Source organism: Oceanobacillus sp. AG, assembly GCF_009746545.1.
Taxonomy (GTDB): Bacteria; Bacillota; Bacilli; order Bacillales; family Amphibacillaceae; genus Oceanobacillus; species Oceanobacillus indicireducens.
Genome location: NZ_WOWT01000015.1, coordinates 1 through 92,261 on the forward strand (window position 1 = coordinate 1; position 92,261 = coordinate 92,261).

Annotated in this window: 87 protein-coding genes, 1 pseudogene and 1 riboswitch; of the genes and pseudogenes, 68 read left to right on the top strand and 20 right to left on the bottom strand. The window is 39.6% G+C overall.

All coding sequences use genetic code 11. The features are described from left to right. Positions 1 to 217: 217 nt before the first annotated feature. The 21 genes from dpaA to GN217_RS09495 all read left to right on the top strand — a co-directional run bounded on the left by dpaA (position 218) and on the right by GN217_RS09495 (position 22,966). A complete protein-coding gene (gene dpaA, locus GN217_RS09395) occupies positions 218 to 1,093 on the top strand; it encodes a dipicolinic acid synthetase subunit A (protein WP_156856434.1) in 876 nt (291 codons plus the stop codon). 2 nt (positions 1,094 to 1,095) lie between these two features. Then, positions 1,096 to 1,683, top strand: coding sequence for a dipicolinate synthase subunit B (locus tag GN217_RS09400; RefSeq protein ID WP_156856435.1), 588 nt, complete (start codon positions 1,096 to 1,098; stop codon positions 1,681 to 1,683). 66 nt (positions 1,684 to 1,749) lie between these two features. Beyond that, positions 1,750 to 2,796 (top strand): aspartate-semialdehyde dehydrogenase, encoded by a 1,047-nt coding sequence (locus GN217_RS09405; protein ID WP_156856436.1) that lies wholly within the window; start codon positions 1,750 to 1,752, stop codon positions 2,794 to 2,796. Positions 2,797 to 3,061: 265 nt separating this feature from the next. Further along, positions 3,062 to 4,294 carry an aspartate kinase gene (dapG, locus tag GN217_RS09410; RefSeq protein WP_156856437.1) on the top strand — a complete coding sequence of 411 codons (1,233 nt, stop codon included), beginning with the start codon at positions 3,062 to 3,064 and terminating at the stop codon, positions 4,292 to 4,294. Positions 4,295 to 4,761: 467 nt separating this feature from the next. Continuing rightward, positions 4,762 to 5,481 (top strand): ClpP family protease, encoded by a 720-nt coding sequence (locus tag GN217_RS09415; RefSeq protein WP_156856438.1) that lies wholly within the window; start codon positions 4,762 to 4,764, stop codon positions 5,479 to 5,481. Further along, positions 5,478 to 5,684: a YlzJ-like family protein gene (locus GN217_RS09420; RefSeq protein WP_156856439.1), complete on the top strand. Its 207-nt coding sequence runs from the start codon at positions 5,478 to 5,480 to the stop codon at positions 5,682 to 5,684. The genes GN217_RS09415 and GN217_RS09420 overlap by 4 nt, the downstream gene beginning before the upstream one ends. A 175-nt stretch (positions 5,685 to 5,859) precedes the next feature. Beyond that, on the top strand, positions 5,860 to 8,142 hold the full coding sequence (locus GN217_RS09425) for a DNA translocase FtsK (RefSeq protein WP_156856440.1): 2,283 nt from the start codon (positions 5,860 to 5,862) through the stop codon (positions 8,140 to 8,142). A 329-nt stretch (positions 8,143 to 8,471) separates the two neighbouring features. Next, entirely contained in the window at positions 8,472 to 9,761 is a 1,290-nt protein-coding gene (gene yfmF, locus GN217_RS09430; protein WP_156856441.1) for an EF-P 5-aminopentanol modification-associated protein YfmF, read from the top strand. Continuing rightward, positions 9,754 to 11,037, top strand: coding sequence for an EF-P 5-aminopentanol modification-associated protein YfmH (gene yfmH, locus GN217_RS09435; RefSeq protein ID WP_156856442.1), 1,284 nt, complete (start codon positions 9,754 to 9,756; stop codon positions 11,035 to 11,037). Before yfmF ends, yfmH begins: the two co-directional genes overlap by 8 nt. A gap of 3 nt (positions 11,038 to 11,040) precedes the next feature. Beyond that, on the top strand, positions 11,041 to 11,760 hold the full coding sequence (gene ymfI / locus GN217_RS09440) for an elongation factor P 5-aminopentanone reductase (protein ID WP_370459757.1): 720 nt from the start codon (positions 11,041 to 11,043) through the stop codon (positions 11,758 to 11,760). 84 nt (positions 11,761 to 11,844) lie between these two features. Further along, on the top strand, positions 11,845 to 12,108 hold the full coding sequence (locus tag GN217_RS09445) for a DUF3243 domain-containing protein (RefSeq protein ID WP_156856444.1): 264 nt from the start codon (positions 11,845 to 11,847) through the stop codon (positions 12,106 to 12,108). Between the two features lie 154 nt (positions 12,109 to 12,262). Next, positions 12,263 to 13,051 carry a DUF3388 domain-containing protein gene (locus GN217_RS09450; protein ID WP_156856445.1) on the top strand — a complete coding sequence of 263 codons (789 nt, stop codon included), beginning with the start codon at positions 12,263 to 12,265 and terminating at the stop codon, positions 13,049 to 13,051. Positions 13,052 to 13,068: 17 nt separating this feature from the next. Beyond that, positions 13,069 to 13,968, top strand: a complete 900-nt coding sequence (locus GN217_RS09455) for a helix-turn-helix domain-containing protein (RefSeq protein ID WP_156856446.1) — start codon at positions 13,069 to 13,071, stop codon at positions 13,966 to 13,968. Positions 13,969 to 14,067: 99 nt separating this feature from the next. Then, positions 14,068 to 14,646: a CDP-diacylglycerol--glycerol-3-phosphate 3-phosphatidyltransferase gene (gene pgsA / locus GN217_RS09460; protein WP_156856447.1), complete on the top strand. Its 579-nt coding sequence runs from the start codon at positions 14,068 to 14,070 to the stop codon at positions 14,644 to 14,646. Next, positions 14,643 to 15,893, top strand: a complete 1,251-nt coding sequence (locus GN217_RS09465; protein WP_156856448.1) for a competence/damage-inducible protein A — start codon at positions 14,643 to 14,645, stop codon at positions 15,891 to 15,893. The genes pgsA and GN217_RS09465 overlap by 4 nt, the downstream gene beginning before the upstream one ends. A 174-nt stretch (positions 15,894 to 16,067) precedes the next feature. After that, on the top strand, positions 16,068 to 17,126 hold the full coding sequence (gene recA / locus GN217_RS09470; protein WP_156856449.1) for a recombinase RecA: 1,059 nt from the start codon (positions 16,068 to 16,070) through the stop codon (positions 17,124 to 17,126). A gap of 297 nt (positions 17,127 to 17,423) precedes the next feature. Then, positions 17,424 to 18,989: a ribonuclease Y gene (gene rny / locus GN217_RS09475; RefSeq protein WP_156856450.1), complete on the top strand. Its 1,566-nt coding sequence runs from the start codon at positions 17,424 to 17,426 to the stop codon at positions 18,987 to 18,989. Between the two features lie 659 nt (positions 18,990 to 19,648). Then, positions 19,649 to 20,446, top strand: a complete 798-nt coding sequence (locus GN217_RS09480; protein ID WP_156856451.1) for a TIGR00282 family metallophosphoesterase — start codon at positions 19,649 to 19,651, stop codon at positions 20,444 to 20,446. 143 nt (positions 20,447 to 20,589) lie between these two features. Further along, complete coding sequence (locus tag GN217_RS09485; protein WP_156856452.1) at positions 20,590 to 20,850, top strand: stage V sporulation protein S; 261 nt, start codon at positions 20,590 to 20,592, stop codon at positions 20,848 to 20,850. A 147-nt stretch (positions 20,851 to 20,997) separates the two neighbouring features. Continuing rightward, positions 20,998 to 22,554: a tRNA (N6-isopentenyl adenosine(37)-C2)-methylthiotransferase MiaB gene (gene miaB, locus GN217_RS09490; protein ID WP_156856453.1), complete on the top strand. Its 1,557-nt coding sequence runs from the start codon at positions 20,998 to 21,000 to the stop codon at positions 22,552 to 22,554. Position 22,555: 1 nt separating this feature from the next. Next, on the top strand, positions 22,556 to 22,966 hold the full coding sequence (locus GN217_RS09495; protein ID WP_156856454.1) for a YlbF/YmcA family competence regulator: 411 nt from the start codon (positions 22,556 to 22,558) through the stop codon (positions 22,964 to 22,966). 213 nt (positions 22,967 to 23,179) lie between these two features. Here GN217_RS09495 and cotE read toward each other — a convergent pair whose 3' ends face one another. Then, positions 23,180 to 23,755, bottom strand: coding sequence for an outer spore coat protein CotE (cotE, locus tag GN217_RS09500; RefSeq protein ID WP_156856455.1), 576 nt, complete (start codon positions 23,753 to 23,755; stop codon positions 23,180 to 23,182). Between the two features lie 234 nt (positions 23,756 to 23,989). Between cotE and mutS the strand changes: the two genes are divergently transcribed. The 9 genes from mutS (at position 23,990) to glnA (ending at position 35,558) form a co-directional block, all read left to right on the top strand. Beyond that, positions 23,990 to 26,566 (top strand): DNA mismatch repair protein MutS, encoded by a 2,577-nt coding sequence (mutS, locus tag GN217_RS09505; protein ID WP_156856456.1) that lies wholly within the window; start codon positions 23,990 to 23,992, stop codon positions 26,564 to 26,566. 31 nt (positions 26,567 to 26,597) lie between these two features. Continuing rightward, the gene (mutL, locus tag GN217_RS09510; protein ID WP_156856457.1) at positions 26,598 to 28,430 is read left to right on the top strand and encodes a DNA mismatch repair endonuclease MutL; all 1,833 of its coding nucleotides are present in this window, start codon (positions 26,598 to 26,600) and stop codon (positions 28,428 to 28,430) included. Between the two features lie 400 nt (positions 28,431 to 28,830). After that, the gene (locus GN217_RS09515) at positions 28,831 to 29,280 is read left to right on the top strand and encodes a Dps family protein (RefSeq protein WP_156856458.1); all 450 of its coding nucleotides are present in this window, start codon (positions 28,831 to 28,833) and stop codon (positions 29,278 to 29,280) included. Positions 29,281 to 29,308: 28 nt separating this feature from the next. Continuing rightward, positions 29,309 to 30,244 carry a tRNA (adenosine(37)-N6)-dimethylallyltransferase MiaA gene (miaA, locus tag GN217_RS09520; protein WP_156856459.1) on the top strand — a complete coding sequence of 312 codons (936 nt, stop codon included), beginning with the start codon at positions 29,309 to 29,311 and terminating at the stop codon, positions 30,242 to 30,244. 38 nt (positions 30,245 to 30,282) lie between these two features. Then, on the top strand, positions 30,283 to 30,507 hold the full coding sequence (hfq, locus tag GN217_RS09525; protein WP_156856460.1) for an RNA chaperone Hfq: 225 nt from the start codon (positions 30,283 to 30,285) through the stop codon (positions 30,505 to 30,507). Positions 30,508 to 30,746: 239 nt separating this feature from the next. Next, a complete protein-coding gene (locus tag GN217_RS09530; protein ID WP_156856461.1) occupies positions 30,747 to 31,661 on the top strand; it encodes an AAA family ATPase in 915 nt (304 codons plus the stop codon). A gap of 14 nt (positions 31,662 to 31,675) precedes the next feature. Then, positions 31,676 to 32,908 (top strand): GTPase HflX, encoded by a 1,233-nt coding sequence (gene hflX, locus GN217_RS09535; protein ID WP_156856462.1) that lies wholly within the window; start codon positions 31,676 to 31,678, stop codon positions 32,906 to 32,908. A gap of 9 nt (positions 32,909 to 32,917) precedes the next feature. Next, positions 32,918 to 34,162: a methionine gamma-lyase family protein gene (locus GN217_RS09540; protein WP_156856463.1), complete on the top strand. Its 1,245-nt coding sequence runs from the start codon at positions 32,918 to 32,920 to the stop codon at positions 34,160 to 34,162. A 58-nt stretch (positions 34,163 to 34,220) separates the two neighbouring features. Continuing rightward, complete coding sequence (gene glnA / locus GN217_RS09545; protein ID WP_156856464.1) at positions 34,221 to 35,558, top strand: type I glutamate--ammonia ligase; 1,338 nt, start codon at positions 34,221 to 34,223, stop codon at positions 35,556 to 35,558. 53 nt (positions 35,559 to 35,611) lie between these two features. Here the strand turns inward: glnA and lexA are convergent, their stop codons facing one another. Then, the gene (gene lexA, locus GN217_RS09550; protein WP_156856465.1) at positions 35,612 to 36,235 is read right to left on the bottom strand and encodes a transcriptional repressor LexA; all 624 of its coding nucleotides are present in this window, start codon (positions 36,233 to 36,235) and stop codon (positions 35,612 to 35,614) included. 291 nt (positions 36,236 to 36,526) lie between these two features. On the opposite strand from lexA, the gene GN217_RS09555 reads away from it, so the two are divergent. From GN217_RS09555 to sirA, 4 genes are all read left to right on the top strand, one after another. Then, on the top strand, positions 36,527 to 37,192 hold the full coding sequence (locus GN217_RS09555; RefSeq protein ID WP_156856466.1) for a YneB family resolvase-like protein: 666 nt from the start codon (positions 36,527 to 36,529) through the stop codon (positions 37,190 to 37,192). Positions 37,193 to 37,362: 170 nt separating this feature from the next. Next, positions 37,363 to 37,596 (top strand): DUF896 domain-containing protein, encoded by a 234-nt coding sequence (locus GN217_RS09560; RefSeq protein ID WP_156856467.1) that lies wholly within the window; start codon positions 37,363 to 37,365, stop codon positions 37,594 to 37,596. Between the two features lie 101 nt (positions 37,597 to 37,697). After that, the gene (gene tkt, locus GN217_RS09565; RefSeq protein ID WP_370459759.1) at positions 37,698 to 39,698 is read left to right on the top strand and encodes a transketolase; all 2,001 of its coding nucleotides are present in this window, start codon (positions 37,698 to 37,700) and stop codon (positions 39,696 to 39,698) included. A gap of 156 nt (positions 39,699 to 39,854) precedes the next feature. Beyond that, positions 39,855 to 40,304, top strand: a complete 450-nt coding sequence (sirA, locus tag GN217_RS09570) for a sporulation inhibitor of replication protein SirA (protein WP_156856469.1) — start codon at positions 39,855 to 39,857, stop codon at positions 40,302 to 40,304. 165 nt (positions 40,305 to 40,469) lie between these two features. Here sirA and GN217_RS09575 read toward each other — a convergent pair whose 3' ends face one another. From GN217_RS09575 to fabF, 3 genes are read right to left on the bottom strand one after another with little or no spacing between them, the layout of a single operon-like run. Continuing rightward, entirely contained in the window at positions 40,470 to 40,943 is a 474-nt protein-coding gene (locus GN217_RS09575) for an acyl-CoA thioesterase (RefSeq protein WP_156856470.1), read from the bottom strand. Positions 40,944 to 40,982: 39 nt separating this feature from the next. Then, the gene (locus GN217_RS09580) at positions 40,983 to 42,704 is read right to left on the bottom strand and encodes a class I adenylate-forming enzyme family protein (RefSeq protein WP_156856471.1); all 1,722 of its coding nucleotides are present in this window, start codon (positions 42,702 to 42,704) and stop codon (positions 40,983 to 40,985) included. Between the two features lie 29 nt (positions 42,705 to 42,733). Then, entirely contained in the window at positions 42,734 to 43,966 is a 1,233-nt protein-coding gene (fabF, locus tag GN217_RS09585; protein WP_156856472.1) for a beta-ketoacyl-ACP synthase II, read from the bottom strand. A gap of 437 nt (positions 43,967 to 44,403) precedes the next feature. Here fabF and GN217_RS09590 point away from each other — a divergent pair, with 437 nt between their 5' ends. From GN217_RS09590 to GN217_RS09615, 6 genes are all read left to right on the top strand, one after another. Beyond that, a complete protein-coding gene (locus GN217_RS09590; protein WP_156856473.1) occupies positions 44,404 to 44,715 on the top strand; it encodes a YolD-like family protein in 312 nt (103 codons plus the stop codon). Positions 44,716 to 45,311: 596 nt separating this feature from the next. Further along, the gene (locus tag GN217_RS09595; RefSeq protein ID WP_156856474.1) at positions 45,312 to 45,869 is read left to right on the top strand and encodes a hypothetical protein; all 558 of its coding nucleotides are present in this window, start codon (positions 45,312 to 45,314) and stop codon (positions 45,867 to 45,869) included. 373 nt (positions 45,870 to 46,242) lie between these two features. Further along, positions 46,243 to 46,464, top strand: a complete 222-nt coding sequence (locus tag GN217_RS09600) for a YneF family protein (protein WP_156856475.1) — start codon at positions 46,243 to 46,245, stop codon at positions 46,462 to 46,464. Positions 46,465 to 46,584: 120 nt separating this feature from the next. Continuing rightward, positions 46,585 to 47,184 carry a DNA-3-methyladenine glycosylase gene (locus GN217_RS09605; RefSeq protein ID WP_156856476.1) on the top strand — a complete coding sequence of 200 codons (600 nt, stop codon included), beginning with the start codon at positions 46,585 to 46,587 and terminating at the stop codon, positions 47,182 to 47,184. A 163-nt stretch (positions 47,185 to 47,347) separates the two neighbouring features. Continuing rightward, positions 47,348 to 48,052, top strand: coding sequence for a cytochrome c biogenesis CcdA family protein (locus GN217_RS09610; RefSeq protein WP_156856477.1), 705 nt, complete (start codon positions 47,348 to 47,350; stop codon positions 48,050 to 48,052). Between the two features lie 55 nt (positions 48,053 to 48,107). Beyond that, on the top strand, positions 48,108 to 48,590 hold the full coding sequence (locus tag GN217_RS09615) for a CcdC family protein (protein WP_156856478.1): 483 nt from the start codon (positions 48,108 to 48,110) through the stop codon (positions 48,588 to 48,590). A 19-nt stretch (positions 48,591 to 48,609) separates the two neighbouring features. Here the strand turns inward: GN217_RS09615 and GN217_RS09620 are convergent, their stop codons facing one another. Further along, entirely contained in the window at positions 48,610 to 49,071 is a 462-nt protein-coding gene (locus tag GN217_RS09620; protein WP_156856479.1) for a DUF2621 family protein, read from the bottom strand. A 291-nt stretch (positions 49,072 to 49,362) separates the two neighbouring features. Here GN217_RS09620 and GN217_RS09625 point away from each other — a divergent pair, with 291 nt between their 5' ends. The 6 genes from GN217_RS09625 (at position 49,363) to GN217_RS09650 (ending at position 55,512) form a co-directional block, all read left to right on the top strand. Next, entirely contained in the window at positions 49,363 to 50,451 is a 1,089-nt protein-coding gene (locus GN217_RS09625) for an ATP-binding protein (protein WP_156856480.1), read from the top strand. 355 nt (positions 50,452 to 50,806) lie between these two features. Next, positions 50,807 to 53,512 carry an aconitate hydratase AcnA gene (gene acnA / locus GN217_RS09630; protein WP_156856481.1) on the top strand — a complete coding sequence of 902 codons (2,706 nt, stop codon included), beginning with the start codon at positions 50,807 to 50,809 and terminating at the stop codon, positions 53,510 to 53,512. A 147-nt stretch (positions 53,513 to 53,659) separates the two neighbouring features. Continuing rightward, positions 53,660 to 54,241 (top strand): TlpA family protein disulfide reductase, encoded by a 582-nt coding sequence (locus GN217_RS09635; protein ID WP_232334391.1) that lies wholly within the window; start codon positions 53,660 to 53,662, stop codon positions 54,239 to 54,241. A 61-nt stretch (positions 54,242 to 54,302) separates the two neighbouring features. Further along, on the top strand, positions 54,303 to 54,533 hold the full coding sequence (gene tlp / locus GN217_RS09640; RefSeq protein ID WP_156856483.1) for a small acid-soluble spore protein Tlp: 231 nt from the start codon (positions 54,303 to 54,305) through the stop codon (positions 54,531 to 54,533). A 305-nt stretch (positions 54,534 to 54,838) separates the two neighbouring features. After that, entirely contained in the window at positions 54,839 to 55,210 is a 372-nt protein-coding gene (locus GN217_RS09645) for an acyl-CoA thioesterase (protein WP_156856515.1), read from the top strand. A gap of 2 nt (positions 55,211 to 55,212) precedes the next feature. After that, on the top strand, positions 55,213 to 55,512 hold the full coding sequence (locus GN217_RS09650) for a hypothetical protein (protein ID WP_156856516.1): 300 nt from the start codon (positions 55,213 to 55,215) through the stop codon (positions 55,510 to 55,512). 174 nt (positions 55,513 to 55,686) lie between these two features. Here the strand turns inward: GN217_RS09650 and yidD are convergent, their stop codons facing one another. The 3 genes from yidD to plsY form a co-directional block, all read right to left on the bottom strand. After that, positions 55,687 to 55,926 (bottom strand): membrane protein insertion efficiency factor YidD, encoded by a 240-nt coding sequence (yidD, locus tag GN217_RS09655; protein ID WP_232334392.1) that lies wholly within the window; start codon positions 55,924 to 55,926, stop codon positions 55,687 to 55,689. 1 nt (position 55,927) lies between these two features. Then, the gene (gene folE2, locus GN217_RS09660) at positions 55,928 to 56,863 is read right to left on the bottom strand and encodes a GTP cyclohydrolase FolE2 (RefSeq protein WP_156856485.1); all 936 of its coding nucleotides are present in this window, start codon (positions 56,861 to 56,863) and stop codon (positions 55,928 to 55,930) included. 213 nt (positions 56,864 to 57,076) lie between these two features. Continuing rightward, complete coding sequence (gene plsY, locus GN217_RS09665) at positions 57,077 to 57,658, bottom strand: glycerol-3-phosphate 1-O-acyltransferase PlsY (RefSeq protein WP_156856517.1); 582 nt, start codon at positions 57,656 to 57,658, stop codon at positions 57,077 to 57,079. A 214-nt stretch (positions 57,659 to 57,872) separates the two neighbouring features. Between plsY and GN217_RS09670 the strand changes: the two genes are divergently transcribed. The 12 genes from GN217_RS09670 (at position 57,873) to GN217_RS09725 (ending at position 74,839) form a co-directional block, all read left to right on the top strand. Next, on the top strand, positions 57,873 to 58,289 hold the full coding sequence (locus GN217_RS09670) for a CoA-binding protein (protein WP_156856486.1): 417 nt from the start codon (positions 57,873 to 57,875) through the stop codon (positions 58,287 to 58,289). Positions 58,290 to 59,284: 995 nt separating this feature from the next. Next, complete coding sequence (parE, locus tag GN217_RS09675; RefSeq protein WP_156856487.1) at positions 59,285 to 61,240, top strand: DNA topoisomerase IV subunit B; 1,956 nt, start codon at positions 59,285 to 59,287, stop codon at positions 61,238 to 61,240. Between the two features lie 68 nt (positions 61,241 to 61,308). Next, positions 61,309 to 63,762 carry a DNA topoisomerase IV subunit A gene (gene parC, locus GN217_RS09680; protein WP_156856488.1) on the top strand — a complete coding sequence of 818 codons (2,454 nt, stop codon included), beginning with the start codon at positions 61,309 to 61,311 and terminating at the stop codon, positions 63,760 to 63,762. Positions 63,763 to 63,891: 129 nt separating this feature from the next. Beyond that, positions 63,892 to 64,500, top strand: a complete 609-nt coding sequence (locus GN217_RS09685) for a TetR/AcrR family transcriptional regulator (RefSeq protein WP_156856489.1) — start codon at positions 63,892 to 63,894, stop codon at positions 64,498 to 64,500. Between the two features lie 77 nt (positions 64,501 to 64,577). Continuing rightward, positions 64,578 to 65,720 (top strand): acyl-CoA dehydrogenase family protein, encoded by a 1,143-nt coding sequence (locus GN217_RS09690; protein ID WP_156856490.1) that lies wholly within the window; start codon positions 64,578 to 64,580, stop codon positions 65,718 to 65,720. A gap of 41 nt (positions 65,721 to 65,761) precedes the next feature. Next, complete coding sequence (locus GN217_RS09695) at positions 65,762 to 67,117, top strand: acetyl-CoA carboxylase biotin carboxylase subunit (RefSeq protein ID WP_156856491.1); 1,356 nt, start codon at positions 65,762 to 65,764, stop codon at positions 67,115 to 67,117. Between the two features lie 12 nt (positions 67,118 to 67,129). After that, positions 67,130 to 67,342, top strand: coding sequence for an acetyl-CoA carboxylase biotin carboxyl carrier protein subunit (locus GN217_RS09700; RefSeq protein WP_156856492.1), 213 nt, complete (start codon positions 67,130 to 67,132; stop codon positions 67,340 to 67,342). A gap of 26 nt (positions 67,343 to 67,368) precedes the next feature. Next, positions 67,369 to 68,139 (top strand): enoyl-CoA hydratase, encoded by a 771-nt coding sequence (locus GN217_RS09705; protein WP_156856493.1) that lies wholly within the window; start codon positions 67,369 to 67,371, stop codon positions 68,137 to 68,139. 19 nt (positions 68,140 to 68,158) lie between these two features. Then, entirely contained in the window at positions 68,159 to 69,688 is a 1,530-nt protein-coding gene (locus tag GN217_RS09710) for an acyl-CoA carboxylase subunit beta (RefSeq protein ID WP_156856494.1), read from the top strand. 206 nt (positions 69,689 to 69,894) lie between these two features. After that, complete coding sequence (locus GN217_RS09715) at positions 69,895 to 73,530, top strand: dynamin family protein (protein WP_156856495.1); 3,636 nt, start codon at positions 69,895 to 69,897, stop codon at positions 73,528 to 73,530. Beyond that, positions 73,531 to 74,409 carry a 5'-3' exonuclease gene (locus GN217_RS09720; protein WP_156856496.1) on the top strand — a complete coding sequence of 293 codons (879 nt, stop codon included), beginning with the start codon at positions 73,531 to 73,533 and terminating at the stop codon, positions 74,407 to 74,409. 10 nt (positions 74,410 to 74,419) lie between these two features. Next, on the top strand, positions 74,420 to 74,839 hold the full coding sequence (locus GN217_RS09725; RefSeq protein WP_156856497.1) for a PH domain-containing protein: 420 nt from the start codon (positions 74,420 to 74,422) through the stop codon (positions 74,837 to 74,839). A 220-nt stretch (positions 74,840 to 75,059) separates the two neighbouring features. Here the strand turns inward: GN217_RS09725 and thiE are convergent, their stop codons facing one another. From thiE to GN217_RS09755, 6 genes are all read right to left on the bottom strand, one after another. Continuing rightward, positions 75,060 to 75,683 carry a thiamine phosphate synthase gene (thiE, locus tag GN217_RS09730; protein ID WP_156856498.1) on the bottom strand — a complete coding sequence of 208 codons (624 nt, stop codon included), beginning with the start codon at positions 75,681 to 75,683 and terminating at the stop codon, positions 75,060 to 75,062. Positions 75,684 to 75,685: 2 nt separating this feature from the next. Further along, positions 75,686 to 76,510, bottom strand: coding sequence for a bifunctional hydroxymethylpyrimidine kinase/phosphomethylpyrimidine kinase (gene thiD / locus GN217_RS09735; RefSeq protein WP_156856499.1), 825 nt, complete (start codon positions 76,508 to 76,510; stop codon positions 75,686 to 75,688). A 30-nt stretch (positions 76,511 to 76,540) separates the two neighbouring features. Next, a complete protein-coding gene (thiW, locus tag GN217_RS09740) occupies positions 76,541 to 77,026 on the bottom strand; it encodes an energy coupling factor transporter S component ThiW (RefSeq protein WP_156856500.1) in 486 nt (161 codons plus the stop codon). 86 nt (positions 77,027 to 77,112) lie between these two features. After that, positions 77,113 to 77,218: riboswitch (TPP riboswitch) on the bottom strand. A 342-nt stretch (positions 77,219 to 77,560) separates the two neighbouring features. Continuing rightward, positions 77,561 to 78,712, bottom strand: coding sequence for a Ger(x)C family spore germination protein (locus tag GN217_RS09745; RefSeq protein ID WP_156856501.1), 1,152 nt, complete (start codon positions 78,710 to 78,712; stop codon positions 77,561 to 77,563). Between the two features lie 13 nt (positions 78,713 to 78,725). Then, entirely contained in the window at positions 78,726 to 79,823 is a 1,098-nt protein-coding gene (locus tag GN217_RS09750; protein ID WP_156856502.1) for a GerAB/ArcD/ProY family transporter, read from the bottom strand. Between the two features lie 9 nt (positions 79,824 to 79,832). Further along, positions 79,833 to 81,335: a spore germination protein gene (locus tag GN217_RS09755; RefSeq protein ID WP_156856503.1), complete on the bottom strand. Its 1,503-nt coding sequence runs from the start codon at positions 81,333 to 81,335 to the stop codon at positions 79,833 to 79,835. Positions 81,336 to 81,566: 231 nt separating this feature from the next. Here GN217_RS09755 and GN217_RS09760 point away from each other — a divergent pair, with 231 nt between their 5' ends. The 3 genes from GN217_RS09760 to GN217_RS09770 all read left to right on the top strand — a co-directional run bounded on the left by GN217_RS09760 (position 81,567) and on the right by GN217_RS09770 (position 83,965). After that, complete coding sequence (locus GN217_RS09760) at positions 81,567 to 82,070, top strand: DUF2243 domain-containing protein (protein WP_156856504.1); 504 nt, start codon at positions 81,567 to 81,569, stop codon at positions 82,068 to 82,070. Further along, complete coding sequence (locus tag GN217_RS09765) at positions 82,057 to 82,839, top strand: cytochrome c oxidase assembly protein (protein WP_156856505.1); 783 nt, start codon at positions 82,057 to 82,059, stop codon at positions 82,837 to 82,839. The genes GN217_RS09760 and GN217_RS09765 overlap by 14 nt, the downstream gene beginning before the upstream one ends. 352 nt (positions 82,840 to 83,191) lie before the next feature. Continuing rightward, positions 83,192 to 83,965 carry an acetoin reductase gene (locus tag GN217_RS09770; protein WP_156856506.1) on the top strand — a complete coding sequence of 258 codons (774 nt, stop codon included), beginning with the start codon at positions 83,192 to 83,194 and terminating at the stop codon, positions 83,963 to 83,965. 80 nt (positions 83,966 to 84,045) lie between these two features. On the opposite strand, the gene GN217_RS18690 is transcribed toward GN217_RS09770, so the two are convergent. Further along, positions 84,046 to 84,261, bottom strand: coding sequence for a hypothetical protein (locus GN217_RS18690; RefSeq protein WP_198042625.1), 216 nt, complete (start codon positions 84,259 to 84,261; stop codon positions 84,046 to 84,048). 118 nt (positions 84,262 to 84,379) lie between these two features. Next, positions 84,380 to 85,069: a MerR family transcriptional regulator gene (locus tag GN217_RS09780; protein ID WP_156856508.1), complete on the bottom strand. Its 690-nt coding sequence runs from the start codon at positions 85,067 to 85,069 to the stop codon at positions 84,380 to 84,382. A gap of 249 nt (positions 85,070 to 85,318) precedes the next feature. Between GN217_RS09780 and GN217_RS18955 the strand changes: the two genes are divergently transcribed. The 4 genes from GN217_RS18955 to GN217_RS09790 all read left to right on the top strand — a co-directional run bounded on the left by GN217_RS18955 (position 85,319) and on the right by GN217_RS09790 (position 87,211). After that, positions 85,319 to 85,750, top strand: coding sequence for a metallophosphoesterase family protein (locus tag GN217_RS18955; RefSeq protein WP_232334396.1), 432 nt, complete (start codon positions 85,319 to 85,321; stop codon positions 85,748 to 85,750). Positions 85,751 to 85,754: 4 nt separating this feature from the next. Then, the gene (locus GN217_RS18960; RefSeq protein ID WP_232334393.1) at positions 85,755 to 85,967 is read left to right on the top strand and encodes a hypothetical protein; all 213 of its coding nucleotides are present in this window, start codon (positions 85,755 to 85,757) and stop codon (positions 85,965 to 85,967) included. A 272-nt stretch (positions 85,968 to 86,239) separates the two neighbouring features. Further along, positions 86,240 to 86,374, top strand: a complete 135-nt coding sequence (locus GN217_RS19200; RefSeq protein ID WP_198042626.1) for an alpha/beta hydrolase — start codon at positions 86,240 to 86,242, stop codon at positions 86,372 to 86,374. 24 nt (positions 86,375 to 86,398) lie between these two features. Further along, entirely contained in the window at positions 86,399 to 87,211 is an 813-nt protein-coding gene (locus tag GN217_RS09790; RefSeq protein ID WP_156856509.1) for an aminoglycoside adenylyltransferase domain-containing protein, read from the top strand. Positions 87,212 to 87,443: 232 nt separating this feature from the next. Here the strand turns inward: GN217_RS09790 and GN217_RS09795 are convergent, their stop codons facing one another. Continuing rightward, positions 87,444 to 88,316 carry a DUF3307 domain-containing protein gene (locus GN217_RS09795; RefSeq protein WP_156856510.1) on the bottom strand — a complete coding sequence of 291 codons (873 nt, stop codon included), beginning with the start codon at positions 88,314 to 88,316 and terminating at the stop codon, positions 87,444 to 87,446. A gap of 5 nt (positions 88,317 to 88,321) precedes the next feature. Beyond that, positions 88,322 to 89,089 (bottom strand): hypothetical protein, encoded by a 768-nt coding sequence (locus GN217_RS09800; RefSeq protein ID WP_156856511.1) that lies wholly within the window; start codon positions 89,087 to 89,089, stop codon positions 88,322 to 88,324. A 291-nt stretch (positions 89,090 to 89,380) separates the two neighbouring features. Here GN217_RS09800 and GN217_RS09805 point away from each other — a divergent pair, with 291 nt between their 5' ends. Next, on the top strand, positions 89,381 to 89,734 hold the full coding sequence (locus GN217_RS09805) for a GNAT family N-acetyltransferase (RefSeq protein WP_156856512.1): 354 nt from the start codon (positions 89,381 to 89,383) through the stop codon (positions 89,732 to 89,734). Between the two features lie 118 nt (positions 89,735 to 89,852). On the opposite strand, the pseudogene GN217_RS09810 reads toward GN217_RS09805, so the two are convergent. Then, a pseudogene (locus GN217_RS09810) lies at positions 89,853 to 90,137 on the bottom strand (4-hydroxyphenylacetate 3-hydroxylase C-terminal domain-containing protein); the annotation flags it as partial. A gap of 353 nt (positions 90,138 to 90,490) precedes the next feature. Here GN217_RS09810 and GN217_RS09815 point away from each other — a divergent pair. After that, a complete protein-coding gene (locus GN217_RS09815; RefSeq protein WP_156856513.1) occupies positions 90,491 to 91,039 on the top strand; it encodes a DUF420 domain-containing protein in 549 nt (182 codons plus the stop codon). Positions 91,040 to 91,170: 131 nt separating this feature from the next. Continuing rightward, positions 91,171 to 92,010 (top strand): glucose PTS transporter transcription antiterminator GlcT, encoded by an 840-nt coding sequence (gene glcT / locus GN217_RS09820; protein WP_156856514.1) that lies wholly within the window; start codon positions 91,171 to 91,173, stop codon positions 92,008 to 92,010. Positions 92,011 to 92,261 lie beyond the last annotated feature (251 nt).

The following is a 92,261-nucleotide window of genomic DNA, read 5'->3' on the forward strand; positions in this document are numbered from 1 at the left end:
AGCCGCCATGAACAGCAAAATCGTGCCGGGAGATAGAGAAACTCCTAAAAAAAAGGTTCCAAGCAAACTTTTTATTGCTTGGAACCTTTTTATTTACTATTTTTGGCTAGTTATGTCCCAGCCCCTTTTTTCATTTATTGGCTAGTCTACAATCACTCTAAGGCGCAATCATCATATTCTATAGAGAGAAAATGATGTTTGGAGGTTAGTAGCAATAATGGAGCAACTCATTGCTGTAATTGGCGGTGATGCTCGCTACCTGGAATTAATCCGCCAGCTGCAAGCATTACCAAAAGTAACAATTGTTTTAATCGGGTTTGATAAATTGGAACAAAGCTTTACAGGATTAAAACAGAGCGATCTATCGGAGATTCACCCCGCTGATCTGGATGTAATTATTTTACCAATTACCGGAACTGATGAGTTAGGTAATGTAGAAACCGTCTTTTCCGATCAGCCGCTCCAATTGACAGAAGAATGGTTTAAAAATCTAAAGGAATCCGCAATTATGTTTACTGGAATAGCAAATGATTTTCTAAAGGAACAGGCTGAAAATAATAGAATTGAACTTGTACCGCTTCTTAACCGGGATGATGTCGCAATTTATAACTCGATACCTACTGCTGAAGGTACAATTATGATGGCAATTGAGCATACGGATTATACGATTCATTCATCCAATGTCATTGTAACTGGATTTGGCCGTGTTGGTCATACGATTGCTAATAAATTCTCAAGTCTTGGTGCAAAGGTAAGTGTAGCTTCAAGGGATTTAAGTGACCTTGCCCGCATAACAGAGATGAACCTTCAGGCGATTCCCCTTGAGCAACTGCCAGACCATCTTGACCAATGTGATCTTTTAATCAATACGATACCTGCACTTGTTATTAAGCGTGAAGCTATTGAAAAGTTACCTGCCCATACGGTTATTATCGACCTTGCTTCGAAACCGGGTGGAACGGACTTTGAATTTGCTGAGAAGCGCGGAATTAAAGCAATTCTAGCCAAAAGTCTCCCTGGTGTCGTTGCTCCGAAGACTTCTGGCAAAATTTTAGCGAATGTGATTATGCAAGTGATAGAAGGAAGGAGATAAACATGTCACTTTCTGGAAAGAAAATCGGTTTCGGTATTACTGGTTCGCATCATTCCCATGTTTTCGTATTTAAAGAGCTTACTCGGCTAGTTAAAGAAGGGGCAGATGTATATCCATTCATTACAGACGCTGTCAAGCATACCGATACTGTTCACGGTAAAGCAGTGGATAAGATTAAAAAAATCGAGGAAATCACTGGTAAGACAGTTGTTTCAACCATCGTGGAAGCCGAACCATTCGGTCCGAAAATCCCATTAGACTGTATGGTCATTGCACCATTAACAGGAAACTCCTTGAGTAAACTGGCGAATGCAGTTACGGATAACGCGGTCTTGATGGCTGCAAAAGCAACGCTACGTAATGATTCTCCCGTTGTTTTAGGAGTGTCGACAAATGATGCCCTCGGATTAAATGGAGTTAACTTAATGCGCTTAATGGCGACTAAAAATATATTCTTTATTCCCTTTGGCCAGGATGATCCATTTAATAAACCAAATTCCCTCGTTGCCGATTGGCCGTCCCTCCATGAAACGCTCCAATTCGCATTGACTAAAAATCAACTTCAACCAATTCTCATTTCGTATAACTAGAATTATATGATATAATATGACGCTAACAGTACAAATATTTAGAGTAATCGAAGGGAGTAACGAGAAATGGCAGAAAAAAATGCTTACAATATAGCCGTAGTCGGTGCAACAGGGGCTGTAGGGAAGAAAATATTACAAATATTAGAAGAAAAAGATTTTCCGATTAATGAATTAAAAGTATTAGCTTCAAAACGATCTGCGGGTAAAACAATCGAATTTAAAGGAGAAGAGAAGACGATTGAAGAAGCAACTCCGGAAAGTTTTAATGGAGTTGATATTGCCCTCTTCTCCGCAGGTGGATCCGTAACGAAAGCATTAGCAAATGAAGCGGTAGAGCGCGGTGCAGTCGTCATAGACAATACAAGTGCATTTCGGATGACTGAAGGTGTGCCCTTAGTTGTACCGGAAGTGAACAAAGAAGACATTAAGGATCATAAAGGGATTATTGCTAACCCGAATTGTTCAACAATTCAAATGGTTGCTGCATTAAGCCCGATTAAAGAAATGTTTGGTCTTTCAAGAATAATTGTTTCAACTTACCAAGCCGTTTCCGGTGCCGGTGATCATGCGATTAACGAACTGGAAAAGCAAACAGAACAATATATAAATGGCAAAGAGATGGAAGCGAACGTACTTCCAGTAGGATCTGAGGAAAAGCACTATCCAATTGCTTTTAACGCGTTGCCACAGATTGATGTCTTTTCCGATGGAGGATACACACAGGAAGAGTGGAAGATGATTAATGAGTCGAAGAAAATTCTTCATGATCAGGAATTATCAGTTGCGGCAACCTGTGTCCGTCTACCGGTATTCACATCCCATGCGGAAAGTGTATATATTGAAGTTGATAAAGATGATGTGACGGTAGAGGATCTTTGGAAAGTACTCGAATCAGCTCCAGGAATTGTCCTGCAGGATGAGCCTTCTAAACAAGTCTATCCGACCCCGTTATCATCAGCTGATAAAGATGAAGTATTTGTAGGTCGTGTGCGGAAAGATCCGGATAAGGCAAATGGTTTCCATTTATGGATTGTCTCCGATAATCTAGTAAAAGGCGCGGCTTTAAATACTGTTCAAATCGCTCAATCTGTCGTTGATAATAACTGGTTATAAAGTGAAACTTCATTCAGTGGGGAATTCGTTACCTCCCCACTGAATGTTAGTTGAACCGAATCAGGGATTTACGGACTGTTTATCCCCAACTTCACACTGTTGGGCTTCCCTCATGTTTCAAGGTGGGGATATTACAGACCGTTAATACGTGATAGAAAGAAGTTAAAAAAGAAAAATAAACAAAGCGGCTATTAATTACATCTTTAAACATCTACAGAAGAGTAATAGTAGCTGCTTTTATTTCATTGGAAAGAGAGGTGAAGAAATGCAACTTCTCGTGCAGAAATTTGGCGGCACTTCATTACAGACGGAAAACACCCGAAAACATGTGCTTTACCACGTTAAAAAAGCAATTGATGCGGATTATAAAGTTATCGTTGTCGTTTCCGCCCTCGGGAAAAATCCTGCACCATATGCAACTGATTCTTTGTTGCAATTGGTAAACTATCCCGAAACAAATGCTTCAGATAGGGAGCTTGACCTTTTGTTAGCCTGCGGGGAAATTATTTCAGCAGTCGTAGTCGCAAATGAACTGAAACAGGCTGGGATAAGTGCAACAGCTTTTACGGGAGCACAGGCCGGAATAATGACAACGGAAAACCATACGAATGCAAAAATTCAACATGTTAATCCAAAGCGGCTGTTTCGTGCTTTTGATACTTACGATTGTATTGTAGTGGCTGGCTTCCAAGGGGAGACAAAAAAGGGGGATGTTACAACGATTGGCAGGGGAGGAAGCGATACGACAGCAGCAGCTCTTGCTGTAGCGACGGATGCTGTCCGAGCGGAAATTTTCACAGACGTTGAGGGGATTATGACCGCTGATCCGAAGCTTGTCACATCTGCTCGTGTGCTAAAGAACTGTACGTACACCGAAACATGCAATCTCGCTTACCAAGGAGCTAAAGTCATCCATCCCCAGGCAGTTGAAATTGCAATGCGAGCGAAACTTCCACTCCATGTCCGTTCCACTTATAAACGTTACCATGGCACAATTATCTCAAGCTTAAGAGAAGATAAAAACGGATCAAAAGAAAAGAACAAACTAATAACCGGTATTGCTCATCAAGCTGATATTGCACAAGTGAAAATCAGCCGCAAAGAGAATCCGGATTATTCAATGACAGCTATTTTTAAGGCTATGGCTGCAGCTGGAATTTCTATTGATTTCATTAACATATCTCCAAACCAATTGGCATTTACCCTTCCAAATTCAACCCTTCAACAAGCAAAAGGCATTTTCAAAGAACTAAATCTTCAAGTAACACTGGCCGAACATTGCGCAAAAATCGCCGCTGTCGGCGCAGGAATGAGCGGAATACCTGGGGTAGCATCGCAAATTGTCTCTGCCTTAGTGAAGCATGATATTCAAATTTTACAAGCTGCCGACAGCCACACAACGATTTGGGTGTTGGTGCCCGAAGAGAAATTAAAACGTGCAGTAAATATCCTCCATGAAACCTTCAAATTAGATGAAGCAATCCCGAGTTATTTTTAAGGGCGGAAGACAATTATTGTCCCCGTCCTTAAATAAATAACTCAACATTCGCAGTGTAAAACAGTTATGTATTCCTTGGCTATCTGGAGGTCTGCAGTCCCGACACCTCTCGCACCTGCTGAGCGGCTGCTGAGCCTCCTCGGCAACTGTCAGTTTTATTTTCCCATTAGCATGTTCACCTTACTTTAATGGGAAAACAACTGTGGTTTATTCTCCCTTTAGGTTAGGAGCGCTTAATTAGAATGATTTGCTTTAATATTTTCAGGGTGCGAAAGTGGAGTAAATAAGAAACTATAAGTTAAAAATGCTGTGATAATTTAGTTATCCAGGGTTAGCCACGTCCGGATCCAGCGCGCCCAGCAACTAAACGAGCACTTGCACCTTTGTTTTTGGAGTGTTCAATACATGGAACGCTTCACCAATGAACATACTATATGTAATGATAAATTGGTGGAGGTTATCCGTTTATGAACAAAGATTTAAACCATGATGAGAAACAAAAGAATCCGGCAGATAGTATCGTTGAGAAAATTCAAGCACTGGGCCAAACAAATATTGCTCAAACTGGGGAATCGAATATTCATGTCCTAACAATCATCGGTCAAGTGGAAGGCCATATGCAGCTGCCACCTCAGAATAAAACGACGAAATATGAACATCTACTCCCGCAACTTGTAGCAATTGAACAGAACCCAAAAATTGAGGGGCTCATCGTTTTGTTAAACACCGTCGGCGGCGATGTGGAGGCAGGCCTTGCCTTGGCTGAAATGATTTCATCGTTATCGAAGCCAACTGTTTCTGTTGTGCTCGGTGGTGGGCATTCTATTGGCGTGCCAATTGCCGTCGCAACCGATTATTCTTTTATCGTGCCAACTGCAACGATGACGATCCATCCAGTGCGGTTAACAGGACTTGTTATTGGTGTCCCCCAAACTTTTGAATACTTGGATAAGATGCAGGATCGAGTGATACAATTTGTAATGAATCATTCAAAAATCAAAGAAGATACTTTTAAAGAATTAATGTTTGCTAAAGGGAATTTAACGAGAGATATTGGTACGAATGTGGTTGGTAAAGAGGCAGTAGCCCATGGATTGATTGATGCAGTCGGTGGAATAAAAGAAGCAATGGAAAAAATGAACGAATTTATCGGGGAAAAAGATGAGGAAGGTGAGATCTTACAATGATTTTCTATACACCGTTACAATTAGAAGAGGTATTTGCAAATCCAGAAGAAGCCCAAATGGAACGCTCCTATATTACCCACGCAGGAAAAATGTTCTATGTCGACAAGCTTCCAAGCGGAGAGTATCAGTTATCCCAATTAGTTTCAACAGAGCCGAATGATTATTTGAATGCCAATTACTCACCAGGTGCCCCCCTGCATTAACACAATGAAATTATAGATGGAAACCTTCCCTGAAATAGGAAATTACGAGATGAAGTATGCTATAATTAAATGAGTTAAACGGACAAACCCTTGCCAACAATCAGGTGAGGGTTTTATAAAACTCAACTAATATAATATGCAGTGGGTTATAAATGTTCGAGTGCGAGGTGAGAAAATGGCGAAAAAGAAACGAAAAAGAAAATCTAAGAAAAAATCAAATCTATTAAAATATGAATTATTAGGCCTATTATTTATCTTTTTAGCCATTTTTGGCAGTGGAGCAAGTGCCATTAGTGACGGAGCTATCCCTGGCTGGTTAGAATATTTCTTTCACTTTTTCCTAGGGATTTGGTATTTTGTTGCGTCCATCTTTTTATTAGTTACGGGAATTGTTTTATTAATTAAACGTAGATACCCTAATTATTTCACAAGAAAAATAGTCGGGTTTTATATTTTATTTGCTGGCGTCCTTTTATTGACACATGTCCAAACCTATGAACCAATTATACAGGGAGGGCAGAATGTTTCCGTGCTTGCTGCTACTTGGGATAATTATATTTCCTATATAAGCGGACAAGTGTCATCGAGCCGTACGGGCGGTGGGATGGTTGGAGCCATTTTATTTGCTTTTACTTATTATTTGTTTTCCTATGCCGGTGCAATTATTGTGTCCGTCTTTTCCATTATTATCGGAGTATTGTTCATTACCGAAGTTTCACTTGGTGACATTGTAGCTAAGTTTTTCACCTCTTTGAAAAAGCTTGGTAAGAATATGGGCGATAAGCTACAGACATATAAAGAGAATCGGAAGGAAAAGGATGAACCAGTTTATGCTTCCGAAGCGCAAATAGAGGATGCAACCTCGGCGCAGGAAGAACCTCTTATTAATGATTTTACGGAGATCAGCTACCGGGAAGAGAAGCCTAAAGCTGCATCAGTTACAGCTGTAGACAAGGAGGAAGACGAAGAAGAGGAAGATATAGACGAGCCGGAACTATCCCAGGCAGAAAGTGAAAATCCTGAATATATTCTTCCGCCGATTGAACTCTTAAGTGAACCAGTGAAAACGAGTCAACAATATGAAAAATCGCAAGTACAGGCAACGGTTAGGAAATTGGAGAAAACCTTCCAAAGCTTCGGAGTTAAAGCGAAAGTCACCAAAGTAAATGTAGGTCCCGCTGTAACGAAATACGAAATTTCGCCGGAAGCTGGCGTAAAAGTAAGCCGGATTGTTAGCTTACATGACGATATTGCTTTAGCCCTCGCGGCGAAAGATATTCGGATTGAAGCACCGATCCCCGGTAAATCTGCTGTGGGAATTGAGGTTCCTAATAAAGAAATAGCGATGGTTTCTTTACGTGAAGTGATGGACGATACACTTAGTGATAAGTCTTCCAAACTATTAGTTGGCCTTGGAAGAGATATATCCGGTGAAGCGATTATGACAGAACTTAGTAAAATGCCGCATTTACTGATCGCTGGGGCGACGGGGAGCGGGAAGAGTGTTTGTGTGAATGGAATCATTACAACTCTTCTCATGCGTACGAAACCCCATGAAGTAAAAATGATGATGATTGATCCAAAGAAAGTAGAATTGAATGTTTATAACGGAATACCGCATTTACTTGCGCCGGTTGTAACAGATCCGAAGAAAGCCTCCCGCGCCTTAAAGAAAGTTGTTGCAGAAATGGAGCGGAGATATGATCTGTTTTCCGATTCAGGTACTCGTAATATTCAAGGCTATAACGAATATATAAGAAAATATAATCAAACAGCAACGGAGGAAGAAACAGAAGCTGAACTGCCATATATTGTTGTTATTGTCGATGAATTGGCAGATCTAATGATGGTTGCTTCCAATGATGTGGAAGATGCAATTACACGACTTGCCCAAATGGCCCGTGCAGCTGGAATCCATCTCATCATTGCAACACAGCGACCTTCTGTAGACGTTATTACGGGAGTCATTAAAGCAAATATTCCATCCCGAATTGCTTTTAGTGTCTCTTCACAGACGGATTCCCGGACGATCCTCGATTCCGGCGGAGCGGAGAAATTATTAGGCCGCGGGGACATGCTGTTCATGCCAGTTGGCTCATCTAAACCAGTCCGTGTTCAAGGGGCATTTCTCTCTGATGAAGAAGTAGAACGTGTCGTAGATCATTGTATCGACCAGCAAAAAGCATCTTATCAAGAGGAAATGATTCCAGAAGAAACGAATGAAGTGGTGGAAGATGTGGATGATGAGCTCTATGAAGAAGCAGTGGAACTTATCATTGAACTGCAAAGCGCAAGTGTTTCTATGCTCCAGCGCCGCTTCCGCATCGGCTATACACGTGCGGCGAGGCTAATCGATGCGATGGAAGCAAGAGGCATCGTTGGACCATACGAAGGCAGCAAACCACGAACTGTCCTTGTTTCCAAAACAGAAACAGAAGAAGAAGCACCATCCGTCTAATCAAAAAACTGACTTGCCACCATACAAGTCAGTTTTTTCTTATGAAATGAAAATTGCTTCATTGGAGGTCCGCAGTCCCGATACCTCTTGCTTTCCGCGGGCGGCTGGTGAGCCTCGACGCATAGGACTTGCTAATGCAGATGTTATCGCATACGAGAGCGTTCTTAGTCTACCTCGCGGGCAGCCCGCTGCGGAGTCGGAAAGAATTTACTTCTTTCAACATAGAATCAGATTATGTAAAAAGTTTAATATGTTTTAATGGATGAACGTTTGAAAGATGTGTAGAATATTTAATAAGAGTAAAAACACAGAACATAGGAGGCTGTTTCATGAATTTGCTTGTAGAACAGACCGTTAATAAAAATGGCTACAATATTCATTTTATACCTACGAAAAAATTTAAAACATTAACCTTTGTCGTCAAACTTAAAGCACCATTAAAAAGAGAGACGATATCGAAACGAGCATTATTGCAAAACGTGCTGCGGGAAGCGACTATGAATTATCCGAGTCGGACCGAGCTCCAATTAAAACTTGATGACCTGTATGGCTCCGTTCTCTTTGTTGATGGGGCGAAGCGGGGCGAGGAGCATGTGATGAGTTTCCGTCTTGAAGTGGCAAATGAGCGCTATCTTCCGGACAAGGAAGCTGTAACAGAAGATGCTTTGCAACTGCTTGCCGAAATGATTTATGAACCGTATCTTGAGAACAACAAATTTTCTGAGGCAATCGTTAAACGGGAAAAAGCTACATTAAAACAGAGGATTCAAGCGATTCGCGATGATAAGATTCGTTATGCCAATGGCCGCCTAATCGATGAAATGTGTAAAAATGAAGCTTTTTCTATTCACGTGAATGGGTATGAAGAAGATCTTGATGCAATTACTGCTGAAGATTTATACAATTATTATCTTGAGATGCTGAAAGAGGATCGATTCGATATTTATGTCGTAGGTGATATGGACACCGAAGCGATGGAAAAAACAATCATGTCAACTTTTAAACAAGAAGAAGGATCAGCAACCGAAGCAAGTAATCGCCCGGAACCGAAACATGTAAAGGAACCGAAAGAAATTATAGAAGAAGAGCCGATTCAACAGGCAAAGCTCCATATCGGCTATCGTACGCATACGGTGTATTCTGATGAAGATTATCCTGCTCTACAAGTATTCAATGGCTTATTTGGCGGTTTCCCTAGTTCGAAACTTTTCATGAATGTGCGGGAGAAAAATAGTTTGGCTTATTATGCTTCTTCCCAGGTGGAGAGTCATAAGGGGCTTCTCTTCGTATTAAGCGGAATCGCACCGGAAGATTACGAAAAAGCACGGGATATCATCCGGGAGCAAATGACAGAAATGAAAGCAGGGAATTTTTCAGAACAGGAAATGAATGAAGCGAAGGATATGATTATCCATTCTTTACGGGAAACAATGGATAATCCTCATGGTCTTGTAGAGTTGTTTTATCAGCAACAACTTGCAGGAACAGACCGATCACTGGAGGAAATTATTGATAATATTTCCGCAGTAACAAAAGAAGATGTGATTCGTGTTGGTGAACGAATCGAGGAAGATACATTATATCTTCTCACTGCACAAGGAGGAGAAGTAAATGAATAAGAAGACATATACAGACATTGATGAAGTTATTTACTCCCAAAAGCTAGATAACGGCTTATCTGTTTTTCTCATGCCACGACCGGAAATGGAGAAAGCTTATGCAATCTTTACAACAAATTATGGCTCCATCGACCTGCGATTTGTTCCGATTGGAGAATCGGAAGCAGTAACTGTACCAGATGGGGTGGCCCATTTCCTTGAACATAAATTATTTGAGAAAGAAGATGGAGATGTATTTGCTGACTTTGGTAAGCTAGGTGCTTCTGCCAACGCATTCACTTCTTTTACGAAGACCGCTTATTTATTCGCTGCAACCAATCATATTGAGAAAAATGTGGAAATATTGCTAGACTTTGTGCAGGACCCTTATTTCACCGAACAAACAGTGGAAAAGGAAAAAGGAATCATCGCACAAGAAATCAATATGTATGATGACCAGCCGGATTGGCAGTCTTTCATGGGTACCATCCAAGCTTTGTTTAAGAATCATCCGGTAAATATTGATATTGCTGGGACGGTTGATTCCATCATGAAGATCACGAAAGATGATTTATATACGTGCTACAACACGTTTTATCATCCTGAAAACATGACCTTATTCATCATTGGAAATATTAACGCGGAATCATTGTCCCAACTAATTGAAGAAAACCAAGCAGGAAAACGCTTTGCGGATATCGCAGAAATCAAGCGAGAATTTCCAGATGAGCCGGAAGAAGTTGCAGAGAAATACAAGGAAATCAAGATGCCGGTTTCAATTCCAAAGTGTACGGTTGGAATTAAAGAGTCGAGCAGCCATTTAGATAAAGCAGCATTTTTGAAAAAAGAACTGCTTACAACGATGGTCCTAGATTATTACTTTGCAAGAGGTGGCGAGTTTTATCAAGAATTGTATAAAGACGAATTGATTGATGGAAGCTTCTCTTTTGAAACGAATTTAGAAACGAGCTTCGGCTATTCATTAATTGGCGGTAACACGGCAAGACCAGAAGATTTTGCCGCTAAAGTGAAGGAATTACTACTCTCAACAACTCATGCAGAAATAACGGACGAAGCGTTTCGTCGAATGCAGAAAAAGAAAATCGGCCAGATACTTCGCGCCATGAATTCGCTAGAGTATATTGCCAACAATTTTATCGATTATCATCGTCACGGTATTAATTTCTTTGATGTCATCCCACAAATTGAAGCGTTGACTACAGCGGATGTCAATGAGTTTCTAAAGGAATGGATTAAAGAAGACCAGCTTGCAGTTTGTACGATCAAGCAGGCTTAAATCATGCAAAATGTTTTAATCATTGGTGCAAGTGGTGATATCGGAATAGCTATTGCCAAACAGCGCGTGAAAAAAGGGGATCAATTAATTCTTCATTACCATTCCAACATTTCCGTTATTAAAAAGTTGGCGGAAGAATTTGCAAGTGATCAGGTTTTACAGATTATCCAAGCTGACCTGTCAACGGGAGAGGGGATAAATAAGCTGCTTTCGAGTCTTGTTTTTCAGGTCGACAGTATTATTTTTGCAAGCGGGAAAACAGAATTCGGCTTATTCCAGGACGTGGATGAAGATAGCTTTACCGAGATGCTCACTCTCCATGTACATGCACCACTTAAAATAACGCATGAGTTACTACCATGCATGATTAGGAATCAATTTGGCAGGCTGATCTTTATCACTTCCATCTGGGGAGAAGTAGGAGCGAGCAATGAAGTGCTCTATTCAACCGTAAAAGGGGCACAGAACAGTTTCGTGAAGGCACTTGCCAAAGAGGTAGCGGCAAGTAACGTGACAGTAAATGCAGTTAGTCCAGGATTCATCGATACGAAAATGAACGGATCTTTACTGGCGGAGGAAAGGGCTGAAATTTACGAAGCAATTCCTTTAAAGCGGGCAGGCTCTCCACATGAGGTCGCAGAAGCTGTAAGCTATGTTATGGATTGTCCGACACCATATTTAAACGGCCAGATTCTTCCGGTTACCGGGGGATGGATGATTTAGCCAACTCGTTTCCGGTGCATAAAGCAGAAGTAGATGTTGAATACTATAGGTGTATACGGTTGTAATAAAAAGGAGGCTAAATCAATGTCCATTCTCGATAATTTCGATTCATGGAAAGGATTTCTTGCTAATCGCTTGCAGCAAGCGAAATCTAGTGGGATGAAACATGAAACCATTACGAACGTCGCTCAAGAAGTGGGGGACTATCTTGCATCGAATGTAGATGCAAAGAATAAGGAAGAAGCAGTACTGAAAGAACTGTGGAATGCCGCTTCTGAGGAGGAGCAACAAGCAATTGCAAGCTCCATGGTGAGATTGGTTGAACAACAAGGAAATAATAATGGATAATTCGTTAAAGAAGCTGTATAGTTAATCTATATAGCTTCTTTTTCAATTTGTTCGCTATTTCGCTTTTCACTTTTTAAAAAATCATTTATAGTATAAATAGATTATTCATCATTTCATACAAACGCCATTCCCCGTTTGTAAAGGAGACCGGAAGATGGAAAGAACAGAATGGTATCTTGAATATGAGAATCAGATTAATCGTCCTGGTTTATTAGGGGACATTTCATCTCTGTTAGGTATGCTTTCAATTAACATTATTACGATTAATGGTCTTGAGAACTCCAGAAGATGCCTACTACTGCTTTCTGAACGGGATGAGAATATTAAAAGATTAGCTTCCATTCTGGAAACCGTTGATATTATAAAGGTTCTTAAAATCCGAAAACCAAAATTAAAAGACCGGATGGCTGTGCGTCACGGTAAATATATTCATACGGATAATGACCGAAAAACAGTGCGCTTTGTGAGAAATGAACTCGGTATTCTTGTTGATTTCATGGCAGAATTATTTAAGCAGGATGGCCATAAGCTGATCGGTGTCAGGGGAATGCCGCGGGTAGGTAAAACAGAATCGATTGTTGCAGCAAGTGTCTCTTCCAATAAACGCTGGTTGTTCGTCTCAAGTACCATGATAAAGCAAACGGTAAGAAATAAATTAATTGCCGGAGAGTATGATAAAGACAATATTTTTATTATAGATGGTGTTGTTTCAAAAAAACGGGCAAATGAAGAGCATTGGCGTCTCATTCGAGAAGTGATGCAGCTTCCTGCTGTAAAAGTTGTGGAACATCCTGACATATTTGTTCAGGCCACGGAATATACGTTAGATGATTTTGATTATATTATTGAATTAAGAAGCCACAAAGAAGAAGAAATTACATATGAATCAATTGAAAATCAAACATTTGGTTCAAATGGTGGCTTTAACATGTTTGATATTTAAGATGGAAGGTGTTAATTATGGATGTGGGTGCTAGGCTGAAGGAAGCGAGAATCGCAAAAGGCCTTTCATTGGAAAGTTTACAGGAAACAACGAAGATACAAAAGAGATATTTAGTTGCAATTGAAGAAGGAAATTTCCATCTGCTCCCTGGAAAGTTTTATGCTCGAGCTTTTATTAAAGAATATGCAACAGCAGTTGGACTCGATTCCGATGAATTGTTAAAAGAACATAAAGAAGAAATTCCAAAATCTGAAACAGAGAGCGAAATCCAATATACACGAGTTGAACGCTCAAAAGAAAATGCAGCTGAACGATCAGGAGCATTCTTTTCCGTGTTACCTAAAATTATTGTCGTCCTCCTAATTATCGGTATTATTGGGGCGGGAATTTGGTTTTATTATCAATCCTATTCACCTAACGACCCGCAGGAGATTGAAGAATCGGATGAAGTAATTATTAAGGACCCTAGTGAGAATAACCAAGACGCCTCAGGTGCAGAAGGAAACAGCGCCAAAGAAGATGGTGCAACGGATGATGCCGAGGAAGAGGAGAAGGAAGAAGATTCTACTGAAGAAGAAACAGAAGAAATAACTTTTGAAGTGGAAGAAGTCGGTACCGGATCTCCGCCTGAATCGACTGTTGCCATTACAAATCCCGGAGATAAGTTAATCTTCCAATTTGAATCCGAGTCAAGTGTTTGGCTTGATGTGAAGAACAGTGCTGGGGAAGTTTTTTACGGAGGCTTTGTTACTTCTGAAAATTCACCGGTAGAAGTAGATGTTACTGGCCAAGAATCAATCTTTTTAAATATCGGCAGCACGCCCAACTTGGATATAACAATTAATGATGTACCATATGAATATCCGGTTGACCCAACTGAAAAGGACCATCAACGCTTATGGTTCAACACTAAGTAATTATGCTTCAACCCTTCCAACCGAATGCGGAAGGGTTTTATCATTTTAATATCAAGAAAACTAAAAAAAGAAAAGCATTAGCATCAAGGAGGAAGGCTCATGAATTTACCTAATAAACTCACCCTATCTCGTATTATTCTCATCCCGATTTTTATTTTATTATTATCGCTCCCTCTCGACTTTGGAGAATGGGATATAGGTAACACTACATTGCCGGTTCACCATTTCATTGCAGCACTTATATTTATTATTGGTTCTGCAACGGACTGGGTCGATGGATATTATGCCCGTAAACATAATCTGATTACAAACCTTGGTAAGTTTCTTGATCCATTAGCTGATAAACTGCTCGTTTCTGCCGCGCTCATTATGCTGGTGGAGATGGATCTTGCAGCTGCATGGATCGTAATTGTCATTATTAGCAGGGAGTTCGCTGTAACCGGGCTGCGTTTAGTAGCTGCAGGAGAAGGTATTGTCCTTGCTGCCGGCAGTATGGGTAAATTGAAGACAGCAACGCAAATGATTGCTATTATTATCCTACTCCTTCATAATTTTCCTTTTTCTTATTTAAATTTCCCATTGGGAACAATCATGCTTTACTTAGCCTTAATCTTTACTGTGATTTCAGGTGTTGATTACTTTTACAAAAACTGGCATGTAATGAGGGATTCGAAATGAAAAAACAATACAAAGCAGAAATTCTCGCAGTAGGAACAGAGTTGTTATTAGGGCAAATCGCGAACACGAATGCACAGTGGATATCCAAGCAGTTAGCTTTATACGGTATAAATGTTTATAACCATGTCGTCGTTGGTGACAATTTGAACCGGGTTGCAGGCACGTTTAAACAGGCTCATGAACGTTCAGATATTATTATTGTCACAGGTGGATTAGGCCCAACGGAAGATGATCTGACCCGTGAAGCTTTCCAAGCTATTTGTAATATTCCAATCGTCGAACATGAGCCATCGATGAAAAAGATTGAAGATTGGTTTAAGCGAACAGGTTGGCAAATGACGCCGAATAACCGCAGGCAGGCGCGCGTGTTTGAAACAGCTACCGTTTTATTTAATAAGCAAGGGATGGCGCCTGGGATGATTGTCCAGTACGAGGAGCGAACATGGATATTTCTTCCAGGTGTTCCGCGTGAAATGAAAGCAATGTTTAAAGAAGATATTTTACCATACCTTTATAAGTTGACAGGTAAAGAGCAAATGATTCGTTCGACCATTCTAAAGTTTCTCGGGATTGGTGAATCGGCACTCGAACATGAATTACAGGATCTCATCCGTGAACAAACGAATCCGACCATCGCTCCCCTTGCAACAGATGATGGGATTATCATTCGTTTAACAGCAAAAGCTGACTCGGAAGAAGGGCTAGACGCCTTACTCACTGAAGCGAAATCCGCTGTACTCCTGAAAGTGGGAGATTATTTTGTAGCTGAGAATGATGAAACAATTGAACAAATTATTATTGAACACTTTAAAAAGAAACAACTCTCTATCGCAGCTGCGGAAAGTCTTACCGGCGGGAAATTTACCGATCGGCTCATCTCCGTATCTGGAGCAAGTGAAGTCGTACAAGGCGGTGTAGTTTGCTATAGTGAAGCGGTGAAAACGGGCGTCCTGGAAGTACCAGAGCAAGTAATAGCGGAAAAGGGTACGGTAAGTGAAGCATGCGCTCTATCTTTAGCAAGAAATGTGAGAGAGAAATTACAATCTTCAGTCGGTATCAGCTTTACAGGCGTTGCCGGTCCGAATGAAGTGGAAGGAAAGCAAGTTGGAACCGTTTATATTGGGTTATCCGTTATTGGGGAAGAGGATAAAGCATTCGGATTCCAATTCCAGGGAGACCGGAACACCATCCGAAACCGCACAGTTATGAAAGGTCTTGAATTAATTTTTAACTATGTAAAAGTGTAATTTACGTTCTATTCATGCTTTATATTGAATAAACGAACCTCCAGCTCTACTTCAAAATTTAAAAATGACGGTGAGGACAGGTGTGATAATTATCGAACGTCTATTCGTTTTTTGCTTGTCAAACGGTGAAAAAAAGCGTATGATAGAGATAGATAATTTGAGGAGGTATTTTCATTGAGTGAGAGAAAACAAGCTTTAGATATGGCTTTAAGACAGATAGAGAAACAATTCGGTAAGGGTTCGATTATGAAACTTGGAGAAGAGCAGAACCAACAGATTGCTACAATCCCGAGTGGTTCCTTAGCCTTGGACGTGGCACTTGGAATTGGCGGGTATCCTAGAGGACGAGTAATTGAAATTTACGGACCTGAATCCTCGGGTAAAACAACATTTGCCCTCCACGCAATTGCTGAAGCTCAGAGGCAAAGTGGACAAGCAGCATTTATCGACGCGGAGCATGCACTTGATCCAACTTACGCACGGGTACTTGGAGTAAATACAGATGAACTGTTGCTCTCGCAGCCTGATACCGGAGAACAAGCACTTGAAATTACAGAAGCACTTGTGCGTAGCGGTGCAGTTGATATTATTGTTGTTGACTCCGTTGCTGCTCTTGTACCAAAAGCGGAAATTGAAGGTGAAATGGGCGACTCTCATATGGGACTTCAGGCAAGATTAATGTCTCAAGCCTTGCGTAAGCTATCAGGTGCAATCAATAAATCAAATGCTACTGCCATCTTCATTAACCAAGTCCGTGAGAAGATTGGAGTTATGTTCGGTAACCCAGAAACAACACCGGGAGGCCGCGCACTTAAATTCTATTCTTCTGTCCGCTTAGAAGTTCGCCGAGCAGAAACGTTGAAACAAGGAAATGAAATGATTGGTAACCGAACGAGGGTAAAAGTTGTGAAAAATAAAGTAGCACCGCCGTTCAAACAAGCTGAAGTAGATATCATGTATGGTGAAGGAATCTCTAAAGAAGGTGAAATCATCGATGTTGGTGCAGATCTTGATATCGTTCAAAAAAGTGGTGCCTGGTATTCTTATAAAGGAGAACGCTTAGGACAAGGTCGAGAGAACGCAAAACAATTCATGAAAGAAAACCCTGAAATTTTTGAAGAAGTAAATCGTGAAATCCGTAGTCATTATGAGCTCGAAGCAAGTGAAAGCACAGACGCGGATACAGAGAATACATCGTCGTCATCTGATGAACAGGAAAGTCTTGACATATAATATGCAGCTGTCTATTCGGTTTTTATCGGAGGACAGCTTTTTTATTGAATTTCTGGTCAGAGGTATGAGAGGATAGGAAGTGGAACTTGTACTTGCTTTCTTACAATATGACTTTTACTTGAAATACTTCTGAAATAGTTCTGAAGTTTCCTTGACAATAAGTAAATTGACAATTAAAATTAACATTGTATAATTTTATTCAATTATACGGTAATTATTAATCCTTGTATTGATAATGGGTACATGACGAAGATAATGAATTGTACAACAACTTTATAGCAATAGGAGGTGAAAAATATGGACCACCCTTTGATCATCTCCCTTTTGCTAGTATTCATCCTTATCATAGGTCTGTTTGTTGGTTATCTGATTCGTAAATCGATTGCAGAAGCAAAGATTTCAAGTGCAGAAGACTTAGCGAAACAAATCGTCGAAGAAGCACATCGGAATGCGGATGCAGCTAAAAAGGAAGCACTCCTTGAAGCAAGAGATGAGAACCATAAATTACGACAGCAAGCAGAGGATGAGCTGCGTGAACGCCGTGCTGAACTCCAGAAACAAGAAAATCGCTTAACGCAAAAAGAAGATATTCTTGACCAAAAAAGTGTCTCTCTAGATAACCGTGAATTATCACTGGAGAAACGGGAAGAAGCTTTAACGGAGAGACAACAGCAAACTGAAGAAATGGAAAGCAAAGTGCAGGCTATGAAAGAGGAGCAGCAAGCTGAGCTTGAGCGCATTTCAGGTTATACAACGGACCAGGCAAAACAAATTATTTTAGAACGAATTGAAAAAGAAGTGAAGCATGAAGCGGCTATTATGATTAAAGAAACAGAGAATCAGGCGAAAGAAGAAGCTGATAAAAAAGCGAAAAGCATTCTCTCGTTAGCGCTGCAACGCTGTGCTGCAGACCATGTTGCTGAGACAACTGTATCTGTCGTCACCCTGCCAAATGATGAGATGAAAGGTCGAATCATTGGTCGAGAAGGACGTAATATACGAACATTAGAAACGTTGACTGGTATTGATTTAATTATCGATGACACGCCAGAAGCTGTTATATTATCTGGATTTGATCCAATTCGCCGGGAAATTGCTCGTATTGCCTTGGAAAAACTTGTCCAAGATGGAAGAATCCATCCGGCACGAATTGAAGAAATGGTAGATAAAGCAAGACGTGAAGTTGATGAATATATTCGTGAAGTCGGTGAAGAAACGACATTTGAGGTTGGTGTGCATGGACTGCACCCGGATCTTGTGAAAATACTTGGTCGTCTAAAATATCGTACAAGCTATGGTCAAAACGTATTAAAACATTCGGCAGAAGTTGCTTACTTATCTGGTTTGCTTGCTGCAGAACTAGGTGAAGATGTAATATTAGCAAGAAGAGCTGGTTTACTTCATGATATTGGAAAAGCGATTGACCATGAAGTAGAAGGTAGTCACGTAGAAATTGGAAAAGAACTTGCGATGAAATATAAAGAGCATGAGGTTGTCATTAATGCGATTGCTTCCCACCATGGTGATGAAGAACCTACTTCCATCATTTCAGTATTAGTCGCAGCAGCTGATGCCCTATCCGCTGCACGGCCAGGTGCAAGAAGCGAAACGCTCGAGAACTACATTAGACGTCTGGAGAAACTAGAGGAAATCTCCGAATCATTCGAAGGTGTAGAGAAATCCTATGCAATTCAGGCGGGTAGAGAGATTCGTATTATGGTAAAACCTGATGAAATTGATGATCTTGATTCATTGAGAGTTGCAAGGGAGATTCGTAATCGTATCGAAAGCGAGCTCGATTACCCTGGCCATATTAAAGTAACGGTAATCAGGGAAACAAGAGCAGTTGAATATGCCAAATAAAAGCAGTCATCGGACTGCTTTTATTTTTTGCCACCGTTTAAAAAATCTTTACTGGGTAAAATAATAATTCAACCTTCGCCACCCCTAAAATAAGAAAACGATGACACCAAGAAATCGAAATCGTAATTACTTTCATTCAGCGTAAGTGCAACTTTCTTCTGGAGGTTCGCAGTCCAGACACCTCTCGCTTTCCGCAGGCGGCTGGTGAGCCTCCTCGGGCTGCCGCCCTGCGGGGTCTCACCTATGCCTATCCTCCTGCTGGAGTCTCAAGGTGTCTGGACTGCTCCCAGGGAAGACCGAATTTGGAATCCTATTTATTATTTTAGAATAGAATTCTCATCATGATATGATTGTTTCCAATAATAATAACGCTCTCTTCCAGTTCAGTTGCCCGGTGGACGGTGACTCCTGCGGGAATAGCACGAGTCCGGAGACCCCGCAGGGCGATAGCCCGAGGAGGCTTCGGCTGTGCCCGCGGAAAGCATCCGTCCACCGGGCAACTGAACGGCGATTAGAGTTCTAAACTATAGGAACGAGCAAAGACACTTACGCTGAATGAAAGGATTCAGTAGTTTCTTTCGGTTACTTCCTAAGAGGGAGTAATTGGGAAAACAGAACAGACTTTTAAAAATTAGGAATTAGGTTAGGATGATGTAAAGATGAAAATTTTATTTATTGGTGATGTTGTTGGTTCACCAGGACGGGAAATGGTTAAGGAATATCTGCCAAGATTAAAAGAAAAATACCGCCCAACCGTCACGATTCTTAACGGCGAAAATGCAGCAGCGGGCAAAGGAATTACAGAAACGATTTACCGCAACTTCCTCGAATGGGGTGCCCAAGCAATTACAATGGGAAACCACACATGGGATAAAAAAGAAATCTTTGACTTCATTGATGAAGCCAAATACCTTATCCGCCCTGCAAACTTTCCGAACAACAACCCAGGAAAAGGAATCATCTATTTAAACGTGAATGATCTTAAAGTAGCTGTCATTAACATGCAAGGGAGAACCTTCCTGCCAGCAATTGAAGACCCATTTACCACGATAGATAACCTGATTCAAGAAGCAAAAAAGCACACGAACATTATTTTCGTCGATTTCCACGGTGAAGCAACAAGTGAAAAGCAAGCATTTGGCTGGTATATTGACGGAAAAGTCAGCGCTGTCGTCGGCACACACACTCACACACAAACTGCAGACGAGCGAATTCTTCCCGACGGTACCGCCTATATCACTGATGTAGGCATGACTGGTCCTTACGATGGAATACTTGGAGTAGAAAGAGAAGCTGTTCTAAAACGCTTTCTAACATCACTGCCTGTACGTTTTGAAATTACAAAAAAGGGTAGAAAACAATTAAATGCAGTGTTAGTTTCCATTGATTCAAAAACAGGGAAAGCAGTAGACATCGAAAGAATATTAATCAATGATGACCACCCCTTCTTTGCCTGACTGTTATTCAGAACATCCCTTTTGCTGAGGCAATACGAGTTGGTTGTTCCTGATGTCTTCTAACAGGTTTAGGGAATAAGCTTACAACTCAAAGAATATAGTAGAAATAGAACTATAAAACTGAGGTAAGGGAGGTACTACTAATGGAAGTATTGAAGGTTTCATCAAAATCTAATCCAAATTCAGTAGCAGGGGCTCTCGCAAATGTGCTTCGCGAAAGAGGAACTGCAGAAATTCAGGCGATTGGTGCAGGAGCATTGAATCAATCAATAAAGGCTGTAGCCATTGCAAGAGGATTCGTTGCTCCAAGTGGAGTAGATCTCATTTGTATACCGGCATTCACTGATATCAAGATTGATGAAGAAGAAAGAACTGCAATCAAATTAATCGTGGAACCAAGATAATTAAAAAGCAATCATACGCCTTCCTTCTAATCAAGGAAGGTTTTTATTTGCAGTTTCGCGGTATATATTGTTAAATTTATTCATAAGCCTTATACTTATTATGTTGTAAACTTATACATAGAAGTACTCATTGAAAGGAGAGCCGAGATGAACGAACAAGAGCGAAAGCAGCAGGCACAAATTAATACAGAAGAGAATTTCGAACGGATTAAACAAACGTCCAGTGAAGATATGATCGCAAAGTATTTCCATACCAATTACACCCCCAAAACCCCTGACATTAAAAAAGCAAGAAAGAGAAGGAAAGAAGAAGTCCAATTTAAATATGATTTTTCTATTCCCGAAGATATGCAAACGGTGGGTGAGGGGCGTAAGTTCTTAATTCGCACCTATGGTTGTCAAATGAATGAACATGATACAGAAGTAATGGCTGGAATATTTATGGAAATGGGTTATACTGCAACAGAAGATGTAAAAGAAGCAGATATTATCTTATTAAATACTTGTGCCATCCGGGAAAATGCGGAAAATAAAGTGTTCGGTGAGATTGGACACTTGAAACCATTAAAGCTTGAAAATCCGGATCTCATCATTGGTGTTTGCGGATGTATGTCCCAAGAAGAATCAGTTGTTGACCGGATATTAAAGAAACATCAACATATTGATCTTATTTTTGGAACACATAATATCCATCGGTTACCCCACCTGATTAAAGAAGCGATGTTTGGAAAGGAAATGGTTATTGAAGTATGGTCTAAAGAAGGCGATATCATTGAAAACCTTCCGAAAGCTCGTAAAGGAAAAATCAAAGCTTGGGTCAACATCATGTATGGCTGTGATAAGTTCTGTACGTATTGTATCGTCCCAATGACAAGAGGAAAAGAGCGCAGCAGAAGACCGGAGGATATTATTCAAGAAGTAAGACATCTGGTCGCCCAGGGTTATAAAGAAGTCACCTTACTCGGTCAAAATGTGAATGCTTACGGAAAAGATTTTGAAGATCTGGATTATACCTTTGGAGATTTAATGAATGACATTCATAAAATTGACATTCCAAGGGTCCGTTTCACGACATCACATCCAAGAGATTTCGATGATCATTTGATTGACGTATTGGCCCAGGGTGGAAACTTGCTCGACCACATCCATTTACCGGTCCAATCCGGAAGCTCGGAAGTTCTGAAGAAAATGAACCGTAAATATACACGGGAAGAATACTTGGAACTTGTCCGTAAAATTAAAAAAGCAATTCCAAATGTCACATTGACGACTGACATCATTGTCGGATTCCCGAACGAAACGGATGAACAGTTTGAAGAGACGATGACACTAATGGAAGAAGTCGGTTTTGAAGCAGCGTACACGTTCATCTACTCTCCGCGTGAAGGAACGCCGGCTGCAAGAAAAAAAGATGATGTACCAGAAGAAGTGAAGAAACAGCGTCTTTATCGTTTAAATGAACTTGTAAACAAACAATCTGCGGAATCAATGAGGAAATATGAAGGAAAAACAGTAAAAGTACTCGTTGAGGGTGAAAGTAAGAAAAATCCTGATATTCTCGCAGGGTATACAGAGAAGAATAAGCTTGTGAACTTCAAAGGGCCGAAATCAGCAATTGGTCAGATTGTGGAAGTGGAAATTACCGAAGCAAAAACTTGGTCCTTAGATGGTATCATGGCAGAAAGTAAAATTGAGGTGAAGTAACATGGCACAGTATTCAAGGAAAGAAGTACTTGACGCGGCAAAAAAATTGGCAGACATGCTAGCAAATACGGAAGAAATTGACCGCTTTAAAGAACTCGAAGCTAAAATAAATGCAAGTACAAAAATTCAAACACTGATTACAAAGATTAAAGCTTTACAAAAACAAGCAGTAAATTTACAGGCTTATGATAAGAAAGAAGCATTAGCTCGTGTAGAAGAGCAACTGGATCGTTTACAAAGTGAGTTAGACGGTATCCCTATCGTTTCGGAATTCAAAGAACTCCAAGTGACAGTAAATGATGTCTTACAGCTTGTATCTACTACAATTTCTAGGGAAGTAACAAACCGTATTATTGAAGGAACAGGCGGTAATGTATTAGAAGGGAAAACAGGTACAAAAGTAACAAAATAGCTAAAAACCAAGCATAATAGAATGCTTGGTTTTTAATCACGTATGAACGGTCTGTAATCCCCCTCTTCTAAACATGAGGGAAGCCCAATATATAAAGGGGGGATAAACAGTCCGTAAATCCCTGATTCTGTTCAACTAACATTCAGTGGGGGAGGTAAGGATACCTCCCTCATTGAATGAAGTTTCACTTTAGCTCTCCGCTTGGGAAACTGCTTAATCTTTAGTATGGATGAAATCTGTTTGGACATCTTCTAATTCATCATCTGTCACGGCATGCTCCCACACTTCATCGTCGTCTTCATCTTCCACCTTATTTGCATCCCAAGTCGGATCCACTTTTACGAGTAATTTTGTTTCGCCAATTACTTGCACGATAAATTCTCTTTCCACCTCAACTTTAATTTTACTTCCTTTTTTCTCAATTTTGCATTCCAGGCAATTTGGCTGCTGTAACACTTTCGCAATCACATCGAAATCATCATTCAGGCAATTTTCATCTTTGATGGATAGGGGCACAATATCACGATATGTTACTTTTTCCGTAACAACCTGTGTTTTTGTATTATCATTAAAGGAATACCAGATATTTACTTCATAGCTACCATTTATTTCTACACTATCCGTAGATTTCATTTTTGCGTGGTATAAATGATTAATCACCCAGCACCCGAGAATGCTCGAGGGACGGTTTGGGGGAGTAACCGTATGAAATTCCTTTGTAAACTTACGTCCCTTCCCAATAACTGCCTTGGTGATGATTTCTCGATAATCTTTTTTTAGAAAAGACATAGCTGTATTTACCTCCTCTTTTTTCATAGTCATTTTATGCATGGCAAACACCTAAAGTGCATACTTCCAAAATCAATAAATTAAATCCAATTCTTTCTACTGAAGTTGGAAAGAAATCTGCCTGACTTTCTAATATCTGCTGATTTGAAAAGAAAAAGTCAGCGGGTTAGAGGGAAGTTATTAATTTATGCTATAATGGCGGGAGAAGATTTCGGATATGTTGGAGGCTTAATAATGGCAAAGAATACACCAATGATGGAACAATACTTAAGAATAAAAGCCGCTCACCAAGATTCATTTTTATTTTACCGCCTAGGTGATTTCTATGAATTATTTTATGATGATGCAATTAAAGCGGCACAAGAACTTGAAATAACATTAACAAAAAGAGGCGCACAGCGTGAAAGTGAAGCAATTCCAATGTGCGGAGTTCCTTATCATTCTGCGGAGAACTATATAAAAACATTAATAGATAAAGGCTATAAAGTAGCAATCTGTGAACAAGTAGAAGACCCCAAAACAGCAAAGGGTGTTGTGAAAAGAGAGGTCGTTCAGATTATTACTCCTGGTACGGTTATGTCGCAATCGATGCTTGATGAAGGGGAGAATAATTATCTCTGCAGTCTTTCACATTTCAATGACGGCTCTTATGTCGTTGTTTATAACGATTTATCGACCGGGGAGAACCGTGTAACTCTCATTGAAGCAGGCTGGGAAGCAGTTCTTCATGAATTATACAATCAGCCGATCAAAGAAATTGTCATATCTTCCACTTTAGAAGAGGATTTGCAAGCGCAGTTAAAAGAAAGGTTACAGATTACATTATCTTATCAAGATGAAATTACATTTAATGGGGAGTACCGTAACTTAGCAGAGAATTTAAATGACGAACGTCTAATGACAGCCTTTAGCAGGTTGCTTAACTATATTCAACAGACCCAGAAACGTTCACTCGACCATTTACAACAGGCAACTGTTATCGAATTAAAGAATTATTTATCACTCGATATGTTTTCAAAACGTAATCTGGAATTAACAGAAACGATTATCAAAAAAGGGAAACATGGCAGTTTATTATGGGTGCTCGATGAAACGATTACAGCAATGGGCTCTCGTACATTGAAAAAGTGGCTCGAGCGACCGCTGTTAACGAAAACAGAAATTGAAAGACGATTGAATATCGTTGAAGTATTTTACAACGGGTTTATGGAAAGGGACATGCTGAGAGAAGCGTTGAAGTCCGTATATGATATGGAAAGATTGGCTGCAAGGATCGCTTACGGGAATGTAAATGCGCGCGATCTCATCCAGTTGAAACAATCCTTACAAAACATCCCTGAAATCAAACAAGTTCTCTATCAATTCCCAAATGAAGAAATGAAAGTATTAGCAGATGAACTTACCTATCCTAAAGAAGTCGTTGCACTGCTTGAGCAAAGTATTACGAATGACCCGCCTGCATCGATCACAGAAGGAGATATCATCAAAGATGGATACAATGCACAACTAGATGAATACCGTGATGCATCGCGAAATGGGAAACAATGGATCGCAGAATTAGAACAAAAAGAAAAAGAACGAACCAACATCAGATCACTAAAAATCGGATATAACCGAGTATTTGGTTATTATATTGAAGTTACGAAAGCGAATTTACATCTTTTACCAGAAGGACGATATGAACGAAAGCAAACGTTAACGAATGCCGAACGGTTCATCACGCCAGAACTAAAAGAAAAAGAGACAATTATTCTTGAAGCAGAAGATAAAAGTATCGAACTGGAGCATGATTTATTCGTTGAAATTAGAGATAAAATGAAAAATCATATTCCACTCTTCCAAGAACTTGCTGAGCATATCAGTCAGATTGATGTGCTTCAGTCCTTTGCTACAGTCAGTGAGGCAAATAATTACACAAGACCGCGCTTTGTGAGAGAGAATTTATCGATTAAAAATGGCCGCCACCCAGTTGTTGAGCAAGTAATGACAGAGGGGACATTTGTGCCGAATGACGTTCAACTGGATAACGAAAATAGTATTCTATTAATTACCGGTCCGAACATGTCAGGTAAGAGCACGTATATGCGGCAACTCGCTCTAACGGTAATTATGGCTCAAATCGGATGTTTTGTACCGTGTGAGGAAGCTGATTTGCTCCTATTCGATCAGATTTTTACGCGGATTGGTGCTGCTGATGATCTTGTTTCTGGTCAAAGTACATTTATGGTGGAGATGCTTGAAGCAAATCATGCTTTGGCAAAAGCGACCGATCGCAGTTTAATCCTACTGGATGAAATAGGCAGAGGAACGAGTACATATGATGGCATGGCACTTGCCCAAGCGATTGTAGAGTACATTCATCATAATATAGAAGCAAAAACATTGTTTTCCACACATTATCATGAATTAACTGCGATGGAAGAGACCCTTCCACGGTTGAAGAATATTCATGTCCGCGCGGAAGAATATGAGGGCAATGTTGTATTTCTTCACCAGATTAAGGAAGGTTCGGCAGACCAAAGTTACGGAATTCAAGTTGCCAAGCTCGCTGGACTTCCAGATGCATTAATTGAACGGGCGACGGCGATTCTTACAGAATTGGAAGAGGGTGCTGAACATGAACCGGTCACAGAAAGAATGGAAGCTGGTCAACTCTCCTTCTTTATTGAAGAAAATTCACCTGAGAAAGAAAATAAGCTCACAAAAAAAGAGCAGCAAGTAATCGATGACTTAGGACAGTTAAACTTATTTGAAATGACGCCAATGGAAGCAATGAATGCATTATATCAACTCCAAAAAAAGCTAAAATAACGGACGGCTTGAAGTTAGAAAGGATGTTTCTATGAAAATAAAACAGATGCCTACCGAACTGGCGAATAAAATTGCAGCAGGAGAAGTTGTCGAACGTCCTGCATCTGTTGTGAAGGAGTTGGTGGAAAATAGTATTGATGCGGGTAGTACCTCGATAAAAATAGAACTTGATGAAGCAGGAATTACCCGAATTAAAGTGACGGACAATGGGGATGGAATGACCGCGGCTGATAGCGAGCGGGCATTTCTCGCCCACGCGACAAGCAAGATCAGTAATGAGACAGACTTATTCCATGTCCGTACCCTCGGATTCCGTGGCGAGGCGCTTGCAAGTATTGCTGCTGTCAGCAAACTAACTCTCAAAACATCTACAGGAGAAGAAGCTGGTACTATTTTATCCATTGAAGGCGGTGAGATTGTAGAAAGAAATAAAAGTGATGCGAGAAAGGGTACAGAGATAACTGTCGAGCAACTATTTTACAATACTCCAGCCCGATTGAAATATATGAAAAGCCTTCATACGGAATTAGGCCATATTACTGATTTATTAAACCGACTCGCTCTATCTTATCCGGAAATTCGCTTTGAGGCGATTCATAATGGAAGAACGTTATTTAAAACTTCTGGAAGCGGTGATTTGTTGCAAGTCATTGCTCAAGTGTATGGCATGTCAGTAGCGCGCAAGATGCTTCCAGTTCACCATGAATCGCTTGATTATGAAATTACAGGGTATATCGCCCGGCCGGAAGTGACTCGTGCTTCACGTAATTTCATATCGACGATTATCAATGGCCGTTATATTAAGAATTATCCATTGGCTAAAGCAGTTATGGATGGGTATCATACAATGCTTACCATTGGAAAGTATCCACTCGTCGTTCTGAAAATAAACATGGATCCAATTTTAGTGGACGTGAACGTTCATCCAACGAAACTGGAGGTACGGTTTAGTAAGGATAAAGAACTTTATGAATCTGTGAAAGAAACCATCCGAACAGCACTTAGACAAGAGACTTTAATACCGGAAATCGAATATAAACAACCAAAAGAAAAACAGCAATCAATCCAAGAACAATTCACCTTTTCGGCACCTATGGAAGAGGAAGTGGACAAGCAATCGGTTAGAGAAGAAACCATTATTAAAGAACCGACAAGAGAAATACAGCCACCGGTCATGAAAGAGTCGATTCAGCAACAGGATGAAACGATCCCGGTGCCAGATCCTGAACCAGAATATCTAGAACCGGTACAGGAAGAGGCGGTAGAGGCACCTAAAGAAGACCGGATTCCATTGATTTATCCGATTGGTCAGCTGCATGGCACGTACATTCTCGCACAGAATGAAGAAGGCTTTTATATGATTGACCAGCATGCTGCCCAGGAGCGAATCAAATATGAGTTTTTTAGGGATAAACTTGGGAAACCGAGTACGGACTCCCAACAACTGCTCCTCCCTTTAACTTTTGAATTTTCGAACCAAGAGGCATTGTTTATCGAAGCATATAAAGAGGACTTGGAAAAGGTCGGGCTCTTTTTTGAACCGTTTGGGGAGAAAACGTATATCATTCGTTCCTGTCCGAGTTGGTTTCCAAAGGGATTTGAGGAAGAAGTCGTTCGTGATATTATCGAGCAGATTATGAAAGATGATAAAATTAATATCGCGCATATCCGTGAGGAAGCGGCAATTATGATGGCCTGTAAACGATCGATTAAAGCAAATCATCATCTGACGATAGATGATATGTTCCGACTAATTGAAGACTTGAGATCGACAACAGATCCGTTCACTTGCCCTCATGGACGACCGATCATTATCCATTTTTCCAGCTATGAGCTTGAGAAGATGTTTAAGCGGAGCATGTAAAGGTATAACCTCAAGCCTTCGCAGCCTAAAAACAGTTTGCTATCCCTTGTTATAATTAGTACTTAGGCCTATGGATACGACTCTAAAAGTTTGTTCCATTTCCCAATAATGCCTTTTTAAAAGTAAACGAAAGACATGACGGATTACCTTAATCAGCGCAAGTGTCTTGAGCATTCTCATTTTTAGCGTCCTAGTTCTACCCGCCGTTCAGCTTCCCGGCGGACCTCCAGATGAAAATTTACACTGAATAAAAGGGATCACCCAAAAAAATTCTTCAAACACAGCGAGTGCTTGATGAGGCTGCTGATTTACTTTCCTGTTTGAGGTGTGAAAGTTTTAGGGTATAACAAATACCTGAATGGAGTAAACTAGTAAGAAAAAATTCATGAGGTGAATAGCTTTGGATAACCAGTCGTTAATAAACTTTTTGAACCAATTACTATCCAATCACTTTATTCTTTATGTGAAGCTCCATCGCTACCATTGGTACGTTAAAGGAAAGAATTTTTTCCAGCTCCATGAACATTTTGAAGGGCTCTACAATCGTTCAGCAGACCAGCTTGATGAAGTTGCTGAACGAATCATTATGATCGGTGGCCAGCCGCTCGCGACCATGAGTATGTATTTGAAGCAAGGCACGCTTGAAGAAGCGAACGCGGATGATACAGAGGCGGAAATGATTACCCAATTAATTCATGATTTTGAGAAAATCGCTAATGAAATAAGAGAGACCGGTCTTGTATTAACAGCAGAATTCGCGGATGAACCGACGAATGATTTGCTTATTGAACAATTGGCATCATTCGAGAAAGAACTATGGATGCTCAGGAGCTATCAGGAAGAGAAATAACAATCTATAATAATCTAGGGGTAATACGATGAAAAAAACAGTCATAGCGATTGTAGGTCCAACAGCTGTTGGGAAAACAGCTCTCAGTATTTATCTTGCCAAACAACTGCAAGGTGAAATCATCAGCGGTGACTCGATGCAAGTGTACAAAGGGATGGATATCGGTACGGCTAAAATCCGTAAAGAAGAAATGGCAGGAATCCCCCATCATCTGCTTGATATGTTAGAGCCGACGGAAGAATATTCGGCAGCAGCATACAAAGCTGATGTGGAAAACAGAATCGAAGAAATTACCGCAAGAGGCCGCCTGCCTATAATTGTGGGCGGTAGCGGCCTATACATACAGGCTGCTTTATTTGATTATAATTTCCCTGACATCCCTCGGGATGAATTCAGGACTAAAAAGTTAGAAAATGAAGCAAGAGAAGAAGGGATTAACCAGATTTACCGCCGTCTTGAGGAGGTCGATCCCGATCAGGCAAGAAAAATTCACCCAAACAACCATCGTCGCGTTATTCGTGCGCTGGAAATATATGAAACTACCGGGAAAACCAAAACGGAATGGGAAAGTGAGCAAAAAAAAGAACCGAAGTACAATACATTGTTTATCGGGCTTGAAATGGAAAGAGCAACACTTTATGAACAAATTAATGCCCGCGTGGATATGATGATGGAAGAAGGCCTGCTTGAAGAAGTTACGGCTCTCTATCATGCGGGTTACACAAATACCAAGGCAATGAAAGCGATTGGCTATAAAGAATTTATTCCGTATTTAGAAGGCAAAGAAGGTCTCGATGAAGCAATCGAGAAATTGAAACAAAATTCAAGACGCTATGCAAAAAGGCAATTTACCTGGTTTAAAAACCAATTGCCAGTAGAGTGGTTTTCAATCCATCCGGAAGAAAAAGAGGAAAAGTTTACAATGATTTTGCAAAAGATAGCAGGAATATTGAAAATGAAGTAGAATTAAGATTATATAGATAGAAAAAGGGAGGAAGTACCATGGCACAAAATGTCAACATTCAAGAACATTATTTAAATCAATTAAGAAAGAATCACACTTCGGTTACTGTCTTTCTGACAAATGGATTTCAATTACGAGGGATTATCAAAGCGTTTGATAATTTTACGATTTTACTGGAAACCGACGGAAAGCAGCAACTAATTTTCAAACACGCAATTTCAACTTTTGCGCCAGTGAAAAATGTTAACTTAGAAAATGAGTAATAACGACGGATGCTATTATTGGCATCCGTTTTCTAATGAAACTTCTATCCTCCCACTTGCTGAATGAGTTTTACTTTATAGCATTCCTGTAAAAAGGAAGTTCGATTAAGTACTCTCATGTATGGGGCGACATCGAACCCGCGCACTTAGCCTGGATGGACACTACTGTCTTTGAATTTGGGCGTTTGTCACCCTTTTATGATTATTTACGTATACTGGGATGACGAAGGAGTGAGTATATGGAAACGGAAATGAGAGCGAGCCGGAATGGCCGGATCAATATTGTTTTGCAAGATACTCTATCCCAGACTGAAAGAAAGCGTTCAGCCGGTTTTAATAATCAGTTCAAACAAATAGAGGAAGCTTTTAACTCGTTTGTTGGCGTTAAACAAATTAAAACAACGATAAAACAAATTTATGCGACCGTACTTATTAACGAAAAAAGAAAGGAAGCAGGGCTTTCTTCTAACCAGCAAGTATTGCATATGTTATTTAAGGGCAATCCCGGTACAGGAAAAACAACACTTGCACGCAGACTTGCTAAATTATATGTTGACCTTGGAATCCTTTCGAAGGGACATTTTATTGAAGCGGAACGGGCCGATCTTGTTGGGGAATATATTGGACAGACGGCGCAAAAAACAAGAGCGCTAATTGAAAAAGCAATGGGGGGCATTCTCTTTATCGATGAAGCCTATTCACTTGCCCGCGGTGGAGAAAAGGACTTTGGTAAAGAGGCGATTGATACACTTGTAAAACATATGGAAGACGGTCACAAGGATTTCATTCTTATACTCGCAGGTTATCCCTCTGAAATGGGCCGATTTCTTTCGACCAATCCAGGACTGGAATCGCGGTTTCCGTTTATTCTTGATTTTCCCGATTATAAATTGGAAGAATTAATGGAAATAGCACATCAAATGGTTCGATTAAGGGAATATCAATTAACAATGGAAGCGGACAGAAAGCTAAGGGATTATTTATATCATCAATTAGCAACGAAAGGAAGACATTTCGCCAATGCCCGTTCGGTACGGAACTTGATGGAAAAGGCGATTCGGTTACAGGCATACCGACTCGTCCAGACGGAAAATTACCAACCGGAAAGGCTAATGGAAATTACCGCAGCAGATATTAAATTTGAAAATGAGTAAAAGAGAGGTAACTTATGGCAGAAAAGATTTTAGTTATCGCAGTAAGAAAGCCAGAACAATTACAGGAACGGTTTCAATCGTCACTCGATGAAATAATCTCATTGAGTAATACAGCCGGCGGGAAAGTGGAGGGGGTTTTCACGCAAAATCGCAACCACATCCATCCGGCAACCTACCTCGGTGAAGGGAAATTGAGGGAGATTAAAGATGAGGTTGAAGCAAAGGAAATCGACCTTGTTATTTCCAACGATGAATTGTCTAGCGGCCAATTAAGGAATTTAAATAATTATCTAGGAGTCCGGATTATTGATCGGAGCCAGCTGATCTTAGATATCTTTGCGCAGCGGGCTCAAACGAAAGAAGGTAAGCTGCAAGTGGAGCTTGCCCAATTGGAATATTTATTACCAAGATTACGAGGTCAGGGAATTGAATTATCCCGTCTCGGCGGTGGAATTGGGACAAGAGGTCCGGGAGAAACGCAATTAGAAACAGACCGCCGTCATATCCGGCGCAGAATCGGTGATATTAAAAATCGCCTAAAACTTGTTGTCAACCAGCGTGAGCAATACCGGAAACGCAGAAGGAATAATGCGATTTTCCAGATTGCCATTGTCGGGTATACAAATGCTGGAAAATCAACTTTATTTAATCAATTAACGGATAGTAATACACTTCAGGAAGATAAGCTTTTTGCGACACTGGATCCATTAACGAGGAGGGTCGTACTCCCCTCTGGATTTCAAGCGATAATGACCGATACGGTTGGTTTCCTTCAGGATCTTCCGACATCTCTTATTGCAGCATTCCGTTCAACATTAGAGGAAGTTGCAGAAGCTGATTTTCTTTTACATGTTATCGATGTATCCCATGTGGATTACGAACAACATATTGAAACAGTGGAAGAACTTTTACAGGAATTGGATGCAGATCAATTGCCGATGTTATATATTTATAATAAGAAAGACCTTCTAGAGGAAGATTTCATTGCTCACGAACGCCCGTATTCTCTTGTTTCTGCGTACGAAGAAGAAGATATGCAGCTCATCTTAAGGAAAATAGAAGAGATGTTAAAAGAGGTATGGGTGCCGTTCCATGTCGCGCTGGAAGCAAATGAAGGCAGACTGATGGTCCAATTGGAGCAAGAAGCAATCCTTACAGATAAGTCCTATAATGAAGCGGATAATCGCTATCATATTAAAGGATACATTCGAGAAAATCATGCATTATTAAACAGATTAAAGGAGTAATGAACAAATATGCTTTTGGACTTAATCAACCAGACAGAACAAGATATTAAAACATTGAAAGAACAAGTAAATACCGTAGTGGAGAAAAATCAGCAACGTGTGCTCGATGCTTTTATTGAAAATCGGGTAAGTGACAGCCATTTTAACTCTACAACTGGTTATGGGTATGATGATATGGGCAGGGACGCGCTTGAAGCGGTATATCGTGATGTATTCGGGACAGAAGATGCGCTCGTCCGTCCCCAACTCGTTTCCGGTACACATGCCATCTCGACCGCCTTATTTGGTGTGCTTCGACCAGGAGATGAACTCCTATATATAACAGGAAAGCCGTACGATACGCTCGAAGAAGTAGTTGGTAAAAGAGGAAATTCTCCAGGTTCATTAAAAGAGTATGCAATCGGTTATGGAGAAGTTGATTTGCAGGAGGACGGGGCTGTTGATTTTGCTGCCGTCAGTCAAAGAATCCGAGCAAATACGAAAGTAATCGGCATTCAGCGTTCAAAAGGTTATGATGACCGACCTTCTTTCACAGTGGCAGAAATTAAAGAAATGGTCGATTTTGTAAAAGAAATAAAAGATGACGTTATCGTATTTGTTGATAATTGTTACGGTGAATTTGTGGAAGAGCTGGAACCAACTCATGTAGGTGTTAATCTGATGGCAGGGTCCCTCATTAAAAATCCAGGCGGAGGAATTGTTCGCTCTGGTGGCTATATTGTGGGAGACGAACTTTTGGTCGAACAATGTGCCAACCGTTTAACTGCACCTGGACTAGGGAAAGAAAGCGGAGCGACATTAAACATGCTGCAAGAACTGTTTCAAGGATTTTTCCTCGCTCCTCATGTAGTTGGCGAAGCATTAAAGGGCGCAATATTTACATCACGATTCCTTGAATTGGCCGGGTTTACAACGACACCAGCTTACCAGAGCAAACGGACCGATTTAATCCAATCTGTCACATTCGATACAGCGGAGCAAATGATTGCATTTTGCCAGGCAATCCAAGAGAATTCCCCTGTAAATGCTTATGTGACACCATTTCCAAGTGAAATGCCAGGCTATGAAGATGAAGTCATTATGGCAGGGGGAACATTCATTCAAGGATCAAGCATTGAATTATCCGCAGATGGACCAATCCGTGCTCCGTACACGGCTTACGTTCAAGGGGGGCTTACGTATTCCCACGTAAAACTTGCTTTAACCCGGGCAGTCACAGCACTTGAGAAAAAAGGTTTTCTCCTCGTTGAATAGGGTATAGTAATATTTGGGTGGAGATTAACATCCAAACTAATAGTTGGAGGAGATTTAGTTGGGAACCGAAATTACAAAGGAAACGATCAAAGAAAAGATTAAAGAGGAAAATGTCCGCTTTATTAGACTGCAATTTACCGATATTCTTGGAACAATTAAAAATGTGGAGATACCACTCAGTCAATTGGATAAAGCGTTAAACAATAAGATGATGTTTGATGGTTCTTCAATCGAAGGGTTCGTGCGTATTGAGGAATCAGACATGTATTTATATCCGGACTTAGATTCCTTTGTTGTATTTCCTTGGACATCTGATAAAGGAAAAGTAGCCCGTTTCATCTGTGATATTTACAATGCGGATGGAACACCGTTTTCGGGATGTCCCCGTTATATTTTAAAAAGAAATTTGAAACGGATGGAAGAGCTCGGATTTGATACATTTAATATCGGTACCGAACCGGAATTCTTTTTATTCAAGCTGAATGAAAAAGGTGAACCAATTCTTGAATTGAATGACCATGGTGGTTATTTCGATCTTGCCCCAACAGATCTTGGGGAAAACTGCAGGCGGGATATTGTTCTGGAACTGGAAGAAATGGGCTTTAAAATTGAAGCATCACACCATGAGGGTGCACCAGGACAACATGAAATTGACTTTGAATACTCGGATGCTGTTCGTCACGCGGACGATATCCAAACGTTTAAGCTTGTCGTTAAAACGGTCGCAAGAAGACATAATCTGCACGCGACATTTATGCCGAAACCACTATTTGGTGTAGACGGATCAGGGATGCATGTCAACATGTCCCTGTTTAAAGACGGTGAAAATATGTTTTTTGATGAAGCAAGTGAACGCCAATTGACGGATATAGCTAGCCAATTTATCGCTGGGCTTCTGGAACATGCAACTAACTTCACTGCAGTGACAAACCCAATTGTAAACTCATATAAACGGCTCGTACCAGGTTACCAAGCACCTTGTTATGTAGCTTGGTCCAGTTCGAACCGGAGTCCGTTATTACGGATACCAAGTTCAAGAGGTGTGAGTACACGTGTTGAAGTAAGAAGTGTGGATCCGGCATCAAATCCATATTTGGCACTTTCTGTCTTGCTTGCTTCAGGCCTAGACGGGATCGAACATAAATTACAACCACCACAAGCAGTTGACCAGAACATTTATGCAATGACGAAAAAAGAAAGAATAGAAAATGGAGTGAAAGATTTACCAGCCACATTGAAAGAAGCGCTTGATGAGATGGAAAAAGACCCTGTCATTATTCAGGCACTAGGAAAACATCTCTATCAAAATTATGTGGAAGCAAAAGAATATGAGTGGCAAATGTTTAATAATACAGTTCATCCTTGGGAGCGCGAACAATATTTAACATCCTATTAATCTTGTAAACAAAACATCTGATCTTTGCACCGAATGCGAAGATCAGATGTTTTTTAATGAATATCTCTGTATAATCCGATTACTTTACCTAAAATACTAACCTTTTCATAAAATAATGGTTCCATTGTAGCGTTTTCTGGTTGCAAGCGAATCATTTTTTCTTCTTTAAAGAAACGCTTCACCGTTGCCTCGTCATCATCTGTCATCGCTACAACGATATCTCCATTATTAGCCGTGTTCTGCTGTTTTACAATGACCATGTCACCTTCAAGAATACCAGCTTCAATCATACTTTCACCTTCAATGACAAGGACAAATAAATTATCATCCGGGCTCGCATGTGAACTCGGCACAGGGACATACTCCTCGATATTTTCAACAGCGGTAATGGGTATTCCAGCAGTAACCTTACCGATTACTGGAGCATAACGAGCTGTATTTTTCGGAATATTCCCTTCACCGTCTTGATCTAATATTTCAATGGCCCTTGGCTTAGTCGGGTCACGACGGATAAACCCTTTTGCTTCTAATCTTTCCAAGTGTCCATGAACGGTTGAACTCGATGCAAGTCCGACAGCCACAGCGATTTCTCGAACGGATGGTGGATAACCTTTTGCATGAACTTCTTTTTTTATAAAATCTAAAATCATCTGTTGTCTTTTAGAAACTTTTGTCATCTATTTATCACCTCTTACATAGGATTTATTATTACTAGTTTACCATCGTAAGAAAGATTATGCAAACGTTCGTTCGAAAAAAACTGTTGACAGGACCACTTGTTCGTGCGATAATACGTTCTAGAACAAAAGTTCTAAAAAAGTGGAGGGATTTAACTATGTTCAATAGATTATTTGCGAAGTATTCAAAAGAAGATATATTCTTTACTGTCGGTTTCATCTTAACTTTGGTATTCTTATATTTCTCTCTCATTGCCAATGCTTAATCACCCAAGAAGGAGAAATCGAATCGTGAAAGCAGTCATCTATTGTAGAGTAAGCACAGATAAAAAAGAACAGGAATCATCACTCGCTAGGCAAAAAGAAGAATTGTATGAACTAGCGACCCGACAAGGATTGGATGTCGTTACATGTATTGAAGAGCAGGTGAGTGGTTATGAGATTAATAGGGACGGTATCTTTGAAATGCTTGAACATTTTTCAAATGAGGAAGCGGAATGCCTATTAATTCAAGATGAAACGAGACTAGGTAGAGGGAATACGAAAATAGCCCTGTTTCATCAATTACAAAAGTTAAATATTTCTATATACACAGCGATTCATGATGGAGAGCTGGAATTATCAGAATCAGATTCTATGGTTTTACAGATTGTCGGTATTGTCGAGGAATACCAAAGGAAAATTCATAATTTGAAAATTAAACGTGGAATGCAACGGGCAGTAAAAGATGGATATAATCCGAGAAATAATTTAAAAAATATCGGAAAAGCACCGGGGAGAGAAAGATTGGAAGTGCCGCTTGAGGAAATTGTACGTCTTCGCGATAAAAAACTTACTTTCGGGGAAATCACAAGCACATTAAATGGCTTGGGGTATAATATTTCAAAAGCAACCGTCCACCGTCGTTATCAAGAGTATGAACAAAATAGCGACCTGCAAAATGAAAACCTTAAATGAGACAAGTTGTATTGCTTGTCTTTTTTTGTTTTATGCTTTATAAATAAATGTGAAAAACAATAATAATACTACAAATAATTACGGTTATTATTGTACAAAGTAGGGTATTATTACATGTTAGATACAACCTGCATTAATCCTTCATGGAAACTGTAAGAGGAGGTACATATATGTTATCAAAAGAAAAACTTGCGCGGATTAACGAGCTAGCAAAAAAAGCAAAAAAATCCTCCCTAACCGATGAGGAAAAATCCGAGCAAAAACAACTCCGCGAAGAATATTTACAAAACATCCGCGGTTCATTTACAAACCAACTGAAAACCCTTAAAGTTATTGATCCAGCAGGTAATGACGTCACTCCACTAAAGGTGAAAGATATGCAAAAAAGAAATGAAAAGCACTAATTTGTTTGGGCATTCGACTTAATTCGCTTGTGAAGTTTGCACATTCATTATAGAATAGAAAATAGATACATATTATTGTGGAACTTTGAAAGGAGATAATTATGTCTAATATTGAACAACTATCGATCAATACGATCCGCACACTTTCAATTGATGCGATTGAGAAAGCCAATTCTGGCCACCCGGGTCTACCGATGGGTGCTGCACCTATGGCCTACACGCTATGGACTGATTTTATGAATCATAACCCAAAAAACTCAAAATGGTTTAATCGTGACCGTTTTGTTTTATCTGCAGGACACGGTTCTATGCTGTTATACAGCCTATTACATCTTTCAGGCTATGATGTTACAATTGATGATCTTAAAAACTTCCGTCAATGGAATTCCCGGACACCTGGACATCCGGAGGTTCTCGATACAGACGGTGTAGAAGCAACTACTGGACCACTTGGACAAGGTATTGCAATGTCTGTTGGAATGGCAATGGCAGAAGCACATCTTGCGGCAAGATTTAATAAAGAAGATGCATCCATCATCGATCATTACACATATGCACTGGTGAGTGACGGTGACTTGATGGAAGGTATTTCCCATGAAGCAGCTTCCTTAGCGGGCCACCTTGGCTTAGGTAAGCTAATTGCTCTATATGATTCGAATGATATTTCTCTAGATGGTGAACTTGATCGTTCCTTCTCAGAGGATACAGAAAGTCGTTTCAAAGCATACGGTTGGCAAGTAATTCGTGTGGAAGATGGTAATGATGTAGATGCTCTCCGTGCAGCCATTAAGGAAGCGCAAGCAAACACTGATCAACCAACATTAATCGAAGTAAAAACAATTATCGGATACGGCTCACCAAACAAATCAAACTCAGCAGCTTCCCACGGAGCGCCATTAGGTAAAGATGAAGTAACACTTACAAAAGAATATTACAAATGGGCTCACGAAGAATTCAACGTACCAGAAGAAGTGTACGCTGATTTCAAAGAGAAAATTCAAGATAATGGCAAGAAAGCAGAAGATGCTTGGAATGACCAATTCGCTACTTACAAAGAAAAATATCCGGAAGAAGCAGAACAATTGGAACAAGCTATCAAAGGTGAACTTCCAGTTAATTGGGAAGAAGCGATTCCTGTATTTGAAGAAGGAAGCTCTCTTGCAACTCGTGCATCCTCTGGTGAAGTGTTAAACGCAATCGCTAAAGCAGTACCTACTTTCTTCGGTGGTAGTGCAGACTTGGCAGGTTCGAACAAAACAATGATGAACGATGAAGGTGACTTCACAAAAGCAGATTATGCAGGGCGCAACATCTGGTTTGGTGTTCGTGAACACGCAATGGGTGCTGCCTTAAACGGTATGGCACTTCATGGCGGTTTGAAAGTTTATGGCGGAACGTTCTTTGTGTTCAGTGACTACTTACGCCCATCCATTCGTCTAGCTTCGATCATGAAGACACCGGTAACATATGTGTTTACGCATGACTCGATTGCGGTAGGGGAAGATGGTCCGACTCACGAACCGGTTGAACATCTTGCTGCATTACGTGCAATGCCTGGCCTTTCCTTAATCCGTCCAGCAGATGCGAATGAAACTGCTGCAGCATGGAGACTTGCGTTAGAATCTAAAGATGAGCCGACAGCACTTGTTCTTACTAGACAGAACCTACCGACCCTTCCTGGTACAGTCCAGAAAGCTTATGAAGGCGTGAAGAAGGGTGCATACATTGTAAGTCCAGCTGAGAAAGAAACAGCGGATGCTTTACTGCTAGCAACTGGTTCTGAAGTACAACTCGCTGTAGAAGCACAAAAAGCGCTGAAAGAAAAAGGAATTGACGTCTCCGTAGTAAGCATGCCATCATGGGATCGCTTTAACAAACAAGACGAAGCATATAAGAATAGTGTACTGCCTAAGAATGTTACGAAGCGTCTAGGTATCGAAATGGGTGCATCCTTCGGGTGGGACCGCTACATAGGTACAGAAGGTGACATTCTTGCGATCGATCGCTTTGGTGCATCAGCCCCAGGAGATAAAGTTGTAGCAGAGTTTGGATTCACTGTTGAAAATGTCGTACAACTAACTGAAAAACTTGTTAATAACTAAGATTAGCTAGATTTTCAAAAGAAGAGCAGGCCTCTAAAACGCGAATGTTTTAGAGGCCAATTTTTTAATCGACAAAACTAGTGGGAATTTATAACAGAATATGACAGTAATCGTATCGCGGAATACGTATAATGGAATGAAAAAGGAGTGCTTTCCATGTATACGTATTCTATTTTTTCTGTTAAATCCGAGATAGCCGTACATTATTTCTATAAGACAAGTGTTCTTTTCCGTTTTTTCAAAGAGTTTAAAGAATGCCCAAGGCTTACCTATTTGCAGTTACAATATAATTATGTCATTGAACCACTCCAATTATCACTTGTGGCAGCTTACCTGCGCAGCTTAACCGATGACGTAAACATAGAAAAGAAGGATAAATACATACAGATTTTTTGGGAAGGAAAAAGTTTGACGATCTATGAGGATGGTCATCATATTGAACTAACTTGTTCATCCATTCAAGAAGCAGAGGAATTCTTCTTTCCAATCCTTCGTAATTCACCAGGATTTTATTTTGTCATAAACAATCGTTTGAATGACTATGGCTGGTTATCAGTTAAAAATAACAAATTGATCAATAATCAAATATTTTTTTCCTACCCATAATTATATTTTTTATCTATTGCAAGGTTGAATAGATGTTTATAACCAGATGAACCTCTTTAGTATAAAAGCCGTCTGAAATCGATAAATTAAAATGGATTTCAGACGGTAAATTTTCACGTAAGATTAGAGTTTTCAATGGTTTTCAACGAACAACTGCACGTGTACTTACTCTTTCTCTCCAAACTTCTCGAGAACACGGTATAAATCAGGCGCAGATCGCTCGAGCCGCGTTGGCTTGAAGTCTTGATTAACCCACATATGTTTTGTGATACCTGAAGTAATGAGTTCACCTGTAGGTTCAATAACGATTTGATTATGTGTTGTGGTGAAATTCTCTTCTGATATTTTCCGGGCCTCATAAGCAAATGTGAGTTTGATAGGTGAATAGTCAGTGATTTTTGTGTAAATCGCAATACAGTCATCGAATGTCGCCGATTGTTTATAATCGCATTCGACCCCAAGAACCGGGAGTAAGAAGCCCCTTTCTTCCACATGACTGTAGGCCACACCGTAGTGGCGCATACATTCGGTCCGAGCCATTTCAAACCAGTTGATATAGTTGCCGTGATGGACAACGCCCATTCGGTCTGTGTCTTTATAGGGTACACGATAATTTGTTTGATGCCACTTTGCTGTCAATATAAAAATCTCCTTTCTTTTTTTGATTGATTTTCCACTTTATCTTTTGATTCGCTCTTCAGCGATGTCTTGCAAACGGAACTTTTGCACTTTACCGGTACTCGTCATTGGCCAGTCTGAGGATTCTATAAACCAAACATGACGTGGAACTTTAAATTTGGCTAAGCGCTCGGCACACCAATCGGTGACGTCTTTTCGTTTTAAGGTTTCACCTTCTTTTAATTCAATGAAGGCCGCTCCGATTTCAGTTGTGATTTTATCACTGACACCGACGACCTGTACTGCTTCGACGGCTGGATGATAAGAAATCGCAATCTCTACCTCTCTTGGTGAGACAAGTTCTCCGGACACTTTAAACATTTCCTTACTTCTGCCGAGCATTTGGATATAGCCATTTTCATCAATTCTGCCGACATCGCCTGTTCTGAGCCAACCATCCTTATCAATGACTTTAGCTGTTTCTTCAGGCTTTTTATAATAACCATGCGTAACGGTAGCACCTCTAACAGCAAGCTCACCGATTTCGCCGTCTGGTAAGTCCTCACCTGTGTCGCGGTCAATCGTTTTATATTGAACACTGCTCCCATTAAACTCAGGTAAACCGCTCGCGCCATTCAGTTTAGGACGACCGACTCGGGTGGAGATGCGTTCTAAAGGATCGCCTATTTCTGTAGTTACGCCGGATGAAACCACTTCAGTTTGTCCATAACCTGTGATCATTTCAGTGACACCAAGAACGTCAAGCGCTTTTTGCCAAACTGATACGGGTGCCGCGGCCGCTCCACACCACATGGCGAACAAATTCGATAAATCGAATTCCCCGACCCTCGGATGATTTAAAACTGGCATCAACGTGGAAGGGACGCAGAGATAATCATTTGCTTGGTACTTCTCCATCAACTCTAGGGATTTAAGCGGGGAAGCCCCTAGTGCGGAAACGACTGAACCTCCGACAAAAGACATGGCACCAATCGCTTCAATAATCGCAAAACAATGATAAAACGGGAGCGGTGCAAATGTCACTCTTCCTTCCTCTATCGCCCGACTTAAGACCGTACCATACGAGCATCTGAGCAGCATATCATCCGTTAACATAACCCCTTTAGGACTGCCGGTAGAACCTGATGTATACATAATAATTGCTACTTCATCTGGGTAGCGGGACAGCTCCCAGCGTGCGTCTAGCTCTGAATCGGAAATCTTCTTTGCTCCGTTTAAAAAGTCTTCCCGGGACAGGAACTGTTCATCAATAGGTTCTGCACCCACTTTTTCAAAACTAATGACTTTCTCAAGGACGCTGTTTTCTTGAAACGTTGGTGTTGACATGAGCTCTTTAACAGCTTTTCCATGCAGTTTATCTTTGACTTTTTCCTGTAAAACTAAGTATTTGGCGTCTGATTGGGTCAAAATATATTCAACTTCCCCTTTGGTCAGCATTGAATTTATTGGAATAAATACCGCTCCGACCATCGATGCAGCAATCATGAGGGAGGGGAAGGATGCATCATTATCCATTAAAATAGCGATATGATCGCGGCGTTTGACACCAAGCTGCATAAAGCCTTTCGCATACTTGATTGCTCGTTCCCAAATATCACCGTAACGATGCTCTTCACCGTTAATATATAGAAAAGGTTTCTCAGCATAAGCTTCTGTCGCTTTTTCAAAATGTCTGGCTAACGTATCACGGGGCCAGACGGGAAAACGATTTTCTAATTTGTTTCTTCTTTCTTCAACACTTGCTAATAAAGCCTTAGACAATGACAATCTCCTCTCAATCAATGATGTATTTATTTCATTTTTTTAAAAACAAGGACGGCATTATGTCCGCCAAAACCAAATCCATTCGATAAAGCAATTTCAATATGTCCCTTGACGGCTTTGTTCGGTACATAATCTAAATCACACTCTGAATCAGGTTGATGTAAATTCATCGTTGGCGGAAAAATATTTTCGTTCATACTTTTTACTGTAATAATACTTTCTACGCCACCCGCCGCTCCGAACAAGTGGCCCGTCATTGACTTGGTAGAACTAACTTTCAACCTATAAGCATGTTCTCCAAAAACTTCTTTAATAGCAGTTGTTTCGGATACATCACCAATTGGCGTGCTCGTTCCGTGAGCATTGATGTAATCGACGTCTTCCGGTAAAATACCTGCCCGCTCAATGGCTAGCTGCATTGCCTTCTGTGCCCCGTGGGGTGCGGGATCGGTAATATGATAGGCATCGGTCGTGCTCCCATAACCGATAATTTCACCGAGAATATTAGCGCCACGCTGCTTTGCGTGTTCATATTCTTCAAGCAGCAGTACACCGGCGCCTTCAGACATGACAAAGCCGTCCCGATTGCTGTTAAATGGCTGAGAGGCTTGTTCCGGCGCATCATTTTTTGTGGACATCGCACGCATTTTTGAAAAACCTGCAAAGTAAAACGGATGGATGGTCGCCTCAGCACCGCCTGCAAGCATGACATCGGAATAGCCATGAGCAATGTTATGATAAGCTTCTCCAATCGCATGATTGCTCGTTGCACACGCAGAAGCGGAGGAGAAACTCGGTCCACGAAAACCTGTTTTTATAGCGGTTAAGCCGTTCGCCATATTAGAAATGGAGCCAGGCAGCATAAAGGGAGAGACCCGATTAGATCCTTTTTCAAGCATGGTTTTATAATTATCAAGCAAGGTTGTCAGCCCGCCGGCACCCGAACCAATATAAACGCCTGCCCGGTCTTTGTTTAACTTTTTCAAGTTTATTCCGGATTCTTCAAGCGCCTGGGTAGCGGCCGCATACGCATATTGAGTGAATAAATCATAACGTCGTGCTTCTTTTGGTTCAAGATATGTTTCACTTTGAAAATCCTCGATATAGCCGGCGATTTTTGTCTTGATATCTCGGAATTTTTCAGAATCCAATCGTTTAATCCCTGATTGACCTTGTTTTATATTTTTCCAAAGTGTGTCTGTGTCATTACCAAGTGGAGAAATCACACCTGTACCAGTAATGACTACCCGCCGTTTCATGATGATAACCTCCTTTAAAGCGCAAGTATACTTATTGTACAATGTATTTTACTTTCAGGCATGTTTTTTGAATTGGTATAGTCCAAATCCCCAGAGTATCCAAGCTGGTCATACAATTGAAAAAATTAAAAGAGGATGCGAATCAATGGTTTTAATTCCCACTTGAAATGGAATGAAAGTTCGCATACAATTAAATCGGAATGAGAACAATAGTTCTGATTGAAGGCTAGCAAAAAAGGGTTATTTTAGAGCTTAATCATCCAAATAAAAGATTATTATCTTTTTTATTTGGATGATTACAGTGGTAAAGCTACCGAGCAATATATACGTGTCTGTAGGAATGACAGTCACATCTTGGTTTACCGTTACAACTGCAAAAAGGACCGAACGTCGAAACTTGAATATCTTTTCGTTTGGCCTGGGAAGGAGATAGTGTAATGAAGGATAGAGGAAATATCAAATGGACATCAATCATGCTACCGGAGCACGCAAATTTATTAAAAGAAATGTGGGCTCGTGATGAATGGAATGAGAAACCGATCTTAGATGAACAGCTCGTAATGGAAATTAATTTAAAGCTACAACTAGCATTACATAATGAATTAACTGTTGAAGTGGAGTATTTCAAAAATCATGATTATCACAAAGTTAGAGATAAGTTATTGGCTGTTGATCCGCTCAATAATTATTTAAGATTAGAGGGTATGGAATTGCCGTTGGATGCAATTGTAGGCGTTTGGATTGATTGACAAGAGGCTGGGACATAACTATTCTAATATGAATTAAATCCGAACAAAACTGCTAACTAGCTCTGGGAATATACGGAGACTCCAGCAGGAGGAAAGGCATCGGTGAGACCCCGCAGGGCGGCAGCCCGAGGAGGCTCACCAGCCGCCTGCGGAAAGCGTAGTATATTCCCGGAGCGGTTGTTGATGCTCTTTCTTATCATTTGTTCGGATTTATAACCATACTAAGAAGTTATGTCTCAGCCTCATGTTTTTTATTTGTCCCATATTTTTAAAGTCTACCCACAAAATATCGGTCCCAATCTAGCCCCAAAAGTAGTCTCAAATTGGCTCATTAACTTGCATTATCTTGCTTTTCTATTTTTTATTTTTCTTGTTATTCTATTTAATGTTGTTGTGTTAGGGTTTCAATAGATTGATTCCATTGTTTACAAAATCGATTGTAAAAAAATCAATTACCATGGTCCATTTCATCAAAGGGAAGATAGAGGATTTAACTTTTAAAATAAGCAACAATCTATTCAGTAAAATAGTCTTGAAATAGTTTACAAAATATAAGATAATATGCCTATAACATTACTTTTTTAGGGGGAATAGTGATGAAGAAGGTCTTAATTTTATTTTTGTCATTGATTGTCGCTTTAACTTTAGCGGCGTGTGGTAGCGAGTCGGAGGAAAAGGAAATCGGGGAAGTTGATTCAGAAGGAGAAAAACAATCCGAGCAAGAAGAAGTTGAAGGAAGTTCTGATTCAGAAGAAAGTGAAGCAGCTGAAGAATCTGAAGAAGTTGAGTCAAGCACCTATGATGAGGTACTACTGGATAATGATGATGCAATGGTTTCCTTACAAGGCATCGAGACAATTAGAGATGAAACCTTTGGCGATGAGTATAAGGTTAAATTAACTATAGAAAATAAACTTGATGAAACTATAGAAGTTCAGGCACATGAAGTGTCACTTGATGGTCTTATGGTTGATGACATGGTATTCTTTAGCGAAACTGTAGCTGGAGGAAAAAAATCAAATGCGGAACTTTCAATTATGGCGCTTGATGAGGAACTGCCAGAACTGAACGAAAATCTTGAGTTTAAATTAATGATCTTGGATGAAAATTTTGAAGCACTAAATGATTCAGTAGTGAGTATTGACATAAAATAATTAATTTTACAGGCACTCTTCATTGGGTGTCTTTTTCTATGCTTAAAATTACGGAGGCAGGTGATGTGACATGAGTAAAAGCAAAGGTGTAGAAAAAGTAAGTACCATACACACGTAGAACCGAGACTAATTGAAATGGAAAGATGGGCAAGAGCAATATCTTGACTTAGTGAAAATGAAGCAGTTAAATTCGATCACTGGACAGGTTTCACCGACTTAACTATCTTGCGTTTTTATTTTTCTTGTATTATTCTATTTAATGTTGTTGTGGTAGGGTTTCAATAGATTGATTCCATTGTTTACAAAATCGATTGTATTCTTACCCATAATTATATATACTTGTTGAAGAGAGTAACGAAGGAGGAAGGCAGACATGAGCACAATTTGGGTAGTATTAATTGCTATTGCAGCTTTAATAGCAGGTGTTGCTCTTGGGTTTTTTATTGCAAGAAAATATATGATGAACTACTTGAAAAAGAATCCGCCAATTAATGAGCAAATGCTTCGTACATTAATGATGCAAATGGGTCAAAAGCCATCACAAAAGAAAATTAATCAAATGATGCGCGCAATGAATAACCAGGTAGATAAGTAATAAAACATCATCACACGAATTCAAAACCACTTTTTCTGTTAACTTTAAACAGAAAAGAGTGGTTTTTATGTTTTTATCTATACTATTAATATAGAATAGTTTACAGAAAGGAAATGCCAAATGATAAACGACGAAAATAGTTTTCAAATACTACCTGAAAGTTTCTACAGGCGGCCAACGCTCACGCTTGCAAAAGAACTACTCGGTAAAATCCTTGTCCATGAAACAGAGGAAGGAATAAGTTCCGGAGTGATTGTGGAAACAGAGGCTTATCTCGGTGCTGTAGACCGGGCTGCACATAGTTATGGATACAGGCGAACGAAGCGAACGGAGATTATGTATCATCAGGCGGGGCTAATTTATACCTACCGAATGCATACGCATTGTCTACTTAATATCGTGAGTGGAGAAGTCGGTGAGCCGGAAGCAGTCCTAATCCGCGCTGTAGAACCATACACTGGAATAGACTTGATGAAGCAAAAACGTCCGGTCAATAAAATGCAGAATTTGACAAGCGGGCCTGGAAAGCTGACGAAAGCGCTCGGAATAACGATGCAAGCGTATGGCGAGCGAATATACAAACAACCGTTATATATCGCTGAAGGTATCACGGTTGATGACATTCTGACAGGACCGCGTATAGGAATACCGAATACAGGAGAAGCTCGTGACTTTCCCTACCGTTTTTGGGTTGCTGGTAACTCATTTGTTTCAAGATAAGCGGATGTTTGAAGTGCGAATCAAACGACAAGGTCTCTCAATTCTTATATACTAGGAGTTGGAATACGATGTAAGTGTTGTCTTTTTGTCAAAAACAAGGCCGCTACTCCCAAGACGTTTCTGGTAAAATAGGGGAACATAACAAAAATATAGGGGAGATTATATGTCAGAAATCAATATATTTCTAGCCTTTGGTGCTGGGTTTCTTTCTTTTGTTTCACCCTGTGTCCTACCTGTATATCCTGTATTTTTATCCTATATTACAGGTATGAGCATTAATGAAATTAAAGATGATAATAAAAAAATGAACCGACAAGCATTACTCCATACGATTTTCTTCCTGATCGGTTTTTCGAGTATTTTTATTGCGATTGGTTTCTCTACCTCCGCAATTTCAGCATTTTTATTGACTTATCAAGATATCATTAGACAAGTCGGTGCAATCTTAATTATTTTCTTTGGGTTGGTTATTGTCGGTGTTTTAAACTTTAAATTTCTAATGAAAAACAGACAGATTCAATTTAAAAGCCGTCCAACCGGATACATCGGTACACTATTAATCGGGATTGCGTTTTCCCTCGGCTGGACACCTTGTACGGGACCGATCTTAATGGTTGTGTTCTCCCTTGCAGCATCCAATCCAGAGCTCGGAATGATTATGATGATCGCTTATATTTTAGGATTTGCGATTCCATTCCTCGTTATGGCATTCTTTATCGGAAGGATGAATTGGATCAGGAAACACAGCATGAAAATTGTTAAAATCGGTGGCTATGTGATGGTCTTCTTCGGAGTTGCCCTGTTCTTTGATTGGATGACCGATGTGACGGCACTGCTTGCCAACTGGTTTGGTTTTTACGGTTTTTAATGCAACTATTGATGATATAATGGGGAGTAAGAATTTTTGAGAGAGTGATAAAAACATGTTTTGGGGTATTGCAAGTACGATTGGAGCCACAATGATGGCTGTCATCATGATTTTTGTTCGTTTGAAAATGGGGAAGAAGCCTGCATCCGTGAAGAAGATTATCCTACCGCCGCTATTTATGAGTACTGGCGCTCTCATGTATATCTTTCCCATATTCCAGATTAGCTGGTTCCAAGTTATCGAATCCTTTGCACTTGGAATGGTGTTCTCTATTATTCTAATTAAGTATTCGAAGTTTAAGATTCACGATGGCGAAATTTACCTCAATCCGTCAAAAGCGTTTCCGTTTATATTATTTGGACTTCTCGTCGTCCGCTTAGCATTGAAGGTATTAATCAGTGGATACATTTCACTTGGAGAGACCGGCGGAATCTTCTTCATGCTCGCATTCGGCATGATCCTTACATGGCGGATTGCTATGTTATATCAGTACCTGCAACTTAGAAAGTCAATAGCAGAGCAAAAGCACCTTGCATAGAAGCGAGGTGCTTTTTGTCTTATTTCTTATAGCTCTCTTGCCAGTTTGTGCGATAGTCATTTTTGGAGAGTTGGAATAAATGTTCATACGGTTCCACTGGGATTCCTTTCTCCTTAAGTTTTTTACGCAAGAATTTATGGTCACGTTTTGGTGTAGCAATGATATAACCTTCAATTAATGTATCTTGCGTAATCACTTCTTCCTTTTTCTTTAAGGCGACTTCACCAATTTTACTTGCAATCGTTTGGCGGGCGACATCACGGAATAGCTCGGGAACAGGGGAGACGAGTTCGTCTAGTAAAGCTTTCTCCTCATCCCTCCACATCTCTTTAGTCAAATCGACATAATGCTCTTGCCAGTCCAGAACAGATTTCCCGTCTTCCTTAGGCAAGCTTTTCAGGAACTTACGGAACATGAAGAACCCGCCAATTCCCATAAGCGAAATTAGGAGAAAACCCCATAATACAAGAATAATACTCAATAATATTCACCTATTTCTTTACTTTATGACAAAATTATTAATAATGGGATTATAAACAATTGAATAATTTATTTTTAGAATATTTTATAGTAAGATAGAAATATACTTAACATCATTATAAGAAGAAACTGTTCAAGTAACAAGTATAACAGTCGATAGATTCATCACATTTCAATCTATCAGAATAAAAATGATAGCGAATCATATAGATAATATTACATATAAATATATTATGTTTTAATTTAGGGGGAAGGGTTTTATTGTTTCATTAAAAAGAAAGGGGACAATTGAATGAAGATAGGAGAGATTTATTCATTAGAATTCGAGCAGCAGCTATTATTTTCCAATTTTCCCAAATTGCCAATAAACATACTGGAGTGGATGGGGAATCACTTAAATGATGCATTTATTGTCTGGGATGATAAAGATCGAATCTGTTTTGTTAGTCAGTCCGTGAAAAACTTACTGGGTTATAGGCAGGAAGAGCTTATCGGAAACCCATGGTATGAGCGAATTCAACCACTCGAACCAAAGAGAGTCGAGCAGTACTTAGACATGGAAAAAGAAGAAGGCATGCATGTTGAACTTCTTCATAAAAATAAACAAGCTGTCTATGTGGAAGTGTGCTTAGCTCGGATTCAAGATAAATCAACGAAAAGGAAATATGTGGCTGGTTTGCTGAAAGATTTGAGGGCCTATAAAGAAGCAAAAGAAATGATTGTCCAAGCGGAAAGAATGTCAGTCGTAGGTCAACTCGCCGCGAGCATTGCTCATGAGATCAGGAATCCATTAACATCCATAAAGGGATTTCTACAGTTACTTAAAGCAGGAGTAAACCATAAGGATGAATATTATAGAATTATGGAAGATGAAATTGAAAAAATTGAATCCATAACATCTGAACTTCTGTTTATGTCGAAGCCTTCTTCAAACAAAAAGAAAAATGAGCACCTCCATCATCTTATCAATGATGTAGTCGTATTGCTGCAATCCCAGGCAAAGTTTAAAAACGTCACAATTAAATATGATGAAGCAATCTCCGGGGTTATTTATTGTGATCCATCCCAGATTAAACAAGTACTGATCAATTTAGTGAAGAATGGAATTGAGGCGATGGATGAACCTGGGGATATTAGTATTTATGTCGATACAACGGATGAGCATATTATTATTAATGTAGAAGACGAAGGTATTGGAATTCCTCAGGAATCAATGGATCAGTTAGGGGTAGCTTTTTTTACAACAAAAGAAAATGGTACTGGTTTAGGATTAAATATCACAAGGGAAATAATGGAACAACACAACGGATCCCTCAAATTTTTCAAAAATAAGACAAAGGGCAGTACTTTCCAACTAATCTTCCCGAAGGTGAACCATTAAGAATGGACAATCTAATGTAGACCGTCCATTCTTTTTAATGGTGACTACGACTATTGGATATACGAGTACAAACGTTCTTCGGTAGGACGGGGGACGCAGCACAAGGCGCCCGTGAAACGAATCGCGAAACTTACCGTAAAGGAAATTCTGTCATTTGTATATAAGTAAAACTTATCAACTAACATAATTATTTAATATATAGGTTAATTGGCGAATGATTTGTTTTATCGCTTACAATCCGATAGTATATAGGTAAAGGTTTATTATTCTTTCTTTTTTAATGAGTGATGGGATGATAATGTACCAGTTTGTTAAAAACAAAGATTGGTAGCAACTAAGAAAGGGGTAGTATTGAATGTCAAAGAATGCTTTTAAAGCGAGAAAGCAATTTGAATTAAACGACAAGACCTACAATTACTATGATTTGAAAACTCTAGAAGAACAAGGGCTGGGCGATATTAAACGTCTGCCATTCTCTGTACGTGTTCTTTTAGAGTCCGTACTCCGTCAACATGACGACCATCAAATTAAAGACGAACATGTTGAGGCGCTTGCGAAATGGGGGAAGAAAGACGCGAAGGGTGTAGATGTGCCATTTAAACCTTCTCGTGTTATCTTGCAAGACTTTACCGGTGTTCCGGCAGTAGTTGACCTTGCTTCCTTAAGAAAAGCTATGGTGGATATGGGTGGCGAACCAGACAAGATTAATCCTGAAGTACCAGTTGATTTAGTTATTGACCACTCCGTCCAAGTGGATCAATACGGTACGCCAAATGCCCTGCAAGCGAACATGGACATTGAATTTGAAAGAAACGCTGAACGCTATGAATTCTTGAACTGGGCCCAAAAAGCATTTGACAACTATCGTGCAGTTCCTCCAGCAACTGGTATTGTTCACCAAGTTAACCTGGAATACATTGCAAATGTTGTGCACGCCCTTGAAAATGAAGAGAAAGAGTACGAGGCGTTCCCAGATACTCTCGTGGGAACAGACTCCCATACAACAATGATTAACGGGCTTGGCGTACTCGGTTGGGGTGTTGGTGGTATTGAGGCTGAGGCTGGAATGCTCGGTCAACCATCTTATTTCCCAGCACCAGAAGTAATCGGTGTTAAATTTGTTGGAAGTTTCCCGAACGGAACTACTGCAACAGACCTTGCACTGAAAGTTACTCAAGTGCTGCGTGAGAAAAACGTAGTAGGTAAGTTTGTAGAATACTTCGGTCCGGGCCTGAAAGACATGCCGCTAGCTGACCGCGCAACAATTTCTAACATGGCGCCTGAGTATGGTGCAACTTGTGGTTTCTTCCCTGTAGACGAAGAGACATTAAGCTACTTACACTTGACAGGGCGCAGTCAAGAACTAATTGACCTTGTTGAGAAATATAGTAAAGAAAACTGTCTATGGTACGACCCGGAAGATGGCGATCCAGAATATACAGACGTTGTCATCATCGATTTGTCTGAACTAGAGCCGAATTTATCTGGTCCTAAGCGTCCGCAAGATTTGATTTCTTTATCTAATATGCAAAAAGAATTCAGGAAGGCGATTACAGCTCCTGAAGGCAACCAAGGATTTGGAAAAGATAAATCCGAATTCGATAAAGAAGTAAAGGTTACTCATAAAAACGGTAATGAATCTGTTATGAAGACAGGATCCCTTGCAATCGCTGCAATTACATCTTGTACAAACACATCTAACCCGTATGTTATGTTAGGTGCAGGTTTAGTTGCGAAAAATGCAGTAGAAAAAGGGCTGAAAGTACCTGAACATGTCAAAACATCTTTAGCTCCAGGTTCTAAAGTTGTAACCCGTTATCTAGAAGATGCTGGATTACAAAAGTTCTTGGATGTACTTGGCTTTAACCTTGTTGGTTACGGTTGTACAACATGTATCGGTAACTCTGGACCTTTATTAGAAGAAATCGAAAAAGCAATTGTTGATTCCGATTTAATCGCTTCTTCCGTATTATCCGGTAACCGGAACTTTGAAGGAAGAATCCACCCGCTAGTTAAAGCGAACTATTTAGCATCACCACCACTTGTTGTGGCATATGCGCTAGCAGGTACTGTGGATATTAATCTGCAAGAAGATCCACTTGGAACAGATCGAGATGGAAATCCAGTTTACATGAATGATATCTGGCCGACAGCACAAGAAATTAAAGAAGAAGTCGCGAAAGTTGTTACACCGGAAATCTTCCGTAAAGAATATGAGAGCGTTTTTGACTCCAACGAAAAATGGAACGCAATTGATACAACAGACGAACCATTATTCGAGTGGGATGAGGACTCTACTTACATTCAAAACCCGCCATTCTTTGAAGGATTAGCGAAAGAGGCAGGTACTGTTCAGAAACTAAGTAACTTACGTGCAATTGGTTACTTTGGTGATTCGGTTACAACAGACCATATTTCACCTGCAGGAGCCATTGCAAAAGATATGCCTGCTGGAAAGTTCCTACAGGAAAAAGGTGTATCACCTAGAAATTTCAACTCTTACGGTTCCCGTCGTGGTAACCATGAGATCATGATGCGTGGTACATTTGCAAATATCCGTATCCGTAACAAATTGGCTCCAGGTACTGAAGGCGGCTACACAACATACTGGCCAACTGGAGAAGTAATGCCAATTTACGATGCAGCAATGAAATATAAAGAAGACGACACTGGATTAGTTGTTATCGGTGGTAAAGACTATGGAATGGGGTCTTCCCGTGACTGGGCCGCTAAAGGTACGAACCTTTTAGGCATTAAGACAGTTATCGTGGAAAGCTATGAACGTATCCACCGTTCTAACCTAGTTATGATGGGAGTATTACCACTTCAATTTGCAAAAGGCGAAAGTGCTGAGAAGCTTGGCTTAACAGGAAAAGAAACGTTCCACGTCGATATTGATGAAAATGTTCAGCCAAACAGCCCGGTAAAAGTCACTGCAGTAGCAGAAGACGGTAAAATTACCGAGTTCACAGCAATTGCCCGTTTTGACAGCCCAGTAGAAATCGACTACTACCGTCACGGCGGAATTCTGCAAATGGTTCTACGTGAAAAATTAGCTTAAAATTATTAAATGAAAATAAAAGGAAGCCGCTAAGCGTTTGCTCAGCGGCTTTTTTGACTAATTACTGAACAATGAGCCGGATATCTTTACTTCTCACCTTGTTCAAATTACTATTAATATAAGGTTATGAATATCGGGGGAGATGTTGTGAAAAAAGTAATTTTTGGAATTAGTTTTCTTGTTATTTTAGTTGGAATTATGATTGGAAATATAGCCGCCGATAAAAAAGAAGAAGCGGGGCCGAATTTATATGATGTGACAGGTGATACATCGGTTTCAGGCGGGATGATTGCACCTGTTGAAAGCGTTGGTATTCAACCAGGAGAAGCTGCACCTGATTTTTCACTGGAAACTTTGGACGGCGAAGTAGTTAGCCTTTCTGAATTAAAAGGAGAGAAAGTAATCCTCAATTTCTGGGCAACCTGGTGTCCGCCATGCCGGGAAGAAATGCCTGAAATACAGAAATTTTACGACGCCCATCAGGATGATATTAAAATAATCGCTGTTAACTTTAATGAAAAAGATGAGAAAGTAATTGACTTCCTTGATGAGTTTGGCTATACATTTCCGAGCCCCTTAGACCGTGAGGGATCAGTTGGTAAGGAGTATGGCGTACTTACATTGCCAACGACCTATTTTATCAACTCAGATGGCGTTATCCAGGAACCACGTCATGTAGGGCCAATGGATTATGAGTTTATGGAAGAAATGCTTGATACCTTAAATTAATTGCATATTTTCGCTTGCTTCTGCAAAACATACAACTACTACAGTTGAAAGGAGAAGTTGTATGTCACCAGATAAAAACAAGCCCAAACCGGACGACCGAAGTGATAACGTGGAAAAAATGCAGCATATGATCCAGGATACGTTGGAGAATATGGAAGAAGCCGAGGAAACAATGGAATTCTCCGACGAAATAGGAAAAGAGCAAATTTTAGCTAAAAACAAACGTCGTAAAGAAGCTATTGAAGGTTTTCGTGAAGAAATTAAAGATGAATCACAAAATCAAAATAAATAATTAAGAACAAAAGGCGCCCTTACAGGCCTGATGCGCGATTGTCTTTGCAACATCTGTGACTGCGGCTACTGGACTTTGCTAGGCGCAGGGCGGATTTGCTGCCGTAGAAAATTTATTATTTTATAGTTTTGTAAGGAAAACAAGACCTCAACCATCCAAATTTGGGGTCTTGTTTTTTTGCAGACAGCCGGAAACGTGATACGATAATCATATACATATTAGCGAAGAACCAGCTAAATAACGGAGGTATTTGTTTTGAAGAAGGTAAGAACACAATAGAAGTACGTTATCAAGAAACGGATCAGATGGGCGTCGTTTATCATGCCAACTATTTAATCTGGTTTGAAATTGGCAGAACGAAATTAATTGAAGCGTTAGGACTATCTTATCCGGAAATGGAAAAGCACGGTGTCGTCTCACCAGTTATTGATGCAGAGCTTTCTTTTATCAAACCGGTCCGTTACGGAGAAGCTGTACATATTGTTACATGGTTAGCCGAATATGATGGGATTCGATCTGCATATGGATATGAAGTGATTGGGGAAGACGGTGAGGTAGCTGTAAAGGGCTTGACGAGACACGTTATAGTTAATAAAGAAACATTTCGCCCTTTATCGCTAAGGAGGAAATTCCCAGAATGGCACGAAATTTATAGCAGAGAAGTTGAAGGAGAATAATGATGGCTTTTGGAATTAATCGTGAAGAGCTGCAGCATTGGAAGTTACAAGTTCGCAATGGGCAAATCGCGTTCCTTACACATTACTGGATTGATGAACGTTTTCCGGAATGTGATACGGTAACGAAAGTGGGCTGCGGCGATATTGAAAAATTAAAAACCTGGGGAAGAAGCCATGGACTTGAAGACCATTGGATTGATTATAAAGACAAGTACCCCCATTATGATTTATTTGGAGAGTATCAACGGAAAATTCTTTTTAAAGAAGCGGTTTGGGAACAGATTAAACGGTTTAATATATAAAGTGAAACTTCATTTAGTGGGGAATTCCACCCTTCACATATTGGGTTATCCTCCTGTTCAGAGGTGGGGATATTACAGACCGTTAACGTGATAAAACGAAACTCCATGCAGAAAGAAATCTACGGACGGATTGAACATGATAAAAGAACACCAGACAATTGGGTCAATCTCCAATTATCTGGTGTTCTTGTGTTTCTTTTTCTTTTCAGGTACATAATCAACCCCACCGGGATGGAGGGGATGACATTTACTAATCCGTTTCACACTAAGATACAAACCTTTCAAAGCTCCAAACCGTTTAAAAGCTTCTAGGCTGTAACTCGAACATGTTGGATAAAACCTACAGGAAGCAGGTGTATATGGGCTAATGGCAAGTTGATAGAAGCGGACGAGTCCAATAAAGATATATTTCATGTTACTCACTACTTTTCGCAGATTTGTCGAAACTGACAGAAGCGATCGCGTCATGTAGGTGAATAGACTCTTCATTTCGGCAGCTCACTTTAAACTTGGAGACAAAATCCATTTCATAAAGATCTGCCGCCACAAGCCGCACGATATCTTCTACAAACCGCGGATTTTCATATGCGGTTTCGGTGACAACTTTTTCATCTGGCCGTTTAAGAACGGGGTAAAGCCTGCTTGATGCATTACTTTCAGCCGCTTCTAATAAATGGGATTTCCAATCGATAGCACCTTCAGTGAAATCACTTGTGAATTCAATCTCCATAGTAATATTGCCCCTTTGATTATGGGCACTATATTCACTAATTTCCTTCGAACAAGGACAAAGTGTAGCTACTTTACCACGAAGACTTGCACACATTGTATAACCAGATAATTTGTCATACGTAACTGCCATTGTGATATCAGCATGGTTCAATCCACTTAGTTCTGTATGTGGCGCGTTTCTTTCAAAAAACCACGGAAAACTTATTTCGATTGTAGCATCTTGTTGCTCCAGGCGTTCGCTTAACTCTTTGGTAAATGCCTTAAGAGAGGTAAAGCTTACAACAAATCCTTCACTATAGTAGTTGTTCAGCTGTTCCGTAAAGCGACTCATGTTCGTTCCCTTGCTCGTTTGGGGCAGGGAAGAGCTAAAACTGAACGTTCCAATTGTTGTTTGGGTTGTAGGTTTCATGTCGCTTTTAATAGTAATGGGATGTTTGACGTTTGTAATTCCAACCGAATCAAGTTCAAAGAGAAAATCTTTTTTTTCGTTTTGAATATCGTGCATATTTTCCTTCTCAGTCGGTTTTGTTTTTTCTATCGGTTCAACGGATCCGAATAATCTATGTCTTATCTCTTTATGAGGAAGTTGTTTTAAAGTACTATTTTTTGTTTGAGACATAATCGAGCCTACTTTCTATTATTGATTAAATTTCAGTATACCGAAACGCCTAATCTTATTCAATTTAAACGGATTACCTTCATTTATCCGCTATTTGTAAACATACTGCACAATCATAATGAAAATCAATGCAGTAAATTTTATTCTCTTGAAAGAAAAGATTCGTTTTCTTATCCTAAAAAGAAGTACTCCTTGATAAGAGCACTTCTTATTTTACATCCATGTGATTTTTGGTTCGGTACCGTTTTTAATTCGCTTCAAGTTCTCCTTATGACGGTAGATAACAAACAGAGTAAGAAACGAAATAATGGCGATTAAGACAATGTCCTTATAAAACAACGAAATAATAATCGTAACCACTCCAGTTATGATAGAAGATAGTGAAACATATTTGGATAAATATAAGGAGAGTAAAAAAGTAGTAACCATGATTACGAATAATAGCGGGAAACTCCCCAATATAATTCCAGATGATGTCGCCACTGCTTTTCCACCTTTAAACTTGGCAAAAATCGGATACGTATGTCCAATAACCGCAAACAAGCCAATAAGAAGAGGATGTACGGATGCATCGAACAGAATTGGAATAACCGTTGCTACTGTTCCTTTTAAAATATCAGATAAAGTAACAATGATTCCTGCTTTCATTCCAAGCACTCGGAATGCATTGGTAGCTCCAAGGTTTCCGCTGCCATGTTCGCGAATATCTTTATTGAACCCAATTTTCCCTACTAATAATGCAGAGGGAATCGATCCTAATAAATAGGCAATAATTGCAAATAATACATATTCCATCATTCATCCTACTTTCATCAACAATTTGAACACATGTTATAAATATTTTATCATGGATTTCGTTTAAAAAGTACTGTTAGCTGGAATTTATTACTTATCCCAGCGGGAATATGTATCATCGCGGAAGACGGTATGGTTGACTATTCAGCTTATTCTCCTTATGATGTGACTAGAATGACTCGAAGTATCAATCCCTAGAGAAAGGATGAGAGACATGAGCTGGGAAAATCCATCAAAAGAAAAATTACAAGAGATTTTAAGCGAAGCAAAGACAATTGCAGTTGTTGGACTTTCGAAAAATGAAGAAAAGACAGCCTATCAAATATCGAAAATTATGCAAGAACAAGGCTATCGTATTATCCCCGTCAATCCATCTGTAGACGAGGTCCTCGGGGAAAAGGCTTATCCAACACTGAGAGATGTACCGGAAAAAATTGATATTATCAACGTTTTCCGCCGTCCCGAACATTTGCCGGATGTTGCAAAAGATGCAGCTGAAACAGATTGCAAGGTATTTTGGGCACAACAAGGCATCATCAATGAAGAAGCTTATCATTACTTGAAAGAAAGAGACTTTACTGTCATTATGGACCTCTGCATTAAAGTAGTCCATTCCGTATTAGTTAAATAGACAGAGCAACAGGGTGAATAGATTCATCCTGTTCTTTTTTTCCCATGGATTTTACAATAGATTTGATGTTTCTCACTCAACTTTCACATTTGAAAATATGAAAGCAAAAACATATTTCACAATTAAATTGCTAATCACTTCTATTCAGCGTAAGTGCAACTTTCATCTGGAGGTCCGCAGTCCAGACACCTCTCGCTTTCCGCAGGCGGCTGGTGAGCCTCCTCGGGCTACCGCCCTGCGGGGTCTCACCTAGGCCTATCCTCCTGCAGGAGTCTCGAGGTGTCTGGACTGCTCCGAGGAAAGTCTTGATTTAGTACACTATTCAATATTACGGAAATGCAATATTTATCATGGATTTCATGATAGAATAACTTCTGTTCATAATAATTATCCATACTAGTTCAGTTGCCCGGAGGACGGTGACTCCTGCGGGAAGGCGGAGACGATGAGACCCCGCAGGAAGTGCCTTTCTTCCAAAGCAGACTACGTTCGGAATGTCCTGTGGCAACGTCTGCATTAGCACGTACTGTGCGTCGAGGCTCAGCGCAGATCCCTAGGATACGCATTCGTCCTCCGGGCAACTGAACCACGATTAGAGAGCCAGCCTAGTGAACGAGCAAAATACTTACGCCGAATAGAAGTGATAAGTAATTTCTTGTCGTTGATTTTAGGAGGGAACTGTTGAGACATCGGGACAAGTTTTTGAAGCGCGTGAATAACGATAATAAATTCCCGATATTACTAATTACATTAAAGGATTACTAATGATTTAGGACTGCGCAAGTTAAGTATTTTAGGATTAAGAAAGCAATGAAAATCATGCTTACAGTATATTTTTTTCTATTTTTAGGTTAAGATAGTTTAGTGAAAGCTTATGATTGCAATGTTTATATTTACTTCTACAAACATTTGTTCTATTATAATATAGGAAAAGAAAATGTTTAGCAGGGAATAAAGCAGTGAATGATTTCAGGTGGAAAGGGGAAAATCAGAAATTGGCTAATCAAGCAAATCGATATAGCGATGATTCCATCCAAGTATTAGAAGGACTAGATGCGGTCAGAAAAAGACCTGGTATGTATATTGGAAGTACCGATGAAAGAGGACTTCATCATCTCGTCTTTGAAATCGTGGATAATGCGGTAGATGAAGCGTTGTCCGGCTATGGAAATGAAATCAAAGTGACGATACATAAAGATAATAGTATTTCCGTTTCGGATAAAGGGAGGGGTATTCCAACCGGAATGCATGCAACAGGTGTCCCGACAGTAGAAGTCATCTTTACCGTTCTCCATGCAGGTGGTAAGTTTGGGCAAGGTGGCTATAAGACGAGTGGCGGACTTCATGGTGTTGGGGCTTCTGTCGTGAATGCTCTTTCCGAATGGATGGAGATCACCGTTTTTCGAGATGGCTATACCTACTTTCAACGGTTTGAAAATGGCGGAAATCCGGTTGGCACCCTTGAAAAAGGAAAACCAACGAGGAGAACAGGTACGATCATTCACTTTAAACCGGATGAATCCATTTTTACATCAATAGTTTATGACTATGAAACAATCTCTGAAAGACTTCGTGAATCAGCATTTCTATTAAAAAATCTGCAAATTGAACTAGAAGATGAACGTTCAGAAACGAAGGATGTTTTCCAATATCCCGATGGATTGAAGTCGTTTGTCGATTATTTGAATGAAGAGAAAGATGTTCTCCATTCTGTTGCCTTCTTTGAAGGGGAAAGTAATGGGATTCAAGTAGAATTTGCTTTCCAATTTAATGATGGGTACGCTGAAAGCATGCTTTCTTTTGTGAATCATGTACGTACAAAAGACGGAGGAACCCATGAATTCGGTGCAAGAAGTGCAATTACGAGGACAATCAATGAATATGCAAGAAGAACTTCAATTTTAAAAGAAAAGGATAAAAACCTGGAAGGAACGGATGTAAGAGAAGGTTTAACTGCGATTGTTTCTGTCCGGATACCGGAAAATTTGCTGCAGTTTGAAGGACAGACGAAATCGAAGCTCGGTACTCCTGAAGCCCGTTCAGCAGTTGATGCTGTTATATCGGAACAGCTTGCATATTTCCTCGAAGAAAATGCGGAGACTTCAAAACTTCTGGTTAATAAATCCATTAAAGCGAAAGAAGCGAGAGAAGCTGCCCGAAAAGCGCGGGAAGAGGCCCGGACAGGGAAGAGACGTAAAAGAAAAGATGCACTTCTAAGTGGAAAGTTAACTCCTGCTCAGTCTAGGAACCCTCAGAAAAATGAATTATACCTTGTGGAGGGAGACTCTGCAGGTGGGTCAGCTAAGCAAGGAAGAGATCGTAAATTCCAAGCTGTCCTGCCGTTAAGAGGTAAAGTAATCAATACAGAAAAGGCTAAACTGGAAGACGTTTTTAAAAACGAGGAAATCGCAACGATCGTTCATACTATTGGTGCAGGAGTCGGTGGCGACTTTGACTTGGAAGATGTACAGTATGATAAAATCATTATTATGACCGATGCGGATACCGACGGGGCGCATATTCAAGTACTCCTACTGACGTTTTTCTACCGGTATATGAGGAATCTAATTGAAGCTGGTAAAGTATTTATTGCTTTGCCGCCGCTATTTAAGGTTTCAAAAGGGAAAGGTAAAAATGAACAAGTCGTTTACGCTTGGGAAGAAGAAGAAATGAAGGATGCAATAGATACGTTTAAAAACGGTTATATCGTTCAGCGCTATAAGGGTCTCGGTGAGATGAACGCGGATCAATTATGGGAAACAACGATGAATCCGGAAACAAGAACTTTAATTCGGGTGACGATTGAAGATATTGCCCGTGCCGAAAGAAGAATCACAACCCTAATGGGGGACAAAGTGGAACCACGTCGAAATTGGATTGAGTCGAACGTGAGATTTGGCTTGGATGAAGAAACAAATATTATTGAAAATGAAAAAATAAGAAAAGAATAATGTGTATAGTGGTATTTCTTTTAATAGGAAGCAATGTCTCTATGAATCCAAGAGGGGGATATTAACGGATGCAACAAGAAAAATTTCTAGATCTATCCCTTGAAGAAGTGATTGGCGATCGCTTCGGAAGGTATAGTAAATATATCATTCAAGACCGGGCTCTCCCAGATGCCCGGGATGGATTGAAGCCAGTACAAAGAAGAATATTATATGCGATGCATATGGAGAAGAATACCTTTGATAAAGGATTCCGGAAATCTGCAAAAACAGTCGGAACTGTTATCGGTAACTACCATCCTCACGGGGATACTTCCGTTTATGAGGCAATGGTCCGTTTAAGTCAGGACTGGAAGCTGCAAGAGGAATTAATTGAAATGCATGGGAATAACGGGAGTATTGACGGAGATCCGCCAGCAGCAATGCGTTATACAGAAACAAGACTATCCCAAATCGCTTCCGAGCTGCTTCGGGATATTGATAAAGAAACAGTGGATTTCATTTATAACTTTGATGAAACAACTCTTGAACCGGTTGTTCTACCTGCGAAATTCCCTAACTTGTTAGTGAATGGATCAACAGGTATTTCTGCTGGGTATGCGACAGACATTCCACCGCATAATTTAGAAGAAGTCATTGATGCTGTTATCATGCGGATGGACAAGCCTCAAGCTACTGTTGAACAGTTGATGAAGGTAATGCAAGGTCCCGACTTCCCAACAGGCGGTATCATTCAAGGTGTAGACGGTATTAAAAAAGCTTATGAAACTGGACGCGGAAGAATTATTGTACGTGGAAAAACGGAGATAGAAGCAATCCGTGGTGGCAGAGAGCAAATCGTTATTGAAGAAATCCCTTATGAAGTGAATAAAGCGGCAATGGTGAAGAAAATTGATGAACTAAGAATTGACCGGAAAATAGAGGGCATCGCCGAGGTCCGAGATGAATCAGACCGAACCGGGTTGCGTGTAGTCGTTGAGTTAAGAAAAGACGCTGATGCTACCGGGATATTGAATTACTTATATAAAAATACGGATTTGCAAGTTTCTTATAACTTCAACATGGTGGCAATTGAAGATAAGACACCGAAATTAATGTCCTTACAGCAAATATTGGACGCATTTATTAACCATCAAAAAGAAGTCGTTACAAGGCAAGTCACATTTGACTTAAATAAGGCGAAAAATAGAGCTCATATTATCGAGGGGCTAATTAGAGCGCTCTCCATCCTGGATGAAGTAATTACAATGATTCGTTCATCTAAAGATAAAGGGGATGCGAAGAAGAATTTAATAAAAGCATTCGACTTCACCGATGCACAGGCCGAAGCAATCGTTAATTTGCAGCTATATCGTCTAACGAATACGGATATTACCCAGTTGGAAAATGAAGCAAAGGAATTGGAACAGAACATTCAATCCTATGAAGCAATTCTAGCTAGTGAAGCAACGTTAATGAAGACGATTAAAAAAGATTTAAGGGAAATCAAGAAAAAATTCAAATCACCACGCTTGACAGTAGTGGAAGAAAAAATAGAAGAGTTGAAAATAAACATCGAGGTTCTCATTCCTAGTGAAGATGTAGTTGTATCTGTTACGAAGGATGGCTACATAAAACGAACGAGTTTACGTTCTTACGGTGCCTCGAATAATGATGATTTGACAATGAAAGAGCTGGATTATCTAATCGGTCTCTATGAGCTGAATACAACCGATCATCTTCTTTTATTTACGACTAAAGGGAGGTTTATTTATTTCCCTGTCCATGAACTCCCTGATATTCGCTGGAGGGATCTAGGGGCACATATTTCACACTTTACAAGTCTTGCAGAAGACGAGCGGCTGGTGCGAGTTATTCCAGTCCAAGCGTTTTCCGATAAGAAATATTTAGTCTTCTTTACTAGAAATGGAATGATTAAACGAACCGAGCTTGACAAATATGAAACCCAGCGACAAGGTCGGGCGATGATTGCAATTAATTTAAGGAAAGACGATGAGTTGATTGACGTCCACGAAACAAACGGTTATTCTGATATTTTCCTTGCATCAAATACGGGATATGGTCTATGGTATCATGAATCTGAGGTAAATCCGACAGGTCAGCGAACAGCCGGTGTAAAAGCGATGAATTTAAGAGACGAAGAATTCATTGTTAGTGGTCAAATATTCGAAGACTTGGCAGACCCATCCTTAGTCCTTGTTACGCAACGGGGGGCTGTGAAACGCATGGGACTTACGGAGTTCGAAAAAACAACGAGAGCGAAACGTGGTCTCCATATGTTAAGAGAATTGAAGAGTAAGCCACATCGCATCGTAGGTTTCTTTACAGCTAATGAAAATGATAGTATTAGCATTCAAACGGCCAATGGAGTTACCCATTCGATCTATCCTCTTGAATTATCCATGAGTGATCGCGTCAGCAACGGCTCCTTTGTCATCGACACTGATCATGACGGCGAGGTAACTGAAGCATGGAAAGAAACCACCTACGAAAAACCTTTCGAAGCCGAGGAGGAAAAAGAATAAAATAATAACGACAAAGCCTAGAGAATTCTCTAGGCTTTTTAAGAACCCAACTTTAAAATAATTAAGTTTATTCTTTATCAATTTTAAATTATATGATAAAGTATTGTTAACGCTTCCATTGGAGGGAGGATGAATTCAACGGATCTAAGAGAACGGATTATCGAAGCATCATTAAGTTTATTTGAACAACACGGATTCCACGGCGTCACTGTAAACCAAATCGTAGACGCTGCAGGCATATCAAAGGGAGGGTTTTACCACCATTTCACTTCGAAGGATGAACTATTGTTTGTTATCCATGATATCTTCATCACCTATGTCTTGGAACGAGCCATCAAAGCAAATGAACAGAATGTGCCACCCAAGGATAGATTAAGACTAATCATCAAAGACTTTGTAAATGTATTCGACATTTATAAAGCTCATTTAACCGTCTTTTATCAAGAAAGCATTTATTTAAAAGCGGAACATGAAGAAATCGTCAAAAAGAAACGGAATAAATTTAAAACAATTATTCAAAATGTAATCGAAGAAGGGATTGCTGTTGGAAATTTCCGTAGAGATTTATCCGTTGATATTACAACGATGGCTATTCTCGGTATGGTGAACTGGACATATAAATGGTACCAGAGAAATGGAGAAAAGCGCATTGATGAAATAGCCGATATCTACACAGACTTGATTCTTCATGCTGTCACTCGGAATGGGAATGGGCATATAGGAGATGGGACTTCCTAGAGGAGTATTTTTTTACCAGGATACCGACCAACCAGTCGGTCTTGATTTTCATAAATTAAACAAGGGGGAATAGGCGGATGAACTTTGAATTAACAAAGGAACAAGAAATGATTAGGAAAATGGTGAGAGATTTTGCGGAAGAAGTAATTCGACCACGGGCGATTGAAATTGACACGAAGGCGGAATTCCCAGAAGATATATTTAAGCAGATTGGTGAATTAGGGTTACTTGGACTTCCATTTCCGGAAGAGTATGGTGGTTCTGGCGGAGATACGGTTTCTTATGCTCTTGCAGTGGAGGAAATTGGCCGGGTATGCGGCAGTACGGGGCTAAGTTATGCTGCAGCAGTCTCACTAGGTGCAAGCCCGCTTTATTATTTTGGCACAGATGAGCAGAAAGAGAAATTTTTAAAACCTTTAGCGGAAGGAAAGGCGCTCGGCTCCTTTGGACTTACGGAACCGAATGCGGGATCGGATGCAGGTGGTACAATGACGACCGCCGTTCTGGAAGGTGACAACTATGTTATTAATGGGGAAAAATGCTTTATAACGAATGCAAGCTTTGCAAAGCTTTTAATCGTTACTGCGGTGACTGGCAAGGATGAGAATGGGAAGAAACTTATTTCCTCGATTATTGTGCCAACAGACACTGCCGGCGTTACAATTACGAGCAATTACGATAAGATGGGTGTCAGAGGTTCGGATACCGCTGAAATTGTCCTTGATCATGTCGTCGTCCCGAAAGAGAATGTCCTTGGTGAAGTAAACAAAGGATTCAAGCAATTCCTCTCAACGCTGGATGGAGGAAGAATATCGATTGGCGCACTAGGTGTCGGGATAGCCCAAGGTTCTTTAGATAAAGCACTCGAGTATGCAAAGGAAAGAAAGCAGTTTGGCCAATCCCTATCTAAATTTCAAGCGATTCAATTTAAGCTGGCAGATATGGCGATGGAAGTTGAACTAGCGAGAACGATGGTTCATAAAGCTGCTTGGCTGAAAGATCAAGATAAGTCATTTGGTAAGGAGGCAGCTTTTGCGAAATTATATGCTTCAGAAACTGCAGTTCGCACGGCTGATCAGGCAATCCAAATTCATGGCGGATATGGCTATATGAGGGAATATGAAGTAGAGCGCTATCTACGTGATGCTAAACTTTTAGAAATCGGTGAAGGTACTTCCGAAGTTCAACGTCTTGTTATTGCAAGATATCTAGGATGCTAGGATAACCGTTGAGATCAGTAATCTAATAGAGGGGGCAGCCAATGATTAAGAGAATACTAATTGCAAATCGAGGGGAGATTGCATCTCGGATTATTCGGACCTGTAAACGTCTTGGTATTACATCCATTGCTGTTTATTCAGAGGCGGATAAAGAAGCACCGTTCGTAAAAGCGGCAGACGAAGCTTATTTGTTAGGAGCTTCTCAAGTTAATGAAAGTTATATGAATATGGATAAGATTTTCGATGTTGCTAAAAAGGTCGCAGCCGATGCTATTCACCCGGGTTATGGTTTTTTTAGTGAGAATGCCGTATTTAGACAACGATGTGAAAAAGAAGGGATTCGTTTTATCGGTCCTAAAAGTGAAGTTATTCAACAAATGGGGGATAAAATAAATGCCCGGAATGCAATGATTGCGGCAAACGTACCTGTTGTACCAGGAACAGAAAAGGCAATTACCGATGTAGAACAAGCGGTAGAGTTTGCCAAGGAAATTGGTTATCCAATTATGCTGAAAGCTGCTGCAGGCGGCGGTGGAATCGGGATGCAAGTCGTCCGGGAAGAGGAAGAACTTAGAAAAGTATTTACAAGTAATTCCGAACGTGCATTGAATTTTTTTGGTAACGGTTCCATGTTTTTAGAAAGAAAAATAGAAAATGCGCACCATATTGAAATACAAATTCTTGCAGATGAGTATGGAAATGCTGTCCACTTATTTGACCGGGAATGCTCGATTCAGCGGCGTAATCAGAAGGTGATTGAAGAAGCTCCATCACCATTTATTTCAGAGAAAACGCGAAAAAAGATGGGAGAAACTGGCGTCCAGGCAGCGAAAGCAATTTCTTATACGAATGCGGGAACGATTGAATTTCTTGTGGATGAAGAAGAGAACTATTACTTTTTGGAAATGAATACAAGGATTCAAGTCGAGCACCCTGTAACAGAGGAAATAACAGGCATCGACATGATTGAAATGCAGATCCGGATTGCAAATGGAGAAGAGCTTCCGTTTAAACAAGAGGAAATTAAACGGAATGGACACGCAATAGAAACAAGAATTTATGCGGAAGACCCGGTACGATTTTTCCCTTCCCCAGGTACCATAACAAGCGTGGGTTTACCTGAGGGAAAAGGAATCCGCCATGATATTGCTTTTACCGAAAATTATCAAGTAACCCCTTTTTACGATCCAATGATTGGTAAATTGATTGTAAAGGGAGAGACACGGAAAGAAGCTGTTGAGCGTTTGGAACAGGCATTGGCAAATTATCGGATTGATGGGATCAAAACGAATCTGCCAATGCTAGAGAAATCTGTAGCGATTCCTCAATTTAAACAAGGAAATACAACGACTAATTTTGTGGATAATTATTATATCCCATTAATCCAAAAATCGTAAGGAGGAACAATTATGGAAAAAATAGTTGCAAGTATGGCAGGTAATGTATGGAAAATTGTTAAGAACGAAGGGGATGTTGTTAGCTCTGGAGAGGATGTCGTTATCTTGGAATCAATGAAGATGGAGATCCCGATTCCTGCTAAAGCTGATGGCGTAATCAAAGAATTGAAAGTCGCTGAAGGGGACTTTGTTAATGAAGGAGACGAAATTGCAATTATCGAATAATCAGGGAGAAAAGGGGGGGCAACGGGATGATTGAAGTCCATATAGAAAATCATGTATCAACCATTACTTTAAATCGACCTGAGGCAGCGAATGCAATGTCCACCGAGTTGTTAAATGAACTAAATCAAGCACTCGATTCAGTTGATGCAAATGAGGAAAGCTTTTGTACGGTTATTACTGGCAAGGGAGAGAAAGCTTTTTGTGCGGGGGCCGATCTTAAAGAACGGAAAACGATGACTGATCGGGAAGTCGTTCAGGCAGTTCGCTATATCGGTAAAACAGTGAACCGAGTTGAAAACATGCGCATGCCGGTAATTGCAGCACTCAATGGTGTCGCATTTGGTGGTGGTCTTGAGCTGGCTCTTGCTTGTGACCTGCGCATAGCTGCAGAACATGTGAAGCTTGGACTTACAGAGACATCATTAGCGATTATCCCAGGAGCGGGCGGGACACAGCGATTGCCGCGCTTAATTGGGTCCGGCAAGGCAAAGCGTCTCATCTATACCGCTCAATCAATTACTGCTCATGAAGCGGAAAAGCTCGGTATTTTAGATGAGGTGGTTTCGAGCTCGGAATTAATAAACGAGTCTAGGGAAATTGCGGAAAGAATTACTGCCAATGGTCCAGTAGCTTTGGAACAGGCAAAGCTTGCAATTAATCGTGGGGCGGAAACGGATCTCGTAACAGGACTTGAAATCGAGCATCTTGCTTATCAGAAAACGATACCGACTCAGGACCGGAAAGAAGGCTTGCAAGCATTCAGTGAAAAGCGGAAACCGATTTATAAAGGGGAATAGTTGGGGGGAGGACTAGAACATGTCATTTATTGAGGAACTAGAACAACGGGTAGAAACGATTAAACAAGGTGGGAAAGAAAAATATCACCTAGCAAACACAGAAAAGGGGAAATTGTTTGTACGGAAACGTTTAGAGCTTTTATTTGATGAAGATTTAGATATAGAAGATGCTTTTTTCGCCAACTGTATGGCCGGAGATTTACCTTCTGATGGAGTAGTTACAGGGATTGGCAAAATCAATGGCCAAAATGTTTGTGTGATGGCCAATGATTCGACTGTTAAGGCCGGATCATGGGGGAAACGGACCGTTGAGAAAATACTTCGGATTCAAGAAACAGCACTTAACCTGGAAATTCCGATTATTTACCTTGTTGATTCCGCCGGTGCAAGAATCACCGACCAAATCGAGATGTTCCCTGGTAGAAGAGGGGCGGGCAGGATATTCCATAACCAAATAAAACTATCTGGAAGGGTGCCACAGCTTTGTTTATTATTCGGCCCATCTGCAGCAGGAGGAGCATATATTCCAGCTTTTTGTGACGTTGTAGTAATGGTCGAAGGTAATGCATCGATGTACCTTGGCTCGCCGAGAATGGCGGAGAAGGTAATCGGTGAAAAAGTGTCTTTAGAGGAAATGGGTGGTGCAAGAATGCATTGTACCGTTTCCGGTGTCGGTGACGTCCTTGTGAAAACGGAAGAAGAAGCAATAGCTTATGCAAGAAAATATCTTGGCTATTTCCCGCCGAACTTTAGGAATAAGCCTCCTGAGTCAGCTCAGAAAGCTGTGAAAGCGTCGGATAAGACGATAACAGAAATTGTTCCGGAAAATCAGAATGCGGCTTTTAATATGATTGAATTAATTGAACAGGTAATCGATGAAGACAGTTTAGTTGAAGTAAAGAAAGAATTTGCGAAAGAATTGATTACCGGCTTAGCGCGGATTAATGGCCGAAGTGTAGGGATTATTGCGAATCAGCCTCGTGTAAAAGGGGGTGTCCTTTTCACAGATTCCGCGGATAAAGCTGCGAAATTCATCCAGCTTTGTAATGCATTTAATATTCCACTTCTTTTCTTGACAGATGTTCCAGGTTTTATGATTGGTACAAAAGTTGAAAGAGAAGGGATTATCCGTCATGGTGCAAAAATGCTCGCGAGTATGAGTGAAGCTACGGTACCTAAAATTTCTGTTATCGTGAGGAAAGCATACGGTGCAGGTCTATACGCGATGGCAGGACCAGCTTTTGAACCAGACTCGGTACTTGCATTCCCAAATGCCCAAATTGCTGTCATGGGCCCTGAGGCAGCAGTGAATGCGGTACACGCAAAAAGAATCGCTGAGTTGCCTGAGGAAGAAAGAAATGCGTTTATTAAAGAGAAGCAGGACGCCTATAAGGATGAAATTGATATTTATCGTTTAGCATCAGAAATGGTTGTTGATGATATCATTCATCCGGACCGCTTACGGGAAGAGCTTATTAAACGATACGAAATCTATGAAGATAAGAATCTTACCTTCACAGAAAGAAAGCACGGTGTTTATCCAGTCTAATTTTATAGCATTAGAAGAGCCTTGACTGCAAAACAGTTAAGGCTCTCTTTTCTGTGTATTAAAAAAATGGGACAAATGCTCTGACCCTAGTTTTCAATTTACGATAACTTTATTATGTTAACTAAGGGGGAGCGGTAGAAATATAGGTGATTTTTACGTATAATAGATTAAAATCGTTATTTTAAGAGGGGCAGGAGAAAGTATTCATGGTGCAGGTTAATACAGGAACAGAGTTGAACGAAGAACAGCTTGCAGCTCTTTATCAACTGATGCAGGCAAATAATGATGAGGAAAATGCAAAGAAAATATTGGAGTTGTATCAAAAGTTACATGATAAGGAGCTCGTCGTCAGTTTCTCAGGACATTTTTCAGCGGGGAAGTCATCCATGATTAATGCACTGCTTGGAAAGGAAATTTTGCCAAAAAGTCCGATTCCAACGAGTGCAAATATTGTTAAGTTAACATCTGGAGAGGGCTGGGCAAGAGTCTTCTTTACCAAAGGGGATCCTATTGAGTATCAGGAACCTTACGATCTTGATATGATTAAGGCCTATTCAACAGATAAAGATGAAATTAAGCGAATCGAAATCAGTACGAAAGAAGTAATTATACCACATAAAGCAGCGCTAATGGATACACCGGGGATTGATGCTGCGGATGATGCTGACCGCTTAATGACGGAGAGTGCACTTCACTTAGTAGATGTCCTGTTTTATGTCGTGGACTATAATCATGTCCAATCTGAAGTTAATTTGTATTTTCTTCAATCACTACAAGAAAATCAAATCCCATTTTATTTAATAATTAATCAGATTGATAAACATAATGAAAAGGAATTATCATTTGCCAGTTTCAAAGAAAGTATCAGGCAAACCTTTACAGCTTGGAATATTCAACCTGTCGAAGTTTTTTATACATCACTTTATGATCCTTCGCTAACAATCAATGAATTCAACAAGGTAAAAACTACATTGTTTTCCATCCTAGAAAATGAAGGAGACACGCATTTCAATATTCAAGCCTCAGTCAAACAGGTTATGGAGAAGCATAAATCCTTCCTGGAACAGCAGTATGATGAACTAAAGAGCGAAATAGAAATGGATGAAGATGTAGAACAACAGTTGGCTCATATGGAAACTGCTGAGAAACTAATGAGAAATCTTGCGAAAGAGCCAGAAGAATTGGAAGAGACGTTTCAATCGGAATTAAAACAAACATTGCAAAATGCGTATTTAATGCCGAAAGAAGTACGTGATCTTGCTGAAAGTTATCTTGAAGCCGAGCAACCACGTTTTAAAGTAGGCTTGTTTGGATCCAAGAAGAAAACCGAGGAAGAAAGGGCCAACCGCAGAGAAGAATTTGAGCAATTAATCCAAGAAACAATTCGCTCATCAATTCAATGGAAGCTGAGGGATAAATATGTTCAGCTCCTGAAGGACTATGCACTGACTGATCAAGCGTTAATCGAAGAAGTGAATAATTTCTCAATCAATTATGATCACTCTGATTTTGAAAAGTTATTAAAGCATGGCGCTCAAGTGAACGGGGAGTATGTATTAAATTATACAAATGACGTCGCAAGCGATATTAAAGCTAAATTCAGGCGGCGCTCCTTAGATCTTCTTGAAGTGATCCAGCAAGCACTAGCGGATAAGCATGCTGAAACATTGGCAAAACAAGAAACATCTTCAGAAAATCTTGAAGAAATACGGAAGGTTATCGATAAATACAATAAAATTCAAGCTGAATTGGAAAGCAAGATCAGCGTAATAGATGAAGTATTCGCCTTCCCGCGTGTCGATGAAAGAGAATGGGAACAAACGCTGACTGAAGTAAAGCGGAAAGAAGATAAATTTGTTATCGCCGAGCAGTCTATTTATGAAAAAAATCAGGAAGAAACTAAGACGGAGATAAAAGCAGTAGTGGAAACAGAAGCACAACCTACGAATCTGTCAGCTGAAGAAATGCTGAAACGGATTGAGCAGACAATCACGCTTACGGAGAAAATCCCAGGTTTTACTGATTTAATAACAGATCTTAAAAGAAAGCAAGATAGACTTAAAAATCGAACATTTACGATTGCTCTATTTGGTGCATTCAGTGCTGGTAAGTCATCTTTTTCCAACGCATTGATTGGAGAAAATGTGTTACCTGTTTCACCGAACCCAACGACGGCAACTGTCAACCGCATCCATCCAATAACAGAAGAATACCCGCACGGTACGGTCGTGGTGACAATGAAGCAGGAAGCGAAATTATATGAGGAATTAACCGATATGACGGATAAATTCTCTCCAAAGGGGGATACCCTCGATCGGTTGCTTACATGGATTGATAAGAAGAATATTGCTGAAGATGCCCGTTTAAATAAGATGTACCAAGCTTATATCCGCGCCATGATGAAAGGCTATATTGCCAATAAAGAATATATCGGGAAAAAACGGACAATCCCCTTTGATGAATTTGGCGCCTATGTCGCAGATGAGACGATGGCTTGTTTCGTTGAAGCAATCGATGTCTATTATGATAGCCCCATTACAAGACAAGGTATTAGTTTAGTAGACACTCCTGGTGCAGATTCGGTGAATGCCCGGCACACGAATGTAGCATTCAATTATATTAAACATGCGGACGCTATCCTTTATGTAACGTATTATAATCATGCGTTATCACGCGCCGACCGAGATTTTCTTTTACAACTCGGCCGGGTAAAAGAAGCATTTCAATTGGATAAAATGTTTTTCATTGTTAATGCTGCCGATCTTGCGGAAAGTAAAGAGGAATTACAGCTCGTCACGACTTATGTCACAGACGAATTAACAAAACTTGGGATTCGGAATGCCAGATTATTTCCAGTATCTAGTAAACAGTCGCTTAGTGAGAAGGTAAAACAACTTCCATTAAACGGGCAAATGGAAGCATTTGAAAGCCAATTTTATTCCTTTATTCATCATGACTTAGCTTCATTAACAATTGACAGTGCCTTATGGGATATGAGGCGAGCGTATGAAACAATGGAACACTATATTTCCTCTATCACACTTGATGAAGCAGATAAAGAGCAGCAAAAAGAGCGGATAAAACAAGACCAGACACAAGCCGCTACATATGTTCGCACATATGAAACGGATGTCTATATGCAGCAGCTCGAGCAACGGATTGAGAAGCAGCTCTACTATGTTATAGAGCGACTTAGTATTCGTTATCACGATATGTTTAAGGAAATGTTCAATCCAACAACAATTACTGAAAATGGCAGAAAAGCAACTGCCGAGTTGAGGAATGCGCTAGAGAACTTAATCGAATATATTCAATTTGAACTTAATCAAGAACTTCAAGCCGTATCTTTAAGGATGGAACGCCATACATTACGATTGGCAAATGAGGTATACCAGGCAATGCATAAAAGAAATAAGGAGATTAATTCACTATTTGCTTTACCGGACCAGTTTGATTATGAATTATATACACCGGATTATGAGGAGAAAATGCCAGCTATACAAATGAAACTCTTCCAGCCTATTATTGGAAAATATAAAGGAACAAAAGCATTTTTCGTACAAAATGAAAAAGAAACAATGAAAGAAGAACTGTATCAAATGCTTTTACCATCAATTGAAAAGTTTATCCAAGCAAATCAAGAGAGGATGGTTTCAGGTTACAAAGAGCAGTGGCAAGAACTAATCAAGGTGATGAAAGAGTCAACCATCCAACGACTGGAGCAACAAGTTTCTAATTACTTCACGATATTAGCAGCACCAGCAGAACTTCCAAGATTAGGTGAAACACTAGAACAGTTGGAAAAACTCATAATGGAAGAAAAGGTAGGAGTAGATATATAAATGGAAAAGAATAAGATTTTATTAGTAGACGGAATGGCATTGTTATTTAGAGGATTTTTCGCTACTGCCTTCCGAGGAAACTTTATGAAAACAAGTGAAGGAATACCAACAAATGGAATTTATCAATTTTTACGGTATTTCCTTGATGCAGTTGACATGTATGAACCGAGCCACGTAATTTGTTGCTGGGACATGGGGAGCAAAACGTTCCGTAATGAAATTTATCCAGATTATAAAGCAAACCGTGGAGCACCCCCGGAAGAGCTTGTACCACAATTTGACTTAATTAAAGAAGTCGTCGAAGCTTTCAATATTCCAAATGTCGGTCTAGAAAATTATGAGGCAGATGACTGTATTGGTACGCTTGCTCGTCTATTTCAAGCAGATCACGAGGTTATTGTTCTAACAGGAGATCAGGATATGCTTCAGCTAGTTGATGAGAATATACACGTCTCAATCATGAGAAAAGGACAAGGGAACTATGAATTGTTTACAAGAGAAAACTTCTTTGAGAAAAAAGGGATATATCCACACCAAGTCGTTGATATGAAAGCATTAATGGGAGATAGCGCAGATAATTACCCAGGTGTAAAAGGAATAGGGGAAAAAACGGCGCTTCGATTAATTAAAGAGTATCAATCCATTGAAGGACTTCTAGCTAATACGGATCAATTAACAAAAGGGATCCGTACCAAATTAGAAACCGATCTTGAGATGCTTCACATTTCAAGGGAACTTGCTGAAATTAAATGTGATGTACCCGTCTCTTGTGAGCTGGAAACGGCACAGAAAAGATTTGATCGAACAAAGATTGAACCGAAACTGGAATCGCTCGAATTTAAAAATTTAGACCGGATGCTCGCAATAAGTGCCAAATAGGAGGAAGTCTATGTATTTTCCATCCATAAGAGACAAGTGGATAACTGGCATCGTCTGGATAATTTCGCTACTTGGGATATTATTTCCACTCTTAAAAGGGCAGGTTACAACCATGTTCATTATGTTCGGATTAGCTGCATTTCTACTCTGGTTCTGGTTCCGGACTGGATATAAAATAGAAGGGGACAAGATAAAAATCTATTATGGCCCGATTCGGCAGACTGTTCATATCCCGGACATTAAATTAATTGCTTTGTCAAAAATGCCGCTTAACTCTCCGGCACTATCCTTAAAACGAATACAAATATCTTGTAGTAAACTTGACGTAGTTGCTATATCGCCGGAAAATAGGGATCAATTCATCTCTATGCTCTTAGATATAAGACCGGAGATTCCGGTTGATGACCGATTGCTTCCAAAAAATAAATAAAAATACAGCCTCGTACAAAAATGTATGAGGCTGTTTTCTATGCTTATTCTTTGATATAAGGTAGATGCCTTGCGTATCGATTGTTAAATCTTTTACGTATTTTATCAACGCCCAGAAGGCACTCTTGTGGTGAATATAAAGCGCTGGAGCAGATTCCATTGTATACACCGTCCATAATTTCCTGTCTGTTATTTGCCATAGCGAACAAAAAATAAGAATATTATAATTTACTTACTGCTTCTTTTATATCTTCTGCTCTCGTTACAGCGGATATGAAAGAAACACCATCAGCTCCAGCTTTTAATACTGAGCTCGCATTTGTTGTATTAATCCCACCGATTCCGACTATCGGAAACTCAGGGAATTCTGCACGCAAGAAACGGATCCAATCCAACCCGACACTAGATTTTGCATCCACTTTCGTTGTAGTAAGGAACACTGGACCAGCACCTATATAATCAATATATTCTAGCGCACTATTATTTAATTCGTCCTGATTTGAAACAGATAATCCAATGATTTTATTAGGAAACATCTCCCGTAATTCTTTCACCGATTGATCATCTTGCCCGACATGTATCCCATCTGCATCTAATTTGTCTACTAATTCTACATCATCATTAACAATAAATGGAATTTGATGTACGCTACAAACTGTCCGCAATTCTTTTCCTAACTTAATTTTACTATCTCCTGAAAGGGAGCCTGGGCCTTTTTCCCGAAATTGGAAAATTGTAATTCCAGCTTGTATAGCTTGCTCCAGAACAGCAACGGGATTACCTTTAACATTTTGACTTCCCATAATGAAATATTTCCTTAAGCTTAATGGATTAAATGATGACATCGTTACTCCACCTCAGTTGTCGTTAAATTATTTGTATGGATACGCGGTGCCCAATGATTTGTCGGTCCGCTACCAGCTCCTAAGTCCAAAGAATACTTGATCGCGAGCGTTACATAATGTTTTGCCTGTTTAACCGCAATGTTAAGAGGGAGGCCTTGGCTTAGATTAGCAGTTATCGCTGCTGCATACGTACAACCTGTACCATGTGTATTATTTGTATTTATTCGGGGAGCCGAAAAGCTATGGATCCTTGAACCATCATAAAGGAAATCAACCGCATCGCCTTCGCGGTGACCGCCTTTAACTAGTGCAGCTTTCGCGCCAAAATTTTTCACAAGCATTTCGGCAGCCTGCTTCATGTCCTCATCGGTTTCAACTTTTTCATCTATTAGATATTCTGTTTCTGGAATATTTGGAGTTACAATTGTTGTAAGAGGGAGCAAATTCTTCCGCAAATAATTACGGGAATCGCGTTCAATCAATGTGTCACCGCTTGTGGCAACCATGACCGGGTCCATAACATAAGGTGCATCCAAATGCTTAATTTTATTATAAATCATTTTCATCATATCCTGATTGGCAATCATCCCTGTTTTAAATGCATGGATAGGCATATCAGAAATAATCGAGTCTAGTTGCTGTTCGATCATTTCTAGAGAGACGTGGGAAACAGCTTGAACACCTGTCGTGTTTTGGGACACGATGGAGGTGATAACCGACATCCCATAAGTTTTCAATTCCTGAAACGTTTTCAGATCGGCGTGAATTCCAGCACCGCCGCTCGGGTCCGTACCCGCTATCGTTAGAGCACATGCAACATTCTTCATTGAACATTCTCCTTCATCAACTTACTCATTTTAATTTTTTATTAAGCCCTTGGTGTAAACTTTAGATACAACGAGCAGTCCAAGAATTGCTCCAGATATACTGCTTACAAGGAATGGGGGGATGAAAACAAATGCACCGGCCGATGTCCCCATAAATACATAAGCAAATGGCACTGCAAATAATGCACCAATAACCCCACTGCCAATCCCTTCACCTAATGCGGCGAGCGATTGCTTCTTGGTTTGCTTATACAGGAACCCTGCAAGAAAAGCGCCGACCATTGCACCTGGGAAGGCTAATAAGGTTCCTAGTCCGAGCATATTGCGTAATAGACTGATCATGAAAGCAATAATGACTGCCGGACCGGGTCCCAAGGTGACAGCGGCTACGACATTAATCGCATGCTGTACTGGATAAGCGCGGGCTACACCGGCAGGAAACCAGATTAATTGTGCGCTGATTGTTCCAATTGCGATAAAGACGGCCATCGTCGTGATGAGACGGGTTTTATTCATACTTGACCTCCAATCTTAAGGGGTAAAATCAACCAATTAAAAAGCCAGGTCATGATTAGACCTGGCTTCACAAGAAAATAGTTATGAGAACAATCTCACTACTTCCCTACGCTGGCATTAACCAGATCAGGTCGATAAGAGTCGGAAACACACTTTCCTCTCAGCCCAGTTAGGGCACCCCTAGTAGTTTCATATTATTTAGTTCGAATCTAGCATAGCAAAAGTTTTCATAAATGTCACATGTTTTGAAAAAAGGTATAGACAAGAACCAGTTTTCTCTATGGCTTCACTAGGATACTTGTCCACCTCAATTTCTCCAACCCGGTAAGCTTATAAATGGATTGCACGGATTCGGTTAGCAAAACGGGGAATGATTTCAGTTGGTGTTATCACGCATTAAATCGAGCATAAACTGTCCGACATAGCGTGCGAATTCCTTATTTGAGCATAGTAATAAAGGTTGACTCCTTCTTCTTTAAGGCGGTTAAATAAAAAGACGGACAGCTAAACCATGAAGGTTTAGCTGTCCACTTATTAATCAATCGCCCCAAAGTTGACAATTGTCACATCGATATCAAATTCTATTTTGGCATCTTGATATTTTTCCATCCATTCCTTGTTAGTCGTCTTACTTCCTTTTCTTGAAGTGATATACTTTCTCCCAAGACCCAATGCATCTGAGTTTACTTCTTGAAGTTTCGCGAATAGGTTTTCATATTCTCTTACAAAGTATTTCTCTATATCACGTTCGAATTTCCGAGAAGTATCTTCTGATTTAATGTCCATTGGGATTGAGGTTTCTAATAATTCCAGTTTCATTGTGATATCTGCCTTAAACGCTAACGAATCAGAGTCGACAATTTTTATTTTCCCTTTACCTGTATTAAGCATTAAAGAAAGATAAATCGAATCTTCAATTTCTGACGGTTCTCCTTTATAAGCAATTATCTCGTCCAGATAATTTTCACGAGGGACGCCTACATCAATTGGGGTTCCTCTCAAACGCTGTCTCAATAAATTAGCCATGAATGATTCTTTTACTGATATGCTAGCAACATACTGGTCTGCCCGAAAAGCGGCTGCACCAGTTAGTGTAGGTTTACCATCCACTACGTCTATTACTGGAAGTATCGGATCAATGCCGACTTGTTGCACTAATCGCGTGAAAAACTGTAAGGTAATTGGTGGTAAAGTACCCTTTTCGACCTCTTTACTTATTAAGTCTTGTAAATACTTTGTTCGATTTAATTCTACACTTTGTTGCTCTATTTCAAGAATTTCTCTTGCAGTTTGATTGGTTACGGCTAGCTGCATAATGTCAGAAACAGTTGCATCACGAACTAGTGTATTAAGAAAGGGAAGAATACCCGATTCAGCTGCTTCTCTTCCGTAAAATTCTATATTGATTTTTCCGGGGACTAATGGATAGGGCGATTGTTTTTCAGCTTCTACACGGGCTTGTTTAATTGTATGACCCCTTCCAGTCAACAAACTAGTCATATCTGGAGCATTCGGATCAAAAATATAAGGAACGAGTGTCGTTTCAATCATTCTTTTTTCCCCTTCATCTATTAGATCAACTCCGCGTGTATTAATGATTGCCAACTTCTCAATTTGTGTTGTTTCCAGACAAGCCTGCAGAAATACAATAAATATGAATAACGGTATTAACTTAGCAGTTCGCATGTATTCACCCTCCTTATTTCTTCCGTATTTTTTTCTTTAAAAGAACGAGTGGCAAAAGAAGGAAGGGATAAATATATACAATCCCATAGGATACCCTGCTAACATTATCAATCAAACGCTGAATGATAAAATGCTCATTAAAAAAAGGGATCAGAATTAGAAGGATACTTGCACTTGTGTAAACACTAATTTCGTTCGAAAGATTATAAATACGTTTCGCTATATAACTTATGCACCACATAAGAAGAATCACTTTTGGCATCGCAACCATCATCCATTCTGCAATGACAACGTAGTCCAACCGCTCGATGATAGGAGAGGTTTGAATTTTAAACAAGTTTAATACAACCCAAATTCTTCTTTCCAATTGAGCTGGACTTAAAAATCCAATCGCTATGTTTGTAGAAAGAAGGACGAGGAAAGTGAAATAGGATAGTCCTAAGAAAACAGGCTTACCAATCTTTTTTTTATTTGCTACAAAGGGATAGATAAAAAACAAGATTTCAAATCCTGTAAATGTATAAGACGCAGCAATTGTGCCTCGTAAAATATCCATTATATCTTTATCCATCACAGGCAGAAAGTTGAGAAAATCCATTTGTCGAATTGGTTGAATTAATAAAACAAATAACCAAGAAGAGAACATAAAGAAGAGAAAGGTGACGCCAACAACTGCTTTTAGACCGCCAAATACCGTATAGATAGCAATAATAAGAAGCATACATCCCAGCACGAATGCATTACTATCCGGTAAAACAAAAACCTTAATAATCTCGATATAGGTTACGAGTGTGGATAAGATATAGAATATAAAATAAAGGATGTATACCGTTCCGAGCACTTTTGAAATAAAACAGCCAAATAGGTCGGCCTGAACGCCGAGGATATCCGTATTTTCATATTGCCTCAATATATATAACATGACAAAAAGGAGCAGGGCAATATAGAGGTAGGCAATGAGTATCGAAATCCATGCGTCATGCCCTGCTTCCATAAAGACAATTCGTGGGATTCCAATCAATCCAACACCCAGCTGCATGGAGGCAATAATAAAAAGCATATAGAAAGAACGGAATTGTTCACCTTTTGGTATTTGAAGATTAATTTTCATATACAATCCCTACTCATCAACATCTCTTCTTTCCGCAGCTCTCTCTTTGTTAAATAATTGTTTATCCTTTGGTCGATACGATAAAAAGCGTTTATATTTCGTTTGCTCCGGCAGACGGTAAAAAGATTTGTTAAAATCTGCAAGTCGGAGGGGGTACAATGGCGCGAGGTATGGTCTGCCTAAAGACTCTAGACGAACTAAATGGATGACTAATAAACAGATACCAAACATCAGCCCGATAATCCCGTAAAAACCAGCAAGGAAAAACAGTGGGAAACGAACAAATCGTATCGTATTACCCATGATATAACTAGGCGTCGCATAAGAAGCTAAAGCACTCATTGTAACTAATATGATCAGAATGTTACTCGAAATTCCAGCTTGAACCGCTGCAGTTCCAACAACCACACCACCAACAATACCTATCGTCTGACCCACTTTGGTAGGTAGTCTTGCTCCAGCTTCCCGTAATAGTTCAATTACGAGTTCGATCAAGAATACTTCAATAAGCGGCGGAAATGGAACAACTGCTCGAGATTCACCGAGCGAAACTAGGAGCTGGGATGGGACTAGTTCGTAATGATACGTAGTTGCAACGACGTACATTGGGGTTAACAGTAAAGTTACAAATGCAGCAAGAAAACGAAGAAAACGGACAAACATGCTTAACGTCCAATGAAAATAGCGGTCTTCTGTAGACTCAAAGAAACTAAATAATGTAGAAGGTGCAATTAAAGCAAACGGGCTGTCTTCAACCATAACAATAATTTTACCCGATTTTATTGCATACATAGAGCGATCCACCAATTCAGAAGATACAAATTGCGCAAATATAGAGGTAGAGGAATCTAAAATATATTGTTTAAGCATATGAATGTCTTCTACCATATCAATCTCGAGATCAGTCAACCGTTGTCTCATTGTATTAACATCTGTTTCGTTCGCAACTGATTTAAGATAGATTATTCTCGTTTCTTTTGGATTTCTTTTACCGACTTCAACTTTTTCCATTGCGAGGTCTGGTGTATTCATCCGCCAATTGATTATATTTAAGTTACTTTCAAGGGACTCGGTAAAAGCAATGAGCGGACCAACAACTACTGATTCCGTCTCTGCTTTTTCCAGTGCCCGTTTTTCCGTTTTACCCAGTTCGTACATGATAACTCGGTTTTCTTGTTCGACGTAGAGACCAACATAGCCCTCCGTAAGTTTATTTCGGATCGTCCTAATGCTGGACACTTGTTCCCCCGAGGAAAGCGGTATTTCACTTAATATGGAGTCTGCTGTACATTCTGTTTGCATATCTAATAAGTTATTCAAGACTTGTTGCTCGATTTTAGTCAAATCAATAAGATAGGGAATATAAAAAACAGCAACCTGCTTATTTTCTTGTTTATAAACCGTAAAACTCAGATCCTGACTATTGAGAACCTCTGTTTTAAGTTTGTCTTCAAATTCATCCATAGAAAGCGGGAAATCCGCTTGATTTGCTTGTTTTTTTACAGGGCGCATAAGTGACCTCCATGTATCTAACTAGTCCATTTTAGTATGGATAAATTGGTTAAATTTATCCCAGATTTCCTCTTTTTTGATCAAAAAACTTATTACTAACTGGAATAAGGATATAGGCTTAGTATTAAATCCAGATTTTCTTACACGACATAGCAAACTATAAAATAAAAACGCTTATATTTGAGGCTGCTCGAGGAAACACTATAGATATTTAGTGTAAAGGAGAAGAAAATGACTGATAGTAACAGGAACAAGCATAAGAACTTACCGATTTACTCAGACCGTAACTTGTGGTCTGGCATTCTCTTTGGGGTTGGTCTCATCGCGTTCATAGATGAGACGGTATTTCATCAAATTCTGCGCTGGCATCATTTTTATGACAAATCAACGACTGATATCGGGCTAATTTCTGACGGTCTTTTCCATGCTTTTAGTTGGTTTGCAACCATTGGGGGCTTGTTTATGTTCGCTGATCTCAGACGACGTAACGCACTGTGGTTAAGGAGGTGGTGGGGAGGAGTGTTTCTTGGTGCAGGGGTGTTCCAGTTATATGATGGTACAATTCAGCACAAATTAATGCGGATACACCAGATTCGTTATGTAGATCATTTAATTATCTATGACGTGATTTGGAACACAACAGCTATTTTAATGATTATAATTGGTCTAACCCTTATTGTCCAGACAAGAAATAGCCAGCAACCAGGGAAGGATGCCTCACATGAACATCAATAACCACATTCATCATACAATTGGAATAATACCTCAGCTACTTTTGGCACTACCGTTTATAATGGCTTTCGTCATGTATATCCTAGCTGTAATTGTCTCCAACAGGCGACAGAAACCTTGGCCAATATATCGAACGGTTTATTGGGCTTTTGGAATTCTTTTCGCTATTATCTCGGTTGCAGGCCCGTTAGCTGATCGTGCACATGTAGACTTCGCAGCTCACATGTTCGGCCACTTATTTTTAGGGATGCTTGCGCCATTGCTTTTCACACTCGCTGCACCGATGACACTTATGCTGCGAACACTAAGCGTTCCATTGGCAAGAAAGATTTCAAAGTTTTTAAGAAGTTGGCCATCACGGATGTATACCAACCCAGTTGTTGCATCCTTTCTTAATATAGGTGGACTTTGGTTATTATACACTACGGATCTATACTCGCTCATGCATAAGAGTATCCTTTTACATATAATCGTGCATTTCCATGTATTCTTAGCCGGCTACTTATTTACCGTGTCCATGATCTATATTGATCCGATACCTCACCGCACTTCTTTTTTGTACCGGGCAATCGTATTTGTTATTGCCTTAGCTGGACATGGTATTTTATCAAAGTACATCTATGCGAACCCGCCTCACGGAGTGCCCGCAGATCAAGCAGAACTTGGTGGCATGGTTATGTATTATGGTGGGGATATGATCGATATTGTTATTATCTTCATCCTTTGTTTACATTGGTTTAGAGCAACCCGACCGCGAATAAAATTAGCCTAAGGTCTATAGATGAATGTTTGTTTGTCTTAAAGCTTGCATGGAATGCCAATAACCTGTAGTAAATTTCCGCAGATATCATAAAGAGAGTTAAAGGAGTCATCCCATATGCGATTATTATGTTAGTGTTTATTATTGTCTTATCATTTATCCCAGAGATAGCCACCTATCTCGTTGATAATGTGGACTAACATGTTAAAAACATGTTCAATGAAACAAACCTTGAATATGTTTTGTAAAATATTGATGACAGCTCGGCAAAAGTTACCATTAATACTTTTCTCATCCTGCCGCACTATATAATAATGAATGTTTTTAGCTTAGACACATTAACATACACGAAAGGAAAATGTATATGGCAAAAGTTGCGGTAGTAACTGGTTCTGGAGGTGGTTTAGGGAAAGGAATTGCCCAGCGGCTAGCTAAGGATGGATTTCATATTGTTTTAAATGACATCAACCAGGAGTTACTTGATTCTACCTTAAAAGAATTTAAAGCAGAAGGAATACAAGTTGAAGGTGTTGTAGGCGATGTTTCAAAAAGAGAGGATCAATTCCAACTTGTGTCCCAAGCGGCAGAGGCGTTTGGACAGCTTGATGTATTTGTAAATAATGCGGGTTTAGAAGTTGTAGGTCCTTTCCTAGACATTGAAGAAAACCAATTAAACAAGGCGTTTTCAGTCAACGTGAATGGTGTAGTTTTTGGCACACAAGCGGCTGCAGAGCAGTTTATAAAGCAAAAAACGAAAGGGAAAGTTATCAATGCTTGTAGTATCGCAGGCCACGAATCGTATGAAATGTTGGCCGTATATTCTGCGACGAAGCATGCCGTCCGTTCCTTCACCCATTCGTCCGCCAAGGAATTAGCTAAGCATAATATCCGAGTAAATGCTTATTGCCCTGGAGTAGCTGATACTTCGATGTGGACCCGTATCGACGAAGAAATGATTAAGTATAATCCGGAAATGAAAAAGGGAGATGCATTTAAAGAGTTCTCTTCTGGTATTTTATTAGGAAGACCGCAAGAACCAGAGGACGTTGCTAACCTTGTGTCTTTCTTAGCATCAGATGACGCTGACTATATTACAGGACAAGCTATTATCACAGATGGCGGTATTGTATTTAGTTAATAAATATCACTTTATCGAACATATGAATGATTATCCAGCAGGTGACGAATCGAGTAATGATTGGTCACCTGCTTGGTTTATCAGGCGTTTTCTATTTTTTCCTTTAACTTTTTTTGTTTCATAATTTTACTTATTGGTACATTCGTATAGAGGAAGAGTCCCATAATCAGCAAACTGAAAAACCATTCGGTTACTTGCCTGTAAATCAGCATTTGATTATACCCATCTACTCCGTACTTTTGTAGCAAGAGTGCCTTTAACCCGGCAAGAGTGAATCCACGAATAACGAATAGCAATTGTATATATTGAAACCACTTGAAAATGCCTTTTTCGAAAAAAGGGGAGTGCTTTGCTTTTTTGGCCAACCTTGCAAGTATACAAAATCTACTGCAAAGTATAATGCTAAAGGCCGTTTTATAAGAAGTGTAAATTTCCATCACCCTTCAACTGATGACCGTATGCATCTTCAATAAATGAAATTACATCCTCGTCAAGATAGACAAATCCAAGATTTTCTTTTTTGGTGCGATAGACTTGATACGCTTTTTTGGCTGTAGCTGCATTTTCACCATACATTTCCTTAGCTATCTCAAACCATTTATTAGCAAGCTGTTGGCCATTTTCAGAATCAGGTGTTACTTGGTCAGCAATTGCTTGTCGTATATCGCGAAATAAATTGATAAAGTCCGCAACAACTGGTGTATCCTGACCGACTTTTGGCAAGGTATTCAGGATCTGCAATTCTTCATTTGAGAAATATTTTTCTCTTTTCTCGGTAACTTTGCTATTTATAGGCGAGAGGTACTTGAACGTATTAAAAATATCCTCCCAATTTTTATGACCGCCGAGCTCGATGACTTGAATAACACTTTCTAACGTATGTTTGTTCTTTTTTAATTGCTCAATTTTCGATTGAATCAATTCCATTTGCATCTGTAATAATTCCATTGGAGATTTTTCTTGATTCGTTATGATAGCCTTTATTTGTATCAGTGGGAAGCCTATCTCTTTTAATGTCAGTATGTAATAAAGCTGGGTAACTGCCTCTTCGTCATAATAACGATGCCCACCCTCGCTAATTTTAGATGGCTTTAAAATATTCATTTCATCATAATATAGATCGAATACAAATGATCCACCTCCAGTGTTATTCGTATTATACAATATGACGTAACGTAAGATTCAAGAGTTATGTAAAAACTAAAATATTTCAGATGCTGATATATAAGTTTTGAACCGAGGCAAGCAGGATTTTAAATTTTAATGGTGAATTGAATAAGGGGGAGGTGTTTATATGCGCGTGTAGCTGCGATTTATGATATTCATGCGAACTATTCTGCATTAAAAGCAGTTCTGCAAGAGATTAGAAATTCAAATGTTGATCAAGTGATAGTCGGTGGGGATTTAGCTTGGAGGCCTGAACCACGGCAAGTCATGGATCTGCTAATGGATTATAAAGACGAGTTTGTTTTTATTAGAGGCAATGTTGATCGTGAAGTTTCTTACCGTTATGGAAAAGAAAAAGGGTTAGACGATTTAACAGCAGCATTAAATCATTGGTGCGCAGATCAATTAACCGAAGAACAATTACAATTCCTTCAAAATTTACCCGAAAAAACAACGATGACAATTGATGGCTTAGGAGAAATCTTATTTGTACACGGATCACCCCGCAGTGATGAAGAAGCGATTCGAATACAACCTACTGAAGAGGAAATTAGACCAATGGTTGAGAAGGTACGACAAGATATTATCGTTTGCGGGTCATACGCATATTCAGTTTGATCGCATGGTTGCCGGTAAACGAATTATAAATGCAGGTAGTGTTGGATTGCAGAGCAGGGCTGCCGGAGCTTGTTGGGCATTACTTGGGCCTGACGTTGAATTAAAAGTCACGCCTTACGATACAAAAGCCGCCTCCGAAAGAATTCTCAAATCCAATGCTCCTTATAAAGAAGATTTTGCTGATCATTATTTAAACCCACCTTATGAGGGACCTTAGCCAATCTTAATTGCTAAGGGATAGATACATACCTTAGAAAGCGCGGAACTTTTACTAGATTTTCAAAACAACCCTTCTATGTACAGAACGATATATTCTGAAATGAATAATTGGAAGAGGGATGCAGATGTTATTAAGTATTTAGGAAAGTTCCCGCAAGCTCCTCTCGTTGTTATTGGACGGGATAAAGCGTACAACATTAAATTAGGAATGATGGAGGTATACTGGAAGCGGAATTACGTTTATTGGAGGGGAAGTGGCAAGAACTTATTATGCAGCAAGCTAAACTGAGCAAGAACAGTGAATTAATATTTGCAAAGGATGCAAGCCATATGATTCATCTTGATAGACCAGATGTAATAATTGGAGCAATCCATAAACTTTTATCATGGATTGAAGTAAGATAGTAAAATGATGTTAGGGGTTTTACAATGAGTAATGATTGGAAATCGTGTCCTACTGAAATAAAGGTATTTATCTTTAATTTGAAAGAGAGGATTAAAGAAATTATAGATGATAACTTTGTAGGATTTTATATACACGGTTCTTTAGCGATGGGAGGGTTTAACCCTAAGCGTAGTGATATCGATATTTTGGTTGTTATGGAAAAACCTCTAAAACTTGAAGAAAAAAGAAGTTTAGCACAGTTTTTTCTAGACTATTCTTCTTCACCGTATCCGATTGAAGTAAGTTTCCTAAGTAAGAAACAATTAATGGATTGGCAGCACCCTTGCCCATTTGAATTCCACTATAGCGAGCATTGGAGAGAGCGATATGAAAATGATTTGTTTCAAGGGACATATCAATATATTAATGAAGTTATTCAAACGGACCCAGATTTAGCAGCTCATATAACCATTACGAACTACAGGGGAATATGTATAGAAGGAAAACCTATTGATGAAGTATTTCCTAAAGTCCCACTGGATGATTATTTATCGTCCATAATGGGGGATTATCTGGAATGTATAGAAAACATTGCAGAAGATCCGATTTATTGTTCATTAAATATGTTGAGGGTGCTTTGGTTTCTAGATGAAGGAGTTATTTCCTCAAAGCAAGAGGCAGGGGATTGGGGACAAAGAAATTTACCGATGAAATTAAGAAATACAGTGAAGAAAGCTGCTGAAAATTATGCGGATGGGAAAGATGGCTGGTCTTTTGAAAAGTTTGAACTTTTGTTGCTGAGGGACTATATCGCTGGAAAGGTGCAAGAGCTGCTCAAAAAAATGAAAACCCCTTGACATGAAATGGATCTCATAAACTAAATTTAAATTGAAAAGCAGCCCGTGATGATTTTAGTAATGGAGCGAAATCTTTTGTGAGTGTAGCCTGGTATGGGGCATGATCACATATGAGTTGTTGTCTTTTTACTAAGTTTAACCCGGGCTGCTTTTTAGAGACTTAAACGGCCACTCTTTCTATCAATTCAACGGAAACCTCCTTTTAAAAAAACACATTGTAGATTCCCGCTTCTTACATTAGAATACCTTGAACAATAAGACCGAGCACTAATCCAAGAAAGATAGAGGACAATGTCCCTAACAAGAAATATTCCGCCCAGTTGCGATCATCTAACTGTTTGAAGCGGGCGATGGATTTAGCCGCAATGATAAAAGCGATGGATGGGTAAGCGCCTATCACAGTAAGTAGTATAACAAGTAATCTTTCTATATAACCGATTAGCTTTCCTCGAGAGCGGGACGGGGAAGAGTAGGTGAAATAGTGATATTCTCCTGTAAAACTATTTTCCGTATTCGGTTGATTCCTTTCTTGTACATCAATCATTCTATTACGTAATGTTAATTCCCCTTCAAAGTTCGCGAATTCCGATGGCAAAGAACCAACAATGTATTTCACAATATGTCCACTTACGCTTGTGGCCAGAATATAAATTATAATAATAAACAAAACCGTATTAACAGGATGTAAACTGCTTGTCCCAGATAACTCTATCAAACTTGCAGTCATATCCGCAAAACTAATTTGAAAGAAGAGTATACAGGATAACAGTATGATTGCTGCATGTAACGCTTGGTCCGCCAAGAAAAAAACCAGCTGTTTCATATTATCTGCTCGTGTGCTTTTTACAAAGTCTATTAGTTTTATTTTCAATAAATCAATTAATAGGTGCGTAATAATAATAAAAGATAGAGGCAGTATAAAATAGTGAATGATATGTTTAAATTCAAATTGATATGCCCAAATAATCGCAAGTGCTATTCCTGAGACTAGTAAATGATGGAGCAAATGTTTCTTTAAGTACTTTAATTTATCCTTAACCATTTGATCTGTCTGCAGCCAGAAATCAGCAATTAAATGGGCGAGGAACAACAATAATACAATCATTAAACTCACCTCTCTTTAGGTAAATATACTTGAAGACGGTTGTTTATATTTTGTCTAATGTTGAGTTGGAGTTCTTCAGTTTGATTATTAACTGGTCCCATCTCCAATGAATTTAACACATCTACAATATTATAAAATGTATCTAAAATGACATCCGCCTTGCCATTTTTCATATGACTCGATATAGTGGATTTCGTTCTGCCAAGATATTCGCTGACTTTGTTTTGTTGACCAAGCATTAAATATAATGAACAGACAAGGGACTGTATCTCCGTTTGTTCGTTTATTTGCTCTTGTTTTAAAGATAAACTTGTATTTAATAATGTAGCGAACTCCCTACTGTAAACTTCGAACCCGCTTGCGTCTTTTCGCGGGGCTAACTCAAAGCGAAATTGCATTCTCTTTTGCTGATTTTTAAGGAAATCATTAGCTAATCTAGACTGCTTCATTAATGGATGTATCCACGTTTCGATGTTTATATCATTTAAATTTCCTTCAATATTGCCAAATGAGAGACCGAAATATGGGGGATGGTCTGTGTATTTCCAAATACGACTTAAATAGAAAGCGAGTATATAAGTAGATGCAAATCCATTACTTACAACGACTAATTCATCACCAGCTCGGTGTGCGACTTTTGTTGTTGTAATATATTGTGTCCAGTAAGCGATGCTGATCTGCAAATCCTGGAGGTAATCACTCAACTCATTGCCGATATCTTCCTTGGAAGAATTACTTACGTCCATGATGAAAACTGAAACTTGATTTCCCATGAATAATCAGCTCCTTTTTCTTTTACTTGCACAGAAGTTCGTTTATATAATCGAACATACCATGAGTTTGATTGTTTAGTCAAACCTTCTAAAAGTTAGATCTTTTAATCTAACAAATTTGTACTCGTAAAGAATGCTAGCTTGCTTTCAAATGTTTATGGACTGGTCTAAATGAATGGTATGAAAATCTCGGTATTGTATATAAGCTTGCGGAGCTTCCATCGTTTAATTAGATAATTGGAAGAGCAGAGGTATTTAGGCGAAAAACTAGTTAGGGAGATGATCTAGAAAATGCTAAAATCAAATAGACTTCAGTTTCGAAAGATGGTGGAAAGTGACATTGAGAAATATCACTCATGGAGAAATGATTTTGATGTTATGAAAACAACAAGTCCATCGCTTGATTTATACTCTTTTGATGAAACAAGAAATTTTGTGGAAAATGTTATTCTCAACTCAACATCTTCCAGGAGCTATATAATCGAGGAGAGAGAAGGGAAGAGGGCAATAGGAGTAACATCACTGATAAATATTGATACAAAAAATAGAAATGCGGAATGTATCATTGATATTGGTGAAAAGGATTATTGGGGAATAACTTCATTAAAGTATGCACTAAGTCAAAATAAATATAGTAGGGTGTAATTAACAAATCGCGAATATATTAGAGTACATCCAGGAGTTCAAGTGAAGATACTGGATAAAATATAAACCTTTATCATCCAGTATCTTTATTAGAGGGGCTATCTAGAAGGTTTTTTCGTTATATGTTCGTTTCCAAGTTTAAAAAATTGCTAACTTCTTTTACATAATCTGTAAGTGGATAAGCTTTATATAAACGGCTCGATAATCGGATCGGATCTCCAAAAAAATACCTCTCATATTGGGTCTGCCTCGTTCCAAATGAACTCATTGTCAGATCCCAGGCCAACCTAAATATTTTCACACGATCCTCAGCATTCTTGGTTGCTGCTTGAAGGTACTGATTAAGATCGGTTTTAATAGGGGAGCTGAATGCATTTTCTGTAGGTAGACCAACCAGTCCGCTTAATAGCTCCCATCCTAACACTCCCATATCCATTTACTTTTATAATGTGAATTCATTTATACTATATTATTATATTAGTCAGTATGTTTGCCTATTCCATTATTTAAGCTCCATGCTTGGTTCATCGATTTAAAACCGGGTTTTATTTTTTTGATAAGAATGAATATAACCACAGGAATTTACTCAGTTATGAGAAAATAAAAACATTCTTTCCATTAAAAAGACCGACTTTTATTTTGTCTAAAAAATGACATTTTCTGTTTATAAAGGAAACTAGCTGTTTTCTATATTGCTCTTTACAACTATTTTTCTTATGATTAGTGTAAGGGATTTTATATAGGAGTGGAAAACATATGAATAATGGTATCAACAATGCTAAACAGCGAAATTATAATCCGCTGATTTGGTTACTATCCATCTTGGTTGTGGGGATTATTGTGGCAACGTATTTCTTGCCGGAAATCCCAGGTGGTACAATATGGGGAATTGAATTAACGGTATTGCCGATGCTGAATGCTATATTCAACAGCTTTACCTTTGTTTTTTTATTGATTGCGTTAGCCATGATTAAAAAGAATAACATTAAATTACATCGCAGATTTATCATCGCTGCATTTGTAACAACCTTTTTATTCTGTATCTCGTACTTAACGTATCATTCTATGGCTGCATCTACCAGCTACGGTGGAGATGGCCCGCTAATGTACATTTATTATTTTATACTTATCACACACATTATTCTTGCCGCATTAATCGTGCCGCTTGCATTAATCACACTCGGGAGAGGCTTGAATATGCAAGTGGAAAAGCATAAGAAAATTGCACGCTGGACAATGCCACTCTGGTTGTATGTAAGCCTTACTGGGGTATTGGTATACTTCATGATTTCACCATACTACTAGGCAAAATTCATGCCATAAAAAGGAAAATGGGAAACCAGATTTTTCATGGTTTCCTTTTTTTATAGCACGCTATACTTTGAATAAGAATGATAAGGATTTTACTGCAAGATATGTTTTTAGGAGGAAGAAAATTGTCAGCGATAACAATCGTTAAAGCTCTAAATAATAATGTCGTCATGGCCGAACACCCCGGAGAGGGAGAGGTCATTGTAATAGGGAAAGGAATTGGCTTTAATCGAAAAGAGGGTGATTCCCTCTCGGCGGCACAAGCGGAAAAACTATTTGTATTAAAAAATGAAAAAGAACAAGAACAATATAAAAAGTTGCTGCCGCAAATTGATGAAACCTGGCAAAGTGCGATTATCGAAGCTATTGGCCATATTAGTGAACGTGTGTCAGGCAAGTTAAATGAACACATCCATATCGGTTTAACGGATCACCTTTTGCTTGCGATGGAGCGTGTGCGCCAAGGACATACAATTGTCAATCCGTTTTTAACCGAAACAATCGCACTATATCCATTCGAGCAGGAACTAGCAAAAAAAGCTGTCGAAATAATTGGAGATAAGACAGGCATTTATTTGCCAAAGGATGAAATCGGGTTCATTACGCTTCATATACATAGCGCATTAATGAATAAGGATTTAGGAGAGATAAATAGACATTCACAGCTTGTTACAAACTTAATTCATATTATTGAGAGTGACTTTGAACTTATTCTCGACAAGGAAAGCCTAGATTATATGCGACTTGTCCGACATTTGCGATTTACGATTGAACGTGTCGTACAGGGGGAAAAAGTGAAAGAACCAGAAAAGATCGCACAGCTATTGAAATATGAATATCCATTATGTTATAATCTGTCTTGGAAGCTAATAAAAGTTATGCAAGAGTTTTTGAAGAAAAAGGTATATGACGCTGAAGCGGTTTATTTAACTATGCATCTTCAACGTTTAAAAAAATATGAATAGCAATTATATCTATACGTGTTACTGGATAGGCAGGCATAAGTATGGAAGATAATTGAAAAGACTTCACATGGGAATTCCCATGCTTCTTTTCGATATCTTCTAAACTTATGCCTGTTTTTTTATTACTCAACTTTCGCAGCCCAAACTAGGCAGGTATACCTTGATATAGTTAGGTAATCCCGCAAACCAATACTGTAGTTGACTTTTGATTAACTTTTTGAATTTCTTGTTCGTTTTATTCAAAGCATCTT

Excerpts from the sequence above, each read along its gene's own strand:
- GN217_RS09790 (WP_156856509.1), top strand. The coding sequence starts at position 86,399 with ATGAGTAATGATTGGAAATCGTGTCCTACTGAAATAAAGGTATTTATC.
- tlp (WP_156856483.1), top strand. The coding sequence starts at position 54,303 with ATGTCACCAGATAAAAACAAGCCCAAACCGGACGACCGAAGTGATAAC.
- cotE (WP_156856455.1), bottom strand. The coding sequence starts at position 23,755 with ATGTCTTTTCTAAAAAAAGATTATCGAGAAATCATCACCAAGGCAGTT.
- miaA (WP_156856459.1), top strand. The coding sequence starts at position 29,309 with ATGAAAAAAACAGTCATAGCGATTGTAGGTCCAACAGCTGTTGGGAAA.
- GN217_RS09755 (WP_156856503.1), bottom strand. The coding sequence starts at position 81,335 with ATGCGCCCTGTAAAAAAACAAGCAAATCAAGCGGATTTCCCGCTTTCT.
- GN217_RS09725 (WP_156856497.1), top strand. The coding sequence starts at position 74,420 with ATGTATTTTCCATCCATAAGAGACAAGTGGATAACTGGCATCGTCTGG.
- GN217_RS09420 (WP_156856439.1), top strand. The coding sequence starts at position 5,478 with ATGATTTTCTATACACCGTTACAATTAGAAGAGGTATTTGCAAATCCA.
- GN217_RS09815 (WP_156856513.1), top strand. The coding sequence starts at position 90,491 with ATGAATAATGGTATCAACAATGCTAAACAGCGAAATTATAATCCGCTG.
- GN217_RS09540 (WP_156856463.1), top strand. The coding sequence starts at position 32,918 with ATGCTTTTGGACTTAATCAACCAGACAGAACAAGATATTAAAACATTG.
- GN217_RS09595 (WP_156856474.1), top strand. The coding sequence starts at position 45,312 with ATGAAGAAGGTCTTAATTTTATTTTTGTCATTGATTGTCGCTTTAACT.
- GN217_RS09590 (WP_156856473.1), top strand. The coding sequence starts at position 44,404 with ATGAAGGATAGAGGAAATATCAAATGGACATCAATCATGCTACCGGAG.
- GN217_RS09750 (WP_156856502.1), bottom strand. The coding sequence starts at position 79,823 with ATGAAAATTAATCTTCAAATACCAAAAGGTGAACAATTCCGTTCTTTC.
- acnA (WP_156856481.1), top strand. The coding sequence starts at position 50,807 with ATGTCAAAGAATGCTTTTAAAGCGAGAAAGCAATTTGAATTAAACGAC.
- GN217_RS09445 (WP_156856444.1), top strand. The coding sequence starts at position 11,845 with ATGTCCATTCTCGATAATTTCGATTCATGGAAAGGATTTCTTGCTAAT.
- GN217_RS09765 (WP_156856505.1), top strand. The coding sequence starts at position 82,057 with ATGAACATCAATAACCACATTCATCATACAATTGGAATAATACCTCAG.
- GN217_RS09780 (WP_156856508.1), bottom strand. The coding sequence starts at position 85,069 with ATGAATATTTTAAAGCCATCTAAAATTAGCGAGGGTGGGCATCGTTAT.
- GN217_RS09405 (WP_156856436.1), top strand. The coding sequence starts at position 1,750 with ATGGCAGAAAAAAATGCTTACAATATAGCCGTAGTCGGTGCAACAGGG.
- fabF (WP_156856472.1), bottom strand. The coding sequence starts at position 43,966 with ATGAAACGGCGGGTAGTCATTACTGGTACAGGTGTGATTTCTCCACTT.
- GN217_RS09795 (WP_156856510.1), bottom strand. The coding sequence starts at position 88,316 with ATGATTGTATTATTGTTGTTCCTCGCCCATTTAATTGCTGATTTCTGG.
- GN217_RS09770 (WP_156856506.1), top strand. The coding sequence starts at position 83,192 with ATGGCAAAAGTTGCGGTAGTAACTGGTTCTGGAGGTGGTTTAGGGAAA.
- GN217_RS09800 (WP_156856511.1), bottom strand. The coding sequence starts at position 89,089 with ATGGGAAATCAAGTTTCAGTTTTCATCATGGACGTAAGTAATTCTTCC.
- mutS (WP_156856456.1), top strand. The coding sequence starts at position 23,990 with ATGGCAAAGAATACACCAATGATGGAACAATACTTAAGAATAAAAGCC.
- GN217_RS09455 (WP_156856446.1), top strand. The coding sequence starts at position 13,069 with ATGGATGTGGGTGCTAGGCTGAAGGAAGCGAGAATCGCAAAAGGCCTT.
- thiW (WP_156856500.1), bottom strand. The coding sequence starts at position 77,026 with ATGAATAAAACCCGTCTCATCACGACGATGGCCGTCTTTATCGCAATT.
- thiD (WP_156856499.1), bottom strand. The coding sequence starts at position 76,510 with ATGAAGAATGTTGCATGTGCTCTAACGATAGCGGGTACGGACCCGAGC.
- GN217_RS09710 (WP_156856494.1), top strand. The coding sequence starts at position 68,159 with ATGTCATTTATTGAGGAACTAGAACAACGGGTAGAAACGATTAAACAA.
- GN217_RS09625 (WP_156856480.1), top strand. The coding sequence starts at position 49,363 with ATGAAGATAGGAGAGATTTATTCATTAGAATTCGAGCAGCAGCTATTA.
- GN217_RS09480 (WP_156856451.1), top strand. The coding sequence starts at position 19,649 with ATGAAAATTTTATTTATTGGTGATGTTGTTGGTTCACCAGGACGGGAA.
- GN217_RS09650 (WP_156856516.1), top strand. The coding sequence starts at position 55,213 with ATGGCTTTTGGAATTAATCGTGAAGAGCTGCAGCATTGGAAGTTACAA.
- miaB (WP_156856453.1), top strand. The coding sequence starts at position 20,998 with ATGAACGAACAAGAGCGAAAGCAGCAGGCACAAATTAATACAGAAGAG.
- GN217_RS09690 (WP_156856490.1), top strand. The coding sequence starts at position 64,578 with ATGAACTTTGAATTAACAAAGGAACAAGAAATGATTAGGAAAATGGTG.
- GN217_RS09400 (WP_156856435.1), top strand. The coding sequence starts at position 1,096 with ATGTCACTTTCTGGAAAGAAAATCGGTTTCGGTATTACTGGTTCGCAT.
- GN217_RS09645 (WP_156856515.1), top strand. The coding sequence starts at position 54,839 with ATGGGCGTCGTTTATCATGCCAACTATTTAATCTGGTTTGAAATTGGC.
- GN217_RS09700 (WP_156856492.1), top strand. The coding sequence starts at position 67,130 with ATGGAAAAAATAGTTGCAAGTATGGCAGGTAATGTATGGAAAATTGTT.
- GN217_RS09425 (WP_156856440.1), top strand. The coding sequence starts at position 5,860 with ATGGCGAAAAAGAAACGAAAAAGAAAATCTAAGAAAAAATCAAATCTA.
- GN217_RS19200 (WP_198042626.1), top strand. The coding sequence starts at position 86,240 with ATGCAGCAAGCTAAACTGAGCAAGAACAGTGAATTAATATTTGCAAAG.
- GN217_RS09465 (WP_156856448.1), top strand. The coding sequence starts at position 14,643 with ATGAAAAAACAATACAAAGCAGAAATTCTCGCAGTAGGAACAGAGTTG.
- hfq (WP_156856460.1), top strand. The coding sequence starts at position 30,283 with ATGGCACAAAATGTCAACATTCAAGAACATTATTTAAATCAATTAAGA.
- dapG (WP_156856437.1), top strand. The coding sequence starts at position 3,062 with ATGCAACTTCTCGTGCAGAAATTTGGCGGCACTTCATTACAGACGGAA.
- GN217_RS09705 (WP_156856493.1), top strand. The coding sequence starts at position 67,369 with ATGATTGAAGTCCATATAGAAAATCATGTATCAACCATTACTTTAAAT.
- GN217_RS09760 (WP_156856504.1), top strand. The coding sequence starts at position 81,567 with ATGACTGATAGTAACAGGAACAAGCATAAGAACTTACCGATTTACTCA.
- GN217_RS09695 (WP_156856491.1), top strand. The coding sequence starts at position 65,762 with ATGATTAAGAGAATACTAATTGCAAATCGAGGGGAGATTGCATCTCGG.
- GN217_RS09485 (WP_156856452.1), top strand. The coding sequence starts at position 20,590 with ATGGAAGTATTGAAGGTTTCATCAAAATCTAATCCAAATTCAGTAGCA.
- GN217_RS09600 (WP_156856475.1), top strand. The coding sequence starts at position 46,243 with ATGAGCACAATTTGGGTAGTATTAATTGCTATTGCAGCTTTAATAGCA.
- GN217_RS09605 (WP_156856476.1), top strand. The coding sequence starts at position 46,585 with ATGATAAACGACGAAAATAGTTTTCAAATACTACCTGAAAGTTTCTAC.
- ymfI (WP_370459757.1), top strand. The coding sequence starts at position 11,041 with ATGCAAAATGTTTTAATCATTGGTGCAAGTGGTGATATCGGAATAGCT.
- parC (WP_156856488.1), top strand. The coding sequence starts at position 61,309 with ATGCAACAAGAAAAATTTCTAGATCTATCCCTTGAAGAAGTGATTGGC.
- yfmH (WP_156856442.1), top strand. The coding sequence starts at position 9,754 with ATGAATAAGAAGACATATACAGACATTGATGAAGTTATTTACTCCCAA.
- tkt (WP_370459759.1), top strand. The coding sequence starts at position 37,698 with ATGTCTAATATTGAACAACTATCGATCAATACGATCCGCACACTTTCA.
- GN217_RS09805 (WP_156856512.1), top strand. The coding sequence starts at position 89,381 with ATGCTAAAATCAAATAGACTTCAGTTTCGAAAGATGGTGGAAAGTGAC.
- dpaA (WP_156856434.1), top strand. The coding sequence starts at position 218 with ATGGAGCAACTCATTGCTGTAATTGGCGGTGATGCTCGCTACCTGGAA.
- mutL (WP_156856457.1), top strand. The coding sequence starts at position 26,598 with ATGAAAATAAAACAGATGCCTACCGAACTGGCGAATAAAATTGCAGCA.
- GN217_RS09745 (WP_156856501.1), bottom strand. The coding sequence starts at position 78,712 with ATGCGAACTGCTAAGTTAATACCGTTATTCATATTTATTGTATTTCTG.
- GN217_RS09495 (WP_156856454.1), top strand. The coding sequence starts at position 22,556 with ATGGCACAGTATTCAAGGAAAGAAGTACTTGACGCGGCAAAAAAATTG.
- rny (WP_156856450.1), top strand. The coding sequence starts at position 17,424 with ATGGACCACCCTTTGATCATCTCCCTTTTGCTAGTATTCATCCTTATC.
- GN217_RS09450 (WP_156856445.1), top strand. The coding sequence starts at position 12,263 with ATGGAAAGAACAGAATGGTATCTTGAATATGAGAATCAGATTAATCGT.
- plsY (WP_156856517.1), bottom strand. The coding sequence starts at position 57,658 with ATGGAATATGTATTATTTGCAATTATTGCCTATTTATTAGGATCGATT.
- GN217_RS09685 (WP_156856489.1), top strand. The coding sequence starts at position 63,892 with ATGAATTCAACGGATCTAAGAGAACGGATTATCGAAGCATCATTAAGT.
- GN217_RS09610 (WP_156856477.1), top strand. The coding sequence starts at position 47,348 with ATGTCAGAAATCAATATATTTCTAGCCTTTGGTGCTGGGTTTCTTTCT.
- GN217_RS09615 (WP_156856478.1), top strand. The coding sequence starts at position 48,108 with ATGTTTTGGGGTATTGCAAGTACGATTGGAGCCACAATGATGGCTGTC.
- thiE (WP_156856498.1), bottom strand. The coding sequence starts at position 75,683 with ATGTCATCATTTAATCCATTAAGCTTAAGGAAATATTTCATTATGGGA.
- yidD (WP_232334392.1), bottom strand. The coding sequence starts at position 55,926 with ATGAAATATATCTTTATTGGACTCGTCCGCTTCTATCAACTTGCCATT.
- GN217_RS09720 (WP_156856496.1), top strand. The coding sequence starts at position 73,531 with ATGGAAAAGAATAAGATTTTATTAGTAGACGGAATGGCATTGTTATTT.
- GN217_RS09415 (WP_156856438.1), top strand. The coding sequence starts at position 4,762 with ATGAACAAAGATTTAAACCATGATGAGAAACAAAAGAATCCGGCAGAT.
- GN217_RS09560 (WP_156856467.1), top strand. The coding sequence starts at position 37,363 with ATGTTATCAAAAGAAAAACTTGCGCGGATTAACGAGCTAGCAAAAAAA.
- yfmF (WP_156856441.1), top strand. The coding sequence starts at position 8,472 with ATGAATTTGCTTGTAGAACAGACCGTTAATAAAAATGGCTACAATATT.
- lexA (WP_156856465.1), bottom strand. The coding sequence starts at position 36,235 with ATGACAAAAGTTTCTAAAAGACAACAGATGATTTTAGATTTTATAAAA.
- sirA (WP_156856469.1), top strand. The coding sequence starts at position 39,855 with ATGTATACGTATTCTATTTTTTCTGTTAAATCCGAGATAGCCGTACAT.
- pgsA (WP_156856447.1), top strand. The coding sequence starts at position 14,068 with ATGAATTTACCTAATAAACTCACCCTATCTCGTATTATTCTCATCCCG.
- hflX (WP_156856462.1), top strand. The coding sequence starts at position 31,676 with ATGGCAGAAAAGATTTTAGTTATCGCAGTAAGAAAGCCAGAACAATTA.
- folE2 (WP_156856485.1), bottom strand. The coding sequence starts at position 56,863 with ATGTCTCAAACAAAAAATAGTACTTTAAAACAACTTCCTCATAAAGAG.
- GN217_RS09530 (WP_156856461.1), top strand. The coding sequence starts at position 30,747 with ATGGAAACGGAAATGAGAGCGAGCCGGAATGGCCGGATCAATATTGTT.
- GN217_RS09670 (WP_156856486.1), top strand. The coding sequence starts at position 57,873 with ATGAGCTGGGAAAATCCATCAAAAGAAAAATTACAAGAGATTTTAAGC.
- GN217_RS18960 (WP_232334393.1), top strand. The coding sequence starts at position 85,755 with ATGGTTGCCGGTAAACGAATTATAAATGCAGGTAGTGTTGGATTGCAG.
- GN217_RS09715 (WP_156856495.1), top strand. The coding sequence starts at position 69,895 with ATGGTGCAGGTTAATACAGGAACAGAGTTGAACGAAGAACAGCTTGCA.